This window comes from Providencia alcalifaciens, from assembly GCF_915403165.1.
Lineage (GTDB): Bacteria > Pseudomonadota > Gammaproteobacteria > Enterobacterales > Enterobacteriaceae > Providencia > Providencia alcalifaciens_C.
Genome location: NZ_OU659204.1, coordinates 3,283,642 through 3,398,984 on the forward strand (window position 1 = coordinate 3,283,642; position 115,343 = coordinate 3,398,984).

Sequence of the window (115,343 nt, forward strand, 5' to 3'; positions counted from 1 at the left end):
ATAGGCACGTTGAGTATCATGCTTCACCGCTGAAACAACCGCGACAGGATACCCTTCAGGGAATCGTCCACCTAATCCCGAAGTCACTAACACATCACCAACACGAATATCTGTATTTCCAGGGAGTGGCTCTAATTGCAGGTCATCGGCACAACCTGAGCCCGCAGCAATAACACGAATGTCATTACGCAAGACTTGCACAGGCAATGCATGGGCAGTATCACAAATTAATAAAACTCGGCTATTAAAATTACTGGTACCAACGACCTGACCTACCACGCCTTTATCACTGATAACTGGCTGGCCTTCATAAACACCGTCATTACTGCCTTTATCTATCACAACTTGGTCGCGATAAGGCGTGTTTGCACCTGAAATGACTTGCGTCACCATCATGTGTTCATCTTGGCGTAATGGGGAGCCTAACAGTTCGCGTAAGCGGGCATTTTCTTGTTTGAGTTGCTCAAGCAGCAAGTTATCCGCTTTTTTTAATAATAACTCTTGGCGCAGGGCTTTATTCTCAAACTGGAGTTGTTCCCGCGTTGAAAGGGTGTCAGAGATATTATCGAGGAATTGACGTGGTCCGTTAGCTAAAAAATAGAATGGGCTAACCGCCGTGTCTAAATAATTACGGATTTTATTGAAAGGCTCAAATCGATGGTCAATCACCACCAGCACCAATGCAATTATCACTGCAATAAAAATGCGTAACTGTAGGGAAGGACCTCGCCTAAAAATTGGCTTCATGTATGGCTAAGTTTCGCTAATGGTCGGAGAATAAAAAAATAGTCAAAGCAACTGGAGCTAAAAAACTCCAGTTGCTTATGGCGTGATTTAGTCTTCGCTAAACAGGTCACCACCGTGCATGTCAATCATCTCTAACGCTTTACCGCCGCCACGAGCAACGCAGGTTAAAGGATCTTCAGCAACGATGACCGGAATGCCAGTCTCTTCCATTAATAAACGATCTAAATTACGCAGAAGAGCACCACCACCCGTTAATACCATACCGCGTTCTGAGATATCAGAAGCTAATTCTGGTGGGCACTGTTCTAACGCTAACATTACCGCGCTCACGATACCGGTCAGTGGCTCTTGTAATGCTTCTAAAATTTCGTTGGAGTTCATTTTAAATCCGCGTGGCACACCTTCTGCCAAGTTACGACCGCGAACTTCAATTTCATAAACTTCATCAGTTGGGAAAGCAGAACCAATACCGTGTTTGATACGTTCAGCCGTTGCTTCACCAATTAAGGAACCATAATTACGACGCACATAGTTGATGATTGACTCGTCAAAACGGTCACCACCAATGCGAACAGAAGAAGAGTAAACCACCCCGTTCAGGGAGATAACAGCCACTTCAGTGGTACCACCACCGATATCGACAACCATAGAACCTGTTGCTTCAGAAACAGGTAAACCAGCACCGATTGCCGCTGCCATTGGCTCTTCAATTAAGAAAACTTCGCGGGCACCTGCACTTAATGCAGATTCACGGATAGCTTTACGCTCAACTTGAGTGGCACCAACTGGCACACAGACTAATACTCGAGGACTTGGACGCAGGAAGCTGTTGCTATGAACTTGCTTGATAAAGTGTTGTAACATTTTTTCAGTTAAGAAAAAGTCTGCAATCACACCATCTTTCATTGGTCGAATTGCGGAAATGTTACCCGGTGTACGCCCCAGCATCTGTTTCGCTTCACCACCAACCGCAGCAACGCTTTTTGGCGAGCCCGCGCGATCCTGACGAATTGCAACTACAGAGGGTTCATTTAATTTGACGCCTTGTCCTTTGACATAAATGAGGGTATTGGCCGTACCCAAGTCAATTGACAGGTCATTAGAAAACATGCCACGAAATTTTTTAAACATAACGAAAGGATTATCCTGCAAGCTGGGGACGAATAAAAACCCGTCTACTCTACCAACCACTTGAAGCTGCCTCAAGGCGTAAATCAATCACTTCATAAATATGGTTAATTCATCTATTTTCACATACTAAAATCGTACATGCTTCTATAACAAAACGAAGCAGATAAAAACCTCGAAAATTGCCCTTAATTCATATGCATCGAAAAAAACTCATCATTCGCGCACAATAATCAGACAACCTCTGGTTGTTATATACTCCATCTTTGCATTCTTCCCAGTGTGACAAGCGATTATGTCTACAAGTTCAAATATAATTTTTATATTTTAATTATTGCTATACATCTAGCTTTTTAACAACAAAATAAGTGAACTTAAATTTCGCTGATTCTATTATCAACTTAAAATTAAGCCATAACCATGTCGACACGCTGATGTATTAGTCAGAGTAGGACATTTTGCATGATAAAAGCCTAGTTATGCCAGAAAAAAATGCATTTTTACAAATTAATTACATAAGTAATAGCGTGAATACCATTCTGGCGTCAATGAAAACGATTTTACCTGTGTGTAAATTAAAAAAAACACTTATTTAATCATAAAATTAGGGGTGGATCATGAAAGCGCTCGTTTTACAGCAACAAGACGATAAAATCGTCCCTGAAATCCTCAATGTACCTACTGAGTCATTACCCGCCGGCGATGTCATCGTCGATATTCACTGGTCGACAATTAACTATAAAGATGCGCTAGCTATTAATGGAAAAGCTGGCGTTGTCCGTCAATATCCAATGGTACCTGGAATTGATTTCTCAGGTATCGTTCATCACAGTGAAGATCCCCGTTTTCATATTGGCCAACACGTACTATTAACCGGATGGGGAGTTGGAGAAACACATTGGGGTGGACTCGCCACCCAAGCAAAAGTCCCCGCCGATTATTTAACACCGCTTCCTGAAGCATTATCACTGAAGCATGCCATGACCATCGGCACCGCTGGGTTTACCGCCATGTTGTGCGTAAACGCCCTTGAAGATGCAGGGATCACCCCTGAAAGTGGCGAAATTGTAGTGAGTGGTGCCAGCGGTGGTGTCGGTAGTGTCGCCACCCAATTGCTTTCTTTATTAGGCTATCACGTTGTGGCGATTTCAGGCCGCGCAGAAAATCACGACTATTTACTGAAAATGGGTGCGAAGAGCGTGCTACCTCGCAGCGAGTTTACTCATCCAGCCAAACCGCTTGATAAACAGCGTTGGGCTGGTGCTATCGACACTGTTGGTGGTGACGTGCTGGCCAATATCTTGGCGCAAGTGAACTATAATGGCGCTGTGGCTGCATGTGGGCTGGCAGGCGGGTTCTCCCTTCCTACAACAGTTATGCCGTTTATTTTACGCAATATTCGTCTACAGGGGGTTGATTCAGTTTACTACCCTGCGGCAAAACGCCCAAAAGTGTGGGAACGCTTAGCGCAACTCTTACCTGATGCGTTTTATGAGCAAGTTAGCTGCGAAATTTCATTAGAAGAGTGTGTCGAGCACGCAAAAAAACTCTTAAAAAACGAAGTCACTGGGCGTACCCTAGTAAACCTTCAAAATTAAATCATCAACACGCGTGATTGTGTCGCCACAATGTGGATTACGGCACAATTTATAAAATAAATTCGGGTAATTTCTCTGATAAGACCAGTATTTTGCTGCTATATGCAACGAAATAATTATAATGCTGTTCCTTGTCAGCGAAAAATCTATTTATTTTTATGATAAAAGATGACAAACCGTCGACATCGCGTTATGTTGTCAGATTATTGATATATCGTCGGAGTTAGCAACACAATGACAGAAGATATTCATATTTTGCTCCTTAACGGGCCGAACCTAAACATGCTAGGTTCTAGAGAACCGGATAAATACGGGCCTCGCCCTCTAACTGAAATTGTATCGAACTTGATGCAAGAAGCAGAAAACTTAGGCGTGAAGTTGAGCCATTTTCAGTCAAATGCAGAGCATGAACTTATCGATAGAATTCATGCAGCACAAGGTAACGTTGATTATATAATAATCAACCCAGCCGCATTCACGCATACCAGTGTTGCTTTGCGAGATGCGCTATTGGCAGTTTGTATCCCGTTTATCGAGATCCACCTGTCTAATATTTATGCGAGAGAACCCTTTCGTCATCACTCTTATTTCTCCGATATGTCTAATGGAGTTATTTGTGGTCTTGGCGCAGATGGTTACAGTTTTGCATTACAAGCCGCGGTTAACCGTGTGCGACTAATTAATTCAATCCAAATATAAGAGTACGGAATCATATCCATGGATATTCGTAAAATTAAAAAGCTGATCGAACTTGTTGAAGAATCTGGCATTTCTGAACTGGAAATTTCTGAAGGTGAAGAGTCAGTACGTATCAGTCGTGTATCACCAGCATCTCAAATGATGGCTGCACCTCAACAGTTCTACCCAGCACCAGTTGCTCAACAACCTGCATTAGCTAACGCAGTTGCTCCAGCACAAGAAGCAGCAGCTCCAGCAGCACCTGCGGCAGTTTCTGGTCACCAAGTTCGTTCACCAATGGTTGGTACTTTCTACCGCTCACCAAGCCCAGAAGCGAAACCATTCGTAGAAGTTGGTCAAACTGTTAAAGTTGGCGATCCTCTTTGCATCGTAGAAGCGATGAAAATGATGAACCAAATCGAAGCAGATAAAGCTGGTGTTGTTAAAGCTATTTTGTTGCAAAACGGTGATGCAATAGAATTTGACGAGCCATTAGTTGTCATCGAATAACGAGGCGTTTCCATGCTGGAAAAAATTGTTATCGCTAACCGTGGGGAAATTGCACTGCGTATTTTGCGTGCATGTAAAGAACTCGGCATCGAAACTGTTGCGGTTCACTCCACGGCAGATAGAGATTTAAAACACGTGTTGCTGGCAGACGAAACTATTTGTATTGGTCCAGCAGCATCGGCAAAAAGCTACTTGAATGTCCCTGCAATCATTGCAGCGGCTGAAATTTCAGGCGCGCAAGCGATTCACCCAGGATACGGTTTCCTGTCTGAAAACGCTGACTTTGCAGAACAAGTAGAACAATCAGGCTTCATTTTTATCGGCCCAAAAGCTGAAACCATCCGCCTAATGGGTGATAAAGTTTCGGCGATTAGCGCGATGAAAAAAGCAGGTGTTCCATGTGTACCAGGCTCTGATGGTCCACTAGGTAACGACACTGAAAAGAACAAAACAATTGCTAAACGTATCGGCTTTCCAGTTATCATCAAAGCATCTGGTGGTGGTGGTGGTCGTGGTATGCGTGTGGTTCGTAATGAGAAAGATTTAGAATCTTCCATTAACCTGACCCGTGCAGAAGCAAAAGCCGCATTCAACAATGACATGGTTTACATGGAAAAATTCCTTGAAAACCCACGTCACGTTGAAATCCAAGTGATGGCAGATGGTCAAGGTCATGCTGTTTATTTAGCAGAACGTGACTGTTCAATGCAGCGCCGCCACCAAAAAGTGGTTGAAGAAGCACCAGCGCCGGGGATCACCCCAGAAATTCGCCGTAATATTGGTGAACGCTGTGCGAAAGCTTGTATCGAAATCGGCTATCGTGGTGCAGGTACTTTTGAGTTCTTATTTGAAAACGGCGAATTCTATTTCATTGAAATGAACACCCGTATTCAGGTTGAGCACCCAGTGACCGAAATGATCACCGGCGTTGACTTAATCAAAGAACAGCTGCGTGTAGCATCCGGTTTAGCATTATCTGTGACTCAGGATCAGATCAATGTTCACGGTCACGCGATTGAGTGTCGTATCAACGCAGAAGACCCGCACACATTCCTGCCAAGCCCAGGTAAAATCACCCGTTTCCACTCTCCGGGTGGCTTCGGTGTTCGTTGGGAATCTCATATTTACGCAGGCTACTCTGTTCCTCCGTACTATGACTCAATGATCGGTAAATTAATCACTTACGGTGAAACTCGTGAAATCGCGATTGCTCGTATGAAGAATGCGCTGAACGAATTAATCATCGATGGGATTAAAACCAACATCGAATTACAACAGATGATCATGAATGATGAAAACTTTGCCAAAGGTGGAACCAATATCCACTATTTGGAGAAAAAACTCGGTATTCAAGAATAATTCACTGAATAATCGACATTTTCGTCATTAAAAACAAATACCGGAAAGTCAATTTCCGGTATTTTTTTGCCTATAAATGGCAGGATTATCGGTTTTATTACGCTATTTTTCACACTCCCCCTTCAGATTGTCGTACAATCCCCGATTATTTTTGTCAACATGAGGAGGAAAAGCGGATGGACAAACGTTTTCTTCAATCAAACAGGGAAGCTCGTTGGGCGCTATATCTGACTATTGCCTACATGATAGGTTGGGTACTTTGTGCTTATCTACCCAGTAATACACTTGGAGTTACCGGGTTACCGTTATGGTTTGAATGGTCATGTCTGATTCTCCCTATCATCTTTATTTTGCTATGCATCATGATGGTTAAACTCATATTCAAAGATATCTCGTTGGAGGAGAAAGATGCAGACTGAAGTTCTCCTGCCCTTAATCGGCTATCTGCTCCTCGTTTTTCTCCTTTCGCTCTACGCTTATAAAAAACGCACGAAAGGCGAATTTCTTAACGAATATTTCCTAGGTAATCGCTCGATGGGCGGCTTTGTCTTAGCCATGACTATCACCGCGACTTACATTAGCGCTAGCTCTTTTATTGGAGGCCCCGGTGCCGCCTACAAATACGGGCTAGGCTGGGTACTCCTTGCCATGATCCAACTGCCTGCGATCTGGCTCTCTCTGGGCGTGCTTGGCAAAAAATTTGCTATCTTAGCTCGCCGCTATAATGCCGTAACCCTTAACGACATGCTATATGCCCGCTACCAAAGCCGTTTTCTCGTTTGGTTTGCCAGTGTCAGTTTGTTGGTGGCTTTCTTTGGCGCTATGACTGTACAGTTTATCGGTGGCGCTCGATTACTCGAAACCGCAGCCGGCATACCTTACACCTACGGACTCGTTATTTTTGGCGTCTCTATTGCGCTGTATACCGCTATCGGCGGCTTCCGAGCCAGTGTGCTTAATGATGCCTTACAAGGGCTTGTGATGCTGCTTGGAACGGTAATTTTATTGGTGGCGATTATCTATCACGCAGGTGGCTTACCGGCTGCCGTGGAAAAAATGCATGCTATCGACCCGAAATTGGTCTCCCCTGAAGGAGCGAATGACATCCTCAGCGGACCATTCATGGCCTCATTCTGGGTATTAGTCTGTTTTGGGGTTATCGGATTACCGCATACCGCAGTGCGTTGTATTTCCTACAAAGACAGCAAAGCCGTCCATAAAGGTATTATTCTTGGCACCATTGTGATGGCAATATTGATGTTTGGTATGCACTTCGCCGGTGCCTTGGGGCGTGCCATACTACCGGATTTAACCATTCCAGACCAAGTGATCCCAACCTTGATGGTTCAGGTTCTTCCTCCATTTGCTGCGGGGATTTTCCTGGCAGCACCAATGGCCGCAATTATGTCCACCATTAACGCCCAGTTACTGCAATCTTCGGCGACGATCGTGAAAGATATCTACCTTAATGCAGCACCTGAGCAAATTAAAAATGAGAAAAAACTGGCACGAATTTCCAGCTTCTCAACCTTAATTTTAGGTGCGTTATTACTAATTGCAGCATGGAACCCACCACAAATGATTATCTGGTTGAATTTACTGGCATTTGGTGGATTAGAAGCCGTATTCCTATGGCCACTGGTTCTCGGATTATATTGGGAAAAAGCTAACGGCACTGGTGCTCTGAGCGGTATGATTGTGGGTGGCGTTTGCTACGCCATTTTCGCCTCATTCAAAATTGAAATTATGGGCTTCCACGCCATTGTGCCATCACTGATTCTGAGCCTAATTGCCTTTTTGGTTGGTAATCTTTTTGGCAAAAATCCAGTACAATCAGCACCAAACGAACAGGTAACTAGCACTCACTGATTTTGGCTTTACCTAATGTGAATGAACAAATGCAATGCTCTAAATTATTCGCGTCATAGCTAGGCGGCAAACAAGCTAATCCCTAGGAGCATACACAAGTATGTGACTAGGGTTAGCGAGCGCAGCCAACAACGCTATGGCGTGAAGAATGACGAACATTTTAGTGCTCTAAATAATTCGCGTTATAGCTAGGCGGCAAACGAGCTAATCCCTAGGAGCATGCATAAGTATGTGACTAGGGTTAGCGAGCGCAGCCAACAACGCTATGGCGTGAAGAATGACGAACATTTTAGTGCTCTAAATAATTCGCGTTATAGCTAGGCGGCAAACGAGCTAATCCCTAGGAGCATGCATAAGTATGTGACTAGGGTTAGCGAGCGCAGCCAACAACGCTATAACGTGAAGTATAACGAGCATTTTAAAAGAGAAAAAAACGATGCCTTGGATACAAATCAGACTAAACTCAAACGCAAAAGACGCAGAAGCCCTTGGCGATGAACTCATGGAAACAGGCTCCGTGTCCGTCACTTTCCAAGACAGTCACGACACCCCTGTTTTCGAACCACTTCCAGGGGAAACTCGCCTGTGGGGCGATACCGATGTTATTGGTCTATATGACGCTGAAACCGATATGAAATGGGTGGTCGCTCAGTTAGAAAATAGCCCATTACTCGGCGCTGGCTTCGTTCATAAAATCGAACAAATCGAAGATAAAGACTGGGAGCGCGAATGGATGGATAACTTCCACCCAATGCGTTTTGGTCAGCGTTTATGGATTTGCCCTAGCTGGCGTGATGTACCAGATCCAACCGCAGTTAACGTGATGTTGGATCCCGGATTAGCATTCGGTACTGGTACTCATCCAACAACCTCACTATGCCTTGAGTGGCTGGATGGGTTGGATCTTGAAGGCAAAACCGTTATCGATTTCGGTTGCGGATCGGGGATCTTAGCTATCGCAGCATTAAAACTCGGTGCAGCGCGTGCGATCGGGATCGATATTGATCCACAAGCTATCCTCGCCAGCCGTGATAATGCGCAGCGTAACGGCGTCTCAGAGCGTCTGTCGCTCTATTTACCCAAAGACCAACCTCAAGACCTTCAGGCTGATGTCGTGGTCGCTAACATCCTTGCAGGCCCACTACGTGAGCTTGCACCAATGATCAGTGTACTGCCGCGTGCCGGTGGTCATTTAGGCCTATCTGGCGTGTTAGCCAGCCAAGCTGAAGGCGTTGCTGATGCTTATCGTGCAAGCTTTAATATTGACCCTGTTGCAGAGAAAGATGAGTGGTGCCGTATCACTGGTGTCAAGCATTTTTAATGGGTTTGCAGTAAAAATCAAAGAATAATTTCTTTGAAATTAATTGCAGAATGGATTATCTTATAGCTCAAATATTGCTCAATAGCTGATGATAATCTGTTCTGCTCGAGAAGTGAGTCTTGGATATTCAAAGTAATCGTTATTTTTAGCTCTCGTTGTTAAAAAACACCTAACAACTTGTTAAGTAACACTAATTTTATTATTTTATAAAAAGTAAGATAAAAAAGTTAGTGATAAATAACCGTTTGCTCAAAGTTTGTCCTTTCATATCTCGTAAAAAATGCGTAATATACGCGCCCTTGCAGTCACAGTATGGCCCCCATTTAGTTATGCGAATCGGACAATATCAGTTGAGAAACTGTCTTATTGCTGCCCCCATGGCAGGCATCACAGATAAACCGTTTAGGTCTCTGTGTTATGCGATGGGTGCCGGAATGACGGTATCGGAGATGCTTTCTTCTAACCCACAAGTTTGGAAGACGGATAAATCGAGACTCAGGATGGTTCACCGTGATGAACTTGGGGTACGTTCCGTTCAAATAGCTGGCAATGATCCCGATGAAATGGCTGCAGCAGCTCAAATTAACGTTGAGAGCGGCGCTCAAATCATTGATATCAATATGGGCTGCCCAGCTAAGAAAGTGAATCGTAAGCTTGCAGGCTCAGCCTTACTACGTTATCCAGAGATTGTAAAATCAATCCTAGAAACCGTTGTAAACGCTGTGGATGTGCCAGTCACACTGAAAATCCGTACAGGCTGGTCACCTGAAGAGCGTAACTGCATAGAGATTGCCCAGTTGGCCGAAGATTGTGGTATTCAAGCCCTGACCATTCATGGCAGAACCAAAGCCTGTTTGTTCAACGGTGAAGCTGAATATGACAACATTCGGGCAGTTAAGCAGACTGTTTCCATTCCGGTTATTGCCAATGGCGACATTACTGACCCGCTAAAAGCCAGGGCTGTTTTAGACTACACAGGGGCGGATGCCTTGATGGTAGGACGAGCAGCTCAGGGAAGACCTTGGATCTTTCGGGAAATCCAACATTATCTGGACACAGGTGAAATATTGCCACCGATGCCAATGGCAGACGTGAAAAGCATTATGTTAGGGCATGTACGGGAACTGCACGACTTTTATGGTCAAGGCAAGGGAGCCCGTATAGCGCGCAAACATGTTTCTTGGTACTTACAAGAACATGCACCTGATGACCAGTTTCGGCGCTCCTTCAACGCCATTGAGGATGCCAGCGAACAGCTGGAGGTGTTGGAAGCATTTTTTGAAAATTTTTGCGTAAATAAAAGATAAGAGCTGACAGAACTATGTTCGAACAACGCGTAAATTCTGACGTACTAACCGTTGCTACTGTAAATTCACAAGATCAAGTAACTCAAAAACCGTTACGTGACTCAGTTAAGCAAGCACTGAAGAACTATTTTGCTCAATTAAATAATCAAGATGTTAACGATTTATATGAGCTGGTATTGGCTGAGGTAGAACAGCCTTTGTTGGACATGGTTATGCAATATACCCGTGGAAACCAGACCCGTGCAGCCCTGATGATGGGTATCAACCGCGGAACTCTGCGTAAGAAACTGAAAAAATACGGCATGAACTAATCCTAGTCGGTTAATGCAGTGTTTTTAGAAGCCCTTTCTGATTTTAGAAAGGGCTTTTTTTGTCCCTCTCAATCTGAACATGCATCATCACCTTTCAATAATCACTCTACTTTCTAATACGCAAATCATATATTTTATAAATAAATTCATCTTGTTTTAATCCTAGCTTTTATTCATGAGCATTATCACAATTAATAAAATCCTCGTTTTTAACTCTTGCCATTTTCTATCTGGATTTATAAATTCAAAAACCTTTCAGCATGCAGAAATAAAAAATAACGAATAAGAGCCACCTATAAAAATTGCAATAATTCAAATGATCACTATTGGCTTATGAAGTAATTTACTAACAAGATCAATTCAGTATGATAAATAAAATCTTGGCTACTCGATTCTTATCGGGCACCTCTTTTTACAGCTTCCTACCTTTTTTCTCTCTCTACCTTATTCATTATAAAAATATCAGTGAGATTTATTATCAATAAAACAAATAAAAAACCCAGTACAAATCAGAGTTCATACTGGGTTCAACCTACTAAGTTTTCTTGGTAATTAACGTCTATTATGCAATCGCAACCTTGGAATCAGTGAATGTACGTCCATCACTGGTTAATTGGAACTTGCTCACCGATTCCTGTAACTCTTCAGTTTGATGTTCTAATGAGCTTGCCGCTGTTGCCACTTGCTCAACTAAAGACGCATTTTGCTGTGTCACACTGTCCATTTGAGTGATGGCAACGCCCACCTGTGCGATACCTTTACTTTGCTCCTCCGAAGCTGTCGTGATCTGTTTCATAATCGCCGTTACCTCATTGATCCCTTGCAGAATATTGCTCATTGTCGAGCCCATTTCATGAACCAAATGAGTGCCTTTTTCCACACACGAACTCGATTCCGCAATCAGCTTTTCAATTTCCATTGCCGCATCGGCACTGTGGCTAGCAAGCTTACGAACTTCGGCGGCAACCACCATAAATCCACGTCCATGTACGCCTGCTCGCGCCGCTTCAATGGAGGCATTCAATGCCAAAATATTGGTCTGGAAGCTGATGTCATTCATCATACTGATGATGTCAGAGATCTTCTTCGCACTTTGCGATATTTCATCCATAGTATTTACCACTGACTCAACAATCACATCCCCCTGATTTGCAACGACAAAGGCTTCAGCTGCTAACTGGTTGGCTTGATGGGTATTTTCCACATTCAGTTGTACTGCTGCTGTGATTTGCTCCATGCTCGCTGCGGTCTCTTCCAAGGCTGCTGCTTGCTCTTCCGTTCGTGAGGAAAGGTCACTATTGCCATTAGATATTTCTGTCGCGCCGCGATAAATACTTTCGCTGCCATTGCGGATAGTCAACACAGCGTCACGTAAGCTGTTTTGCATTTCTTCTAATAACGGAAAAAGTTTACCGACACAGTTACGACCAAATGGCTCGATTGGTTGACTTAAATCCCCTTTAGCAATCTTATCGAAGTATTGGCGGATCAACTCCAGTGGTCGTTGCATCATCTTAGCGAGGTAGCGGTCAGTGAAGATCAAAATTAGCAAACCAAAAATGGTCGCAATGATAATCACTACTCGCGTCATGTTCATATGCTCATCAACCGCTTCCCGCGTGTGTTCAATCATCACATCTGCAGTTTGGTTAAACTGAGTGATAGCCGCGCCGAATGTGCGGCTCAATGCTGGCGTAACATTATGGGCATGCGCCAAGTAAGCAGCTTTATCATCCCCCATGGAAATCGCTAATTGCGGTTTCACACCGTCATCGAGCAGCGCTTGCCAGCTGTTAATCACTTGGTCGGAAATGGCTTTATCCATCGGACCTGGGGAAATTGATTTCATCTCCTCGAGATAACGCTCCATATTCACAAGCGCATCTTTGACTAAGGTGTAATCCCCTTCTTTGCCCTCATTTTTGGTTTCCATCACGCGGGTTAAGCGAGTGACAAAACGAAAATACTGGTCATTTCCTTGACTCAGTACCGTCATCTGTTTGACCAATTGCCGGTCAACATGAATACCATCGGAAATGCGAGATAAAGACCAGCCGCTATACAGGCTTATGCCCCCAAGGTTTATGCATAAAATGCCAAGTAGCACGAGCATCACAGCACGTATTGAATAATTTCGAAGTTTCTGCATGGAATTTCTCTTTTGATAAAATAAAATGATCTTTGTTTAATTTATCGGCGGTAAAAGAGAAAAATTTAATTATTTTCAATTGCTTTCTGACTTTTAGACATCAAAAAAATCTCAAAATAATCTGATTAAAAATTGGCTTAATGATTGATTTTAGAGAAATAATGCCTGTTTTTTATCCACAAACATTCTATTTTTATACAATCACCCTATATTCCAGTTTGTGACTAACCTCCCAAAGTATTGTTCTATTTCTGTCAGCAAACCCCATCATCAGGTTCTGTAAATATACGCAAAAATCTGTTTTATCTCTTGAGCTTCCCCCTACAGGAAGCTTTATGGTTGCATCAGTATTCAAACAACTAAATATTAGAAAAACTGCAAAAATAACCTGCTGTTATATTTTAAAATTACCATTTCCAGCGACATGGAATGGCCTCTATTTAATTTCTCTTAAGCAATAGGTAACTTATGAAGAAGATATTATTAACCGCCTTATTAGCCACCTCTTTCTCGTCAATGGCTGCAGTAAATACGATAGAACTTTATAAAGATGAAAATTGTGGCTGCTGCCATCTTTGGGGCGAAGCCGTCAAAGCGGCAGGATACGATGTGCAAGTCCACAATATCTCCTATGAAGAAATTGATAAAATAAATCAAGAGGCTAACCTACCACTCTCTTTACGCAGCTGCCATACCGCCAAGATTAATGGCAAATTGATTGTTGGACATGTTCCTCTCGATAGCATAGCGAAAATAGGCTCCCTCCCTGCGGATGTTGTCGGAATCGCAGTTGGCGGTATGCCTGCAGGCAGCTTAGGTATGGAACAACCAAGTGGATTTAAACAAGCCTATTCAGTGATGAGTTTTAAAAAGGATGGCAGCCAATCCGTATTTAATCGTTATTGATTTCCCATAAAAAAGGTACAGCAAACCCTCGCTGTACCTTTGGCAGTGATTACTACATCTTAATTTGAAAAATTAACGGTATATCGGTAATACATTAAACTGCGCTAACAACTGACAAATAATACCAACAACACCAAAGGCTATAACTGCATAGATTAGCCCTTTGCCTCCCCACACTTTAAAGGTCGAGTTAGGGAAACGCTCTCTCACTTTTAATGCCATGACTGCCGGGCAAATAATTGCCCAGATACACGCCGCCATCCCCGCATAAGCAATCGCAATTAAGAAACCATTTGGGAATAACATGCATAAAACTAGAGGAGGTATAAAACATAAAAGTGCCGTTTTCATTCTGCCTGAAGAGTTATCATTAAAGTTTAGTGACGCCAGAATGTAGTCGAATAAACCAATCGCAACCCCTAAGAATGAACAAAATACAGCACTAATCGAGAACCATAATAAGAATGTCGCAATATGTGGGCTACTTAATACCGCATACAGTGACTCAATAAACGCATCGAGGTTTCCGCCTTTATTAATTATGGTGAGAAATTCTGTTCGAGGTAAATTTCCCATGGTGCCTAATATCCAAAGAAAATAGAGTATTAAAGCCAGCACACAACCAATCACACAACTTTTAACCACTTTACGTTCATTTTCATGATACAGCTTATACAAACTACAGACGTTACCGTGATAACCAAACGAAGTGATGGCATAAGGAATAATAATAAAGACAAATGGTAATAAAGATAGCTGACTGTCTCCCACTGGAGGTTTTAATAATAAGTCAGTTTTTACAATTAAAAACAACCCTGAAAAAGCGAGAATAAATAAAACAATTTTAATAAATAAAAATAATGATGTTAATCGACTTGCAGCAATACCACTCCACCAAATACTTGCACCCAACAGTAAAGTGAAGACAACGAATATCACTCTTAAGTTAACATCAAATCCATATATTGCCGACGCTTCTTTGATAACGGATCCGGCCGCAGAAATATATGCATATATCAATATATATAAAACAAATATTAATGCTGCATTGGCAATATAGCAGGCCCATTTTGGTAATAATTCTTTAGAAATATAAAAGTAGTTAGTGCCGGCTCCATATTTGGATATGCATTCTAAAATATAGATCCCTGAGTGAAACATAAAGAAACAAACAATCAGTAATATTACAATCGAGTTAATAAACCAAGCTCCAGCCATAATTGTCGGTAAGCTAAACATACCTGCCCCGATCATGGCTCCGCCTAGCACAAAACCCCCTACCATTATGGAGGGTTCTTTCTTGGCTGCCGAATTGTTCATGTTGGTCACCTTAAAAATAAGGGATAAGGTTCCCGCATTGCACGGGAACCCGCAGAACTACCTATTATTTGATGGGTTTCAATCTTGCAGTGAAGTGTCTTAATACTGGTGGCTCATATTCGAAATCTAAACCTTTCAGAGTTGCGAATTTATCTTTCAAGCCAATCAGAGCATCTGCAATGTAATCCATATGGTCGTTGGTATAAACGCGTCGTGCGATAGTTAAGCGCATGAATTCCATATCAGCATGTTTTTGCTTGCCCGTTTCAGGGTCACGACCTAATAGGAATGAACCAATTTCAACGGCACGAACACCTGACTCTAAATACAGCGCATTAATTACTGCTTGCGCAGGGAATTGGTCGCCAGGGATCTGTGGAACCAGTTTTTTACAGTCAACGAATACAGCGTGTCCACCGGTAGGATACTGAATTGGAATCCCGCCTTCGCGTAAACGGTCACCCAGATATTTCACCTGACCAATACGATAATGCAGGTAATCTTCCCCTGCCCCTTCTTCTAAACCTTGCACCATTGCCGCCATATCACGACCCGCTAAGCCGCCATAAGTCACGAATCCTTCCATTGGTACACAACGCTGTCTTGCTAAGGTAAAGATTTTTTCATCATTTCTAATCGCAACCAGACCACCAATATTTAATAGTGGGTCTTTTTTCGCTGACATCGTTAATGCATCAGCATATTTGTACATATCCAGAATAACTTGTTTGATCGTCGCGTTTTTATATTTTGGATCACGCTCTTTGATGAAATACGCATTTTCACAGAAACGTGCAGAGTCCATTACCACAAAGATATTATGCTGTTTTGCAATTTCATAAACTTCTTTCAAGTTATCCATCGCAACTGGCTGACCACCCGCACTGTTACAGGTGATGGTAGAAACAATCGCTACCACGTTTTCTGCACCATGTTTTGCAATATTATCTTTTAATTTTTGAATATCGAAATTGCCTTTCCAATCATCATAAGTTTCTGAGTCATAAGCTTTTTCGGTAACAATATTAATCGCTTTACAGCCATTTAATTCAACGTGAGCAGCGGTAGTATCAAAGTGGAAGTTAGAAATAAATACAGGGTTTTTCGCGCCGCCTTGTTCTTGTTTCACTTTCAGTAAAACAGGGAATAACATGTTTTCAGCACCACGACCTTGGTGAGCAGGGATCACATAGTCGTAGTCAAACATCTCTTTAACTTTATCTTTTAAATCATAATAGTTACGAGAACCCGCATACGCTTCATCACCCGTGATCATCGCGGCCCATTGGTGGTCGCTCATTGCGTTAGTACCGGAATCCGTTAACAGGTCAATATAAACAGCACTACTCGGTAACAAGAATGGGTTATAACCCGCCTCTTTTAATGCCGCTTCGCGTTCTTCTCTTGATGGAATACGGATGTTTTCTACCATTTTAATACGGAATGGTTCTACGATTCTTTTAGCCATGATAATACCTTTAATTTTTCATTAAATAATAAAAACAGAAATTCAAACTTATAAAAATAAGCGAATAGATCTTGAGAGAGAGAAAAAAGAAAGGTTATTTGTGCGGGAAGAAAAAGGCTAAAGAAATATCAATATTGAACCATTTCTTCAAATAGAAGAAGCGCCTCGACATTAACAACTCACTTAAAAGAAACATACTATGACTCCCATTAGCAAGGAATTAGTACAACCTTGAGTATGGTATATAACAATTCTTAGATAAATATAATAGCAATTGTCTATTATTTTTACCTACATCACAAAAAGCGTTAAATCCCACTCCGCACTATGATTAGGGTCACAATATTATTTATTTTAATAACTATTAAATAAACGTTAATAAATTGGGGTTATTTTATAATTAAATAATAGATAGTAATCTTAAACTTAATTTTTTAACGTTAAAAACGTCATTTAGAATTGAATTTATTTTAATTAAGTAAAGCCTTATACAACGGCTTTACTTTTAGGAATATTTTTAACAATTACTCTGCATCTTTGCCGTATTTAGGCGATCTCGGCCCATAGAGAATGCCATTTGGTTTACCTGCGGAGAGGAGCCTGACACTTGTTATACCCGCAATACCATAACTCTTATCTGTTATAGTATCTGCAATTTGATTAACAACTGCGGAGACCAAAATGCCAACAATACCATTGGATGATGAGTTATTTTCAGTACTAGAAGCGGTTGCTGAGCCACTCCAGAGTAACGCTCCTGTTCGCGCATCGACAAGCTTAGCAGTTGCTGTCACACGAGTGTCACTCGCAATAACCTGATAACTTGTTCCATATTCGGTAATGCTCAGATATAGGGTCGCATCATTGCCAAAAATTTCGCGTAATTTGGCAGCAGGAACGGCTTGGATATCTCCCGCATTCGTCAAACCATTTTGCTTGAATGTTTCCTCAACTACTGCAACAGGGAATACATAATAGCCAGCTTCAGCTAATGGCAACATCGTTTGAGATAACAGCCCGTGACTTGCTTGCACTTCTGTTGTGCTATTTTGAGGCAGTAATACAAGAATACTTTTTGGCTTACTTTGTTTAAAAGCACTGTAATCTGTTTTAGTGGGTTGAGCACAACCAGATAACAGCCATGCCATAATCAAGCTGCTAATAATCATTAAACGTTTCATTTAATTTTCCCTTTATTTTTCATTAGAAAATCCATGTAAACAGCAGACTCTGGATATAATGCTTTTTCAGTTTTGAATTCACTCATCGCTAAATCAACAGCACCAGTCGTTGCATATAACAATCCTAAATGAGCATGTAATCCAGGTGCAACCGTCAGACCTTTAGCTTTACTTGTTTCAATATTTTTTTTCAGGGTATCAATTTGTTCCTGAGGGCTAGTTTCTGTTTGTTGGTAATGTTGATATACCGTTTGCTGATAACCATCCCAGTTATATAACGGCTTAGGTTCATTCACACAACCATTGAGCAGAATGGCTCCTGCTACAATAAATAATAATTTAGCTTTCATTATATTCCCTTACGTTTTTCTTACTTTGCAGGCTGCCAAGCACCACTTTCAATACCGGAAACTAAGTTATTAACGGCTTCTCTAATCGCTAAATCCAAAACTTTGCCATTTAACGTTGAGTCATAACTTGCCGTTCCACCAAAACCTATTACTTCTCTATTTGATAATTCATATTCCCCAGCACCTTGTGAGGAAAATACCACTTCGGAAGTTTGAACATTTACAACATTTAAATTAACTTTGGCATAAGCAACTTGTGTTTTACCTCTACCTAAAATACCAAATAACTGGCGATCACCAATTTCTTTACGACCAAATTCAGTGACATCGCCGGTAATCACATAAGTCGCTCCTTTTAATTGCTGAGCCTGCCCTTTAATACCCGCTTCTTCTTTTAATTCCTGCATATTGGTGCGATCTAAAACATTAAATCGACCTGTTTGTTGTAAATGTGTTGTCAAAATAGTTTTTGATTGATTACCTAAACGATCAACACCATCAGAAAAAATACCATTCATATAACTCGAACGGTTATCAAATTTCCCTATTGATATTGGGCTTTTAGGGCCAGAGTAATTCGTATTATATGTTGCTACTTTCTCAACGGCTAATGAGCGAGATGATTCGCTAGCACAACCACTTATTAATGCACTTGCAACAAAAAGGACTGCAATACCAACTTTTGATTTATTCATTTAGTAATCTCAATTAAATTTCTATTTGTATTAATTATTGCCTCTGTATTTTGCATCAAGAATCAGTCTTATTCCAGCACAAATAGCTAAATCAACTTCACTCATTAAATATAATTTAAACAGCAAAGATAATTTGAATTATCCAATGATGAAAAATAACAACCCGTTATTACCCTGAAATAGGGTTAAAAAGTTCATTATTCCATTAGTCCAATAATAATTAAATGTAGTCATCTTTAACGAGTAATTAGAATATATTACTTTGCGATTAGCAAATGCAATATAAAAAACCAAAAAGCCCCTGTAATAATTGATTTTCAACTATTCAAGGGCTCTTCTCTGAGTAGGTAAATTATCGTTTAAGGTATTTCCCTCTAAAAGGCATCACTTTCCAAATAATTTTTGCGTGTACTCTTTGGATACTGCACTTCGTTTACCATCCGCCTCAAAGTAACGGTCCACATGGCATTTTTGCTCATTAATATCGCAGAAAACGCCATTGGCAAACGTCATGGCCGTTTTATCAAAATCGCCACCTTGCTCAATCGCTTTCGCGCGTTTATCACCTAAATATTTTTTCGTTAGTGCAACTGAAACACCCTCTTTGGCGCTAACGCACACATATTTATCGCATAACACATTCTTTTCTGGGGATTTTAACACTGAAGCCGATTTTGCTGACGCCAACATTGGCAACGCCGCGATCGCAAGCCCTACGAGACACACTGCTTTTAAGTTCATATAACGCCTTTTTGAGTAATAACACAGCTGCAATATCACATTAGAGTTTTATTTTGTGGATAAATTCCCAGCCGTCATCACTATTTCATGTTTACTGCTAACTCTATCCACTTAGCGCATGATTTTAACTTTTCATTAACAGTTTCAATTGTTATTTATTGCAGAAAAGATGAGTGTATAAGCGGCAATTTAAATAATAAAAACACCTGCAACTCTGCATTCAACCCAACTAAGCACCCCATAAGAGAGTGATGTATGACAACAGAGACAGTCGCGATTAAATCTTTTGGCACCACAAAAACCACCTCGAAAGTGTTATTTATCTGCTGGATGAGCATTCTATTTGAAGGCTATGATGTTGGCGTGATGGGCGCTGTTCTTCCCACTCTCGCAGAATATAAACAGTGGAACCTCACTCCATTAGAGCTTGGCGCTCTCAGTAGCTACGCTTTAGTCGGCATGTTTTTTGGGGCATTTATTATCGGTACGCTGAGTGAACTCTATGGCCGTCGCCGTATGCTTTTAGCTTGCGTCACGCTCTTTTCATTGACCATGCTTGCTGCCGCCCTTGCCCCAACACCATGGGTGTTTGGGTTAATGCGTTTTATTGGGGGCGTTGGACTCGGAGGTGTTATTCCCGTAGCTGCAGCGTTAACCATCGAATATTCCCCTGCTGAAAAACGTTCTTTTAACTACGGCATTATGTATTCCGGTTACTCATTAGGGATCCTCAGCGCCGCTCTGGTTGCCATGTGGTTGCTAGAACAATTTGGATGGCGCAGTGTGATTGGCTTTGGCGCATTACCACTTTTGTTAATTTGGCCGATGGCACGTATCTTACCTGAATCTCTTGAATTTCTGACTCACAAAGGACGCCACACCGAAGCGCAATCCCTAGCACAGAAATTAGACGTTGAATATCAAGCACCACCAGCACAGCAAAAACAGCAACCTCAACGTTTAAAAGAGATAGTCTCCGTGGTTTTTGCATGGACACATTTGCGCGCAACCGCGTGTTTCTGGATAGCCCTATTCTGCGGCATGTTGCTGGTGTATGGCTTAAATACGTGGCTACCGTCGATTATGCGCAAAGAAGGCTATAACTTAGGTTCCAGCCTAACGTTCCTTGTGGTATTTAGCTTAGCATCCGCATTAGGGGGCTTATTCTTAGGGAAAATCGCGGATAAACGCGGCGTTCGGGGCTCAGTTGCATTTTTCTTCTTGCTCGGCGCGATTGGCATTGGCTGCATGGTCTTCAAACAAAATATCTATATTAACTATTTACTTGTGGCATTTGCTGGGGTCGGCAGTATTTCAGCCGCGCTGATTTTGACGGGTTATATCGCCAATTATTACCCATCAAAAGCCCGTGCCTCAGCGACTGGCTGGGCATTAAGTTTCTCACGAATTGGTGCGATGACAGGGCCCATGTTTGGGGCGTATATCGCCAGTATGGGGATAGCAACCAGCTGGAACTTTATCGCTTTTTCGGTGGTCGCGGTGATAGCGGCAACAGCCGTGATTTTACTACCTCAAAAACGCTCATAGATAAAAGACTATTAGCAAATAGGGGCTTATCGCCCTTATTTGCTTTTGAAACTAATACGCGAGACGATAATGCAGTTTCTCGCCAGCTTCTAACTCTGGAGAGTCACTGTAATTGCTTGATAATTCGATGAAACCATGTAATTCAGGAATGTATAATTTTTGGTACCACTCTAACGCTGAACGGCGGTGCAATTGATTGCTAGCAAAATCGAGAATCAAACATTTCTGTCCGCTTCTCGCGGATTCCATCACCAACAAGCCATCGTCCCAGATAATCATATCTTGCAGATGGTTGTAACCCGCTTCTTTGATCAACTTAAAATTCCCACCTTGATACTGATAAAGGGAAAATAATCGGCGGGAAGGCTCCTGAGCCGCCAAATAAATATCCCCTTTCTGATTCTGAACCGCCTCATTAATACGAATAGGCAACCATCGGTGGCTCACCACGTTTTTCTGCGCGATATTCACTACCACTTCAAGAGACCCCATTTCGTTACCGTAGCTGTACCACACAATCACATTGCCATCATGAACCGCATAAGAAAATGTTGAATTATCGGCGATTTCTTCAGGATAAAAACGCTTCACGAGTTCGCGCGGATCCATCAAATATTGCCACGTAAGGCCTCTATCTGCGCTGGTGAAGATCTTTTGGTTATCGATCAGGACATAAGGCTCACCCTGACCACTTTGGTACATTTTTCCGGTAATTGCCGCATAAATGTATTCACCATACCCGTCCTTCCAAGGTGTCAGAGACGTAATCGAATTGTCCGCTAAATTCACAGTGCGATACCCATCACGCACCATTAAAAGGCACCGAGACTCTTCACACACTGCGTTATAAAAACTGTCGCTAAATTGCGTGATAAAACGCACGCCATCTTTATTGGCAAATAGCACCTGATATCTATCTTCCTGTGCAGGCGAAAACAAATCTGACCGATTGTAATAGTAGGATGAGCGGCCATTTTTCTGGGCAATAATCAACGTGCCGTCTTTCGCGGGGTACGTTTTGGCATAATCATAATCCGCAATATAAGCATTGCTCTCTTGGCTATTATCTTTCCATTGCCATGGCGCATCATTCCCACCAAATACCAGTATCAGTGTTGAACCTAAACACACCAAGAAAACGGCACCCGTCATCAGAAAACGCCAACTTAGAAATGGATTCATTAGCGTACCTCCATGACATAAGTATCTTTACCTTGTTGGCGTCGTAATGCGCTCAAGACAGCTTGGGTTTGGTAATAGCCATTACCCCGTTTCGAAAACCGATAATAAGCCGCCATACCAAGGGCAATTAAGAAACAGATACCCAGGGTTATCGAGCTGGCAAAGCCAATGAATATCAAGTCATTATCGAGCAAATACAGCCAATCCCAATAATCCCAGTGATTTCCCCTGTCGACAACATCGCTAATGGCTGTCACGCCAAAAATCGCCAAGAATAGCGCCAAAATAATGCCCGTGATCCCCCATAATGCCAGATACAGCCAGCGTTCTTGCGCCATGCCTCGAGCAGACAAGGTGTAAGCTAAATTATCTTGATGGTTATACAGGCCAAATACGACGCTCTCGGGAAAACCATGTTCAACTTTGGAGTGATAGACTTCGACCTCATCCCCTTGAGCGAGAAAAAAGCTGTGGTTATTAAAGAAAGGTTTTGAGCCATCCAACTTGAGGTTCAAATGGCTTTTATTCACTTGAAGCTCTATTTCATTGCGGGTGTATGTGCCCCCGCGATAATAATATTCAATTGTCTTGATACTCTTAATATTCACTTTGCCTTTTGTCACCTGCAATGAGGTTTCAGGAATAGGCTTTTGCGCTCGAGGATCTATTTTGAGCGGTTTGAATTTCGGGTTTTTAATTCCCTCAATCTGAATCAGATTTTCGCCAGAAATTACCTGAAACTTGCCCGCCATGACTAAATCTAATGCACGTAAGATGGTTTTTCGTTTTCGGCTAAAAATAGTGAAGGTTTGTGAAATACACATAGACAGTAGAACGGCCCCCACAAAAGCCGCCATGCCTAATAATGCCCCTAAAACAATTAACCATGTGCTCTCTTCATCATTAAATACGCAAAAAAATGCGGGGATAAAGAGTGCAGAAAGTCCAAATGATAACAGGTACTGTTTTACTAACCCTTTGTCGAATTTAAGGTTTCTATCGGGTTCCAAACGTCCATGTTCTGGGTGATACACCCAATTGAGCCAATAGCTCCCATCATTCAGTTGTTCAGCAGAAATAATCAACGTATCGTCTTTATTCAATCGTTCCAAAAATATTTGGCTGTTTTCAAAATCTTCAGCATTGAAAAAAAACACCTTATCCGAAGTTATTAGCCTCACCATGCCCTCTGGTGAAACCTGTTTATAATCGCACTGAATTAGCTTAACGTGAAAATATTGAACACCCATCAATGATGCCTATTTGTTATAGTTAATTTAACATTATGATAATAAATAAAGGTATATTGCCCTAGTTAAACTTACCCTATAATAGAACAATTCAGATAATTACAGGCTCAAGGGCATAATCAGTTAAAAGCTGATAAATGCCTGTTTTACTCTTAAAATGCAACCAGGCTCTAGTAAAGGAAATAATTACTGCTAGACTGGCGCAGATGAGTTATTTTGAATACATTACATCCCAAGAAACAGTTATTTTATCCCTACCGTTAACCACAAATTTGAATAAACGCGATGACATCAAAACCGGCCTACAAGCAAATTCAATCTTACATTCTGCGGAGTATTGATTTAGGGATTTTCAAACCCGAAACTCAGATCCCCACTGAACTTGAGTTATGTGCCCAATTTAATGTTAGCCGTATGACGGTAAATAAAGCGATTTCTGAGCTCAGCCAGAAAGGCATCTTAAATCGGATTGCGGGAAAAGGCACATTTGTCGCCACTCAAAAACATGAACTTCCCGTCACTAAAGCCTTTGATATTTTTGATGAAATTTCAGTTAGTGGGAATAAATATGCAGGCCACCAGCTACAGCTAAAAATCATCCCTGCCACCGCAGAAATTGCCCTACAACTTGGCGTCACGGAAGGCAGCAATATTGGCTACTGCAAAATGCTACATTTTGAAAATGACATTCCGCTGATGCTAGAAGAACGCTATGTAAATCACGGAATTGCCCCTGAATTTGTTCAGCAGCATTTTGGCAATAGTGAAACCCCAAGCGGCTATTTACAACGCCATTTCCCTGTCAGTGAAATGGAGCACACCATTGAAGCAATTTTAGCCAATAAGCCAATTGCACAAGCCTTATCCATCAAAGAACATTCCCCTTGTTTGCAACTAAGCCGCCGCACATGGACAGGCAGCACGTTGATCAGCTACGTCAATATGATCAGCGCAGGCTCACGCTATAAGTTAAAATTACATTCCCGCATTGAAAATTAATCTTCAGCGATAAACAGCTATAAAAAATGGGGCACTCTGGCCCCAAAACGACTGATAAACAACTAAAATACCGTTCGATAATCTCCACATCACAGACATTACGTCTGGTATCAACACATCAATATCACAACAAATCATTTTCTCACAGCAAAGATAACTACATACCTTGATAAATAGGTCCTTCTCCCCCTTGGGGTGCTGTCCACGTAATATTTTGCAGAGGGTCTTTAATATCACACGCTTTGCAATGCAGGCAGTTCTGCGCATTTATTTGCAGTTTTTCCTGCTCCTGATCACTCACTATTTCGTACACTCCCGCAGGGCAATATCGCGTTTCCGGTGATGCATAAGTGAATAAATTCACGCGAATAGGAATTTCATTATCTTTTAAACGTAAGTGGCAAGGCTGCTCTTCCGCATGGTTTGTATTGGATAAAAACACCGATGAAGATTTATCAAATGACAGCTTGCCATCCGGTTTTGGGTAATGGATCGGCTGAAATTCACTGGCAGGCCTAAGCCCTTGGTGATCATCCAGTTTGAGCTTAAGCGTCCAAGGGCTACGCCCCTTTAGTAACCATTGCTCTGCGCCGAACATCAACGACCCCATCACTAACCCTTTTTTCATATACGGCTTGAAATTACGGGTCTGATAAAGCTCGTCATACAACCAGCTTTGTTCAAATTTTTGCTGAAATTGGTGGGTAAATTCTGTGTAATTGACGACATCCTCAGCGAAAGAGTCAAATAAAGCCTCTGCCGCTAGCATGCCGCTTTTCACCGCGCAGTGGCTGCCTTTAATGCGTGCAGCATTCAAAAAGCCCGCATCATCTCCAATTAATGCACCGCCGGGGAAGCTTAACTCTGGTAATGCGGGTAAGCCCCCCGCCACCATGGTACGCGCCCCATAACTCACACGCTCACCCCCTTGCAAAAAAGCACTGAAGGCAGGATGGGTTTTCAAACGCTGGAATTCATCGAATGGGGATAAATAGGGGTTTTCATAATTTAGCCCCACCACCAGCCCCACCGCGACCAAGTTTTCCCCATAGTGGTAAGCGAATCCGCCCCCATAGGTTTGGTTATCCAGCGGCCAGCCGATTGAATGCACCACCAGCCCCGCTTGATGCTGCTGTTTAGGAATTTGCCAAATTTCTTTGAGGCCTAATCCATAAGTCTGTTTACCGCGGTTTGCCGCTAAATCGAAGTGGGCAATTAACTGTTTACCTAGTTGCCCTCGGCATCCTTCCGCGAAAAAAGTCATTTTGGCTAATAGGTTCATACCCGCTTGGTACATGGCAGTCGGGTTGCCCTGTTTGTCTAGCCCCATATCGCCAGTGGTGACGCCAATAACCTGTCCTGCATCATCAAAAAGGATTTCGGTAGCCGCAAACCCTGGGAAAATATCGACACCGAGTTGCTCTGCTTCTGCTGCAAGTGCTGCGCTGACTTGCCCAAGGCTGCCAATCACATTACCGTAGTTTTTCAGGCAAGCAGGTAACAAAGATAATGGCAATTTGCTGGCTTTATTCTCTTTGAGCCATAAAAAACGATCTTCACTGACAGCGGTGAGTGAGGCAGAAACCGTTTGCTGCCAGTCGGGTAATAACTCATTCAGTCCACGGGGATCGATGACCGCCCCCGATAAAATATGCGCCCCAACTTCGGCGGCTTTATCAATTAAGCAGACACTGAGTTCCCGTCCTGTTTGTAACGAGAGTTGTTTAATGCGAATTGCCGCCGATAATCCCGCGGGCCCACCACCGACAATCAGGACATCAAACTCCATGGATTCTCGCGCACAAGACGCCGAAACATTCGCACTATTGTCGATAGTCATTTTGCTCTCTCCTACGCCAGCGCTTTATCGAATTCAGGTAAGATCTCAAACAGATCCCCCACAATGCCGTAGTCTGCCACTTGGAAAATCGGCGCTTCTGGATCGCTATTAATCGCCACGATCACTTTGCTCTCTTTCATGCCCGCAATATGTTGAATAGCACCGGAGATCCCAACCGCAATATACAGATCTGGCGCGACGATCTTGCCCGTTTGCCCGACTTGATAATCATTTGGTACATACCCCGCATCAACTGCCGCACGGGATGCCCCCACCGCAGCCCCTAACTTATCGGCGATGGTTTCCAGTAAAGCAAAATTCTCACCGGAACTTAAACCGCGCCCCCCTGAAATCACCACTTTGGCAGAGCTTAACTCCGCGCGGCTCATCTGGGTTAATGACTGGCTAGTCAGTGCCGAAAGTTGGGTGAACTGCGTAACAGAAACAGCTTCTATCACCACCGGTGATTGGGTTGCAGCCGCTCCTGAAAATGCTGAGCTGCGTACGGTGATCACCACCTGATTGCCATTGTTTTGCACCGTTGCCAGCGCATTTCCGGCATAAATTGGGCGAACAAATGTTTGCGCATCGACCACTTGCGTAATATCCGAAATCTGAGAAACACCCAGCGTAGCGGCGACGCGAGGGGCTATGTTTTTACCAAATGTGGTTGCAGGAAAGATAATGTGGCTATAGCCCTGCGCCACGGCAACTACCGCGCTCGTCATGGATTCCGCCAGCGCATTTTTGAGCGGTTCGGCATCGACTGTTATCACCTTTTCGACGCCGAGAATGGATGCCGCGGATTGTGCCACCGCAGCCGCTTGGCTTCCCGCCACCAGCACATGCAGGCTTCCGCCTTGTGCAATGATTTCGCGTGCAGCCGCTATGCTGTTATAGGTTGAAGATTTAATGGTTTGGTTATCGTGCTCAACAACGACTAAAACGGATAATTGGCTCATGTTCAGGCTCCCTGCTAAATCACTTCTTTAGCTTGCAGTTCAGTCACTAACGTGGCGGCATCATTCAACATGGTGCACTGCCCAGAACGCTTTTTTGGTTCAGTCACGTTGACGATTTTCACTTGCCCTAATGGGCTAAAATTCAGTGTGGAAATATCGATGATGTCTAATGTTTTTTTCTTTGCCTTCATAATGTTAGGCAATGTGGCATAGCGAGGTTCATTTAAGCGCAAGTCCGTGGTTACAATCGCAGGCAATCCCATGGATAAAGTTTCTAAGCCGCCATCGATTTCGCGGGTGACTTTCAGTTTTTCACCCTCAACCATAATCTGCGAAGCAAAGGTGGCTTGCGCACAGCCCAATAGTGCGGAAAGCATTTGCCCAGTTTGGTTGCAATCATCATCAATGGCTTGCTTGCCGAGTAAAATTAAATCCGGTTGCTCCTGACTCACCACTTGTTGTAAAAGGCGGGCAATATCCAGCGGCTCTAGCGCCATCTCGGCGGGCTTTTGAATCAAAACAGCTCGGTCAGCTCCAATCGCCATCGCACTACGCAGCGTATCTTGCGCCGCGGCTTCGCCGATGGAGACCGCCACCACTTCGGTGGCTTTACCCGCTTCTTTTAAACGTACCGCCTCTTCTACCGCAATCTCATCGAATGGGTTCATCGCCATTTTGACATTGGCCAGCTCAACCCCTGAGCCATCGGCTTTAACCCGCACTTTGACGTTATGGTCAATCACCCGTTTTACTGCGACTAAAATTTTCATAACCACTCCTATCGCGCACTTTGTTACCGCTATTTTTGAGTTGAGGGAGCCCATAGCAGTGAATATTTTCACTGCTAGGACGCCATCACTGACTATTTTTATCGTTGGAAAATTAAGATGTTATCTAAGAAAAAAGCCTTATTTGGTTTCTGGCAATATCAGGCTTGGTGCCACTGACATTGGCCAAATTTTTACTGCGACATAGTAGATAATGCTGGTGGCAACTAAACCAACAATCCACGAAATATCCACGCCACCTAGGCTATCAACCAGAGGTCCAGTATAGAAACCCGTGGCAATAAATGGCATTTGGATCAATACGCCGACCACATAGGTGATGATCCCCACTTTGTTCCAACGGCCATAACGACCATTCGGATTGGATAATTGCGGGACATCGTAGCGACCTTTCGTCACCCAGTAGTAATCCACTAAGTTAATTGCGCTCCATGGCGTAAAGAACGCCAATAAGAACAGTAAGAACGCCGAGAATAGCTTTAAGAATGAATGCTGCCCAGCAAGACCTAAAGCCGTTGAAAAGCTCACCATGAGGATAATAAAGAACAGACGCTGACCACGGGAAATCTGATGTTTACCACGGAAACCACACCAAATCGCTGCCATCGACATAAAGCTGCCATAAGCATTCAGAGCCGTAATCGTCACTTTGCCAAAGAAAATACTGATATACAGTAGCGCTGCAATTAAGCCCGTGCTGCCTAAGCCAACAATGTAGGAAACTTCATGACCCGCGAATTGATTGCCTGCAAGTGCTGCTGCAAACACCCCCAGGATCATCGAGGCTTGAGTACCGATTACCGTACCTGAACCCACGGCTAAAAACGCTTTGATGGTTGGGGTTTTGGTGGGTAAATAACGGGAGTAATCCGCCACATAAGGGCCAAACGCAATCTGCCAAGAAGCCGACAGCGACATGGCTAATAGGAAATTTGTCCAATCGAAATGACGGTTTGCTAATAATACCGAGACGTCATTCATATAGAACAGACGGAAGAATAGATAGAAGAATGCGATAACGCCGACAACACTCGCCACTTTACCGAGAATGTGGATAATCCGGTAACCGCAAATAGTGATACCGATGATCACAATCCCGAAAATCACGATCCCCATCCAATCACTGACATTCAGTAGTTGCCCCACGGCCTGCCCCGCCAATACGGTCCCACTGGCAGAAAACCCGACGTACATCATACAGACTAATAAAATCGGGATGACGGCACCATAAACCCCAAATTGCACGCGGCTGGAGATCATTTGCGGTAGACCCAGCTTCGGGCCTTGTACAGCATGGAGCGCCATCACTGCGCCCCCCAGTAATTGACCGATAAACAAGCCAATCAACGACCAAAATACATCCCCCCCCAGTACAACAGCTAGGGCACCGGTGACAATTGCGGTGATTTGTAAGTTAGCCCCAAACCACAGTGTGAATTGGCTCGACAAAGTCCCGTGTCGTTCAGATTCAGGAATATAGTCAATGGAACGTGCTTCGATAAGCGGAACATTATCTTGGCGAGACTGCTTTTGCCCGATGATATCGTTGGAAACTGTCATGGTAATTCCTCTTTAAGCAAGGCTGGCTTAAAGAATGAACCAATTAGTCGTCAGCAATGAATTCTCTATGTTGTGAGCACAGACATTTGACGTGATGCAGGTATGTTATTGTTTTATCTACCCGTCATTAATAATTGAAATACATTCTTAAACCTGATTGTTGTTGTGTTTTTAAGTCCATGATCCTGTTGTTAGGCTAGTGCTCCATATTACTTTTAAACAAATAATGATTTTTAAATCAATAACTTGAAAAATCCCGATAAGTCCTGTCTTACCTATCGGGTCGAACACATCAAAATTACGCGTCGAGAACGGCGCGCGAAATAATGATTTTTTGAATTTCTGATGTCCCTTCAAAGATACGCAAAATACGGGCATCTCGTACATAGCGCTCTAGGGGTAGATCGCGAATATAACCATACCCCCCGTGCAGTTGCAGCGCGGCATCCGTCACAAAACCTGCGCACTCCGCCGCAAACAGTTTCGCGGTGGCTGATTGCAAACTAAAACGCTGTCCAGAGTCGCGCAGCTCAGCCGCGTTCCATGTCAGCATTCGTGCCGCTTCCAATTGCGTATGCATATCGGCGATTTTCCATTGCGTTCCTTGATAGGCCGCCAGTGGCTTCTTACCAATCTGACGCTCCTTCACCCAACCTAATGTGCTTTCCATGGCTGCACGGGCGATCCCCAATGAAGTTGCCGCCACTTCCACACGACCTTTATCCAACACTTCCATCGCCGTATGGAACCCTTTGCCCTCTTCCCCCAGCAATGCCGATTCAGGTAACCAGCAGTTGAGCGCTAATTCATAGATGGTGCTACCACGCAGCCCCATGGTTTTTTCTGGCTGAGAGAACGCAACGCCTTCCGTCCCTTTCGGGATCATAAACGCGCTAATGCCACGAGCGCCTGCTTCAACATCCGTTTTGGCATACAGCACAATAAAATCCGCTTCTTTGGCATTGGTAATATAGTGTTTGTTACCACGAATGCGCCAACCGCCATTTTCACGGGTTGCTGTGGTACGCATATCCGCGGGGTTTGAACCTGCGGCTGGCTCTGTTAATCCAAATGCGCCCAGTAATTCACCGCTTGCCGCTTTAGGTAACCAATCATTTTTTTGCTCTTCAGTACCACCGATTAAGATTGAATCCGTGGCTAAGAAATGGGCGGTCAATGCGGATGATGTCGAGGCGCAAGCCGCTGCTACCGCTTCAACAATCATGCTCATGGCAATGCTGCCAATGCCAAAACCACCATATTGCTCCGGTAAGTTAATTCCCCAACAGCCCATTTCACCCAGTGCGATTAAGCTTTCCGCACAGAAAATTTCTTCTTCGTCATAACGTTGAGCATTCGCTTGTAGAATATCGCGACACACTTTTTCAACGGCCTCTACAATGGCGTATTCGGTTTCATTAATCTCAAAACTCATTGCATCGTCTCCGCGCTTTTTATCGTTGTGGTTGTGGCTGCCGATTTATACCGTTCATTACCTTCCCCGAGAACAGGGGCTCTTTGGGTAACTTTTGGTTTCACGCCATTAAAGAAGACAGGCTGAGAAATCAGAGGGGTACCACCATCATTTAAGTGGGTTAGCACCTGACGAACTTCGGCATGCTCGCTTTGCGTTGCTTGCTGTAAATTGTGAATCGGTGAGGCTGGAACCCCAGCATTCAGCAGTAAGTCACACACTTCCTCGACACGCTTTGTTCCTGTCCAGCTTTCAATTTCTTGGCGTAGCGCCGCTTGGTTGATAGTTCGAACTGGGTCGCTCAAGTAACGCGCATCTTGGGATAGCCCGGGTTTCCCCATACATTCACAGAAACGTTGGAACAGTTTTTCACTGGCAATCGCAATCACCACCAAACCATCTTTTGCTTGGTATGTATCAAATGGCGTTGAAACAGGGTGACGATTCCCCACTAAACTTGGCGCTTTACCATTGGCAAATAAGTTAGATAGCCCTGTGAGCTGCATGCTCAGCAGCACATCCACCATGGCAACATCCAGATATTGCGCGCCTTCACCGTGACGTTCACGAGCAAATAGCGCGCTGCTAATCGCCCATGAGGCAAATACACCCGCACAGACATCCCCGATAGATTCACCACTGCGCGTAGGACCCGACTCAGGGGAACCTGTCACGCTCATCAATCCAGACATGGCCTGTGCCACAATGTCATAAGCTGGGTAGCTCGCAAGGGGGCTGTTTTGCCCAAACCCTGAAATGCTGGCGTAAATAATGTTGGGGTTAAGCTGTTTAACACTGTCGAAATCGATCCCAAGACGCTTGGTGACACCAGGGCGGAAGTTTTCCACCACCACATCACTCTCTTTGATCAATTGAAATAAAATCTGACGATCGCCATCATCTTTAAGATCTAACTCAATGCTGCGTTTCCCACGATTAATCAGCCCGTAATAAACACTTTCACCGTCAATAAAAGGACCAAGATGACGGCTATCATCACCATGATCAGGCACTTCGATTTTGATCACCTCTGCGCCCAAGTCTGCCATCATGCCCGTGCAGTAAGGCCCTGCGAGCACACGGCTTAAATCAATTACTTTGATCCCTACCAGAGGCCCGTGTGGTTTTTGAGTCATTGCCGCATTCATCGTGAATTCCTTATGTGAGGCTAAAAGGTGCCGACTCCATAGAGCCGGCATTCGACATTACTTGACCATTGGCAAGTTAAGACCTTGCTGCTTCGCACAATTAATGGCGATGTCATAACCGGCATCCGCATGGCGCATGACGCCAGTTGCAGGGTCGTTGTGCAGCACTCGAGCAAGACGTTTGTCTGCGGCATCGGTGCCATCACACACAATCACCACCCCTGCGTGTTGCGAGAAGCCCATTCCAACGCCGCCGCCATGATGCAGGCTCACCCACGTCGCCCCACCTGCGGTGTTCAGTAGCGCATTGAGTAATGGCCAGTCAGAGACAGCATCAGAGCCATCTTTCATGGATTCGGTTTCACGATGAGGGCTGGCAACGGAGCCAGAATCAAGATGGTCACGCCCAATCACGATAGGGGCTTTTAGCTCGCCACTTTTCACCATCTCGTTAAATGCGCGCCCCAATCTTTCCCTGTCTTTCAGCCCTACCCAACAAATACGCGCGGGTAAACCTTGGAATGCAATACGCTCGCGCGCCATATCCAGCCAGTTATGCAGATGCTTATCATCTGGGATCAGCTCTTTGACTTTTTGGTCGGTTTTGTAGATATCTTCAGGGTCACCCGACAGTGCCACCCAACGGAATGGGCCAATCCCTTCGCAGAACAGTGGACGAATATACGCAGGTACAAATCCTGGGAAATCAAAGGCATTATTCACACCTTCATCTTTGGCCATTTGGCGAATGTTGTTGCCGTAGTCAAAAGCTGCCGAGCCACATTTTTGCATTTGCAGCATGGCATCCACCTGCACTGCCATACTTTTCTTCGCGGCTTTCGTCACTTCAGCTGGCGCAGTTTGTTGCTTGTCACGCCACTGGGCTAATGTCCAACCTTGTGGCAGATAACCGTGTACTGGGTCATGAGCGCTAGTTTGGTCGGTGACTGAGTCTGGTGTGATATTGCGTTTGACTAACTCGCTATACACATCCGCCGCATTGCCTAATAAGCCCACAGAGACTGGCTTACCGCTCGCTTTGGCTTCTTCGATATAGCCCAACGCTTCATCCAGCGAAGTGGCTTTTTTGTCTACGTAACGGGTTCTTAAACGGAAATCGATGCGGCTTTCATCGCACTCAACCGCAATCATGCTAAAGCCAGCCATGGTAGCCGCTAAAGGCTGCGCACCACCCATACCGCCCAAGCCGCCAGTCAGGATCCAACGCCCCGCTGGGTTGCCATTAAAATGCTGTTTTGCCAGTGAAACGAAGGTTTCATAAGTACCTTGCACAATTCCTTGTGAACCGATGTAGATCCATGAGCCGGCAGTCATCTGCCCGTACATCATCAAACCTTTGCGATCTAGTTCGTTGAAATGCTCCCAATTCGCCCAATGAGGAACAATGTTGGAGTTAGCAATTAAAACGCGAGGCGCATCTACATGGGTTGGGAAAACCCCGACAGGTTTACCTGACTGCACCAGCAATGTTTGGTCATCTTCGAGGTTTTTTAAGACGTCTAAAATCTTGTCGTAACATTCCCAGTCACGGGCTGCACGTCCAATGCCACCATACACCACCAAGCTTTGAGGATGTTCAGCGACATCTGGGTCTAAGTTATTTTGGACCATGCGGTAGACGGCTTCAGTCAGCCAGCTTTTGCAGCTCTTTTGACTACCGTGCGGGGCACGGATCACGCGCGTTGAATCTGTACGGTTTAACATTCTTTTATCCCCTATCCATCCACTTGGTTTAACGCAAAATTAACAATTTCGGTTATTTATCATTGTTGAGTTAGTGGCTAACAGATCATTCTTACACCGTGAGAATCTTTAAATTTAACATTTAAATCAATTTGTTAAATAAAGCCAAAGAACGATTAAGAACGACTCTTTTTGCCCTGTTTGCTTAGTTGATAATTAAATATATATACATTTAATTCACAAAGTATATACATTGAAATTTGAATTTTTGTCGCTACAGTGGAGAAGAGAGATAGAGAAAAGTTAGACAACAATAACTAGAGTGCTGTTTCTACACAAAAACTTGTATATACATTTGATTTTCTATGCAGAAACAAGCAAATAACAAAAATGGGAGAAGCCTCACATTAAGCTGATAGCCGTTACAGGCGATACACGCGTTTCAGACTTAACCTTGTGCATTAATCGCCACCAAATAAAACACCCCATAAATATCCGATATATTTTATGGGGTGTTTTTGCTCGATGCGTGTTACTGACGATACGGTTAAGTTATTCGCCTAGCTAAGTTATCCACCTAAATAGGCGCTGCGTACCGCTTCATTCGCCAGTAAGGCTTTTCCGGTGTCTTCCAAAACAATATGCCCATTTTCTAACACATACCCGCGATCAGCCAGTTTCAATGCTTGGTTGGCATTTTGCTCCACCAAAAAGATGGTCATCCCCTCTTCCCGTAGCTGCAAAATGGTGTCAAAAATTTGCATAATGATAATTGGTGCCAGCCCTAATGAAGGTTCATCCAATAACAGTAATTCAGGCTGACTCATAAGTGCTCGGCCAATGGCAAGCATCTGCTGCTCACCGCCGGACATGGTTCCTGAACGCTGGCTACGACGTTCATGCAACCTTGGAAATAACGAATAAACCCGTTCAATACGTTCATGATATTGATGGCGATCCGCAAAAAAACCGCCCATCGCCAGGTTTTCCTCAACGGTCATACGAGAGAATACCCGTCGACCTTCCGGCACTAGCGCAATATCTTTACGCATAATTTGCGGTGTCGGTAACTGAGTAATATCCGCACCGCGATAAAGTACCTGACCAGAGGATGCGCGAGGGTCTCCACATAACGTACTAAGTAAGGTGGTTTTTCCTGCACCATTGGCACCAATCAGGGTGACAATCTCACCTTTTTGAATATTCAAGCTGACATCATGCAACGCCTGAATTTTCCCGTAATGGGTGGAAACTTGTTTAAATTCCAGCATCAGTAAGCTTCTCCCAAGTAGGCTTTGATCACATCAGGATGCTGGCGAATTTCGTTTGGTGTGCCATTCGCCAGAGGTGTTCCTTGGTTCACCACATAAATTCGGTCAGAAATCCCCATCACCAATTTCATATCATGTTCTATCAATAAGATAGAGACATTATGATGGGTTCTCAGCTCCGCAATTAGCTCATCCAGATCGTTCGTTTCCTTCGGGTTTAACCCTGCGGCTGGCTCATCCAGCATCAAAATTTCAGGCCGCGTCACCATGCAGCGTGCAATTTCTAGGCGACGCTGTTGACCATAGGCCAGATTTCCCGCTTGGCGGTTGGCAAATTCAGAAAGATTGACCCGCTCTAGCCATTTCACCGCGTTATCCACCGCTTCGGCTTCTGCTCGTCGAAATGCAGGGGTTTTCAGTAAGCCGGAGAAAATACCGTTTTTAAGATGTTGGTGCTGAGCCACTAATAAATTTTCAATCACCGTCATCTCTTTGAATAAACGGACATGCTGGAACGTGCGGATCACTCCAAGGCGGGCAATGGCTTGACCCGCAAGCCCTTCAAGATGCTTATCTCGATAGAGAATCGACCCGCTCGTTGGCTTATAAAATCCCGTTAAGCAGTTAAATATGGTGGTTTTCCCAGCACCATTGGGTCCAATCAATGAAACAATTTCCCCTTGGTTCAACGTCAGTTCCACGTTGTTGACCGCCAGCAACCCACCAAAGCGCATGGTTAAGCCACTGACTTGTAATAATGGCATTCTCGAAGGCTGAATCGTCATAGTCATTATGATCCGCCTCCCTGCACACTTTTCAGTTTCATATGGCGACGCTGCATCGGTAATAAGCCTTGTGGACGCCAGATCATCATCAGCACCATCAATGCACCCAGCAGCAACATGCTGTATTCATTCAGATCGCGCATCATCTCCCTCGATACCACCAAGATGATCGCGGCTAAAATCACCGATGTTTGCGATCCCATTCCTCCAAGCACCACGATCGCCAGTACAAAGGCAGATTCGGCGAAAGTGAAGGATTCAGGGCTGATAAATCCTTGTCGTGCGGCAAATAATGCCCCTGCAAACCCTGCAAATGTTGCACTGATCGTAAAGGCAGTTAATTTAATACGTGTTGGGCTTAAACCTAATGATCGACACGCAATTTCATCTTCACGTAGCGCTTCCCACGCTCGCCCTAATGGCATCCGTAACAATCGGCTTATCACGATCAAGGTGATCACCACCAGCAACAGCGCCACAAAATAGAGGAAAATGATCCGGTCACCGGGGTTGTAATCTAACCCGAAGAAGTTATGGAATGTATCCCAACCATCTTTAGCCGTACGGCTAAACTCTAAGCCAAAGAAGGTCGGTTTTGGCAGTTGGCTGATCCCATTCGGGCCACCGGTGATCTCCGTATTATTTAATAATAAAATACGTACGATCTCCCCAAACCCAAGAGTGACGATCGCCAAATAATCACCCCGTAGCCTCAGCACAGGGAAACCCAATAAAAACCCTGCCAATGCTGCCGTTAAGCCGGCAATCGGTAAGCTTTCCCAGAAACCAAAATCATAATAGTGATTGAGTAAGCCAAAGGTATAGGCACCGATAGCGTAAAAGCCCGCATAGCCGAGCACCAATAAACCTGATAACCCAACCACGACGTTTAAGCCCAGCCCCAGCATCACGTAGATTAGGGTTAATGTCGCAATATCGACGCTGCCACGAGACACCAAAAATGGCCAGATGATCGCCCCAATAATGATAGCAATTCCGATAATTTTTTGTCTGAGCGAGCCGCCGTCAAAGTCCGGTAACGCCCATGATTTTTTGGGCACGCCTTGCCATGCTTTGCTTAAAGCGGGACGTATTAATTGATACACAAAAATAATGGCAATCCCGACGAAAATCCAATTCCAGCGAACTTCTCCCCCAGATTCCACTATCAGCTTAGTACCATCGAGGCCTAATTTTAGCCCCATCATAAACACGGCTAAAATAAAGAAGGTGACGGAGGCAATGATGGCACTGATCCAATTTTCTTTTCTCATACTTTTTCGACCTCCGGGCGACCCAGAATGCCAGTTGGCATGATCAACAGAACAGCTATCAACAAACCAAATGAGACAACGTCTTTATATTCCGTACTTAAATATGCCGAGGTCATGGCTTCCGCTACACCGAGGATCAAGCCGCCCAGCATCGCGCCTGGAATACTACCGATTCCACCTAATACTGCGGCAGTGAAAGCTTTCATTCCCGCCATAAAGCCAATATATGGGTTAATAACGCCATAATATTGCCCTAATAACACCCCTGCGACGGCTGCCATCCCCGCACCGATTACGAATGTCAAAGAGATCACGCGGTCAGTGTTAATACCCAGCAGACTTGCCATTTTTAAATCTTCTGCACATGCACGACAAGCACGCCCCATGCGGGAATAGCGGATAAACAGCGTTAGTGCCAGCATCGCAAGGAAGGTCACAATCCAGATAGTCAGCTGCATTTTAGTGACAATGACAGAGAAATCATCACTTTCACCTAATACCCACTGCCCAGTAATCAGGCTTGGCAATGCCAGATCGCGGGATCCTTGAGATATACTGACGTAGTTTTGTAAGAAGATGGACATCCCGATCGCCGAGATCAGCGCAATCAAGCGCTTAGAGTGACGAACGGGGCGGTAAGCAACGCGCTCGATACTCCAACCATAGGAGCTTGATACCACAATTGCCGCCACAAATGCCGCCGCAATGAGGATCCACCCCACATCGATACCGAGCATCATTAAGCCCGCAATGACAATGAACGAAACGTAGCTACCAATCATGTACACTTCACCGTGGGCGAAGTTGATCATCCCGATGATGCCGTACACCATGGTATAGCCGATAGCGATCAGCGCGTAAGTGCTTCCTAACGTTAAGCCATTGAGGAATTGCTGAATAAAATACAGAATTTGGTCTGACATAAGATTATCCTTTCAAACTACTGTCCCTCTATGGAGAGCAGAAGCTGGAAGCCCGTTACCAAGCTTCCAGCTCATCACTGAATACGCATTTCTCAATGATCAATTATCAATACAAGTGAGAATTACTCTTGTGCAGTAGAGGTTCCGTCTTTGTGCCATTCAAACACACCGAATTCGAAACCTTTCAGATCACCATTTGGCTTCCAGCTTAATTGCCCCATAACGGTATCCACTGGATTGGCTTTCAGATCTTTCGCCAGCACATCAGGTTCCGTGCTGCCTGTACGCTGCATCGCCGTGGTTAAGCCTTGGATTGCTGCGTAGGTTGTCCATACAAATGGCCCTGTTGGATCTTCTTTTTTCTTTTTAATCGCATCAACGATGGATTGGTTAGCTGGAATTTGGTCATAACGCTTCGGTAACGTTACCAACATACCTTCAGAGGCGTCGCCTGCAATGTTCGACAGTGAGGAGTTACCCACACCTTCAGGTCCCATAAAACGAATGTTCAGGCCTGATTGTTTCGCTTGGCGTAAAATTTGCCCCATTTCTGGGTAGTATCCGCCGAAATAGACAAAATCAACGTTCTCTTTTTTCAGCTTAGCGACCAGTGCAGAGAAGTCTTTATCACCCGCGGTAACGCCTTCAAACATCACTTCTTTCACGCCTGCTTTGTTCAAGCTTTCACGTACTGAACGAGCCAAACCTTCGCCGTATTGCTGTTTATCATGTACCACCGCAATACGCTTAGGTTTAATTTTTTCCATGATGTATTTTGCTGCGGTTGGACCTTGGTCAGAATCCAACCCTGTTGTACGCATGATTAACTGGTAGCCACGAGTGGTTAAATCCGCATTGGTCGCCGCTGGGGTGATCATCAGAACGCCTTCGTCTTCATAAATATCTGAAGCTGGCTGAGTGGAGGAGGAGCAGAGGTGACCAATCACATGTTTGATGCCATCGTTAATCACTTTGTTGGCGACCGCAACTGCTTGTTTTGGGTCACAAGCATCATCATATTCAACGGCAACCAGTGTATCGCCGTTAATTCCACCCTTCGCATTAATATCCGCAATAGCTTGGCGAGCTCCCGTAAATTCCATATCGCCATACTGAGCAACGGGGCCTGACATAGCGCCGACAACTGCGATTTTAATCTCTTTCGCCCATCCAGCTGGGCTTAATGCCATTGCGATACAACCCGCTAATAATGCTTTATTAATATTTTTCATTCGTGCGTCCCCGCCATCAATATTGTGTATGATTGTGAGTGTTTGTGATTGATTTATAATCAATTATTATAGGTGACAGGTTCAATGCCTGATATTTCAAAATACGGCCAATAAGGCTATATATTTCAGACCATTAAACAAGAGAATTATGCTAAATAGCAAATGAACGAGGCAGATATTTACATCGATTGCAGAATAAAAAGCTAATGATAAAACGTGTATTTTTTGTAAATGCTAGTGTTATATTCCGGTTAAATTTGGCTTAATCCGAGGGAAACTCGGAAAATTCATTAATACCAAATTTTTCTCTTTAAAATTAAAAAATCGGTTACAGATCACTCTGCTGTTAGAATAACGTGCAACATGCACCATGAAATGGATCAAAACAACATGAGACTTACCATCATCCCTCTGGTCAATCCTACTGAGCAACAATACATCGACTTATCGAAGATCTGGCTAGACCAGAGCCGAACACAACACGAACAAAACCTTGAGTCTGGTGTACGTTTTTATGGGGCGTGTTTTAATGAACGATTATTAGCTGCGGCTAAAGTGGTTATTTATCAACAACAAGGTACGATCCGTGATTTTAATGTCCGTGAAATCACTCGCCGTCGCGGCGTTGGATTGTATCTTTTACAGGATATTTTTCGTCAACAACCTGAAATTCGCCATTGGATCTTTGACTTGCAGGGGGTGGAACCGCAAAACAAAATCGCTTTGGAGAAATTTCTTGTTGCTTGTGGTTTTCAACCCTCTAAAGAAACCCATCATTGGCAGCTAAATATTGAGCAAACAGTATGAAACTTAATAAAATTCATCACGTTGCTATTATTTGCTCCGATTTTTCTAAGAGTAAGCATTTTTACTGTCAAATCCTTGGATTACAGCTTATCTCAGAATATTACCGTCCAGAGAATGACTCATGGAAAGCAGATTTAGCTTTTGGAGAACATTATCAGATTGAACTGTTTAGTTTTGCAAATCCGCCCAAAAGACTCAGTTACCCTGAAGCCACTGGGTTACGTCATTTAGCGTTTGAAGTCGATAATATCGAAGAATGGATTGCCTATTTGGCACAAAATCAGGTGGTGTGTGAGGGGATAAGAATCGACCCGTATACTCAGAAGCGTTTTACCTTCTTTGCAGATCCAGATGGTCTACCTTTAGAGCTCTATTCTCGCTAACGAAAATTATCAAAAATAGTTAGTGAATCAGTTATCTGCATTTATATTCCGAGCTAATAAAGCGGAAATAAATGCAGATAACCTAGACGGGCAACAAACATTACATCTCGTCGTCTTCATCTTCCATAGCAAGACGCAGCTTTTTCATTGCGTTCTTTTCAAGTTGACGAACACGCTCAGCAGAAACGCCGTATTTGTCGGCCAGTTCTTGCAGCGTTGTTTTGTTGTCATCATCCAACCAACGAGCGCGAATGATATCTTGGCTACGCTCATCTAATGAGTCTAACGCATCGGCTAAACGGTCAGTTGCGTGACTTTCCCAGTTATCATCTTCAATCGTGTTGGCAAAATCAGAAGACTTATCTTGCAGATAAAGTACTGGCGCAACTGGACCACCGAAATCACCGCTATCGTCGTCGTCAGACATATCAAATGCCATGTCCTGCGCCGCCATACGTGATTCCATTTCCAACACATCTTTAGTACTCACGCCCAGCGCTTGCGCAACCATATCCACTTCTTCTTGGTTAAACCAACCAAGGCGTTTTTTATTCTTTCTTAAATTAAAGAATAATTTACGCTGGGATTTTGTTGTTGCGACTTTGACGATACGCCAGTTACGTAAAACGTATTCATGAATTTCCGCTTTGATCCAATGCACTGCGAAAGAGACCAGACGCACACCCACTTCAGGATTAAAGCGACGCACAGCCTTCATCAGGCCGATGTTGCCTTCCTGAATTAAGTCAGCTTGTGGTAAACCATAGCCTGCATAGCTACGCGCGATGTGAATAACAAAGCGCAAATGGGATAAAATCAGTTGCTTTGCAGCTTCGAGGTCACCATCGTAATGCAGCCTTTCTGCCAGTTCCTTTTCTTCCTCTGCGGTCAGCATCGGGTAAGCATTGGCAGCTCGCATATAAGCTTCAATACTTCCTTGTGGAACAAGCGCTAATGATTGCATATCTTTGGTCATTAAGATCCTCTATGAATTGTACTGAAATGGGAGAGATTCGATACAGATAAACCGTAGTCTATCAGCTTAGCCGCGTTAAATAAATTATATACAAGAATAGTTAACCACAGGTCAATATCTGACACATAATTAGAAAAGAAGTTCGCAGAAATTCATTTTTCCCATCGGAGCCAATACGTTAGCGCCGATGGGAGCAATTGAATTATTCTGGTCTAAAATGGCGTAAATGTTGTAATGTTGCCAGCCATGCCGCTACCCAGCCCACAATTGCAGACATCAGAATAATCAACAGAGCCTCTTCCCACAATAGCCCTTCAATGTGGAATTGCGTACCAAATACGTTTGCTACTTGCGCCACTAAATCGGACAACTTCCACACAAGTAAGAATGTCATAATGAGGGCGATCACCGCACCCAATGCACCTAACACAACCCCGCCATTTAAGAACGGCCGCATGATAAAGCCATCAGTGGCACCAATCAGCTTCATCACATTGATGGTATCGCGACGGGCAAAAATATTTAACCGCACACTATTACCAATCACTAAGAACAATGAAACGATCATCAAGATGCCAATCACCGATGCCACTTGGCCCACCAGCCGTGTTAATGCGGCTAGGCGAGAAAACCAGCTATCATCCATTCGTACTTCTTCAATGCCGTTAACTTGGCTGACACGGTCACGCAGTGTTGCTAAGGCATTCGAACCTTCAAAGTCCAGTTTCGGGGTAATAATTGCCACCGCTGGCAGTGGATTCTCTTCTAGCATATCCAATGCGGTACTAAAGCCAGACCAGCTACGGAATTCAGATATCGCTTGGTCGCGAGATAAGTAATTCACATGCGCTACGCCATCAAGGGCTTCAAGCTGAGTCACCACATTTTGTCCCCCTTGCTCATCGAGAGACTTATCCAGATAGACCGTCAACTGAGGCGTCGGGTACCACTGTTCAGCCGCTTGGGAAACGTTCTTCCAAACGATATAACACAAACTTGGCAGCGCTAATGAAATGGCAATGACCATCACAGTTAAAAAGGTTGCCAGCGGTTGACGTAGCATGTCAGCCAGTGCATTTAACCAAGAGTAGCGCCACTGTTCACGCCAGCCACCTTTGAGTGCTTTGCTTTTTGATTGCATGGCACGTTCTGGCTTCGCTTTGCGGACATTCTTAGCCATGTTGACCTCCAAGCATCCGACCTTCGCTTAAGGTCAATACACGCAAATTACGGCGTTCAATCAACGCAATATCGTGGGTTGCCATTAATACAGTCACGCCCACACGGTTAAACTCTTCAAATAAACGCATAATGCCTTCAGATAACTCGTTATCAAGGTTACCTGTCGGCTCATCCGCGAGAAGCATCGTTGGCTTATTCACGACTGCGCGTGCAATTCCCACGCGCTGCTGTTCACCACCAGACAGTTGGATTGGGAAGTTTTTCGCTTTATCCAACAAACCGACTTTATCCAATGCTGCGCTCACGCGTCGGCGAATATCTTCGCTACTTGCACCAGAAATAATCAGCGGCATCGCCACGTTGTCATAAACTGTACGGTCAAATAACAGATGGTGATCTTGGAAAATCATGCCAATCTGCCTGCGCAGAAAAGGGATCTCTCTGTCTTTTAGTCGGCTGATATCATGACCATTAAACAGAATATGACCCGCACTTGGGCGCTCAATACCACAAATCAGTTTAAGTAATGTACTTTTACCTGCGCCTGAGTGACCCGTTAAAAATGCCATTTCCCCAGGGCGTAGATGAAAATCTACCCCTTGGAGCGCTTGGCGGCCACCGCGATAAGCTTTACTCACATGTTCAAAGCGGATCATCGAAAATTATTCCTCTCGGGCAAATAGAGCCTCGATAAAGTCATCGGCTTTAAATGGGCGTAAATCTTCAATACCTTCACCAATCCCGATATAACGAATTGGAATACCGAATTGATCAGCGATTGAAAAGATTACGCCACCTTTTGCTGTACCATCGAGTTTTGTCAGTGTAATACCGGTTAAACCTACGGCGTCGTTGAAAATTTTAGCCTGACTAACCGCATTTTGTCCCGTGCTTGCATCGAGGGTCAGCATAATTTCATGAGGGGCTGACTCATCAAGCTTCTTCATCACGCGAACGATTTTCTTCAATTCTTCCATTAAGTGCGCTTTATTTTGTAAGCGCCCTGCGGTATCTGCGATCAAAACATCGGCACCTTTTGCTTGAGCAGATTGAATCGCATCAAAAATCACGGAAGCAGGATCAGCGCCAGTATGCTGAGCGACGACTGAAATATTGTTACGATCGCCCCACACTTGCAGTTGCTCAACCGCCGCGGCACGGAATGTATCACCCGCTGCCAACATGACGGACTTGCCTTCTGATTGATACTGACGCGCTAATTTACCAATTGTTGTTGTTTTACCCACACCGTTAACACCAACCATCAGAATAACATAAGGTTTTTTACCTTTGATCTCTAATGGTTTGTCTACAGTGGCTAAAATATCAGACATTTCTTCACGCAGCTTGCCGTACAACGCCTCGGCATCTTTTAGCTCTTTACGGGAAGCGTGCTGAGTTAAGTTATCAATAATTTTACGGGTAGTTTCAACACCGACATCCGCAATTAATAGCTGCTCTTCTAACTCTTCAAAAAGATCGTCATCGATTTTTTTGCCTTTGAATAGACCAAGGAAGCCCGAACCGAGATTTTGACGTGTTTTTAATAAACCTTTCTTTAGACGGCTAAAAAAGCCTTCTTTTTTCGGCTTTTCCTGCTCAACTGCCTGAGTTTTTGCAGCTTCTTCCGCAGCTAAACGCGCCGCCTCGGCCTCTTCGTCTGCAATACGAGCCGCTTCTTCTTCCGCTAAACGTGCGGCTTCCGCCTCTTGGCGCTCACGTTCGGCTTTTTCTTCGGCTTCTTTGATAGCAGCTAGTTCAGCTTGGCGTTGACGCTCCGCTTCTTCTTCCGCTAAACGTGCTGCTTCCGCCTCTTGGCGTTCGCGTTCGGCTTTTTCTTCAGCTTCTTTGATAGCAGCGAGTTCAGCTTGGCGTTGACGCTCCGCTTCTTCTTGCGCTAAACGTGCGGCTTCCGCCTCTTGGCGCTCGCGTTCGGCTTTTTCTTCGGCTTCTTTGATAGCAGCCAGTTCAGCTTGGCGTTGGCGCTCCGCTTCTTCTTGCGCTAAACGTGCGGCTTCCGCCTCTTGGCGCTCGCGTTCGGCTTTTTCTTCGGCTTCTTTGATAGCAACCAGTTCAGCTTGGCGTTGACGCTCCGCTTCTTCTTGCGCTAAACGTGCGGCTTCCACCTCTTGGCGTTCGCGTTCAGCTTTTTCTTCGGCTTCTTTGATAGCAGCGAGTTCAGCTTGGCGTTGACGCTCCGCTTCTTCTTGCGCTAAACGTGCGGCTTCCGCCTCTTGGCGCTCACGTTCGGCTTTTTCTTCGGCTTCTTTGATAGCAGCCAGTTCAGCTTGGCGTTGACGCTCCGCTTCTTCTTGCGCTAAACGTGCGGCTTCCGCCTCTTGGCGTTCGCGTTCGGCTTTTTCTTCGGCTTCTTTGATAGCCGCCAGTTCAGCTTGGCGTTGACGCTCTAACTCTTCTTCCGCCAGACGGGTAATTTCCGCCTCTTGGCGCTCTTGTTCAGCTAGCTCTTGCGCTAAACGAGCGGCTTCCGCTTCTTGGTATTCACGTTCCGCTTTTTCTTCTGCGGCTTTGATAACGGCTAACTCAGCTTGATGCTGGCGTTCAGTTTCTTCTTCGGCAGATTTAATTGCAGCTTGCTCGATTTGACGTTGGCGTTCCGCAGCTTCTTCAGCTTGGCGTAAAACCTGCGCTTCTAACGCTTCTCTCGCCGTTTTTTCTTCTGCTATACGGTTTTCTTCTGCCGCTTGGCGTTCTTGCTCAGCATTTTCTGCTGCAATGCGCATCACCTCTAATTGCGCTTTATGCTGGCGTTCTGCTTCCTCAGCAGCAGCCGTAATCGCGTCTTGTTCAGCCTGATATTGACGCTCAGCTTCATCTTCCGCCGCTTTAATTACATCAAGTTCTGCTTGATGTTGACGCTCAGCTTCTACTGTAGCGGCATCCTGTTGCTCAGTATCATGAACAGCATCATTTTTAAGTTCGACATCCGGTTGCTGGGTTTCTTCTTCATTCTTACGGCCAAATCCCAACCATGAGAAAAAGCCTTTTTTCTTATCTTTAGCCATCTGCCACTACACTCCTCGCGGTAAAAACATGGCGTTTTAAAATTAAATCGCAATAAAATTACATGCAGTCTATCATTTCATCGCGCAGCAACACATATCTGAAAGAAAAATCCTGACAAATTATTCTTATTTTTCTGTTAAAACCGTGAAACCGAAGCGCTACAATAGTCCCCAATAATTTATACATTCCTCAATGAACTAAGCAACTATACATATTATGGCAAAAAAACCACAAACAGCCTCTTTGGGGCAAATTCGTGTCATTGGTGGTAAGTGGCGTGGGCGAAAACTGCCTGTACGCGATAGTGAGGGCTTACGTCCCACTACTGATCGCATCAAAGAAACGCTCTTTAACTGGCTAATGCCAGTGATCCGCGATGCTCGCTGCCTTGATTGCTTCGCAGGTAGCGGCGCTTTAGGTTTTGAAGCCTTATCTCGCTTTGCCGAGCACGTCACGTTTATTGAACTTGATAAACAAAATGCCAAGCTTCTTAGTGAGAACAAAGTTCGCTTAGCCGCTGATAATGCGACCGTTATTAATAACAGCAGCCTCACCGTTCTCAGCCAAGTGGGAACACCTTGTGATGTGGTGTTTATCGACCCACCTTTTCGTAAAGGGCTACTTGGAGAAACCATCACGCTACTGGAAAAAAATCAGTGGTTAGCTGATGAAAGTTGGATTTATGTAGAGTCAGAAGCGGAGTTACCACTTACTGACATTCCCGCAAACTGGCAGCTACACCGTGAAAAGGTCGCAGGCCAAGTTGCGTATCGTCTGTTTATTCGTCAATCTGTTCATTCATCAAGTATGCAGGGAGAAAAAGATGCTGATTAATATCGGACGTCTGCTCATGATTTGTGTTTGGGGTTTTATGATCTTTAATATTGTGCATCCATTTCCTAAACCATTGAAATATTTCATGGATGTCGCAATGGTATTTATGATTTTCATGCATGCATTGCAGACTATCTTCCTGAAAGCTAGCTTACCGAAAGATCAAAAGCTAACAGGGCTCCAGCAGACAAAAATTTTCTTTTTTGGCGTGTTTGAAATGCTCGCCATGCATAAGAAAACAAAAGCGGCTATTGAAGCCGCTAAAAAGAAATAATCGTTTATTCAGAGGGGTCAAAGCGAATAAATCGCGTACCTTGTAGAGTTAGCTTACCTTTAGCACCCAACTTAACACCTTGGTACTGTTCTTCGCTAACGATCACTTTAATCGTTTCTCCTGAAGCTTGAGTCTGAAAATAAAGTTCATAGCGAAAAGTTTCAGGAGATACCACATCGCGCTCCCGGGAACGCATATTTGGATAAGGGTAATCCTTCTTCTCTTTAACGAGCACTAACTGGCTGATAGGCAATGAATTATCATTAATTTCATTCTGTTTCTTTTGGTCAAAAAAGCGCTTGGTGGCTAACACGGCGATAATCGCGAGAACAATAATTAAGAGAATTGGCTTATTCATAATTTATATATTTAGCTTAGAATTATCATAAGTATATACCCTCTATCGCTCAAATTGCAGATAAACGCCATACAATTTATGTGAGACGCGGTATAGTTCATTTATATTTAATCGCTCTTGGTGATTTCTCTTTTCCAGAAACTCTTAAGGATATGTGTATGATTAGTTGGCCATTCCTCGCTGTTTTATTTTCTGGCTGGCTGTATGTTGATGCAGCCTATCGTGGTCCTGAGTGGCAACGTTGGTTATTCCGCCCTATTACTTTGCTTCTTCTATTATTCTGGGGATGGAGTTCTGACGACTTAAATGCACAAACCTATCTAATTTTAGGCGGTTTAGTGCTTTCCTTAGTTGCCGACCTCTCGAGAATGTTTTCTAGTGAGCACTTGCTTACTTCTTTAGGGCTCATGTTTTTAAGCTATTTGGTCTACACCGTTAGCTTTGGAATGCAATTCAACTTTGGCCTGTATCTGCCTTGGCTTATCGTCCCAATCGCTATCGCAGCTGTCACCTTGGTGCTGATTTGGGGAAAACTGGAAAGCCAACAGCCTGTTGTTTTCGCCTCTATTATTATGAGCATGATTATGATGTGGGTAGCGGGAGACCAATACTTTGGCTTAGGTCGAGAGTTTAATTTTTCGATTATGGTGGGCGCTTCTTTGCTATTTTTATCTCACTGTGTCTGGTTAATTGCCCATTTCCGTTTCCCATTCAAAGCCTCTAAAGCAGTTGTGGCCGCATTCTACTTCCTCGGTCAGTTCTTTATTGTTCGTGCCATTTATTTATAATTCCCCGCCAATTGATAAAACGTGCTATTTGAGAATTTTATCAATTGGCCTCCCCTTTTTCGTTTGACTCTAGAGTCTACTCCAAAGTGTAGACTTAACCTTAATTAGGGAACATGGTTAAAAACGCATCTAAAAAAAGGGGGCGCTTATGCACTCACACTCTCATAAAGATACCCATGCACATAGCACGTCTTGCTGCTCAGGAAACACTTGCTCATCCGCAACTGTAGAGAATGGCAAAACAGAAAGTCATGGCGCATCATCCCATGAACATCATCATGACGATGACAAAAATCATGCTCATGATGATGATGAAAAATCCCATCAGCATGGTAGTTGTTGTAGCTCAACATCCGCTGCAAATGATGATGTAGAGCCCACCCAAACCGCTAAACAACGTTTTAGCTGGATTGTACGTGGGATGGACTGCCCAAGCTGCGCGGCTAAAATCGAAAACGCGATCTCCCAAATTCGCGAAGTCGCTCAAGCCAAAGTCCTCTTTGCCACTGAAAAACTCGTCGTCGACGCTGACAAAGACGTCACTGCCGTCGTTCGTTCAACTGTCGAAGCCGCAGGTTACGAATTGCATGATGTGGGTAGCGCAGGCGCAGCGTCAGCACCGCCACCAAGCTTATTGAGTGAAGCCAAGCCCGTCATCATTTTAGCAATCCTGATGGCAATCAGTTGGGGACTTGAGTTTGTTAATCCACAGCTGGGTAACGTTGCGTTTATCCTAACCACATTATTTGGGTTATACCCTATTGCGCGTAAATCGTTACGTTTGATCCGTACCGGTACACCATTTGCGATTGAAACCTTGATGACCGTTGCCGCTGTAGGGGCTATTTTCATCCAAGCAACTGAAGAAGCCGCCATGGTTATCTTGCTGTTTATGCTGGGTGAAATGCTTGAATCCTACTCTGCGGGGCGTGCTCGCCGAGGTGTTAGCGCACTCATGGCTTTAGTGCCTGAAGATGCCGTGCTTATCAAGGATGAACAAAAAACATCGGTTGCTGTCGCACAGTTACGCCCTGGTGACATCATTGAAATTGCACCTGGCGGCCGATTACCAACCGATGCGGTACTTGTTACTGGATTCGCGAGTTTTGATGAAAGCGCATTAACGGGTGAATCCGTCCCTGTAGAACGCAGTGCTGGGGAAAAAGTGGCTGCGGGCTGTTTGTCTGTCGATAAAGCCGTACAAATGGAAGTGGTGTCCGAGCAAGGTCAAAATGCTATCGACCGCATTTTGCAACTGATTGAAGAAGCGGAAGAACGCCGCGCACCAATTGAGCGATTTATCGACCGCTTCAGCCGCATCTATACCCCAATTATCATGTTGATTTCGGCCTTGGTGATAGTGATCCCACCAATGTTCTTCGGTGCAGCATGGGACACTTGGATTTACCGTGGTCTGACTCTGCTGTTAATTGGTTGCCCTTGCGCACTGGTTATCTCAACCCCTGCGGCAATCACCTCCGCACTGGCAACGGCCACTCGCCGAGGCGCTTTAATTAAAGGCGGTGCTGCATTAGAGCAATTGGGAACAGTCACTACGATTGCACTGGATAAAACAGGCACACTGACAGAAGGTAAACCACACGTCACCGATATCGTCCCTGTTGAAGGTCTGAGTGAAAGCGAGTTAATTCGTATCACGGCATCGGTTGAAGTCGGCTCTCATCACCCACTGGCTAAAGCTATCGTCAACAAAGCTGAAGCGTTATCTATCACTGTTGAAGAAGCGTTAGAGCGTAAAGCGCTAGCGGGTAAAGGGGTTGAAGGTTCCTTTAATGGTAAGCAAGTGTTAGTCAGCGCACCATCAAGGGTAGAGCCACCATTAAGCAGCCAATGGCAAGCGAAAGTGGAAGCCTTAGAAGCGCAAGGTAAAACGGTTGTCGTCACGTTAGAAGATAACCACGTTATCGGCTTAACGGCTATGCAAGATACCTTACGTAGCGACGCTGTTGATGCGATGACTATGTTGAAAGCGTTAAATGTCAACGCAGTGATGCTAACTGGCGATAACCCGCGTGCCGCCAGCGCCATCGCAAATCAGCTAGGCATGGAGTTCCGTGCAGGATTATTGCCAGAAGATAAAGTAACCGCAGTGATGGAGCTTAATCGCAACCACAGCACCATGATGGTGGGTGATGGTATCAATGATGCTCCAGCTATGAAAGCCTCAAGCATTGGTGTTGCAATGGGTGGTGGGACTGACGTTGCTTTAGAAACTGCGGATGCTGCTTTAACCCATAACCGTTTGACTGGATTACCTGAAATCGTCGCATTATCCAGAGCCACACGTAAAATAATCCGCGAAAATATTGCTATCGCTTTAGGCTTAAAAGGTGTTTTCTTAGTCACCAGTCTATTAGGTATTACAGGTTTATGGGTGGCGGTATTAGCAGATTCTGGTGCTACCGCATTAGTCACCGCTAACGCAATTCGCTTACTGCGCGTTAAGCTGCCCGAAATCAAAAAATAGCCTTTCTTTAGTTTGATATCTCAACGCCGTAATGATGATCATTACGGCGTTTTTTTATGCGTGGAAAATTTAAAATCATCAATTACAGCAAAGAGTTACATGAACCATTCACCGTCTGAATTTAGGACTAACTTTTCTCCCGCACACAGAAATATTGGGTAATATCTCGGTCATCAACAACATTTACTGAGCGTGGATATGGCTAATAATGCAAGTTCAATACCTCATGATGCCGCCTTTAAAGGCTTTATGACAAAGCAGGGTAATGCCCGAGATTTCTTTGAGCTTCATTTACCTGAGCAAATTAAACGCTTGTGCGATTTCGATACGCTCACCCTCATTAATTCAGCTTTTATTGATAGCAAATTGAGAACCCGGTTTTCCGATGTTCTCTATTCTGTACAAACAAAAATGGGAGATAGCTATATCTATCTGTTAGTCGAGCATCAATCGACACCTGATAAGTTGATGGGTTGGCGTTTAATGCACTACGCATTTATGGCGATGAATCAGCATTTACAGCAAGGGCATAAAACCTTACCGCTCGTAGTTCCCATTCTGTTTTATCACGGGGAAACATCCCCCTATCCTTATGAAGGTACATGGACACAATGCTTGCCCCACGCTGAAATAGCCCATGACCTGTATAGCAGCCCTTTCCCGTTGGTGGATATCACCGTAGTTGAGGATACCGAAATAGTTAGTCACCGCAAAATCGCTGTGATGGAACTCGCAATGAAACACAAAAAACTACGAAATGACCACCAGAGAGTCACTGAGCACTTCGTTCAAATATTAAACAACCACTATAATGACAAAGATGATGTGATCACTATCTTGAATTACTTATTTATCATTATGGATTCACCTTATTACACATACATTGTCGAGACATTAATCGACCAAGCCGAAAACCATCGAGGAACTATTATGAATATTGCACAGCGGTTAAAAAATGAAGGTAAAGAAAAAGGAAAAGAAGAAGGAAAAGAAGAAACCTTACAACAGGTTGTATTAAAGAGCTTACAACTTGGTTTAAGCATTGACGTTATCCGCAAACTCACTGGGTTATCAGACAGTGAAATTCAAGCGCTTAATTAAACAACAAATTATGTAAGTATCGGGATAAATAGTTATGAATATTGCCACACGTTTAAGATATGAAGGATATAAGAAAGGATTTGCACAAGGGTTTGTAGAAGGATTCGAGGAAGAATTCACTGTGGGATTACAAACAGCGCTCAAAGTAGGTAAAGCCATCTGCCAACAAGAGATAACCTTAAATGCACTACAACTTGGCTTAAACATAGAAACTATCAGTAAAATCACTGAATTATCAATCAGTGAAATTCAAGCACTTATTGACCGCCCATCAACAAAGCCTCCTGCGAAGCAAAAAGGCTATCTCTCATCAATGCCGCTGGCTAGGTATTACAAGCCGCTGGATTTTTTGCGCAATAAATAACGATACGGCGCATTTTCCGCTTCAACCGCCAGCAGCTCGTGCTCCATAAAACGGCAAAAACCGGGAATATCGCGGGTGGTTGCGGGGTCATCTGCAATGATTAACAACGTATCACCGTCCGCCATATTGCGTACGGTTTTACGTACCAGCATTACAGGTTCAGGGCAGCGCAGCCCTAGCGTATCAAGGGTTTTCGTTGGATTAGAAAATAAGTCAGACATAACACCACATTCTCTTGGTCATCAATGCGCTTATTGTAAAGCCACGCGCAGTGGATGAACAGTTTTGATTTTGTTGCGCAACGAGAGTATGATGCGCTCTTCCCAATTTAGGGATGTTATTCATGGGTTCCCTCACCCCATTGCCACTAAAAAGGTACAATATGTTTACGTTTACTCCGCAGCAAAAAGCCACTGCGTTAATTTGGCTATCGTTATTTCATATTTTAATTATTACATCCAGCAACTACTTGGTGCAGTTACCCATTAATATTTTTGGGTTTCATACTACCTGGGGTGCCTTTACCTTTCCCTTTATTTTCCTTGCTACGGACTTAACCGTTCGCATCTATGGTGCGCCATTAGCTCGCCGAATTATCACTGCGGTTATGCTACCAGCACTGTTAATTTCGTATGTGATTTCTGCTCTATTCTTCCAAGGAGAATGGCAAGGTTTCGCGGCTATCATGACATTTAACCTGTTTGTTGCACGTATCGCGGCGGCAAGTTTTATGGCATATGTCCTCGGCCAAATCTTGGATGTCAGCGTATTTAACCGCCTGCGCCAAAACAAACGTTGGTTTGTGGCTCCCGCCTGCGCCATGTTTTTTGGTAACTTGATTGATACCATCGCGTTCTTCTTTATCGCGTTTTATCAAAGCAGCGATCCGTTTATGGCAGCAAATTGGATGGAAATCGCTCTGGTTGATTACGTCTTCAAGTTATTAATTTGTATGCTGTTCTTCTTGCCAGCTTATGGTTTATTACTGAACTTTATTTTGAAGACTTTCTTCGCTACCGCCAGCAAGAAACAATTATCCCCGCAGCACTGAGATAAAAAAGGGAGATAAGCCATCACTTATCTCCCAAAGGGTTAACTTTATTAATACCTAACTACTTTTCACATTACTCAACAATTGATTATTCGAGCGCGCGAGCCAGCAGCGAAATTGGGTGTTCACATTTCTTACTGGTGGACATTTCAATTTGCCATTTACAGGTTTCACAGTCGGTGATCACCATATCCGCACCGCTCTCTTCAATTTGACGGAACAGCCCAGCCCCAATACCTTGGGAAACTTCGTAGTTCTCTTTTTTGAACCCGTAAGTTCCTGCGATACCACAACATTGTGAATCTAAAACAATCAGTTCTACACCCGGCACACGCTTAATCAGCTCAAGGGTGTAGGACGTCCAACCCATTTTTTCCATATGGCACGGTGTGTGATAAGCCACTTTTAATGGAGTGTGTTTCAGTTTCAGCTCGCGTCCTTCTTCCAGCAGACGATAAATATAGCGGGTCGCTAATTCAATGTTATCGCGCATCTCAGAGGTATCAACATCCAGCACATGGGTATACTCATCACGAATGGTAAATGTACAGGTCGATGAGGTCGCCACGACAGGAATATGTTTCTCCAGAATCGTCTCTTGGAGTGACTCCAAATTCACATTCGCTTGGCGTTTCGCTTGCTTCATAAATCCGTTCGCGATCAGCGCCACACCACAACATTTTTCACGTTTTAGTAACTGCACACCAATGTTCATGCCATTAAAGACTTTAATTAAGTCTTTACCCAATTGAGGGTGGTTATAATTGACAAAACACCCATGAAAATACGCTACTTGCTCTGCAAACTTTGCCTGCTCTGCAGCTTGTTTACCGTACCAACGACGGAAAGTCCCGAATGAGTATTTCGGCAGTTCACGGCGATGGTCTATTTTCAGGGCTTTATCCAGAATTTGGCGAACGGGTTTTAAGCCAGTAATCGTGTTGACTACAGGGGCAAACGGGGTCGATAAGGAACCCATAATGTCCGTATGGCTTAAAATCGCATCACGCAGTTTTGGTTTCTGCTGGCTATAGGTATTACGAGCGCGTGCGATAATGTCGCCAATCTTCACATCAGATGGGCAGGCCACTTCGCAACGCTTACAGTTGGTACAGAATTTCAATGCATCATCGTACATCATCGGATCTTTTAAGCGTAAACGCTCACCGTCAGGGCCCGCTTGTTTTGGCCCCGGATACAGTGGGTTCGCTTTTGCCACTGGGCAATAGGTGGTACAAACGGTGCATTTTATACAGCTTTCAAAGCTTGCATCTTGAATACTCATTGCGCCACCTCCGCCTGCATGGCTTTATCTTTAGCAAATTCATTCACGATTTCATTCGCGGCATATAAACCACTGACTAGCGAAACCCCTGCACCACAACCTTGAGTTAACGGGTCAAATCCGCTTAATACTGCCCCCGCAACATACAGGTTTTCGATGGTTTCTCCGTGTTTTTTACCTCGTAAATTCCCGTCGGTTTGTACACCAAATGCCATATATGGTTGGGAAGCAAAGAACTCTTTGTTCGTCCATTTGGCACGGTCGCCAATTTCGCATAAATCCAAATGCATCAATGGTTCATACACTTGGTCAAATTTCGCCACCAAACCGTTATTAAAGAAACTCCCCGTCGCCAACACAAAATGTTTGGCTTTCAATGAAATATTGCCGTGATTACGAGTTTGTACAGATTCAATACGTGATCCCACGAAATTGACGGAAGTAACTTTATCACCCGGCATCATGATCCCGCCCTGACGGCGGAATTGGCGTAATAGCATTTCATGAAGGCGAATACCTAATAAAGATGGCGGTAATGTTGGCAGTAAAAATAACGGCTTACCTAAGCGTTTCTGTAACTCTAACATTGGCTCTTCACTATCGAGACCAATACACGCAGGCATAAACACTGCATCCGCATTGGCGACTAACGGTGCAATTTCTTCCACGATTTGCGCCATATTTTCAGGTCTATCTAACCAACGAGCGACGTTAATCGCGCGAAACTCGCTTGGGTTTTCTCTTAAACGATCAAGCAGTGGCAAGTGAACATAGCACGCCTCCGCTTCTAACCCTTGACGGTCTAGTTCATCCGCCACCATTTGCGGTTGAAAATCGAGGAAACCTTCAATGCCCACAACCGCAATTTTGCCTAATTCCATCGGTTGATGGAGCGCGGTTGTTGGCACCGATTCAGGGCTGAGCCATGTCATTCGCTTATGACCTAACGGCGTAATACGGTAATGGTTTTCTTCGCAAGAACCTTTTAGATGTAGCCCTGCTTGCTGTAATGTTGCCTGTGCCAATTTAGCCAGCTCAGCGACTTTTTCTGCTCCAATCAAACTGTACGGATGACTCGGTGCTTGCTGTTTTAGCGCTTCCAACATGGATAGCGGCTGCTCGACTTGAGTGCCATCAGGAAGATTCGTTAATAAATCCAATGACCCCGACGAGAAATGTAGTGCGTTCTGCCCGGCACTCACGATGGCGCAAGAAAGTCCTGATTGAGTCAGACGAATTCCACAGATAAGACCGGCAAGGCCTCCGCCCATCACTACTGCATCATATTTCATTCTCTGCCTCCTTCTGAGCAGGCTGGCTCAATGTGCTTTCATTCATGCCGCATAATCCGTGATATACCCAACTGGTGAATTCGCTTTCACGCAAAGCATCCCCCCAAGCAATCGGTCTCACTCCCTTCCAACGCTCATTTAAGAAGTGCCCCAGTTGCTGCTCAGTTTCATGTGGTGTGGTGACGTTAAAACGATTGAGTAATCCAGCCGCGCGGCACGCACAAAGTTCACCTTGGCACGTCCCCATACCCACACGGGTACGACGGCGTAAATCAAGCAAGTTATTGACGGTTAAAGATTCCACCGCATAGCGAACTTCCCCCGCCGTCACCGCTTCACACTCACATACTAAGCTTTTATCTAAACGGTTAGCACTGAGGATCGCAGACGCCCTATCACCATGGCGATAAACCGCAGAACCGCGAATAGGTGCGGGGATAGAGACCACATTACGCAGCGCTTCTTCTGCGCTGTGTTGAGATCCCGGCAGTGGTGCTTCCGCAGTGGTACATGGAGTCGTAACACCCAATTTCTCACAGACTTTGTTGGTCGCCCATTCTGCCATTAAGCGATAAGTCATTAACTTACCGCCCGTAATGGTAATGAAACCATCTAAACCATCGCGTTTTGCGTGGTCGAGTAACACGATACCGCGGCTCACGTTACGACCAGAAGGATCGTCATCGCTCGCCACTAATGGGCGAACACCCGCATACGCGCGTAAAATGCGCGTTGTCGCTAATGCAGGGGATAACATAGAGCCTTCACGGATCAAAATATCCACTTCTTCTGGTGTCACATACATATTATCGATTTGGTCATATTCGATATGCGTTGATGTAGTACCAATCAGAGAAATGGTATCCCCCGGAACCAGAATGTCCGCATCTGCCGGTTTACGACAACGGTTGATCACCATGTTATTAAGACGGTGACCTAAAATAAGTAATGCCCCTTTCGCTGGGAACATTTTGATTTTCAGATCTGCGTATTCGGCAATTTTTTGTCCCCAAATTCCGCCAGCATTCACCACGATTTGTGCATGAATATCATATTGGCGCTTAGCTTGATGATCATAAACAGTCACGCCGCGAACTTTATCCCTTTGGCGGATCAAGCCAATCACTTCATGGTAAGTCAGCACATTAGCGCCATGTTCGCGCGCATCGAGCATATTGGCTGCGGTTAAACGGAATGGATCGACGGTGCCATCGGGCACGCGAACTGCACCAATCAAACGCGGGTTAACTGAAGGTTCTAAGCGAATGGCTTCTGCGGGATCAATCGCTTGAGCATCAATGCCTGCGGATTGGCAAGCTGTGATAAATTGCTGCTGATATTCGAGACTATCTTCAGGTAGGGTAATAAAGAGTCCATCGGTTTTTTCAATACAATGATGGGCAATACGCTTAAGAATTTTGTTTTCTTCTATACACTCTCTTGCCGATTCACTATCTGTCACAGCATAACGAGCGCCACTGTGTAGCAAGCCATGGTTACGCCCTGTTGCACCTGTCGCAATATCATGCCGTTCTAGCAAAACTGCTTTTAATCCACGGCGAGCGCAGTCACGAGCGACACCTGCACCTGTTGCGCCACCACCGATAATGATGACATCCGTTTCAGTCACAGATGAGCCATTCATGTCGCATTCCTCACGTTAATCAATCTTCACTATTCGATAAGTATAGTTTCTATTTTTATAGTCTATAGTTAATATAAGCTCAAAAATGCACTCAATGTTTGATAAGGAACAAAAACGAAAGTCAAAAGTACAAATTAGGTACATCAAAGCGCGGAAGCGTGATAACCCTCACAAAATAATTCACAATTTCAGTTCCATTCCATTCACAAATCGCATTAACTATGCAGCCAGATAAACAAAATCAATAATTGTGCGTTAGATTACAGATAAAATGTTTTTTAACGATTAAGATTTAGCGCAATTAGAAAATAAAAGCGCTTAAAGAAACTCGATTGTTTTCGTTTTTGTTACTTCTCCCATAATAAACGCTCAACAACTTTACAACATATGTGAAATGAAGAGCATATAACTACTGACATGCCATCGGAGGCTTTATGTTACGCATGTTTAAACCCGCCGCTCATATCGAGAGGCTGCCAGCGGATAAGGTAGACCCCGTCTACCGTAAATTACGTTGGCAGATTTTCCTGGGGATTTTCTTCGGTTACGCAGCATACTATTTAGTTAGAAAGAACTTCGCCCTCGCAATGCCTTATCTCGTTGAACAAGGTTTCTCTAAAGGTGACCTTGGTTTCGCATTATCTGGGATTTCAATCGCCTATGGTTTCTCCAAATTTATCATGGGCTCATTTTCCGACCGTGCTAACCCTCGGTACTTCTTACCGGCAGGTTTGATCCTCGCTTCACTTGTCATGCTATTCATGGGCTTCGTACCATGGGCAACCTCTAGCATCATGGTTATGTTCGTGCTGCTGTTCTTATGTGGTTGGTTCCAAGGTATGGGTTGGCCTCCTTGTGGACGTACCATGGTTCACTGGTGGTCACAAAAAGAACGTGGCGGTATCGTTTCTGTTTGGAACTGTGCGCATAACGTTGGTGGTGGTCTTCCTCCATTACTGTTCCTGTTAGGTATGGCATGGTTTAACGACTGGAAAGCTGCGCTGTATATGCCAGCATTCGCCGCTATTTTAGTGGCTATGATTGCCTTCGCATTAATGCGTGATACTCCGCAATCTTGTGGTCTGCCACCAATTGAAGAGTACAAAAACGACTACCCAACAGACTATAAAGCATCTGATGAAGAAGAATTAACAGCTAAAGCTATCTTCATGAAGTATGTATTCCCTAACAAACTTCTGTGGATGATTGCTATCGCTAACGTGTTCGTATACTTACTGCGTTACGGTGTTCTGGACTGGTCACCAACTTACCTGCGCGAAGTTAAACACTTCACAATGGATAAATCTTCATGGGCTTACTTCCTGTATGAATATGCGGGTATTCCAGGAACTCTGCTGTGCGGTTGGATGTCGGATAAAGTCTTCCGTGGTAACCGTGGTGCGACAGGCGTGTTCTTCATGACCTTAGTGACTATTGCAACTATCGTCTTCTGGATGAACCCTCCAGGTAACCCAGGCGTTGATATGGCATGTATGTTGATTATCGGTTTCTTAATCTATGGCCCTGTCATGCTGATTGGTCTGCACGCTCTTGAGCTTGCACCTAAGAAAGCAGCGGGTACCGCCGCAGGCTTTACCGGTTTATTCGGTTATCTTGGTGGTTCTGTTGCCGCGAGTGCTATCGTCGGTTATACCGTTGACTACTTCGGTTGGAACGGCGGTTTTGCTGTGATGATCGGTGGTTCTGCACTGGCCGTTGTTTTACTGTTCGTCGTTATGCTGAGCGAAAGTAAACATAAACGTGAACTCGCTAAAAACCAATAAGCCACCGCTTATGTTGAGTTGATTAGCTAGATTGATGGGTTATATCAAGAAAAGGATATAGCCCATTTTTTTACCCAAAATTAATTATTGGCACAATTTACCATCTGTAAAAGTATTTATTTATAAATTATTTACCTATAAAACTGTTTACCTACAAGCTCTTTACTTACAAATAATGAGTACCAAGGAGATTTACTGATGAATTTTCAATTAAAAACATTAGTCGCAAGTATGGTCTTAGTGATGTCAGTGTCTGCGGCTGCCGAAACGGCAGGTAAAGTGGTGATTGCGCATCGTGGTGCAAGTGGTTATTTACCTGAACATACCCTTCCAGCGAAAGCGATGGCGTATGCGCAAGGCGCAGATTTCCTCGAACAAGATTTAGTGATGACCAAAGATAATGAGCTGGTTGTTCTTCATGACCACTATTTGGATCGCGTCACTGATGTGGCGGACAAGTTTCCAAATCGCGCACGTAAAGACGGTCGCTACTATGCCATCGACTTTACTCTGCCAGAAATTAAGTCTCTGAAATTCACGGAAGGTTTCGATATTGTTGATGGCAAAAAAGTCCAAAGCTATCCAAACCGTTTCCCAATGGGTAAATCTGATTTCCGTGTCCACACCTTCCAAGAAGAGATTGAGTTTATTCAAGGTTTGAACAAATCTACGGGTAAAAATATCGGTATCTACCCTGAAATTAAAGCCCCTTGGTTCCATCAACAAGAAGGCAAAGACATCACCAAGAAAACCTTAGAAGTCCTGAAAGAGTATGGCTATACCAACAAAGATTCTAACGTTTATCTGCAATCTTTCGACCCAATTGACCTAAAACGCATCAAAACGAAACTGATGCCAGAAATGGGAATGGATTTAAAACTAATCCAACTGATTGCTTATACCGATTGGGAAGAAACTCAAGAGAAAAAACCTGATGGAACTTGGGTGAACTATAACTATGATTGGATGATGAAGCCGGGTGCGATGAAAGAGATTGCAACCTACGCAGATGGCATTGGCCCTGATTACCATATGCTCATTAGCGAAGATTCTACGCCAGCCGATATCAAAGTGAACGGTATGGTGAAGGAAGCCCACGCGAACCATATGGCGGTGCATCCATTTACTATCCGTGTGGACAAGCTGCCTAAGTATGCGAAAGATGGTCAGCAGTTATATGACATTATTTATAACCAAGCTGATGTTGATGGTGCCTTTACAGACTTCCCAGATTTAGGCGTGAAGTTCTTAGAACAGCAAAAGCAGAAGTAACTCTCCCTCACTCTCTCGAGTCAATTGCAAGTCAATGACTCGAGAGAGTCTATTCAATCAAAATAACGAAACTCTTATTTAGACTTTAAGCCTGAATTTGCTGCAATAAAAGTTGTGTTTCATTTTGCCGAGCAATAAGGCTGGGATGTGGATATTCACACACCAACGACAGCGCTACCACATGGCGAGCCACACCGCCTTTTCCTAAAAGGGTATCAATATCATAAAGATGCTCTGATAAATTAGGAACTTTCTGTCGTGCATAGCTCTCGATGCATTTTCCTTTATCATTTTCTTTCACGCCACAGTGCCAAACCCTATCCAACTGCTCCCCTGAATACTGAAATTCACACTGTGCTTTCAATGCATTTGCAAAAGATTCTTTATCTGTAGATATCGGACGCAGGAGCTTTGCTTTGATAGGCGCTCTTAAACGTTCGTAAAATCCTTGAGGTGCAAGTAATAGGCTCGCGGCTTCTTCACTCGCTGTCGAATCTAACTGAAACGCCAAAATAGCGTATAGCTTGGGTTCAAAGGCATTTTCATACAATGCTAATAACCATTGACTGAACGACTCGAAGGGTAATATCTCAACGGATTCCAGCGTCAATGACAAACGCGCAGCTTCCCGCTCAATCAGTTCCTGCCAATTAGGCTCATTATCTTCAGCTTGCCAATATAGGGTAATCGGCTGGGAGAGAGAATGTTGATGGTAATACTCAGCAATGGGTGCAAGTAATTTCTGCACCACTATTTCGTGTTTTTCCCATGACGAAAGCGATTTCAATGCGCTTAGCGTCAACACATTATCTTTATTGGGTGGCAATGAAGATAAAGAAATACCATTTTGCTGCTCTTCATCAATTTGCGTTAATCGAGTATGCGTTAGCACCCCAAGGTGCTTGCCTGCCCAATAACGCCATTCTCTGCGCGCATCATTTAACATATTGGTAAAAAGTTGATGGCGATAAGCAGCAATTGAGTAGATAAAAAAACGAATAAAACCCACCAACAGTGCGGGACAAATAACGAACACAATCATCAGCATGGTGTTGCTGGTAGTTGGTGATAGCATTTCATTTGTGGATAAATAGAGGCTCAGCCCAAATCCAAGAACACCCACCATCAGCATAATCAAAAACCAAAGCATCCAACGGGGTACTTTAGGCGCTGGAGGGTGCTCTAATGAAGGTGTTTTCCAACTCATCATGATTGTTCGCCCGACGATGACAGACTAGCGATAAGCGTACAACCACATTCAGTTTGAAAGCCATTCAATGCCGCCTGACGACCGGATATTAAAATGCGCGTTGAACCGGGTAAAATCGCATTAACGCCATGTCCTTTTTTTGGACAATCCACTTTGTCGCCCACTAAAGCGATGGGTTTACCATACATAACAGAGCCAGATGCAGTGATCACTTCACCACCATGAGTGGTTTTGTCACCTAAACGAACAAGTGCGCGCATATTAAGATCCTTTTATTAATGAGCTATTGTGCCATACGTTGAAGTGGAATAAGGAAAGAGGCACCGCCGATACCCGGTTCACTAATAGTACGCCCATAAAGATAATGTATATTTCTTAGATCATCTTCTGACGGCGTTAGCCCCCAAATCCGGCCTAGGTATTGTCGCAGCTCCTCAAAACTATTCGGTGACATTTGCGTGTAATCCATTTGATAAACATAAGAATTATCACCATCAGAGCCAATATTTGCATAGCAATAAGGCTTACCTTCCATTAAGGAGTCAATGATCCCTCTATCACTACTATTTCCTTTGGTTATGACTATCTTGCTGACAGAACCACTTTTCATTCCTTTACGATAAAAAACACCTGATTCGGAATAAAGCTTAAACGCGGCATCACCTGCCAAGGTTTTATTTGAAAAATAAAACTCATGGGCAATATCCATAATATGACTTTCTGGTAAATTAGCTGGAATACCAAAAACACCGATTAGGTCAGCTGGGCATTCGCCAGTTGGCGTGATCCCCCCTTTACCAGAGAAACGTTTATTTCCAGAAAGATAATTTTGTTCTTTTAAATTTTGGTGTTTTTCCGCAGACATTCTTTCGGCTTCGTATTTTGCTTCAATAATTTGTGTACGCTGTTCTCCTGATTTATAAGGAACAATACCAATACTTAAAAATGGCTTATTTTGATTATACTCAGAGTTTGTTGATGCCATATTAAATTGCCAACTTTTTTTCAATTGGCATTGTTGCTTCATTGCTTCAGTCAGCTTAATTCCCCCTGAATTATCATAAGTAATATCAAAGTAATTAGTCAGAGCGTAAAGACTTTCAGATTCATTTTTTCTCTCAACTGAAAATACAGTATTTGAACACGTTAATATTTTGAAGGCGTTTATTACCGTAGGGACTGTTAATATTTCTGAAACTCCGCCGTTATTTTCATGAGCCGTGACACCACTATCGATTAATTTATTATTCTGATAAATCCAATAAGGTTCTGACTCATAATGACTTGAATTTTTGCCAAAAAAAGTGAACGCTACATAATTATTTTTTGAAGGTGGGTTATCAACTTCTTCCATATCAAAATACGTATGAGGTGAATAAAATGCATAAAGTTCACCTTGTTTACTTTTATTCGGTAAATATGCACCATAAACCCCCGTAGATGTACGGATCAACCAAGATTCACTTTTATTGTCATCATGTGAATTTGTAAATATTTGTCCTTTATAATCAGTCTTCCCTGATTCGATAATATGACCATTTTTCATTAGCTGATATGGAATATTCTCACTTCTATCAATAGATACAAGTAAGAACGGAGTGTCTTTTTCTTTTGCTTGTGAAGAAAAAACACTTAACAGCGAAAGTGACAAAATACCGATAGGTTTAAGCAATAGTTTAAATAATTTCGTTTTGTATTTCATATAGTTCCTTTATATTTAATGTAATATTTCCATTGATAGATTAGAAATCTCTTTTATCTACCTGTTAATCAATAATAAACCGTATATCTCTTCAGTAATTTTAAAATTCAGTAATAATTTTACCGTGAAATAAAAAGGAGAGATTCATCTTGGTTATTGCCCCTCTGCCTGTTTTTTATACTCAAAGGTGCCATCCCATTCAGGGAGTTCTGCAGGTGGTAGCGGGACAATCTTATTGATATCAGGGAATTTAGCGTAGGGATTTTTGTCTAATTCATCATGGATTTTCTGGTAGCGCTTAACGCGTTCTAGATCGATTTTTTGACCCAAATAATCTAGTTTATTATTTGGGTCATTAGTATTAAATGCATCGGCTAATGTATAAGCACTTCGTTCATCTCCATATTGAGTTGCTTGTTGAAAATATATAAGTGCTTTTGAATAGTTATTATCTGCCACCCAATAATTCATACCTAAACGATAGGCTGCATTAGCATATCCTTGTTCTGCTGAGCACGCCAACATCGAACGACCTAAATCCAGTCGATAAGATTGTGGCTGAGTGGCATCCATAAAGCGTTGTCCTATCACGTATTGAGCATCTGGGTTTCCCATCACGGCAGCTTTAAGCATATATTGGAATGCAGCTTCGGAGTCTTGATCTACTCCATACCCTTGCTGTAAATAGGTTCCCATAATGAAGTAGCCAAATGGGATGTCCATTTTGATTAAACGTTCAACAAGCTCAATCACTTCCTGCTGTCTAAATTGCCCTTGTGATGGGGCTACATCACCTGCCGCTATCAGCGCTTGCAGGTTACCCATCGCTTTAATATGGTTTTTCATGGCAGCTTGACGATATAGCTCCCCAATATGGGTATAGTCTTTTTTGCCTTTCTGCTTTTCTAAACTCCGTGCTTCCTTAAACCACACATCAGCTTCGGGGTCGAAGGGAGGAAAACGATCTTTTTCTTGTACACAGGTAAATTGAAAATTTTTTAAATTATCATTCATTTTGGTATTGGCAGAGCAGCCTGATAGCCATGCGACCATCAATATTCCACCCAATATTTGCCAATACTTCATGATATGGCTTTGCATTATTGTGGCTCTTTTTGATATTCAAACGAGCCATCCCATTCAGGGAGTTCTGCAGGTGGTAGCGGGACAATCTTATTGATATCAGGGAATTTAGCGTAGGGATTCTTACTTAACTCTTGATCAATCAGCTTATAGCGCCTGACACGTTCAGGATCAATTTTTTGCCCCAAATAATCTAATTTATTATTTGGGTCATTAGTATTAAAAGCATCGGCTAATGTATAAGCTCCAAGTTCGTGTCCATATCGGGCAGATAATTGTAAATAATATAAAGATTTAGTGTAGTCATTATCCGAGTAATTCATACCTAAACGATAAGCTGCATTTGCATAACCTTGTTCTGCTGAGCACGCCAACATCGAGCGACCTAAATCCAGTCGATAAGACTGCGGTTTGGTGGCATCCATAAATCGAAGACCTATCACATATTGAGCATCTGGGTTTCCCAACACTGCCGCTTTAAGCATGTATTGGAATGCAGCTTCGGAGTCTTGATCTACTCCATACCCTTGCTGTAAATAGGTACCCATAATGAAGTAGCCAAATGGGATGTCCATTTTGATTAAACGTTCAACAAGGTCAATGACCTCTTGTTGCCTGAATTGACCTTGTAATGGGGCTACATCACCCGCCGCTATCAGCGCTTGTAGATTCCCCATGGCTTTAACATGGTTTTTCATGGCTGCTTGACGATACAGAGAACCAATACGGGCATAATCTTTTTTGCCTTTTTGCTTTTCTAAACTCCGAGCCTCCTTAAACCACGCATCGGCTTCGGGCTCGAAAGGGGGAAAACGATCTTTTTCTTGCGTACAGATAAATTGAAAGTTTTTTAAATTATCATTCATTTTAGGTTTCGCTCCACAGCCGAAAAGAAAAAAAACAGTAACGCAAATGGTTAAAATACGAGACGGATTCAATGATTGCCCTAATCTAATGCTGACCATGATGTGTTCTCATCTAGAAATTCAATTAAAGAGGCTGTAGGTTTTTCATTCTTGAGTTTTTTGTCTTTGTTTTTTTCAATGATTCTCCCCCAATCTTTATATGTTTGTTCTGGATCATCCGTTGCTTTTCCTGTGTGGAGTTGCCATAAATGTCGGCGCATTGGGGGGATCAGTCCTACTGGGTCACTGTCTTGCAGTACAATATTGAGTTCGCTATCAAAGCGCATACTGCGTAAGTTGATATTGCTGGAGCCGAGGGTTAAAAAAACATCATCCACCATCATCACCTTGCTGTGAACATACACCGGTTGCCATAATGACGGCTTTAATGGGTCTGGCTTCGGCGACACTAAGCTACACACATGTACTTTTAAGCCTTCAATGTTTTTGGCATTTACCGGCGCTGTTTTTTCTAATTCAGGGTGAGCTTTACGGTGGTAATTAGGCACCACATCAGGACGACCGAGGGCTTCTAACATGCGGTAGGTCATATAGCTTCCTGATTGCAAAGCTTTTTCTTCGGTCGAGTTGGTGATCACAAACAGATATAGAGGTTTGTCATACCCCCGCGCTTGGCGCTCCTCAATGGCTTTTTTGATTTTCGCCACAAACGGAGGATAACGAAAATATTGGTTTTCCATATAGATATATTTACGCGCTAAACACAGGGCATTGTTATACAAAGTTTCCACTTCAAAACAGTTGCTTTGAGGCTGGGTGCGGCAAATTTGTGCCATGGTCGGTTTTAAAGGAAAGTTCGGGTCTAAGTCTAATCGCTGGTTGAGTACCTTCATTTTCTCTTCACTGAAACAGTGCTGAGCTGCGGTCATGGTGCTGTATTGATTGAGTTCAGGTTCGGGCCCAATATTTTTTTCCCATGCTTCTACAAAGTTATGATAAAGATGGGAAACGACCCCACCACAGACACAGGATGAATTATCTTGCCACGGGGTTTCCCCATCCCGTCCTTCGGACGCTCTCACCTGAATACCTTGATGGTCATCTTTATCCCAATATGCCGAAAGCATATTGTGTCCCATCACAAACCCCACGGCATTTTCAGGCTCTTGATAATCAATCACCACCACCTTTTGGTGATGGGTGGGGTATAAGGTGAGCAATAGTTTTTGGCGTAACGAGGGGTCAGGATAACACTCTGTTAATTTATCATTAGCCTGCTGTATCGCGTCGTCATTCCCTTGCTTACCCAGTGCTGCGATTAAATCGTCAACTTCCTTTTTATTGCATTCTTCCTTCATGGCATTAAGCCGCTGACTTGCTTCTTTTCGGTCTTTACCCCATGACATTTCACGGTGTTCAACAATGAGGTTGCCTTTACCGATAAGCTTTTTCTTGACGTTATAATGCCACTCTTTATCATATTCATAATCTGCTTTGGTTAGCACACTGGTTTTAACACCGTCCGCACCATAGCCGGGGACATAATCCCCAAAAATATCTTTTTCCGTCCGCTGAGTTTTAAAGGCACCGTAGCCGGGAAAATTCGGGTCAGTGAGTTGCCCGAGTTGTGTAAACCACACCAGAACACGCACTTTGACGTTGCGAACCTCCGCTGCCTCTTTGAGTAAATCCCCTAAGCGCTTGGCGGTTCCTCCGCGGGTAATATACATGGAGGATTGAAATCCCCATGTAATGATATTGATGCTATGCTTGGCTTGCTCGATGGCAGAGGCTAAGGCTTTAAACGCACGTTCACCGTTGATGAGTGGCGCAAATCCAGTCTGTTGCGGTGAATATTCTCCACTTGCAAACCATTGTGGCGTTAAGACAACACAGGTGCCGACTCGTGGCACAATATTGATGGTTTGAGTGGTCTTCTTCATGTTCACAATACGTTCCTTATTTTGTGGTGTCATCGGGGGTTAACAGCGGATTTAAAAGCTGATGAAAGACACTTTTATGGGGCAATCCAGCTTCACCTTTATCCATCATGTTCAGTGGTGGTTCAATCACTCTAAACCCTTGCTGGGCCACATCCTCTTCATCAGGTTCATCCGTTTCTGGCTGTAGGTGAATATCAAAATTTTCACCATTCATCAGTTCAACACGGTATTTTTCTATCGAAACATCATGTTCAATCTGAATATTTCCATTTTCATCGGTGAATCCTTTCGCTAATAGCGCTCCATTACCATATAAAGTATACGGCTCAAACGCACGCGCCTTCATTGGGCTTTGTGGTGACGAGCTCAGTTGAAAACGCAAAGTTTGTTTTGGCATCGATTGCGGAAATTGTGGATGGGTCACATCCATAGACGCAGGGCCTTCAACCACCCAGTTAGTGGCTTTCACCGTTTGGTTGCTGGGGCTGCCGTACTCTATCTGCCCGCCTTTTAAGCGAATATAGGCTCCGCCACAAGTCAGCAATAATTCATCTTTAGCGGCGACCACCGTTTTACCGCCGGTACTGGTGACGGTCATGTCTTTGAGTGAGGTAAGGTGCATTTCATCACTCTGCGCTTGAATTTCGACTTTGCCTTTTGCGGCAAAAGCTTTAATTCCTAGAGTGTGAGCAAATAAGCTAATTGCTTTGCCTGCCGCTAAGGTGATTTTTTTACCGACTGAGATATCGGCCTGTTTATTAGCCGTCAGGGTAATGTTTTCACCACTATTCGCCTGTACGGTCTTGGGTGATGTTAAGGCAATACCCGCAGGCGCACTGAGTAATAGCGCCGCTTGTTGTAGTTCTTGAATCGATTGGGTGAGTAAGGTTTGTTGAGCATTTAAATCGGCCAGTTCGGCTTTTGCAACGTCAGCGGCTTCCCGTAGTGAGCTCACTAAGTTTAATGCATCCTCCAATTGCTGTTTGGCTTCGCGCATATCCAGTTGTTCAGAAGCGGCTTTGGTGCGTAAATCCGTGCTGATAAACAGCCCTTTACCTGCTCGAATAGCGCCCCAACTGTCAGTGCGCAGTTCAAAGCCGTCACCGCGTTTTTCACGTCCTTGATTCACCAAATGCCCTAAATTCAGTTGGGATTTACCGCCGTATTCAGTACTGAGCTTGATGTGCTCTTGCCCGCGCTTATCTTCCATGCGCAGTTTGTTATTTGCGGGGGTTCGGATGACGTTACGGGTATTGTTTTTATCCGTCACATGGTCGGTGCGATGGGAGTCATGCAGCGCATGGGCGATATACGGCCTATCCGGGTCACCCTCATGGAATGCGACTGCAATCTCAGTCCCTTGGATTAACGGAAAGTGCATCCCGTAGGTATCGCCCGCATACGGTTTCGCCAGCCGCAAAGGCATGCTTTCATACCCTGTCGGCTTTTCATCACGGTCTGCATCAAATTTCACCCAGTAAAAGCCGTGTTCATTTTGATGGGCGTAAATATCATGGGATTTGGCGCTGGTGATACGCGCCATTAATGTGCCTGCAATCACGGGACGAGGCTTTAGAACAGGTCGCCAGCACAGTGCTTCGGTGTACGGTGCCGCATCAAACTGAATAGTTAATGCGCTGCTGCGACTGCCTGAAAATCGTAATCGCGTGATTAAAATTTCGGATTGAAAATCCGTGGGTAAGGTTGACGGCAACTGGCTATCAATCACTTTAAAAATCATCAACGGCGTCAGGCGCGGGGAATTGCTTTTTCCTCGCAGCAGCGTTTGACGCGCAAGAAAGCGTTCATGGTCAAGTCGTGACCAGAAATGCGCCGTTTCGGTTTCCGGTTGGTATTTTTCACCGCGCTCAAGGTGGCGGGGTTTATAGTGATACACATCCCCGTAGTTGATGTCCTCCCCTTCACCTCGCGTCATGTCCGTTTCAATGGATTGCAAGGTTAGCAGCGCTTGGCGGTGATTATAGTCTTTGGTGGTGACACTGCGCTCCACCACTTGGTGACGCAACGATAATCCCCACACACTCTCAACGCCATTGTCATTCATGCCAGAAGGGCTATTGAGTGGCAGCTGTAAATCATACACATAGGCGCGTTGGCTATCGCCAAAGTGAATAATTTCCGTCTTCGTGTCGGTCTGAAGACTAAAGGAATAGAAAATCCCCACTTCACTGAGCAAACGCTCAATAAATTGCCAGTCGCTTTCATTGATTTGGTTGATTTGTTCCCGCTTGGGGTATTGGCGCTGTAAATGAAACTCAAATTCCCAGCCCTGCATTTTGTGTTCACGCAAAATAAGCTCAATAACCTCTGGCACGGATTTATTGAGGAAAAAACGGTGAGAGCGCATTTGATGGCGCAGCAACGAAACAAAGGGTTCAATCACAATTTGGTATTGTGCTTCATCTGCTGAACCCGATAATCGCTTAAAATGCGTGACCACGCCATGCACTCGCTTTTGCGGTTCATTCAGTGAACTCAAGGCTGCCAAAGGAATGGTGGGAGATGAAAAGGTAAAATGGGCGGTATGACGAAGAAATTGTTGAGCTTGTAGGTTTTGGACTGGAGAGGTGAACGTTATCTGATAACGATAGGTTTCACTAATGGCTTCTCGCCCAGAGAAAGCTTCAACATCCAATGGAACACTACAACCTTGAACACCCAATTGATAGCGATTATGGAGTGGAGCGATTTTTAAAGCGAGATCCTGTAAGCCCATTCTATTCGTGCTCCTTTTCTGCTTGTTCCGTGGCAACCAGTAATAAAAGCAAAGGTAGAAAGGTCACCAACCCAAATTCATTTTATTTAACTTAAGTTAAACAGAAGACCAGTAAATGAACTTGAAATCAACCATAATTTTCAAGAATGGGACTTATAGAAGAATTATCCGAAAGCATTTAATCCGTTTGTGGTAGAACGGATGGACAGGAAAGAAAAGCACCTTCGTCAATCAATGATCAACGTTTAAGGTGCTTTTTAATGTCATAGATAGAAACTGAGTACTAAGCAATCGTCACTGGGAATGCAATCACATCACTGATTCGTTCGGCATTCAGTGCCAGCATGATTAAGCGGTCAACCCCAACAGCAACACCGGAACATGCTGGTAAGCCGTGCTCAAGCGCTGCAAGCAAGTTTTCATCAATCGGTTGAACAGGTAAACCCATTGCAGCACGTTTGCGATTATCTTGCTCGAAACGTTGGCGCTGTTCGCCCACATCGGTCAGCTCATGGAAGCCATTTGCCAGCTCCATGCCTTTAAAATAGACTTCAAAACGCTCTGCTACACGGTGATCTTCTGTGCTAATCACCGCTAATGACGCTTGCGTTGCCGGGAAGTGATAAACCACCGCAGGCTTCTCTTTACCAATGTGTGGCTCCACGCCCATGGTGAACAGTAGCTGCAACAAGGTATCGCGGTCTTCTTCATTGTCTGCCACATTGCTTAAATCTAAGCGGGCAGCCACTTCACGTAACTCGCTTTTTTCCGCAGAGAGCGGGTCAATGTCTAAGTGGCGTAAAAAAGCTTGCTGATAAGAGAGTAGCTCAGCACTTTCGCATTCCAGCACTTGTTGCAGAAGGTCATCCACTTCATTGATTAGGCGATACATATCAAAGTGTGGGCGATACCATTCCAGCATCGTAAATTCAGGGTTATGGTGTCTTCCTGCTTCTTCATTACGGAAACTGCGGCACATTTGATAGATAGGGCCACTTCCCGCTGCCAATAAGCGCTTCATATGGTATTCAGGGCTGGTCATTAAATATAAATTGATGCCCTGAGCAGCACCGGGTCCCACAAAACGAGTTTCAAATGGAACAAGATGAATGTCAGTCACTGTCGCCTGACTCATTGCGGGTGTGTCTACCTCAAGTACACAGCGATCAGCGAAAAAACGTCTGATTTCCGCAACAATTTTTGCGCGCTGTAACAGGTTAGCGATGGGGGCTGTAGGCAGCCAATTCGCTACTTCACTCATTAAAATAACTCCAAAATAAACTTAGTCGTGCAGTGTACTCACCTCCCCCTTAACACACAATGGAATATTGTGGATATTATGCGCTATCTGAGTATCGATAGGGGATATGATTCAAGGCGAGAAAAGATGACGTGATTATCTCCTGCTTTATATGATTAGGCAAAAAAGCTTTCTTATTAACTTTTAACATTTGGTTAAAAAAAAACAAAAACATGATTTTTTCTTATCGCTTGTGATGCAAATGTTAAAATCAAACTTCGCCGCTCACCTTATTGATACAATTTAAATCTGTTTTTTAGCATTAAAAATTAAGCGACTTACTAAACAGTGAACTCTTTCGCAATTTTATCTTCGATATGATTCTAGAATTTCCTCGAGGAACACCAGATTATCCACTGTTAGAAAGAAAAACCTGACGATTTTAGTTGGTTTTAAATGCTAGGAATTCCGTTAAATTTAATGATAATTATTTGAAATTCCTTTTTATTATTTCCAGTTTCTCTACAATTTCTTCGCACCCAAAAACAATTTACAAAAAGAAGACGCAGATCACACTTTAAGGGTAATATCACCCAAAACACCTTTCTATATCAAATTTATCCCTGCCACTATTCGTTATAATTCCCAACATAATAAGTCGTTATTAGCTATTATATATTTACGATTAAAAAAAGATTCTTTGCAGATTTGCCTAAAGGCAAACCGAAACTGAAATAGCTAAGCACTAAAAGTATTTAAAAGAATTTATTAATTTTACACTTTACACTTGAACAATGGAGAAGCGCAGTGCAAACCTTCAATGCCGATTTAGCGATTATCGGGGCCGGGGGCGCAGGCTTACGTGCAGCAATTGCTGCTGCTGAAGCAAATCCCAATATCAAGATTGCTCTGGTCTCAAAAGTTTACCCTATGCGTAGCCACACCGTGGCCGCAGAGGGGGGATCAGCCGCAGTTACTCAAGCCCATGATTCCTATGACTATCATTTTAATGATACCGTTTCTGGTGGTGACTGGCTGTGTGAGCAAGATGTCGTCGATTATTTCGTCGAACACTGCCCAACAGAAATGACCCAACTGGAACAATGGGGATGCCCTTGGAGCCGTAAACCAGATGGTTCAGTTAACGTTCGCCGTTTCGGTGGGATGAAAATTGAACGTACTTGGTTCGCAGCCGATAAGACTGGCTTCCACATGCTGCATACCCTGTTCCAAACATCATTAAAATATCCTCAAATCCAACGTTTCGACGAGCACTTTGTTCTCGACATCATTGTGGACGAAGGTCAGGCGCGTGGTCTGGTTGCTCTGAACATGATGGAAGGTACGAAAGTTCAAATTCGTGCCAATGCTATCGTTATGGCCACGGGTGGTGCGGGTCGTGTTTACCGCTATAACACCAACGGCGGTATCGTAACCGGTGACGGTATGGGTATGGCGTTGCGTCATGGCGTGCCATTACGGGATATGGAGTTCGTTCAATATCACCCTACTGGTCTACCAGGTTCCGGTATCCTGATGACTGAAGGTTGTCGTGGTGAAGGCGGTATCTTAGTCAACAAAGATGGCTATCGCTATCTACAAGACTACGGTATGGGCCCTGAAACGCCACTGGGCAAACCAGAAAACAAATATATGGAACTGGGTCCTCGTGACAAAGTTTCACAAGCATTCTGGCACGAATGGCGTGCAGGTCGCACTATCAGCACTCACCGTGGTGATGTTGTGTATCTGGATTTACGTCACTTAGGTGCTGAAAAACTGCATGAACGTCTACCATTTATCTGTGAGCTGGCAAAAGCTTACGTCGGTGTTGACCCTGTAAACGAGCCAATTCCTGTTCGTCCAACAGCTCACTACACCATGGGTGGTATTGAAACTGATCAACGCACAGAAACCCGTATTAAAGGTCTGTTTGCTGTGGGTGAGTGTTCATCTGTTGGCTTACACGGTGCAAACCGTTTAGGTTCTAACTCACTGGCAGAATTAGTGGTATTTGGTCGCTTAGCGGGTGAAGAAGCGGCACGTCATGCGGCTGAAGCTACTCCTGCAAATGCAAGCGCTATCGAAGCACGTACTCGTGACATCGAAAATGACCTGCAAAAACTTCTGAACCAAAAAGGTAAAGAGAGCTGGTCGAAAATCCGTGATGAAATGGGTGTTTCGATGGAAGAAGGTTGCGGTATCTACCGTACGCCTGAATTAATGCAGAAAACCGTTGATAAACTGGCAGAGCTGAAAGAGCGCTTCAAGCATGTTGAAATCACTGACCATAGCAGCGTCTTCAACACTGACTTACTGTACACCATCGAGTTAGGCTTCGGCTTAGATGTGGCGGAATGTATGGCTCACTCTGCGATTAACCGTAAAGAATCTCGCGGTGCGCACCAACGTCTTGACGAAGGTTGCACTGAGCGTGATGACGTCAACTTCCTGAAACATACTCTGGCGTTCTATAACCCAGAAGGTGCACCACGCCTTGAGTACTCTGATGTGAAAATCACTAAATCACAACCAGCGAAACGTGTGTATGGTGCTGAAGGGGCAGCTCAAGATAAGGCGAATAAGGAGCAAGCTAATGGATGATATGAAACACTTAAAAATGGAGATCATGCGTTTCAACCCAGAAACGGACAATGAACCCCATTTAGTGACTTATGATGTCCCTTATGACGAGCAAACCTCTTTGTTAGATGCTTTGGGCTACATCAAAGATAACCTCGCGCCAGACCTGTCTTACCGTTGGTCTTGCCGTATGGCTATCTGCGGCTCTTGTGGCATGATGGTGGACAATGTTCCTAAACTGGCTTGTAAAACATTCCTGCGTGACTATCCGCAAGGAGTCAAAATTGAGCCACTGGGTAACTTCCCTATCGAGCGTGACCTTGTTGTTGATATGACAAGCTTTATCGAGCGTTTAGAAGCTATCAAACCTTACATTATTGGTAATGATCGCAAACCTTCTGACGGTCCGAACAAGCAAACTCCGGCTCAGATGGAGAAATATCATCAGTTCTCTGGCTGTATTAACTGCGGTCTGTGCTATGCAGCGTGTCCACAGTTTGGTCTGAATCCTGAATTCTTAGGCCCAGCTGCAATCACCTTAGCAGAGCGCTACAACCTCGATAACCGTGACCATGGCGCGAAAGAGCGTATGCCATTATTAAATGGTGACAACGGTGTATGGAGCTGTACGTTTGTAGGTTACTGCTCTGAAGTCTGTCCTAAGCATGTCGACCCAGCGGCGGCTATCCAACAAGGTAAAGTTGCGAGTGCGCAAGACTTTGTTATCGCCATGCTGAAGCCACGATAAGGAGAATTGAAGTCATGACAACTAAACGTAAACCCTATGTCAGGGAAATGAAAGGCGACTGGTGGCAAAAGCTGGGTTTCTACCGCTTTTACATCATGCGTGAAAGTACTTCCGTGCTTCAGGTTTGGTTCAGTATTTTAGTCCTGTACGGAGTATTTGCCCTGAAAAGTGGACCTGAATCATGGGCGGGCTTTGTTGGGTTCTTAAGTAACCCAATCATTCTGATCATTAACATTGTGACACTGGCCGCTACGCTGCTGCATACCACAACGTGGTTCAAACTGGCACCCAAAGCTGTCGCTATCATTGTTAAAGATAAGAAACTGCCAGATGAGCCAATCGTGAAAGGCTTCTGGGCACTCACGATAGTCGTGACCGCGGCTATTTTAGCAATCGCATTACTATTTTAATCGAAGGAGAATCTGATGAATCTAACGCCTAAACGTTCCGATGAGCCGATTTTCTGGGGATTATTTGGTGCAGGTGGTATGTGGAGCGCCGTTATTGGCCCTGCAATCATTCTCTTACTGGGTATTTTAATCCCATTAGGTGTCGCGCCAGAAATGCTGAGCTATGAGCGCATCATGGCATTTAGCCAAAGCTTTATTGGACGTATTTTCTTATTACTGATGATTATTCTGCCAGTATGGTGTGGTATGCACCGTATTCACCACACCCTGCACGATTTTAAAGTGCATGTTCCAGCAACAAAATGGGTGTTCTACGGCAGCTCAGCAATCATTAGTGTTATCGCAATCATCGGTGTATTCACACTGTAATTGTTGATTAACAACGTAAGTTGATAGCAAGTACCCCATCAATGCACTGCATGATGGGGTATTTTTTTGCCTATTAATAACTTACTGGCTGTGTCATTAGTCGCTGACACTCAGTTTTATATTCAATCAAACACTCCGTATTTGGGATGGCTAGGTCTGGATAATTGGTACGCTGCTTTATCTCGCTCTGATTAGCTATTTTTTACTGTTTTATCGCCCTCACCACATATTGAAAGGACATTCCGGTATTTCGGACGTAAAATGCGATTAAGTCTTCAATGAAAATAACGTGATAAGAGCCCTATTTATGTTAACGCCACCGAAAAAACCGAGAACCAAGCCAGCAGAAGAGCGTTTGAACGACCTGATGAATGCCGCTGAAAACCTCTTTCTTTCCAAAGGATTTCTCGCCACAACCGTGAGTGAAATTGTGGCAGCCGCGGATGTCGCAAAAGGGACGTTTTATCATTATTTTCAATCAAAAAACGAAATTATGGATGCCTTGCGCACCCGTTATATGGATTGGTATTTAGGGCATATTGCAGATGCGCTTTCACAGCATGAATCGGCGTCTTCACAGTTAAAATCATGGTGCGAAAACAGTGTTAAATACTATGTTGAAAAGCAGACACTACACGACATGCTCTTTCACGACGAATACCATGGTCACACTAACAGCCATGAACAACGTGCCGTTGAGCAAATTAAACAGATTTTAGCCCTTGGTGAACAGCAGCAAGCTTGGCATGCCGCACCACCAGAGCTTATCGCCACGATGATCTATCATTCAATGCATGCGGCAGTGGATAACCTCGCCACAACCCGTGAATACAACCAAAGCAATTTGGGCGAATTACTGTATGGGCGTTTTGTACGTCTTTTGGCGCAATAAATTGTAGTAGTTTGGCACCCCCACGACTCAGTGGGGATTCACGGCTTAATTTTGATCACCTCAGTCTCACTTGGCGATAACGTTTTTCCATCGTGTGAAAGCGGGTACATCGCCGGAATGGGGCTTTGAGTCTGTTTATCTATCAAAATAGAGTGTGGTTCTCCCTCTCGAAATAAATTCACTTCCCCCCATTGTCTTAATGCAACCACGATAGGAAAAAGGCTTTCCCCCGCCTCGGTCAATACATATTCTTGGTAAGCAGTGCCATCTGACGCATCCTTCAGTTCGAGAATATTTGCATCAAGTAATTTACGTAATCTGTCTGACAGAATATTACGCGCTACCCCTAAACTGCGTTGAAAATCACCGAAACGTCGTACGCCATCAAAAGCATCACGCACAATTAATAGCGACCAGCGATCCCCAATTAAATTGACGCTTCGAGCCACAGGGCACGGGGATCCTTCCATTACTGTATTCGACGACATGACTCCCCCTCTATTTACTATCAAAGAATTAACACCAAAAAATCTAGTTGCATTTTAAAACCAACTAACCTAGCATTCAACTAGTTTCAAATCAAAACCAATCTCAAATTAAAACCAGATGAGTGTGCAAAATGAAAAATTCCCTTTCATTACCCCATTCGGCTATTGAGCAAAATAGCCTTCAAAATTCATTACCGAAAGGGTTAGTTTATCTCTTCGCAGTTGCCAGTGGATTAAGTGTCGCCAATGTTTACTATGCGCAACCATTGCTAGATTCACTTTCTCGTGACTTTCATATTAGTGATGCCGCTATTGGTGGCGTTATCACCGCCACTCAAATTGGCAGTATTCTCGCTCTATTATTATTAGTCCCTCTGGGCGATAAAATGAAACGTCGCCATTTGATGGGATGGCAGCTCAGCGCGCTTGTTTTGTCTTTACTCATTGTTGCGATAGCAGAAACACCCGCCATGCTGCTTATAGGAATGCTCGCTGTTGGTATGCTCGGAACCGCCATGACACAAGGATTAATTTCCTATGCGGCAAGTTCCGCAGGACCCCATGAGCAAGGACACGTGATTGGTACTGCGCAAAGTGGCGTGTTTATTGGGCTTTTGCTTGCTAGAGTTTTTTCTGGCGCAATAAGTGATTTGACTAGTTGGCGAGGGGTTTATCTCTCTTCTGCGCTACTGATGCTCGCTATTGCCTACCCGCTTTGGCGATATCTACCCCAGATCGATCCACCAAAGAATTCCATGAATTACTCAACATTGTTACGTTCAATGGCAACGTTATTTAAACGCCAAAAAGTCTTACAGATTCGCGGGTTCTTAGCGTTACTGATGTTTGCTGCATTTAATATTTTTTGGAGTGCATTGGTTATTCCCTTAAGTGATACGCCCCATCATTTTTCTCACACTCAGATTGGTGCTCTTGGCCTTGTCGGTGTAGTCGGTGCGTTGATTGCTTCAAGAGCTGGGCGCTTAGCGGATTATGGATACGGGCAAATAGTCAGTTTTATTGCTCTGCTATTATTAACGTTATCTTGGTTACCCATTGCGTATATGGATAGCTCACTATGGGCGTTGATCATTGGGATTATTTTGCTCGATGTGGGCGGGCAATCGTTACATGTGACGAACCAAAGCATGATTTATTGCTCAGAGCCTGAAGCACATAGCCGTCTAGTGGGGCTGTATATGATGTTTTATGCGGTCGGGAGTGGCTTCGGTGCAGTCAGCTCAACGTGGATTTATGCCCATGCGGACTGGAATGGTGTTTGTCTATTAGGGGCTTGTGTGAGTGCTTTTGCACTTATTTTCTGGTGGCTGACTCGCCATATTAGATAGGTCATTTAAATAGAAAATAACCCCATAGATTTTATCTACGGGGTTAGTCATTAATATCGTTCCAATTCTTTCGATTTTGGTAGCCAACCTGTCAGGAAGAATAGTGCCGAACAAAATGCGATAAAGCAGCCTGCATAACCTAAGTGAAAATCACTCAAATAGGTAATGGCTAACGGTGTTATCCCCCCAATGCACACAGAAGCCCCATTATAGCCAGCGCCTAGCATTGCAGTATTGCCATGAACAGCACTTGCCAATACGGCTGGTAAATTTGCAAGGATCATTGCAGAGCATCCCGCAATCACCAGCTGCGCAACGCCAACTAACATGAGGCTATCGAGCTGAAGTGTAAAATAAACAGGGACGGATAAGAGCACTAACGCAGCGACTCCCATCCGATATATTTTCGATGGCGTACTGCATTTCGTTGTGAACCAACAGGTTAAAATAATTAGTACTAATAAAAGCCCTGAAGATATCAGAGGAAAAATATCCTTGAGTACCTCATGCTTCAAATGTTTAACAATAATTGTTCCAGAAAGGTTTTGTGAATAAAAAGCCACGGAGGCGGGCGCAGTTAACAAAAAAAGATAAACGATCCCCTGCCAATTAAACGCTCTCTTTTCTGCTTTATTTTCCTGCTTTTCTGGTAATCTCGCACGGAACCAAAAACTGATCCCTATATTAATCAAGCCTACAAGTAATGGAATCCGCCATCCAATATTATGCATCGTTTCTTTATCCAGGATTTGCTGTAAAAACATGACTAATCCTAGTGAAAGAATAACCCCTGCCACTACACTTCCAGAGATCAATGCCGCAATTCTGGCTTGCTCGTTATTTTTCGCATCAGAGAATAAGTAAGTCACTACCGATGGGTACTCACCGCCAAAACTAAAAGCAAGAGCAAGCTGAAGTATCAAAATAGCGATTGGGGTATAAATGCCTAGTAATTGGATAGGCAATAACGCCATGCATAATGTCGCAATACCGGTAATAAAACTCGTCAAGACTAACGCCGATTTTTTCCCTGCAACATCTGCATAGCGCCCTATGATAACCCCACCAATAGGTCGAATTAAAAAACGCAACGCAAAAATACCCCATACCATTATGGTGGATTGTGAATAACCTAATTTTTCCAACTCCGCACTCAAGTAAACTGAAATTGCAGCAAAGACCGCAATATCATAATATTCCAACGCATTTCCTGCAGCTGCACCAAAGCGATATTTCCATTTCATTGCATCATCCTTGTTGTAAAATTTTCATCCTTAATAAGCAATATTCGATAATTATGGATAACTCACCAATGTCTCCAAGCAAGCCAATGTGATTCCGTGTTCTTTTAGAACTGAAAATAGGCCACTGGAAGAAACATGGGGGCATCCTAATTTTTCTTTGATGCGTTGAATTCGCTTGTGCTCATTGGCTTCAGCACAACCTTGGATATAACTAATTTCTTTTACTTTGCAGTGGGAAAGTAATAAACGAATGGTGATCATTTCTTTGCGAGTAAAACGAATATTACCAAAGCGCATATATTGGTGTATATCAAGCAAATCATTATCTAATTCATTTTTTTCACTATGCTTTTCAGCGGGTAAAATAATATTTTCTCTTTGTGGTAAAAAAGCATCATTATCTTTCTGCCAAATACTTTGTGCATAATCTGAAATAATAGGCCTATATTTATAAATTGCGTTAATCTCTTTCATTGACAGTTTCTTTTTTGAATTAATTGATGCCAATTCAAAAACATTTCCATATTTCGTACAAAGATCGATCTTAACCTCACTATTATTTATTTTTAGCAATGTATCTGAATATGCTTTGGAGTAATTATCCCAATATTGAATTCCCGAAGACAATCTTTCACTGATTAAAAGGTCTAAATCATCATTCCAGTAGATCAAGACCCATTCATAGTTACTGGATATTGTCAGTATTTTTCGTTCCGTTAAGTCAACCCTACTGAAAGATAGATCCATATCATCCCAATTAAATTGACTCAAAAATATATTCCTTAACCCATCACATGATTTTTCCAAAAAATTACTTTCAATATTCATTTAATTTCCTTTTAAATTTCACTGTAAAATAACAACGTTAAAAACCGCCAATATCTTTAACATAGAAATTTTTCATGTCAAAGATTAATTTAATTGACATTTTAAAATACAATTTATTTCTCTAATTTAACATTCCAGAAAAACCATATGGTGAATTTAATTAAAATATATTTAATTAAATTTAATAATTAATTATTTTAAAATTATTGGAGAATAATATGAAACAAGATTGGCATCCTGCGGAAATTATTGCCGCTATTCGAAAGAAAGGAACCACATTATCCGCAATATCAAGATCTGTCGGATTAAACCCTTCAACATTGAATAATGCATTGTCACGCCGTTGGCCTAAGGGAGAGAGAATTATTGCTGAGTTTTTAGAAATGTCACCCGAGGAAATATGGCCATCTCGTTATTTGCACCATCAGCCTAAAAAGAGAGAAGTCAGTTCTATTGATTGAGGAAACAAGATCAATATATCCATTATGTTATTTAAATTATGCTGCAATTGCCAAAACGGGTGAACCCTCGCTCACCCGTTCTTATTTTCAGAGGCTTAACTAGAAAGTTTTAACCCAATTAGCCCCATCACAATCAAGCCAAGGCTCAATAAGCGGAACATATTGGCGGATTCGCCAAGGAAAATAATCCCGAAAATTGCGGTGCCGACTGCGCCAATTCCTGTCCAAATCGCGTAAGCGGTTCCGGCAGGCAAGTCACGCATCGCATAAGCGAGTAAGCCCATACTGGCGATAATGGCGGTGATAGTGATAACACTTGGGGTTAGGCGCGTAAAACCATGGGTATACTTTAAACCCACTGCCCAAACAATTTCTAATAAACCTGCGAATAATAAGATGATCCAAGCCATGGTGGATGTACTCCGTCAACTTCTCGGGGTCGTCCCCATTACTTAAACGTGATGGTTTCAGGTCGTCCTGAACACGCGAAATGAAACCGTATTATAAACGTTCAATTTCAGAGACTCAAGTCACTTAAAATAATAATTAACACTAAATTAACGCCCATATTTACCCTATTCATGCTGAATTTGAGTCCTTACATGCAATATCGTCGCACAAATCCCAAAGCACAGGTAAAGTAGAGGTCCATCGCCAATTCTGTGCCGAGAAAACACCATGCGTATCAAAGATATATTACTTGCCCTGTGTGTCGTGATTATTTGGGGCGTCAACTTTGTGATCATCAAACTTGGCGTAACTGCCTTACCCCCACTACTCCTCGGTGCCTTACGTTTTGTGTTTGTGGCCTTTCCTGCCATTTTCCTATTCAAGCGCCCCAAAATTCCGCTGAAGCTGCTACTGATTTATGGGCTAACCATTAGCTTTGGACAGTTTGCGTTTCTATTTTGTGCCTTGCGCGTGGGGATGCCAGCAGGAATTGCCTCGGTGATTTTACAGTCACAAGCTTTCTTCACTATCTTGCTCGGTGCAGTGATCCTTAAAGAATCCCTACAGCCAAGCCACTTTATCGGCATGTTTATCGCCATCGCGGGGCTTGGGATTTTAGCCAATGGTGCAACCTCTGGCGGAATCGATGATATCCCTCTGTTGGGCTTGATCTTTATTTTGGTCGCGGGGCTATCTTGGGCATTCGGTAATATCACCAACCGCATCATTATGCAGCATCAAGGCGAAGAAAAATGCAGCGCCCTTTCCTTGGTCAGTTGGAGCGCTCTAATTCCAATTATTCCTTTTTTATTAAGCTCTTGGATTTTCGAAGGTGAAGATGCCATTGTACAAGGCTTAGCGGGGTTTGATTGGTCTGTGCTCGGCGTAATTTTGTATCTTGCCTACCTTTCCACATTTGTGGGTTATGGGTTGTGGGGTGTGCTGCTCGGACGCTATGAGGCTTGGCGCGTCGCACCGTTCTCTTTGTTGGTGCCTGTTTTTGGGTTAAGTAGCAGCGCTTTATTCCTTGGCGAGCATATTAATGGCATACAAATTGCTGGGTTAGTTTTGATTATGTTCGGACTCATCACGACACTGTTTGGTAAAAAAATCATTCAGATGATCCGAAAGTAACCGCCAACACATTAAAATACCGGAAAATTTCTTCCGGTATTTTTTTGTCTATCTTAATATCCCCAGTAAAAAACGCGCGCATCTAATCGAAGCTATAATCTGGAATTGAAACATTAATTAGAATATAAAACTAATCAATGGATTAACGCTAGACCAAAGCAAGATAAAATCCAATATTAACTTCGATTTTAGTGATGCTAATTCCAATATTGGAATTTATCTACAATTTCAATTAAGTGTCTCGATTTAGCTACTTTTCCTTTCCCACAACTCTCGCTATATCTGTTTGAGTTTTTACTTACATAAATAACTAATAAAGCTCGTTAACGAAATGGATGGGGAAAGGCTATGGGTAAACAATTTATTTGGATTGTTCTCGCTCTGCTCGGCGCGTTTTCGCTCGGTTATATTGCATTAAACCGAGGTGAACAGATCAACGCCCTGTGGATCGTGGTCGCCGCGGTCTGTATTTATTTGATCGCATATCGTTACTATGGACTGTTTATTGCGAAAAAAGTCCTGCAAGTGGACTCCACACGTATGACGCCAGCCATTCGTCACAACGATGGCCTGGATTATGTACCAACCGACAAAAAAGTGTTATTTGGTCACCACTTCGCCGCCATTGCAGGCGCAGGTCCATTAGTCGGTCCAGTACTTGCTGCACAAATGGGGTATTTGCCGGGTATGCTGTGGCTGCTCGCTGGGGTAGTACTGGCAGGGGCTGTACAAGATTTTATGGTGCTGTTCGTTTCAACTCGCCGCGATGGCCGCTCTTTAGGTGAGCTCGTTAAAGAGGAAATGGGCAATACCGCGGGCGTCATTGCGTTGATTGCTTGCTTTATGATCATGGTGATTATCCTTGCTGTGCTCGCGATGATTGTCGTGAAAGCATTAACACACAGCCCATGGGGAACTTATACCGTTGCCTTCACCATTCCATTAGCTATTTTTATGGGGATTTATACCCGCTATATTCGCCCGGGTCGTATTGGTGAAGTTTCAGTTATCGGTCTGATTTTCTTAGTTTTTGCGATTATTTCAGGTGGCTGGGTCGCAGAGAGTGAAACATGGGCTCCTTACTTTGACTACACTGGCGTGCAGTTAACGTGGATGCTAGTTGGGTATGGTTTTGTGGCTGCGGTTCTACCTGTTTGGCTGTTATTAGCCCCTCGTGATTATCTTTCTACCTTCTTGAAAATCGGGACAATTATCGGTCTGGCGATTGGTATTTTGATTTTAAATCCCAATCTGCAAATGCCATCGTTAACTAAATATATCGATGGAACTGGCCCTGTCTGGGCAGGGGATTTATTCCCATTCTTATTTATTACTATCGCTTGTGGTGCCGTTTCTGGATTCCACGCCTTAATCGCTTCCGGTACCACGCCGAAAATGCTCGCCAATGAAAACCAAGCCTGTTTTATCGGCTACGGCGGAATGTTGATGGAGTCATTCGTGGCTATCATGGCGTTAGTCGCAGCTTGTGTGATTGACCCAGGCGTTTATTTCGCGATGAACAGCCCAATGGCCATGTTAGCCCCTGCCGGTACGACGGATGTTGTGGCTTCCGCAGCACAAGTTGTCAGCAGCTGGGGCTTCCAAATTACGCCTGAACAGTTAACGCAAATTGCCAACGAAGTCGGTGAAACCAGCATTATTTCCCGTGCAGGGGGCGCACCAACACTGGCAGTAGGTATGGCGTATATTCTTCATGGCGCGCTAGGCGGGTTGATGAATGTGGCATTCTGGTACCACTTCGCCATTCTGTTTGAAGCGCTGTTTATCCTGACTGCAGTGGATGCCGGAACCCGAGCGGCACGATTTATGCTGCAAGATTTACTGGGTGTGGTTTCACCATCGTTGAAAAGGACAGATTCCCTACCCGCTAACCTGATAGCCACTGCATTGTGTGTACTGGCTTGGGGATATTTCTTGCATCAGGGCGTCGTTGATCCACTCGGTGGTATTAACACCTTATGGCCGCTATTTGGTATCGCTAACCAGATGCTAGCAGGTATGGCACTGATGTTATGTGCGGTCGTTCTGTTCAAAATGAAGCGCCAAGCCTATGCATGGGTTGCACTGTTACCAACTTCGTGGTTATTAGTTTGTACAATGACCGCTGGGTGGGAAAAGACATTCAGTGAAGATGCCCGCGTTGGTTTCTTGGCGGTCGCGAATAAGTTCCAAGCGATGTTAGATAGCGGCAACTTGCCACCACAATATACGGAATCGCAGTTAACTCAGTTGGTTTTCAATAACCGTTTAGATGCTGGTTTAACGATTTTCTTTATGATTGTGGTTGTGGTTCTCGCCCTATTCTCTATCCGTACTGCGTTAAAAGCATTGAAATCCAAGGAACCAACTGCCAACGAAGTTCCTTACGAACCAATGCCAGCCAACTACGAAGAGATCGTGGCGAACACCCGCCATCATTAATATACCGGAGATTGAGAGCTGAGGATTGAGAACCTATTAACCTTTTTACTTCAGTTTTGTGTTTTAGGTTTCTGATTTAGATGTTTTTCAAAACTCACTCTCTTTCTCCAAAATCGCTAGCTACGATGCAATCCTCTAAATAGTTTGTATTGTAGCTAGGCAGCAAACGAGGATATCCCTAGGAGCATACATAAGTATGTGACGAGGGTAGCCAAGTGAAGCTAACAACGCTACAAAACAAAATATGACGAGGATTTATGTTTGGAAACTTAGGGAAAGCGGCCCGTTACTTAGGCCAAGCCGCCAAAATGATGGTCGGCGTCCCCGACTACGACAACTACGTCGCTCACATGCAACATACCCATCCTGACCAAACGCCGATGACTTATGAAGAGTTTTTCAAAGAACGGCAGGATGCTCGCTATGGTGGTAAGGGTAAAGGCGGGTTTAAATGTTGTTAATCATTGCTCGTAAAGAGCACCATCAATAAAAAAGCCGAATACAGTGCGATACTATATTCGGCTCTTCTTGATCTCACTTCGCCACTCACTATAATGGCTGGCTTGATCTGTCGGCGATTATTTTACGCGTGAAACGTATTCGCCTGAACGAGTGTCAACTTTGATCACTTCGCCAATCTGAACGAACAGAGGAACTTTAACCACTGCACCAGTGCTTAACGTTGCTGGTTTACCACCAGTACCTGCTGTATCGCCTTTCAGACCTGGATCTGTTTCAACGATTTCTAACTCAACGAAGTTCGGCGGAGTAACTGCGATTGGACGACCATCCCACAGAGTTAAAATACACTCCGCTTGGTCGATCAGCCATTTGTCGTTATCACCGATAGCTTTAGCATCTGCTGCCAGCTGTTCGAAAGTTTCGTTGTTCATGAAGTGCCAGAACTCACCGTCGTTGTACAGGTAAGTTAAGTTCATATCCATGACATCTGCACCTTCGCAAGAGTCAGTAGATTTAAAGGTTTTTTCCAACAACTTGTTAGAAAGCAGTTTACGCAGACGAACGCGTGCGAACGCTTGACCTTTACCCGGTTTAACGAATTCACTTTCAAGAATTGCACACGGCTCACCATCTAACATGATTTTAAGACCTGAGCGGAATTCATTGGTACTATAAGTAGCCATGGAGATCCTCTATTTATAAACTAAAAATGGCATAGCCAAAAAATGGTCGATATTATAACTCAAAATACCTCATCCAGAGAAGTCTGGATACAACAACTTGCTGAAGCAGTCACTAATCCGGATGAATTGCTGCAATTACTAAACTTAGAAGACCATCAGCCATCGCGAGAAGGTCATGAAGCACGTAAGTTATTCCCCTTACGCGTTCCGCGTCCTTTTATTTCGCGAATGAAAAAAGGTGATCCACTAGACCCTCTGTTATTACAGGTATTAACCGCAAAAGCAGAGTTCGATATACATCCAGGTTTTTCTACTGATCCACTAGAAGAGCAGGATAACGCGATCCCGAGTTTACTCCACAAGTACCGTAACCGTGCATTAATGCTGGTTAAAGGGGGTTGTGCAGTGAACTGTCGATACTGCTTTCGCCGGCATTTTCCTTATGAAGATAACAAAGGAAATAAAAATAACTGGTTGATGGCTGTGGATTATATAAAAAACCACAGTGAACTCAATGAAATCATCTTCTCTGGTGGAGATCCATTAATGGCGAAAGACCATGAACTTGACTGGTTAATTAGCCAACTTGAGGAAATTCCACATATTACGCGCTTGCGAATTCATTCTCGCTTACCGGTGGTGATCCCTGAAAGAATTACAGATACCTTTTGCCAGCGCTTATCCCAGTCACGTTTGCAGGTCATTATGGTGACCCACGTTAACCACGCTAACGAGATTGATGATGAATTTACCAAAGCGATGCAGAGATTAAAACACGCGGGCGTTACGCTACTGAACCAAAGCGTATTACTCCGCCAAGTTAATGACAATGTCACTGCATTAGCAAACCTGAGTAACGCCCTATTTGATGCGGGAATTTTACCGTATTACTTGCATGTGCTCGACAAAGTTCAAGGCGCGGCCCACTTCTTAGTGAGTGATCTTGAAGCACGGCAATTAATTCGTGAATTGTTAAGTCAGGTTTCAGGGTATTTAGTGCCGAAATTAGCGAGAGAAATTGGTGGGGAGCCAAGCAAAACCTTACTCGATTTAAACTTGCGCCAAAGCTAGCCTAAATTAATAGACATAACAGTTTATAGGCATAAAAAAACCCGCTTAACTGATTAAGCGGGTCTTATTGATACATTATTATTGGCACTTATAAACTTGGCCAATCATTTTGCTATCAACAGGAACAAAGCTAGATAGGACAGTTTCGCTTGGGCTTGAAGCACCAAAAATCACGTTACCACCCATCGCTGCAGCTTTGTTACGTAAATCATTTGCAGCGCCGCGCATGGAGCTAGATTCGTTATTCACGCCGCTCAACCAGTTGCTTTGAGTTCCAGCGACTTGACCAAGAAGTTGGCATTCGCTTCCAGGTTGATTTTCAACAAAACGAACTTGTGAGCCTGCCGCAGTCAGATCATTGGTTGATGTACAACCTGCTAAAGTTAGTAATGCAGCAGCACCAAGCAAGACTTTAATTCGCATGTTTTCCCTCATTTTTTATTGTGTTTTTGCAGCTGGTTGTAGAACCTTTATCGCTCCAATCACTCAAAATTCTGTTTTATGACAGTGAATTAGCGTACTAGATATCCCAGTAGGTTTGATAAAGACTGTCAATCGCTCAGAGTTTATCACAAAACCGTCAATACGCTTGTGATGTTCTTTACTTATTTAAACTATTTTTTACCTTGGATTAAATATAACCCGATGAGTCACCTCAACGCAAAAATAAGTAATAAACCTCACAAATGCAAAGCACGAATCCATTAATTTGAGTGCCTATAAAAAAACCGGCACCACTAGATAACTCATGGTGCCGGTCTTATTTTGGCTGATAGCCACTAGTTAGTGACTACTGGCGCACAATGTTTGCCTACTGGCTTACATCATGCCGCCCATTCCACCCATGCCGCCCATACCAGCAGCGCCTAAGTCAGGTGCATCTGATTTAGGAGAGTCAGTGATCATTGCTTCAGTCGTGATCATCAGACCTGCGATTGATGCAGCGAATTGCAGTGCAGAACGAGTTACTTTAGTTGGATCTAGGATACCCATTTCGATCATGTCGCCATAAGTATCTGTTGCCGCGTTGTAACCTTCGTTACCATTAACTGCTTTAACTTTGTTAACAACCACAGAAGCTTCTTCACCTGCGTTGGTGACGATTTGACGCATTGGTGATTCCATTGCACGCAGTGCAACACGAATACCAACGGTTTGATCTTCATTGTCGCCTTTCATACCTTCCAGTTTCGCAGCAACGCGAACCAGAGCAGTACCACCACCAGCAACCACACCTTCTTCAACCGCAGCGCGAGTTGCATGCAGAGCATCGTCAACACGAGCACGTTTTTCTTTCATTTCAACTTCAGTTGCTGCGCCCACTTTAATGACCGCAACACCGCCAGCTAATTTCGCTACGCGCTCTTGCAGTTTTTCACGGTCGTAGTCAGAAGAAGATTCTTCGATTTGTTGACGAATTTGAGTCACACGACCTGCGATTGCAGTTTCGTCACCGATACCATCGATGATGATAGTGGTGTCTTTGTTGATAACGATACGTTTAGCTTGACCTAAATCTTCTAACGTTGCTTTTTCCAGCTCCATACCGATCTCTTCAGAGATAACAGTACCATTAGTCAGGATAGCGATGTCTTGCAGCATTGCTTTACGACGGTCACCGAAACCAGGTGCTTTAACCGCAGCCACTTTCACGATACCGCGCATAGTGTTAACCACTAATGTTGCCAGTGCTTCGCCTTCAACATCTTCAGCAATAATCAGCAGTGGTTTGTTCGCTTTTGCTACACCTTCTAATACTGGAAGTAATTCACGAATGTTAGACACTTTTTTGTCAACTAACAGAATGAATGGATTTTCCAGTTCAATAACACCAGTTTCTGGTTTGTTAATGAAGTAAGGCGATAAATAACCGCGGTCAAACTGCATACCTTCAACCACGTCTAATTCGTCTTCCAGACCAGTACCTTCTTCAACGGTGATAACGCCTTCTTTACCGACTTTATCCATTGCTTCTGCGATTAAACGACCAACAGTTTCGTCAGAGTTTGCAGAAATAGTACCAACCTGTGCGATTGATTTAGTATCTGAACATGGAACTGACAGTGTTTTCAGTTCTTCAACAGCTGCGATAACCGCTTTGTCGATACCACGTTTCAGATCCATTGGGTTCATACCCGCAGCAACGGCTTTCAGACCTTCAGTGATGATGGATTGAGCCAGAACTGTTGCGGTAGTTGTACCGTCACCCGCAGCATCGTTAGCTTTAGAAGCAACTTCTTTCACCATTTGAGCACCCATGTTCTCGAATTTATCTTCTAATTCGATTTCACGAGCGACAGAAACACCGTCTTTAGTGATGACTGGTGAGCCAAAAGATTTGTCTAAAACAACGTTACGACCTTTAGGGCCTAAAGTCACTTTAACTGCATCAGCAAGAACATTGACACCACGAAGCATTTTTGCACGTGCATCATTACCAAATTTAACGTCTTTAGCTGCCATTATTTCTTTCCTTTAAATTCTTTTCGTTTGATGAAAGTTTTAAGTGAAAATGATTATTCAACAATTGCTAAGATGTCGCTTTCGGACATGATTAACACTTCTTCATTGTCGATTTTTTCAGCTTTTACGCCATAACCGTCGTTAAAAATCACGATGTCGCCAACTTTCACATCCAGCGCTTTAATTTCACCATTTTCCAGGATGCGACCTTGGCCTACAGCGATAACTTCACCACGAGTTGATTTTCCCGCAGCACTGCCAGTTAAAACGATACCACCAGCAGATTTTGATTCGATTTCTTTACGCTTAACGATAACGCGGTCATGCAATGGACGAATGTTCATTAATAGTTCTCCTACAAATAAAGTCCATACGAGTAAAAGGACGATACCAAGATGATCTTCACCAGTACCATGATTCAGGAGATTGGGATGAATAACTAAGACTTCAAGGGGTGGGAGATAAATTTTTTTATTATTTATCTCCCCACATTTCAAAAGGAATTAAGGTTTAGGCGGGTTATCTTGGTTGGAGTCTGAAGATTTATCATCAGGAACACGATGGCTTTCACCATCAATAGTTCTTTCACGATCAATAGTATAAGAAGGGTCATCTTGCTTGCGTTGGTACTCACCTTCAAAGGTATTGCCATTTTGATAGCCACCACCCTGAAAACCATTTCCAGGTTGGTAAAACTTGATGTGCGGGATTAAACGCATCACAAATAATTTTTGTACTGGTGGTAGTAATAAAAGTAGACCAATAAAGTCAGTGAAGAATCCGGGAACAATCAGTAAAAATCCTGCTAACACTAACGCCACACTTTTAATCATTTCAGCGGCAGGACTTTCACCACTCATTAATTTTTGTTGTATTTGCATGACATTTTTCATCCCTTGGTTCTTCACAAGTGAAACCCCTAAACAGGATGTGAGCACCACTAAAATCAATGTCATCAACACACCAATTTCAGCCGCAACTCGGACAAAAATGACCGACTCTATATACACCAAAATACATATCAGAATTAGTGGTAACCAGCGCACAAGTACTCCTTAATATCAATAAGCTACTGCATTTTTCGGGGCTAAATGAAAACCTTTGTGAACTATCTCTAAGAGACTACTATTCATATTCGCTTTTTTCATTAGTATAGCCATAATAATTGGGTCTCTGATCGTGATTTTCAACTCATGGACTAAGATCATTAATGATGCTTATCTGTGATTTAAATCACACAATATAAATTCTATTGCACTAATCAATCCATAAAATGATCTAGGTTCAAGGTATGGGGTGATAAAGGGCATATGATCCCCCCATAAGTCAGTAGAACATAATACTGATAAAGGAGTAATAGGTGGTAATCACCTAGAAGTTTAGTTTTAGGATATATTTTTAAAAGCGCATAAACGGACAGTAACTGTAATCTAATTAAGAAGGTTCTCATGTCAAACAATACTCGTATCGAAGAAGACCTGTTAGGTAAAAAAGAAGTTCCAGCTGATGCCTATTATGGTGTTCATACTCTGCGTGCGATTGAAAACTTTTATATCAGCGACCGCACCATTAACGATGTCCCAGAATTTATTCGCGGCATGGTAATGGTTAAAAAAGCAGCCGCTCTAGCTAACAAAGAACTGCACACTATTCCTCGTAATATCGCAGATACCATCATCAAAGCGTGTGACGTTGTTTTGAATGAAGGCAAATGCATGGATCAGTTCCCAGTTGACGTATTCCAAGGTGGTGCGGGCACATCACTGAACATGAATACCAACGAAGTTCTGGCAAACATCGGTCTTGAACTGATGGGTCATAAAAAAGGTGAGTATGAGTTCTTAAACCCAAATGACCATCTGAACAAAAGCCAATCTACCAACGATGCATACCCTACCGGTTTCCGTATCGCGGTTTATAACTCTGTTCTGAAATTAATCGATTCTGTTACTTACCTGAAAAAAGGTTTTGAAAGCAAAGCAGAAGAGTACAAAGATATCCTGAAAATGGGTCGTACTCAATTACAAGACGCAGTACCAATGACTGTTGGTCAGGAATTCCATGCTTTCGCAACTCTTCTTAAAGAAGAAGAGAAAAATCTGAAACGTAGCATCGATTTACTGCTCGAAGTTAACTTAGGTGCAACTGCTATCGGTACTGGCCTGAACACAGCCCCTGGTTACCAAGAACTGGCTGTTAAAAAATTAGCTGAAGTAACAGGTTTAGCATGTGTACCATCAGAAGACTTAATCGAAGCAACTTCTGACTGTGGTGCTTACATCACTGTTCACGCTAGTCTGAAACGTTTAGCCGTTAAACTGTCTAAAATCTGTAACGACTTACGTTTACTTTCCTCTGGTCCTCGTGCGGCACTGAAAGAAATTAATCTGCCAGAATTACAAGCAGGTTCTTCTATCATGCCAGCAAAAGTTAACCCAGTAATCCCTGAAGTTGTTAACCAAGCATGCTTCAAAGTTATGGGTAACGACATCTGCGTAACGATGGCTGCTGAAGCAGGTCAATTACAATTAAACGTAATGGAACCAGCAATTGGTCAAGCGATGTTCGAATCCATTTCTCTGATGAGCAATGCATGCCGCAACTTAGTAGAAAAATGCGTTAATGGCATTACTGTTAACAAAGAAATCTGCGAAGCGTTTGTATTCAACTCTATCGGCATCGTGACTTACCTGAACCCATTCATTGGTCACCACAACGGTGATATCGTGGGTAAAATCTGTGCTGAAACAGGTAAGAGCGTACGTGAAGTTGTCCTAGAACGTGGACTGCTGACCGAAGCAGAATTGGATGATATCTTCTCTGTAGAGAACCTAAAACATCCAGCATATAAAGCAAAAAGATTTGACGACTAATTGTTTATGTTTAGCATAAATAATTCTTAAGAATAAGGGCACGACTTTCCACCGGATAGCGTGCCTTTTTTCATGAATACACACACAAATAATTAACATAACAGTTTCATAATTTTCATTTTTGTCGAGGAGTAAACACTATGTTAGCCGTAGAATTTGTCATTGTTCTGCTGGCCATTTTTTTAGGGGCCCGTCTTGGAGGGATAGGTATCGGTTTTGCCGGTGGCCTTGGTGTTCTGGTACTCGCTGCAATTGGCGTGAAACCGGGAACCATTCCTTTTGACGTAATCTCTATCATCATGGCAGTTATTGCCGCCATCTCTGCAATGCAAATTGCAGGTGGTCTGGATTACTTGGTTGCTCAAACAGAAAAATTGCTGCGTCGCAATCCAAAATACATCACTATCCTTGCTCCTATGGTGACCTATTTCCTAACTCTGTTTGCAGGTACAGGTAATATCTCATTAGCAACTCTGCCAGTTATTGCAGAAGTGGCGAAAGAACAAGGCGTGAAACCATGTCGTCCACTGTCTACGGCGGTTGTTGCAGCTCAGATTGGTATTACAGCATCACCAATTTCTGCGGCAGTTGTTTACATGGCATCGGTAATGGAAAACCCTGCAATGGTTGGCGCAGGTAACACCGTTAGCTATATCACGCTGTTAGGTATTTTATTGCCAGCAACGTTCTTAGCTATCATCCTGATGTCTTTCATTATCTCTTGGACATTTAACTCTAAACTGTCTGATGACCCAATCTACCAAAAACGTTTAGCTGAAGGCTTAGTTGAACTGCGTGGTAGCCAAGCGAAAGATATCAAACCGGGTGCTAAAGCGTCTGTTCTATTATTCTTACTCGGTGTTGTTAGCGTAGTTTGCTACGCAATTATCAACAGCCCAAGTTTAGGGATCGTGGCAACTCCACTGATGAACACCACTAACGCTATCCTGATCATCATGCTGACTGTGGCGACATTAATCACTGTTCTGTGCCGTGTAAACACCGATGCAATCCTGAACTCAAGTACCTTTAAAGCAGGTATGAGCGCATGTATCTGTATCTTAGGTGTTGCGTGGTTAGGTGATACTTTCGTACAACACAACATTGATTGGATCAAAGCGACTGCAGGGGATGTCATCCATGAACATTCATGGATGTTAGCGGTAATTTTCTTCTTCTGTTCTGCGCTTCTGTACTCTCAAGCGGCAACAGCAAAAGCACTGATGCCAATGGCACTGGCTTTAGGTGTTAGCCCATTAACGGCTATTGCTTCATTCTCAGCAGTATCTGGTCTGTTCATTCTGCCTACTTACCCAACACTGGTTGCGGCAGTACAAATGGATGACACCGGTACAACTCGCATTGGTAAATTCGTCTTTAACCACCCATTCTTTATTCCGGGTACCATCGCTGTGGCATTGGCCGTTACCTTCGGCTTCCTGTTCGGCGGTATGATCCTGTAGTCATCAATGTAATTGTAATGACTTAGGAACAGAGAAACCGTGGCTTTCGAGTCACGGTTTTTTTATGTCTGCACTAATCATCTCTGTGCTGACATATCTATACTGACCAAATTATCTAACCCCTTCCCCTGTCCCCATTCGCTTTAAAAACCGCTGCTGATAACGCCACAAGGTTTTGGCATCAACACAGTGATAATCCATGCCAAATTGCGCGGCGGTTTGCTGAATAATACGAGCAAGCTCTGGGTAATGTCGGTGGTGCCAATTGGGGAATAAATGGTGCGTCAGATGCAAATTCAGCCCGCCGAGCCAGTAAGTCAGGCACTTCGGCGTGGTTTGCCAATCATAGGTGGTTGAGAACGTATGAGTATAAAACCCTTGCTCCATACGCCCTGAATCTGGCGCAGTATAAAAGGTAGCCTTCGCCCAATGAGTGCCCAAAATCAGCACCACAAAAATAAATGATGCGAACATTTGGCTAAGCAGATAAACACCCAATAACGTGCCAATGCCGATGCCATAAGGGGATAAAACCCAATACGGTAATAATATGGCTAAGAAAAGATGCAGGATTTTACTCAGCAAAAATACCCCAATACCTTTCGCACCCTGATGGCGCATTTTTGGAGCCACGCGGGTGAAATGAAAACGGTCAAACCAATCGTAGCCCCAAATCAGCGCGGGAAAGGTCATTGCCGCTATCAACGGCCAATATAAATGCTGCCAACGCATAAACGGATACCAACGTTGGTATGGCGTTTGGCGCAGTAAAAAATTCTCTTCAATATCCAGATCATAATGGCGAACATTGGTATGGGAATGGTGAAAAACAATATGCCGCACCCGCCAACAATCGGGGTCTAGCCCTAGAGGGATTGTTACCCAGAAATTGACTATCCTATTAAGCGCCCCTCGCCGAAAAACGGCGTTATGAGAAGCATCGTGCACCATGTTAATCGCCAGCAATAAGGCAAAGAAAATAAACAGCGGATAACCCACAAAAAACAGCATTCCGCCTTGGGAGCTGAGCATCAGCCCGTAGCTGCCTAAACACACCAAAATCAGCGTCAAACTCTTGAGATAGACCCAGCTATCGGCAAAGCGGTGATCGCCCTTTTCTTGCAGATACCCCTTCGCCGCTTGCTGCAATGCACGGTGAAAAGCCAAATCATCCCGCTGGCGAAAAGCGAGGGGTGGTAATGGCTTAGGCTTGTACATCACGACCATCCACGGGCGTTGTCCCTATGCCTATTAGCACACAAGTGCTGTGCAGCCATAACAGCGCACCCACCACCAGCCAGAATGGTGTTAGCCAGCCTGCAACGATGATCAATAACAGTGTCATGCTGGCAACCGAAAACCAGCTCCATTTCCCCCAACCATAGCCGCTTGATAAGCCAGACAACGCGACAGTCCCCGCCGCTAGCAGCAGAAATAACCCAACTTGCTCAAGGGTCGTTCCATTAAAACCGTACCCATAGCGATACACGTAGCCAATCACCAATGTGAACAGCAGCAATGTCCCGCCCACTAGCCCCATTTTTCCGATGTGATAACGAGGTGAATGCATCGGTTTATTCGCTTTTTTCACGCCAAAAATACGCAAAAATGGGCGATTACTGTCTATCAGCGGATTTTCGGTAGCAGCCTCACCGCCAATACCGTATTGATGGGGCGTTTCAGGAGATTGTGAAAACGTCCCAAATAGCTTGTCCCAAATAATAAAGCTACCGCCAAAGTTACGATTGGCGTACCCGCCCGTTTTAATATGGTGAACCCGATGATGATGCGGTGTCACCATCCACGCTTCCAACCATTTAAAACGGGGAATTAACCCACTGTGGTTAAAAAATTGAATGGTGTAATGAAGCACAGATACCGTCATAAAGACGGTGAGCGGCACCCCCATCAAGGCCAATAACAGAAAGAAAGGAATAGAGGTGAGTGAGGAATACCACGAATTACGTACTCCTAACGAGAGATTAAAATGCTCCCCTTGATGGTGCACCACATGCACTGCCCACAGAAGGCGGTAACGATGGTGCAAACGATGAAGCCAATAGAAACCTAAATCCCAAGCCAATAACGTAAACAACCATACCAGCCACGTTGGCCAGCTATCGGTAAGGCCAAAAGAAAAATGCGTGACCACAAAACCGTAGCAAAATAGTTCTAACCCACGGAACAGCCACAGCATGATATGCCCAGAATTAAGGTTAAACACCACATCTTGCCAGCTGAATGAAACGCGCTTTTGGCGGGCTATAATCAGCGCTTCCACCATCACAATCAACACCATAAAGATAATGGGAAATGTCAGTTCATTCATCGCACTCTCCGTGACGGATTAACCGCCAATAAGCGAAACGTCAGTAAACGAACAACCGTTGTCGCTATCCACGCACAAGCCGCGCCGCCAACCACATCAATAAACAGGTGCCGCTTCAGCATTAAGACAGAAAAAATAATCATCAACGCCCACAATAGCCACAAGAGGTTTCTCAAAAATTGACCTTTTCGACACAAAGCCCCCCATGCAATTAACGTCAACGATACATGGAGCGAAGGCAGCATATTTTGTGAGGTATCCACTTGCAATAACCCAGACAGTGCCTGCTGAGTCAACCCGCTCCCTATATTTTGAGGGAATTCTGCTGTAGTTGGATAAATCAAATACACTAAGCCAGATAGCACCGCACAGAGGATCATCTGCCACATTAACGGCTTCACTTTTTCTGCGTTACTCAGCAGATAACCACAAGGAATAAAAAGAAAAAAAGAGAGATAGAGCCATACTGCGTTTGGTGAATAACCGATTGCATCATCAATCATCGTGGGGGAAATAACGTGTGCAGAGGAATAAATATGCCCCGTCAATGAGTAGATAACCCCAACGCACCCCCAACCTAATAGTAAATACCCCACGCGCTGCCACGCTGACATCGACATTGTCATACCGCCTCCCGCGTGATCCGCCGGCGCTTAATTGCCATCACTGTCACAGGCAAGTCGGTGTTGAGTTGCCATTGAAGGTGCTCAGTCACTGCACCTTGCAGTTCAAAGTAGTCAGTTAGTGCTTGCTTACATCCTAATAGCACCGCTTCTTCACAATCCGCGGATAAAGTAAATAACTGCCCTTGTTGATGAAGTCGGTAATCTGTTTCCGTCGGTAGAGTATTGCACATCACTCGGTTACAGGCGTCCGCAAACAGGGTTATTGGTTCACCTTGTTGATTGGTTAACACCAATTGATCATCGCTGCGCCCTTCAATGCATTCAATGGCTATTTGCGCATCGCCGCAAGGGCATGGGGTCTCCCTAACGACCAAGATATCATCGAGTTGATAACGCACTATAGGCTGAGTTTGCCGCGTAAAATCGGTGATAATCGGTGAAAAACGGCGTTCATCAATCCACTGTTTTTCAATATGCAAAAAAGCTTCATTCAGATGCAATGTGCCATGAGGGCAGGTGCAGCCAAGAAAACCTTCCGTCGCTTGGTACACTTCGCCCACATCTGCAAAAATGGTTTTTAGCTGGGCTTTATCATCTGCATTTAGCACTTCCGCCACTGATATCACCCTTTTTGGGGTTAGTGAGCACTCATTTCGCTGCTGGCGCTTTGCAATTTCCACCAGCACCTGAGCAGGCGCAACAATAATGGTAGGCTGCCATTCATTAAGCGCAGCAAGATGCTCATCGAAATCTCCCAACAAGTCGTAAAACTGAAATGAGAGCCAGCGGTTATTCACACTTTCATATAAGTTATTGTTTGCACGTAGAAACAGTGCAACACGCTCTCCAGCAAATAGTCCATCCGGCAGCATCTTAGCGAGCATGGTTCCCGACCAGCGGGCTTGCTCATTTGGGCTGACGACAAACACACCCCGCTTTCCTGATGTCCCAGACGATAATCCCACACTGAATTTCCCCACTGTTGGGGAGAAATCACGAGAAGATTCGCTCTGCTTTGCGCAAGCAAGCAGCTCATCCACTTTCAGCCCTTGGGTATTCATGCGGTCAAAATGCTGCATCATCAAGGCTTTGTTCATCACAGGCCACTGAGTAAGCGCTTGCTCACAATATGCAGAAAAATAGGGACTGCGCCGTAAGAAACGGTGCGTAAATGCTGATAATTTTCGCTGTTGATATCGCTCTAGCGCTGCACTATCCGTAAAGCGCAGTCGGCGAGCCTGCCAGTAATACCACAGAATTTTCAGCAGTTTCACAGCTCGCCCTCATGACACAGTTGGATTGGTATCTGGCGTTTATCAATCTGATGCAATTTATTGAGCGTGTCGTAATAGGCTTGGCGGTCATCCATAATCAGATTCGCCACCGCCATCGGCCCGCGCAATTCTCGGTAATTCGTTGGCGACCACGCTGCATCCCCCGCCAGCAAGATCCAGCCGCCATCCGTCGCCACACATAATCCAGTATGCCCCGCGGCATGACCCGGTAAGGGCACGGCAATTAAGGTTTTTTCTGGGTTTATTGCGTAGCCAAATCCTAATTCGGCTAAGGCTTCTGGCAGCGCAATACGCTCAAAGCCTTCATAAAACCGTGCTCTTTCTTCGAAATCTTCAGGGATCAATCCGCGCACAAAGGCTTTACGTAATGCGGAAAATCCAGTTAGATTGCGCGTTTTTTGCCACCCTTCCCCCGAACAGATCAGCGGTACAGAAGGGAAATCCCGTAGCCCTGCAATATGGTCACCATGGAAATGGGAAATAATCACCCCTGTAATATCAGCGGGCGTGATGCCATCCGCCTTGAGCTGAGAAACGAGAGCATCCTTGGTATCAAAATAGACAGGTGTAACCGCACGATATAACCGAATAATCCCTTCACGGGTGTGGTCATAAAAGTGGTCTGCATACCCCGTATCAAATAGCCAGCGCTGACCATGCCCCTCAATCAGCCATGCCCGCGCAGGGAATTTACACGCTTTCATACTGGCACCTTTGAGGGCAACACAACCGGGATGAGTACAATATCCTACTTCAAATACCCGAATATTCATCATGGTTTGCCCTCTTGATTTTCGTTAAGCCATTTTGCGGTGCGTGCTATGCCCTCCGCCATGGAGTAGCGTGGGATGTAACCGAGTTCCTGCTGAGCGCGTTCATTGTTTAAAATCATCGTAAAATAAGCAGCGCCGAGGCTATAACGGGTTAATAACGGCTCTTTTCGCTGCATAATCGCCAATTTTTCTAAGCAGAATGCTACGCCATATAATAGCGAATAAGGGGCAGATTTAATCTGGCATTCAGTCCCCGTTTGGGCAAATAGCGCACGTAATGTTGTCGCTAGTGGCTGAGGATCTTGGTTGGTAATATTAAATATCGAGCCGCTTTTTAACGGCTTTTGGGTTGCCAACATCATGGCATCCACCACGTTTTCGACGTAGGTCAAATCAAAAGCATTCTGCCCACCACCGGGTAAAATAAGTTTTCCATGACGCGCGCGAACTTGAGCCATTAACCGTGGTAAAAGCACACGGTCATGGGGGCCAAATAATCCACGAGGGCGCAAAATCACAAAGGTGGTTGAAGGATAATTCGGCACTATCTTGGCAATTTCCTGCTCTGCCAGAAATTTGGTGCGGGCATAATCGTTAGCAAATTGCGTGTTGCTCGTTGATTCGAAAATATTGTGCTGATGAGTAAAATTAAAATAGATTGCAGGGGTGGAGATATGTACAAACCGCTCGATACCCTGCTCAGCTGCTGTCTGCGCCAAGGTTTTTGTTGCTTGCCAATTGATGGCTTCAAATGTTTCACGTTCCCCCCATGGAGCCGACAGTGCGGCACAGTGCCAAATTGCCTGACACCCAGCCATCAATTCACGCGCGGTTTCTGGGGTCAACTGTGCTAATTCAACAGGAATGAATACTGCCCCCGCATCCGTTAATTCCTGACCAATGGCTAAATCACGCCCGCAAGCTCTCACCTGATGCCCATCACGTAGCAAGATTTCTGTGGCATTGCGCCCAAGCCCGCTGGTCGCGCCTGTGACTAAGATTTTCATGGTATAAGAACCAGTGCGGATAACGCCAAACCAGCTGCGGTTCCTACCAGCATTACGTGGGATTTGCCATAAAAACGGTCGGTAATAATGGCTTCATGCAGCGCGGAAGGAATTGATGCCGCCACTTGGTTACCGTGTGTGGCATAGATATCGACTAACTGCTCGGCGGTGACACCAAGGCGTTTGCGCATATGTTCCAAGGATAAGTGACTCGCTTGATGGGGAACCACAGTATCTATCTGCGCTAAGGTCACTCCCGCTTGAGACAGTATTCTCTCCATAAAATCCTCAACCATAGCTGATGCCATTTTGAATAACGGTTTACCTTTCATGTGGAATAAAAAATCGCTCGGCTCCATACCTGAGCGCGGATTACGGCGAGTACCACCCGCTCTGATCTCACAAAGGTCTAACCCTTCAGGATAGGTTTCCAGACGAAATGCCAAAATACCGCTATTCCCATCGCCGCGCTCAACAAGAGTACAAGCCGCACCATCCCCAAAAATAAGCGATGATTCCTCATGTTCCCAATCAATTCCTCTGGAAGCAATATCCGCAGAGACAATGGCAATTCGCCGATATTGATTAGTAGCGAGTAGCCCACCGGCGATTTGCAATGCCGATAAGTAACTCACACAGCTAGCATTAACATCAAAGCAGGCAATGCCAGAATGAAGTGCTGAACTAGCGAGAATATGGGCTGCGCTACAAGGTAGGGCTTGAACGGGAATTGCCGATGCGCAAATCAAGGCATCCACAGAGGCAGGGTCAATATGGTGGCGAGTTAATGCATCATGGATTGCGGCCGCGGCTAATTCAGCTTGGCTATCGGTATTGGATGCATGATAGCGCCAGCGGATCCCCGAACGTTTTTCAACGTAACCGTTCGGCTTATTTAGACGTTTATCCAAATCCATCGACAAAATTTTATGTGCAGGTAGTGCGATGCCAGAAGCAATAATTTTCAGTGGCACAAACGTGTTGGGGTTAAGCATTTTTTACCTATTCTTGTTGTTTATTGCTTTATTAACCCTTCATTTATCAAATAACTCGCCATCATGGTATCGGAAAAAGTGCATATAAAATAAATATTGGATAAGTCAGTCTATTTTCCATCAAATAAATGCGTTTAGCTTTTATTTCAAAGGCGGCAAGCGGTTATTTCAAAGGTGACGACCCATATTCAATACTCGAGCCACATTGCATGCTGTATTTTCTAAGTTTTCAGCCCCCTGATTGAGCGCCTCGCTAAGCGGAGACAATTTTGGAAGAATGCTAAATACCGCCGTTACACCTTCTTGGTGCAGCCTTTCCACTCCATCCCCTAACACACCGCTTAATGCAATAACCGGAACCTGATGTTTTGCCGCGAGTCTCGCAATACCGATGGGTGCTTTTCCGCCGGCGGTTTGCCCATCCATGCTCCCTTCTCCGATGATCACCAAGTCGGCATCTTGTAAATGTTGCTCAAACGCTAAAGCGTCCATCACAATCTCAATACCAGATTTAAGCTCACCGCCGAGTAGCGCAGCGGCTGCAACGGCTATTCCCCCCGCCGCGCCGCCACCTGCAAGATAACGATAATCAGTTCCCGTTAACTGTTGAAGAAGCGCCGCAAACTGGGTTAATCCGTTGTCCAACTCAGACACCATTTCTGGCGTTGCCCCTTTTTGGGGACCAAAAATAGCGGCGGAACCTTGTTTTCCCACTAATGGGTTAGTCACATCACAAGCAATATCGATTTTGCACTGGGATAAACGCGGGTCAAGTTGCTGAATATCAATATGCGCTATCTGCAAAAGGATATTACCCGTATTCCCCAGCAATTGGTGGTTTTTATCATAAAACCGGACACCCAGCGCCTGTAACATACCGACACCGCCATCCACGGTGGCGCTGCCGCCAATCCCTAAAATAATCCGCTCAACACCTTGAGTAAGGGCATTAGCGATTAATTCTCCTGTTCCATAGCTGTTCGTCAGCATCGGATTTCGCTTGGCTATAGGCACTAACATCAACCCACTGGCTTGCGCCATTTCAATCACCGCCGTCTTGCTTTCGGCTAATAATCCATAATAAGCCATCACAGGGAAGCCTAAGGGATCGGACACAGTTGCTGATATTTTTTTGCCTTGCTGCGCAGCGACTAGCGCATCCACCGTTCCCTCCCCACCGTCAGCGACTGGCAGTGAAATATATTCTGCGTCAGGAAACACGCGTTTAAAGCCTTTTATGACTGATTGAGCCGCAAGCTCGGCGCTCATGCTCTCTTTAAAAGAGTCAGGTGCAATGATAATTTTCATTAATCCGCATTCCTTATTTGCACTGTGTAATATTTATCTTTATTTCTATAAAATATTTAAAATAATGCCGATAATCAATAAACAAATCTGTATATTTATGACGAAGTAAATATAAATCTTTCTCTCGAAACATATTTATGAATAATATATATATAAGTGTAACAACCCATTACCTAATTAATACTTTATTATTATTTTTTGCGTTATTTTCGTAAAAAATAACTCAGCAATTTTCGCCATAAAAATCACTCAAACCCCATAAAACTAGATTATTAAACCATTTAAATTGAAATAATCGAATACAAAACCCACAACCTCTTACAGCCTTACTCTCTAACTGAGTTATTAAAATAGCTATTAACTATCGAAAACAGCCTATCAATCCGTCATAAATATTGGTAATTAATTTAACTTAGCGGTTAAATACTCCTAAATTGATCCAGTCAATTTTCGATTACTCTCGCCAATTAAAGATAATAATATTTAATTATCTTTGAATACTATTATCTCAATAAAACTCGCATGGAGGGATCATGCTAGCTAATCAACAATTCGATAACTATGAAGTATCCAATTACATTGGTTCATTTCTTAAACGACGACGTAAAGTTGTTGGGCTAACCGGCGCTGAACTCGCTTCTCGTTTAAGCATCAGCCAGCAACAGATTTCTCGCTATGAGCGAGGTGTCAATGCGATTACTATTCAAAATCTTTTGGGAATTTTGCATGCTTTAGAATTAAAAAAGCACGACATTGATGAGTTCCTACAAAATATTTTCAATTTTTATCATATCGATATTGATATGGAGAAAAAGTTGTTTAACTAGAAATTAATTTTACTAAACAACTCGTTAGGTATAGAGAGGGTAACGCCTCTCTACCTCTTCTCTCTGACTTCCCCATAATTCCTCTCAATCCCCCTCATACCTGTGACAAAATCAACGCCTATAAATCAACTTTGAACATTGCTATGATGGAAAAATTAGCAAATCTTGTGATGGAGATAACGATGAGTATCCAGCGCGACACTATTTTGAGCCATGCGTTAAACCAGTTAGAGAAACAAGGGTTATCCGCCTCGACAGAAAGTTTACTCACTGAAATTGAATCCGATTTTACGACCTTACGCCAGTTTTGGCCTGATGATGAAGCACTCGTTTATGATTCTCTACGCTATCACGGACAGCAAATTGAAGTGTGGCAGCGCCAAACCTTATTAGATGAGCAACTCAGCCCACAATTAAAACTCATGGCTCGTTATCAACAACTGGCAGAAAAAGTCCGTGAAGGGCGTTTCCCTGGCTGCCTGTTTATTTCCGCCTGTAACTACTATCCAGACCCAGAGCACCCCATCCACCAATTAAGCCGCCTGCAAAAATCCAACTCATTCAGCTTTACTAAGCAGTTGCTTGATGAGCTAGATATTGAAGATGCAGAACTCGTCGCCAATCAGATGGAGTTGGTCTTGGAAGGTTGCTTAAATCGCTTGTTGGTCAATCGCGATATTCGTGATGTGGAAATTGCTCAACAGCTTTCTGAGGATATTTTGGCTATCGCCCTGTGCCGTAAAAAAGGTGCGTTAAGTTAAAATTCGTACACTCGCACGTTAAACAGGCACTTTTTGTCGAAAAAGAAAACACTCAGTCAGAAAATGGTTTTTTTTATAAAAAATGCATTGACGGGAACAGCCTAATACGGTTTAATGCGCCCCGTTGCCCGGATAGCTCAGTCGGTAGAGCAGGGGATTGAAAATCCCCGTGTCCTTGGTTCGATTCCGAGTCCGGGCACCACTATTTAAAGAACCCGCCCTAGTGGCGGGTTTTTGCTTTCTAGCGCCAGCTAAAATTCAGATCGCTAAACCCGATATAAAATCCTATAAATTAACCGATGGTGCAGGTTTGCATTTATTGGTTCACACTAATGGCTCTAAATACTGTCGGTTACGCTACCGCCATTAAGGCAAAGAGAAAACCTTAGCCCAAGGTTTATACCCTGATGTCTCTTTATTGGAAGCTAGACTAAAATGTGATGAAGCCAGAAGTTGATTGCTGACGGCATTGATCTATGTGAACAAAAGCGTGTGGCTAAAGCGACCTCAGAAGCTAATCTCTCTTTTGAAACAATCGCACGGCAATGGCATGCCAGTAATAAAAAATGCTCTGAATCCCACAGTGAGAAGGTTTTAAAGAGTTTAGAGTCCCATGTAATCGCTATTGATGAAATGAAGTAACTCAATAAATTTTTAAATTCCCATATCTAATTATCTGCCTCCCTTTTACATGTAAACTCAGAAAGGAGGCGGATAATTAGATTTATTTAATTGTATTCTGCGGTCACTACCATAGGCAAATCATACGTTCCACTGACTGTCTCACCTGAAAGTATAGCATTAACCCGTGTAGTGTCAGTTACGCCCCCTGGTACAGTGAAGGTATAACTCGGAGATCCACTGCTAGGAAATATCACTGATAGTGCTCCCCCAGCAAAGGTGTAGGGACCAGTTCTCCCTGAAGTATCGGTGATCTTCAAAGTAACCGATGCGGGTGCAGAACACACAGATGAAAAGTATTCTTGTCTTTCTTCTTGTGTGGTGCCGGCAGAGATTTGTCCAAAGTCAATATCGGGCATATCGAATTCACAGGTTGTTAATACCAACTCCACATCAGCGATAACAATATCTCCTGTGTTGTTTTTCGCTGCTAAGGCCACTGTAGGTATTCCTCCAGACTGCTTGCCACCCATCGTTGCCCAAAATACCGGTATTTCCGTTCCGACAGGAAAGAGGATAGATGATGGTACCGAGCTCCCGCCGGGATATGAGTAAGTACCAGCCGGTCCATCGACTACGAGCACCCAAGTTGGAGAGCCAACGTTTACGGAGATATCACAGAGTTCGTTATTATTAACAGAACCCGCCACCAGCGAGCAAGACCCTGTGCTTGCAATGTCTGTATAGAAGTACATCTGGTCGCATTGAATTCCCTGCATACTACAACCACGATTAGGATTTATGATAACTGAGGAGCCCGACGGATACCCTATGATTAGGCCCGGAGCACAAGTCACACTGTTACAGAGGCCGTCCCAGTCATTGTTATTTCTGCCGCGCTGGTGCAACCACCCACCACGCATAGAGCCAGATATCCCAACCCACTGAGCATTATATTGTTGACCAGACGTATGCGTAAGAACTATCGGATCCCCATAGGACTTTGAATAAACGCCATCAGCAGACCAGAAACAACCATGCAATTGCACTTCTGTAAGTGAAGAGCAGCTACTTTGAGCAAACCCACTATTACTGTACGAAAAAGATGTCCATTGGCTTGCTAGGGCACCAGCACTAAAAAAGAATGAAAGAAAAATGGAGACGAAAGAAATACGCCTAGCAGTATAAAGTAGATGATTCATTATGTTCATATTAAGATACCTTTTAGTAACGTTATTTCTTACGGCGTGAGCCATTGTTATGTTTCTCCCGCTTTCATCCTCGGTTTTATCGCTCAGCGCTAGGAGCTGTATATTGGATAGATAAACCACCACTTCACCTGATATTATTCATAGCTCATGCTGTACGTCAGTACCGCCGAAAAATCCCCTGCCGCCAAACTCTTATTCGCTAAAGCACTTTGTTGGCCCTGTACATACGCTTTCATCCGAATGACCATGTCTCCATCACGGAGCGGCACCTTGTACACTGTCCCACCATTAATCGGAATAGGACGTCCATCCAAGTACTCCAGCCCAATGCCTGCACCTTTTGCGGTACTACCAGATGAAAAGGTCAATAGCCCTTCATTGTCCACCGATCCCATAAACGTCGCCGTAATCGTATTTCCCAACGACGTATCACAATCTTCCAAATAAAACTCAATCGTTTTTCCTACGGTGCGAGTAAAACGGTACAAGGATTTGGTCGGGATCGTCCCCATGTCCACGTACAAATTGTTCATTCCCGGTACGATGGTGCAAGGTAGGGCGATTAACGTGCCACTGTATTCAATGCCTATACTGCTATCAGCTTGCACAGACAATGGCATGAAGAGTATTCCACCTAGTAGGCTCAATAAGGCACCATTACACACTGTTCTTTTCATGGTTTATCTCCTCATCTAGGGATACTGTATTTCCATTGAGGCCATAGCGCTAAACGCCCCTTCCAGCAACACGGTATCGGGATCAGGGTCTTTTACTGGTACAGCTATAAAAGAAAGACTCTTCTGACCATTACTGGACATCGTGATCGGCAAACCACTACCCGACTCTGGTGGAAAAATAGGTGGTATTACCGTTCCATCATGAGAAAGTAAAATACCTAGCCCACGACGGTTAGTTTGTAAGGCTTGAGTGTTAAATGATGTTGCATCCACTCCGATATACTTCAACACCAAAGCCACGTTATTACCTAAATTCGAACCACATGTAATCGTCAAACTAAGCGGTTCCGCATAATTCACCCCATCAATCCGTGTAATCCCTACCTCACCAAAATCGATCTGTATCGGGTCATTGTCCCCGTACACATCGCACGGCGGGTTACTGATTAAGGTGCCACTAAAACTGGCATCGGCACTGGCAAAAGATGACAGCCCCATCAAAGTAGCGGCGATAACGACGTGTTGTAATTGTCGAGCACACACAATTCCTTCTCGCCCCCCCATCATTGATACTCCACAGTCAGGCTGGCTGTCGCGTAAAAATCCCCGTCGTCATTATCGCTCAACGAGTTACTCCCTTCCGGTGCCACTGTAATCGTTGGTTCATCGCCATATGAAAATGAATAGTCATCATTCAATTCATATGTAAGTCCATCAACATAGAACTGCAGGCCTAAATTCGCTTTCGACGTCCTTAGCAAATATCCATCCCAAGAAGTCGGTATGCCACTAATCCTTAAATTCATTGCATCGGAGGTATTCGCATTCTCACAATCAATGGTATACGGCACATCCCGAGAATATTCAGATCCCTCTTGCCCTTGCACATCTCGAATGAGGACATCCCCAAAATCCACTTCAATCGGGTCATTGTTATTTATCATACACGGTGAATTACCAATCAAAGTGCCACTGAAAGTAGCTTGTACCGCCAGTGCACTCAGTGGTGCCACAAACAGTGTTATCATCATCCCAGCGCACAGATAGAGCTGACTACGTAATTGTTTTTCCATTATTGATACTCCACATTAAACGTTGCTGAGGCGGAAAAATCCCCACTATCGACACCAATAGGGCTACTTAAGACAGGTACCACGCTAAGTTCAGGAAGATCACCGTACGTAAACGGCACCCAATCATTCACTGCGAAAATCGTCCCGTCTGACTTAAAACGCAAGCCCAGAGCCGGCTCCGAAGTTTTCAGTAAACCGCTGTTAAAATTTGCACCTGTACCACTGAACTGCAGCTTTAAACCTTGGCTATCCGCGACCCCCGCACACTGCAACGTGTAATAAATGGGCATCTCATATTTCACGCCATCGATGGTATTAATCAGTAAATCGCCAAATTCCACCGTAATTGGCTCATTGTTGTTCACCTGACACGTGCTTTGGACAATAGATACTTTGATATTAAAATTGACACTGTCTGACCCCGCCTGACTTTGTAAGCTCCACATTAATGTTCCACTCATTAGCCATGGCATCAATCTGATCAGCCCCCTCCGAGAAAGGAATGGAATGATGTTCATCTTTGTATGGCTTCCTTACTCGTACAACATTTCAAAAGCAATCAAAGCAGAGTAAGCACCCGGCTCCAACAATCCAATTCTTACGGGGGTGACGTAATAAGTCAGTTGGCTTTGCCCTGACGGTAATAATTGCGGCTCACTTTCTTGGCCCATAGGTAATAAAGTACCCTCCGGTGTTGTCACGGCTAACCCTAACCCTTGAACCCCATTCACTTGCACAAAATCGGTATAAAATGGCACTGTCGGGGCGACAAAACGTATTTTGACCGCAGGCTGTGTTGAGCTCCATGCTGTCATGCCACTTTGCACATTTTTCAAACGCGTGGTCATTTCGATACAGTCTTCCAGTTCAATTTGGAATGGCACGGGAGTCCCTTTACCATTGCGCTGCAATTCAGCTGTTTCAATATTTCCAAGATCAACCGATTGGTATGCCGATGTCATCGCTAAACGACATGGACTTTCCGTGAGTGAACCTGATACATACAACATGCCATTTGCCCCATCCACATTCCAATTATCAACAGGACGATAAAGGCGACTATTACTGTCCGCTGCCATCGCATTCACACTACACGCCAAGGCGCTACTCAATAATATGCGCTGTCCATAACGCCACATCTTGCTTGTTTGCATCGCTTTTTCCTCCTGTCGTCACTCTGAGTATCCGCCTTACGGATTTTGGGGTTGACTATCAGCTACTACGTGGCATTCATTACCTTGGCATTGGAATGTCAGCACAGGACGTCCACCATAATCATTGATGTACGTTAAGACCGGCTTTGTTCCCAATACGCTGGCTTTCATTCCTAATGACATTTCACCAAACGGGGCAATCATGACAGGGGAAAACTCTTTCCCTTTTTCGCCTGCCGAAGATGCGTTGGCGGCAGCATTGATGATAGTCACGTAATACGGTGTCGGGTTTTTCACCGTCACTTGTTCACCCGCTTTTTGTAAGGTGAGTTTCTCCTGCCACGGTGTGCCATTTTTATCCGCTTTGATAGCTTTAGGTCGATAGAACAGCTTCACACGAGTTTGCAACGCAATTTGTAACGTATTGGGCTTATCGCTTTTTGGTGGAATTTCTCGTAAATTAAAATAAAACAGGCTTTCTCGGTCTTGTGGCAACCCATTGATAGCTGGTAATGCCTCAATTTTCACTTGGCTCGATTTTCCGGGCTCAATACGTTGAACCGGAGGCAACACCACCAACGGAGAGCTGATTTTTTTACCCTCGGCATCATCAATCCACCCTTGAGCAAGATAAGGGAGTTGCTTATTGTTATTCGAAATGTTCAATGAGATAGACTTTTGACCACCATCAAAAATGACTCGGGTACGATCTAATGACACGGCTGCCTGTGTTGCTTGGCTGAGTAACATCCCACCCAATAAACACACCATGGCATACTGTTGTTGATTCTTTTTCATACTGTTATAAACCTTATCTTTTCTTAAACTGTTTATGCTGTGAGCCAGTCAAAAACACGCCACACAGCTATCAAGTCCCGACAAACTTATTGAGTCTCCGGGGTACACTGCAGTAATAAAGCGTCATCCAAGCTACCCAGCGTATCGGGGAATTGAATTTGGCACGTGCTGTTCTCTCCCCATTGCACGGTCATGGTTTCATTCGCATTAATTCCGCTGATATAAGCGTTGCCAGCATCACCGACAAGACCGGTACTTTGCCCTTTTGCATTGAGAATTTGTGCACCGAAAGGTGGGTAACTCCCATCAGCTAATCGCAATACCGTCATGGCTTTTTGGCCTGCGACAACCGAAAACTTACGGTAACCCACTGCACCTTCCGTCAGCGTGGCCTGCACGACGGACTTCTGTGCATCTACGTTGTCTGGCAAGGTATTTAAATCAATCTGAGCTTTACTGCGGTAATAGCTACTCACATCACCCACAATCGCTTTGCCAAATGCATTTGACTCCACTGGTGCGCTAAATCCTTTAATTGGAACGCCTGATACGCCTTCCGTATCCACCAACATACGTGTTCCCCCCAGTGTGTTCATGCGATGGAAACCAGCGCCTTCAGCTGTTAGTGTCAATCCACCACTTGCTGAAAGCCCATATGCACTGTATTGGTTATGTTGATAACTGGCATTTGCGGTTAAACGAGCAACATCCCCTTGATGGGTAATAAACGCCGCACCAGAAGCTCCTTTGCTTCTGCTACCTGCACTCAGTTGGTAGGTTGTACGTTCATTAAAACGATCGTGATAGGTGACACGATTCGTGGTGTCGTAGCGACTATTGTTCATTGAATACCCAACATTTGCCCCATTGTTTAACGGGAACGATGTTGATAAAAAGACGCTGTCATCTTTAACGCCGTTATACATATTGCGATTTGCTGAGATATTCACACTGACATTTTTAATTGAACCAATATCAAAGTATTTAGAGACTGACACACTGTAATAATCATTATTAGGGCGATTCCAATACGTTTGATGGTTATAATTCAGGAATACAGACATCCCTGTATCACGGAAATTTTTACTCAGTGATATCGTGTATAACTCTTTATTACTGCCATAACGTTCCCCACTTTTCAGTGCATCCAAAAATTCAGACATGCTCATGAAGTCACGTTCAGAAAAGCGATAACCCGCAAATTGAATTTGGCTATCAATGGCATCAAAACGCTTAGCATAACTTAGCCGGTACGACCCACCACTTAGCGTGCCCTGACCCGGCAGCTTAGAAAAGGCTTGTGTGATATCAAAAGACAGAGCACCAAACGCCATCAAATCACGCCCAACACCGAGTGACGCGGCATTGTAATTTTTACTATTAAGGCTTCCGCCAAAGAGTGACCACCCGTTATTCACACCCCATGAAAACTCTCCAGTGACAAAGCTATCGCCTTCACTGTGGCGTTGATAGTTTGTCGGCTGCCCCAAAGCAAGCTTGTATTGAATTTGCCCAGGACGCGTCAAATAAGGTAAGTTAGCCGTATCAACTTGAAATTCTTGTACTGTTCCATCTTGTTCTTCGACTTTGACATCCAACTTCCCACTGACCGCGTCATTGAGATTCTGAATACGAAACGGCCCCGGCGCGATTTGTTCGGTATACAAGACTCGCCCTTGCTGGCTGATCGTCACGGTCGCATTAGACTGAGCAATTCCCGTAATTTCAGGAGCATACCCCCGCAAATTAGGTGGTAGCATATTCAAATCTGAACGCACACTTGCCCCAATAAATCGAAAGGAATCAAACATGTTTGATACCAAATAATCTTCCCCAACCACTAATTTTGCAGCCAAATAGGGCAATGCGCGGTAAGCGTAAAAACGGCTCCAATCGAAATCTTTATTAACGACATCGCCAGATCCTGTCGCATGATTCAAACGTCCCTGCCAATCCGCACGAAAACGCCATGCCCCCAAATTAATGCCTGTGACACCATTTCCATTTAGAGCATAACTGTTCTGCCCCCCGGTATAAGAACGGTTCGCGTTACCATTGATGTTGTAGTCCAAAATCAACGCGGCAATCCCCTCATCCCAACGAGAAGGGGGATCCCAATTAGGTGCTGTGTACTCTAAATAGGCTTGCGGAATACTGAGGTATAGCGTTGACGTTGCTAGATCACCGCGTACCTGCATACCAGGTAAACTCGCAATATCTAAACATTGTCCATCATGCCACCATGTCAACGCATTGCGATGCGATGAGGTTAATGCAATTTGTTCAACAATCTCTGGGGTTAAGCAAGCCTCGCTCCCTTGAGGATCCCCTTCAGGGGTATAAAAAGTGACTGGCATCTCGGGCAACGTATCGTCATTGATTTTTAATGACAGCAGATATGAGCCAGGCATGATGTAACCAGCTCGTGAAAAGTGTGAAAGGTTAATATTTTCTTTGTCTTCGACATCCAAAACATCCGTGTTGAATTCGATACTGTCTGACGATGAAGCTGCCCATGCACCCGAGATCACACTCATGCTGTACATGAGTGCAATAGACAAGGGCTGCAACGCCAATCGAAAACGAAGTGCAGTGTGTAAAGACATAAAAAATATCCCTGGAAATTAATGACAATAATGAAAAAAGGAATGAAATTGCACTTTAGTAATAATCCACTTTAAAACGGATTGCGCTTTGATAAGGACCCGCACGCAATGGCTGCTGGTCTGACACTAAACGTAATTGATAACTTAATCGCATCGTGGATGGTATAATGGCTTGTTGAGGTAAGGTTTCCCCTGGGATAACGTGGCGTAAATCGGCGTCACGCATCAGTAAGCCCACTCCTCTTGCGTCACCAAAGACTTGAAAAAGACCATTATCGGCAGGTCCATCAAATGTCATGCTCAACGCCTGCCATGCTTGTGAGGGATCACTCGCTTTGGCCAAATCACAGTTCACCAAATATATATCGACATCTCGAACAGGGCCTTCTCCCGTTTGACGGATCACCCCTACAGGTAATACCCCCATATCGATAATTTGTTCGCGCGAATCCATTGCAATACTGCATGCTGCGTCGGTAATTTCACCGTTAATGGTGACTGTTCCCTCCCCATTAGATGCCGCTTGTGCGATAGAAAAGGCAACACAGCCAGAAAGACAAAATGCACTACTTTTTAACCATCTCAATATCACTGTGCTACCCTTATTTACTCTTAAAATAACAAGAATTAGTTGTATGACATGGTGAAGTTAGTCAGCGCAGTAAACGCACCAGGAACGATAGCGGTGGTATCACCTTTCAGATAAGCTGAGAACAATAATGAGTTATCCCCATTTTGTAGTGCGACAGAACCTGCTGTTGCTGAGCCATCCAGTTTCACCGGTACAGCATTAATACCTGTGATAACTACCCCCGCACCCGATGCAGTACCTTGAATCGCTAAAGAGTTAGCCAAATTTGGATTTACCCCACCCGTGAACGTCACTTCTGCGGTATCCCAAGTGGTTGTATCACAATCGACCAGTTCAATAGTAAAAGGCACAGGTCTAGACATACCGCCATTTACTAAGGTTGCAGACGCTACTTGTCCCAGATTAACCGTTTGATCCGTTGACTCTGGAGCGATACCACAAGCCGCTTCAATGATAGAACCTTCAAATGTGACAGTACCTTGCCCAGCATCAGCTGCTAAAACTGATGTACTCATTACGCTAGAAACTAAAGTTGCAAAAATAACCTTTTTCATATTTGCCTCAATAAATAAAATAAAAATAAATAACATGAGAGTGCGATGCCATTTAATAAAAAAGCATTGCAATAAAAATAAAATACATGTAGAAACACTTCATTTTCATTAATTAAAAATAAAGAAAAAACCTAATTTATTAATTATTTTTCATTCAACCAACTAATAAATAAAAAACATTAACTAGCACAATTAAAAATTGCGATTAAAATACATCCCTCATTAAAAATTGACAATTTCGGAGAGGAAGAAAGGGAAAAACATATAATACCCTTCATAAAATCCAGATAGATGACATTTCAAAATTTCCAAAATATTATGAAAAAGCTATCTAATGGAGCACTTATTTAGCTTAATAAATCAATAGATAAATATATCTATATCAATTCAATATAAACTATATTTATAATGAGAAACCTTCCATTGAAACATATCTAATTTATCTGCTAATACTTATCTCATTAATCCACTTTAATTTATTTTCAAATCAGAGTACCATGCTGCTCAAATAATAAATTAAAATCATGATAAAGCTTAGATTCCTTGGCTTCTATACGTTCAGAAACAAAGAAGAAGAAAGACTCCAAAGATACATCCAAATAATGAAGCAAAAGACATAAGGTAGATAACGTTATTTCACAGATACCATTTTCATAGCGTGAAATTTGTTGTTGGGAAACTCCAATGAGTGAACCTAATTGTCTACCTGATAATAATCTTTTCCTTCTTAAGCTTGCAATTTCATCTGCGACAGCTTGAGAAAATAATTCGGTAACTCTCTCTATTCTTTTCAAACTCATCCATAAACCTTAAATAAGAATCAATTTCAAAACATATTAAATAAAACAAATATGTAATCACGAATCTGTTTTTATTTTCAAACAAAATAGGAGTAAAAAACAATAGGGTCGAATTTGGCAATATTTTCAACCAAGGCATGATTTACACATTACCAACACTATAAGTTTGTTAAAATAAATAAATTACAATAGGTTGCGATACCCACACTAATAATATGCCTTAAATTACCAGTGATAAATTTCTTTAAAACCAATTATTTAATTAAAATTCAGAGTTATATATCGATATAAATATTTTTTCATATTTACATTCAAAAAATATAGAGATGTGAAGCAACAATAAAAAAACACACAAAAATAGCATTAAGATTCAGTTAGATATAATCAATTCATCAAATACACATTTAGTAACAATTGTGAACTAAATATATTGAGATGCATAAAACATGTCAAAATGTTATTTTGATGACATTTAATGACAATGAATTTAACTTAAGTAAGGATATATCGTGACCCAAATCACATTAAATTGTATTAGAAATGACACATACATTTAAGACGCTAGTTTTATTTATGGAATTGAAACAAGTTCAGATTACTGTTGCCCACTCCAACATTTTGAGGGAAATTGATGACATCATATTTCCACCACTACACCGAGCATGAATCTCAAAAGTAACCGAAAAGAAATCAGATTTGTAGGTATAGCTCTGCCAACTTCATTCAATAAGCTTAGATGCCAACATGGCAGAACTCACCTTACTAATCAAATACCTGAAAGATAGCAGGAGTGGAGCTTTCTATTATCACAAAAATACTATCTAAATCAGCGTTCAGTCTGTCATTTGTGTTCGCATTCATTGCTACATTGCAAACAACTGGCTTAGATAAATAAACTCTATCTTAAGAAAATAAAAAACTCCTTACCATTCAACCCTGAATTAAATAATAAAAAATCTCTTCACCACCACCCTAAAAAATAGCGCGAAATCGTGACTACAGGCTTTTGAGTAAATCTTGACGATATGGCAATGCGGTCATTGCCCCCTTCGCCGTGGTGGCTAATGCGCCACAAATTTGTGCTTGTCCAATAATCATGCCCAACGTGTTTTCATCACACGGCAAACCATAAACCGCCAGCCCGGCTAATAAACCTGCGACAAAAGCATCTCCTGCGCCTGTCGTATCAACCACCACTACCGGTCTAGCAGAATAATGCAGGATATCTCCCTGCCAACACACCATCACTCCATTTTTACCTAAAGTGACCAGGAGTAAATCAAAAGAATACTGTGCACAAAGTTGTGCAATACCTTGCTGAATATCAGTTTTGCCGCTTAAGAAAAATAACTCTTCTTCGGATAACTTCACCACTGAGGCGAAAGTTAGCGCTTTATGTAAACATTCACGTAATAGATTTTCATCCTGCCAAAGATCCGTTCGGATATTAGGATCAAAACTAACGCGCCCACCTGCACGACGGATTTTTTCCATGGCATAAAATGTAGTACTGCGGCTCGGCTCCGCACTCAGCGCGATAGAGCAAGCATGTAGCCATTCATTTTTCTGAAATACGGGTAAGTCCTCGACTTCTAAAAAAAGATCCGCAGCGGGGCGAACCATAAACGTAAAAGTTCGTTCTCCCTCTTCATC

General features: G+C 43.8%; 108 protein-coding genes, 1 tRNA gene and 2 pseudogenes (2 of these 111 only partly in view). 41 read left to right on the forward strand and 70 right to left on the reverse strand.

Annotated elements, in window-relative coordinates:
* A protein-coding gene (mreC, locus tag LDO73_RS14970; protein ID WP_224059064.1) for a rod shape-determining protein MreC crosses the window boundary here: on the reverse strand, nt 1-747 show its 5' portion. It extends 231 nt beyond the left edge of the window; only the first 747 of its 978 coding nucleotides appear in the window; the start codon lies at nt 745-747; the stop codon falls past the left edge of the window.
* Between the two features lie 87 nt (nt 748-834).
* Nucleotides 835-1,878, reverse strand: a complete 1,044-nt coding sequence (locus LDO73_RS14975; protein ID WP_006662897.1) for a rod shape-determining protein — start codon at nt 1,876-1,878, stop codon at nt 835-837.
* Nucleotides 1,879-2,492: 614 nt separating this feature from the next.
* On the opposite strand from LDO73_RS14975, the gene LDO73_RS14980 reads away from it, so the two are divergent.
* From LDO73_RS14980 to fis, 9 genes are all read left to right on the forward strand, one after another.
* Entirely contained in the window at nt 2,493-3,473 is a 981-nt protein-coding gene (locus tag LDO73_RS14980; RefSeq protein WP_224059066.1) for an oxidoreductase, read from the forward strand.
* Nucleotides 3,474-3,707: 234 nt separating this feature from the next.
* Nucleotides 3,708-4,172 (forward strand): type II 3-dehydroquinate dehydratase, encoded by a 465-nt coding sequence (gene aroQ, locus LDO73_RS14985; RefSeq protein WP_154603470.1) that lies wholly within the window; start codon nt 3,708-3,710, stop codon nt 4,170-4,172.
* An 18-nt stretch (nt 4,173-4,190) separates the two neighbouring features.
* Nucleotides 4,191-4,661, forward strand: a complete 471-nt coding sequence (accB, locus tag LDO73_RS14990) for an acetyl-CoA carboxylase biotin carboxyl carrier protein (protein WP_224059067.1) — start codon at nt 4,191-4,193, stop codon at nt 4,659-4,661.
* A gap of 12 nt (nt 4,662-4,673) precedes the next feature.
* The gene (gene accC / locus LDO73_RS14995; RefSeq protein ID WP_224059069.1) at nt 4,674-6,020 is read left to right on the forward strand and encodes an acetyl-CoA carboxylase biotin carboxylase subunit; all 1,347 of its coding nucleotides are present in this window, start codon (nt 4,674-4,676) and stop codon (nt 6,018-6,020) included.
* A 176-nt stretch (nt 6,021-6,196) separates the two neighbouring features.
* Nucleotides 6,197-6,439 carry a DUF997 family protein gene (locus LDO73_RS15000; protein ID WP_224059071.1) on the forward strand — a complete coding sequence of 81 codons (243 nt, stop codon included), beginning with the start codon at nt 6,197-6,199 and terminating at the stop codon, nt 6,437-6,439.
* Nucleotides 6,429-7,889: a sodium/pantothenate symporter gene (gene panF, locus LDO73_RS15005; protein ID WP_224059073.1), complete on the forward strand. Its 1,461-nt coding sequence runs from the start codon at nt 6,429-6,431 to the stop codon at nt 7,887-7,889. The genes LDO73_RS15000 and panF overlap by 11 nt, the downstream gene beginning before the upstream one ends.
* 436 nt (nt 7,890-8,325) lie before the next feature.
* Complete coding sequence (prmA, locus tag LDO73_RS15010) at nt 8,326-9,210, forward strand: 50S ribosomal protein L11 methyltransferase (protein ID WP_224059075.1); 885 nt, start codon at nt 8,326-8,328, stop codon at nt 9,208-9,210.
* Between the two features lie 329 nt (nt 9,211-9,539).
* Nucleotides 9,540-10,517 carry a tRNA dihydrouridine synthase DusB gene (dusB, locus tag LDO73_RS15015; protein ID WP_224059077.1) on the forward strand — a complete coding sequence of 326 codons (978 nt, stop codon included), beginning with the start codon at nt 9,540-9,542 and terminating at the stop codon, nt 10,515-10,517.
* A 14-nt stretch (nt 10,518-10,531) separates the two neighbouring features.
* On the forward strand, nt 10,532-10,828 hold the full coding sequence (fis, locus tag LDO73_RS15020; RefSeq protein ID WP_004258438.1) for a DNA-binding transcriptional regulator Fis: 297 nt from the start codon (nt 10,532-10,534) through the stop codon (nt 10,826-10,828).
* A 562-nt stretch (nt 10,829-11,390) separates the two neighbouring features.
* Here fis and LDO73_RS15025 read toward each other — a convergent pair.
* Complete coding sequence (locus LDO73_RS15025) at nt 11,391-12,977, reverse strand: methyl-accepting chemotaxis protein (protein ID WP_224059080.1); 1,587 nt, start codon at nt 12,975-12,977, stop codon at nt 11,391-11,393.
* Between the two features lie 468 nt (nt 12,978-13,445).
* Here LDO73_RS15025 and LDO73_RS15030 point away from each other — a divergent pair, with 468 nt between their 5' ends.
* Complete coding sequence (locus LDO73_RS15030) at nt 13,446-13,883, forward strand: DUF411 domain-containing protein (RefSeq protein WP_224059081.1); 438 nt, start codon at nt 13,446-13,448, stop codon at nt 13,881-13,883.
* Nucleotides 13,884-13,955: 72 nt separating this feature from the next.
* On the opposite strand, the gene LDO73_RS15035 is transcribed toward LDO73_RS15030, so the two are convergent.
* The 6 genes from LDO73_RS15035 to LDO73_RS15060 form a co-directional block, all read right to left on the reverse strand.
* The gene (locus LDO73_RS15035; protein WP_224059083.1) at nt 13,956-15,203 is read right to left on the reverse strand and encodes an aromatic amino acid transporter; all 1,248 of its coding nucleotides are present in this window, start codon (nt 15,201-15,203) and stop codon (nt 13,956-13,958) included.
* A 64-nt stretch (nt 15,204-15,267) separates the two neighbouring features.
* Nucleotides 15,268-16,671, reverse strand: coding sequence for a tryptophanase (locus LDO73_RS15040; protein WP_224059085.1), 1,404 nt, complete (start codon nt 16,669-16,671; stop codon nt 15,268-15,270).
* 524 nt (nt 16,672-17,195) lie between these two features.
* A complete protein-coding gene (locus LDO73_RS15045) occupies nt 17,196-17,852 on the reverse strand; it encodes a DUF799 domain-containing protein (RefSeq protein ID WP_224059087.1) in 657 nt (218 codons plus the stop codon).
* On the reverse strand, nt 17,849-18,202 hold the full coding sequence (locus LDO73_RS15050) for a DUF4810 domain-containing protein (RefSeq protein WP_224059089.1): 354 nt from the start codon (nt 18,200-18,202) through the stop codon (nt 17,849-17,851). The genes LDO73_RS15045 and LDO73_RS15050 overlap by 4 nt, the downstream gene beginning before the upstream one ends.
* Nucleotides 18,203-18,222: 20 nt before the next feature.
* The gene (locus LDO73_RS15055; RefSeq protein WP_224059091.1) at nt 18,223-18,897 is read right to left on the reverse strand and encodes a CsgG/HfaB family protein; all 675 of its coding nucleotides are present in this window, start codon (nt 18,895-18,897) and stop codon (nt 18,223-18,225) included.
* Nucleotides 18,898-19,281: 384 nt separating this feature from the next.
* Nucleotides 19,282-19,638, reverse strand: a complete 357-nt coding sequence (locus LDO73_RS15060; RefSeq protein ID WP_224059093.1) for a YcgJ family protein — start codon at nt 19,636-19,638, stop codon at nt 19,282-19,284.
* 255 nt (nt 19,639-19,893) lie between these two features.
* Here LDO73_RS15060 and LDO73_RS15065 point away from each other — a divergent pair, with 255 nt between their 5' ends.
* Complete coding sequence (locus LDO73_RS15065) at nt 19,894-21,186, forward strand: MFS transporter (RefSeq protein ID WP_224059095.1); 1,293 nt, start codon at nt 19,894-19,896, stop codon at nt 21,184-21,186.
* A gap of 51 nt (nt 21,187-21,237) precedes the next feature.
* Here the strand turns inward: LDO73_RS15065 and LDO73_RS15070 are convergent, their stop codons facing one another.
* A complete protein-coding gene (locus tag LDO73_RS15070) occupies nt 21,238-22,368 on the reverse strand; it encodes a hypothetical protein (protein ID WP_224059097.1) in 1,131 nt (376 codons plus the stop codon).
* Nucleotides 22,368-23,471: a hypothetical protein gene (locus LDO73_RS15075; RefSeq protein WP_224059100.1), complete on the reverse strand. Its 1,104-nt coding sequence runs from the start codon at nt 23,469-23,471 to the stop codon at nt 22,368-22,370. Before LDO73_RS15075 ends, LDO73_RS15070 begins: the two co-directional genes overlap by 1 nt.
* Before the next feature lie 432 nt (nt 23,472-23,903).
* Here LDO73_RS15075 and LDO73_RS15080 point away from each other — a divergent pair, with 432 nt between their 5' ends.
* Entirely contained in the window at nt 23,904-24,617 is a 714-nt protein-coding gene (locus tag LDO73_RS15080; protein ID WP_224059101.1) for a UTRA domain-containing protein, read from the forward strand.
* Nucleotides 24,618-24,774: 157 nt separating this feature from the next.
* Here LDO73_RS15080 and LDO73_RS15085 read toward each other — a convergent pair whose 3' ends face one another.
* From LDO73_RS15085 to LDO73_RS15140, 12 genes are all read right to left on the reverse strand, one after another.
* Nucleotides 24,775-26,457, reverse strand: coding sequence for an electron transfer flavoprotein-ubiquinone oxidoreductase (locus tag LDO73_RS15085; protein WP_224059102.1), 1,683 nt, complete (start codon nt 26,455-26,457; stop codon nt 24,775-24,777).
* An 11-nt stretch (nt 26,458-26,468) separates the two neighbouring features.
* Nucleotides 26,469-27,419 (reverse strand): electron transfer flavoprotein subunit alpha/FixB family protein, encoded by a 951-nt coding sequence (locus LDO73_RS15090; RefSeq protein ID WP_224059103.1) that lies wholly within the window; start codon nt 27,417-27,419, stop codon nt 26,469-26,471.
* Nucleotides 27,420-27,433: 14 nt separating this feature from the next.
* Nucleotides 27,434-28,189, reverse strand: a complete 756-nt coding sequence (locus LDO73_RS15095) for an electron transfer flavoprotein subunit beta/FixA family protein (protein WP_224059104.1) — start codon at nt 28,187-28,189, stop codon at nt 27,434-27,436.
* Between the two features lie 138 nt (nt 28,190-28,327).
* Complete coding sequence (locus LDO73_RS15100; protein WP_224059105.1) at nt 28,328-29,767, reverse strand: purine-cytosine permease family protein; 1,440 nt, start codon at nt 29,765-29,767, stop codon at nt 28,328-28,330.
* Between the two features lie 298 nt (nt 29,768-30,065).
* Nucleotides 30,066-31,202 (reverse strand): acyl-CoA dehydrogenase family protein, encoded by a 1,137-nt coding sequence (locus LDO73_RS15105; RefSeq protein WP_224059106.1) that lies wholly within the window; start codon nt 31,200-31,202, stop codon nt 30,066-30,068.
* The gene (locus tag LDO73_RS15110; protein WP_224059107.1) at nt 31,199-32,389 is read right to left on the reverse strand and encodes a CaiB/BaiF CoA transferase family protein; all 1,191 of its coding nucleotides are present in this window, start codon (nt 32,387-32,389) and stop codon (nt 31,199-31,201) included. The genes LDO73_RS15105 and LDO73_RS15110 overlap by 4 nt, the downstream gene beginning before the upstream one ends.
* A 57-nt stretch (nt 32,390-32,446) precedes the next feature.
* Nucleotides 32,447-34,114 carry a urocanate hydratase gene (gene hutU / locus LDO73_RS15115; RefSeq protein WP_224059108.1) on the reverse strand — a complete coding sequence of 556 codons (1,668 nt, stop codon included), beginning with the start codon at nt 34,112-34,114 and terminating at the stop codon, nt 32,447-32,449.
* Nucleotides 34,115-34,662: 548 nt separating this feature from the next.
* Nucleotides 34,663-35,364, reverse strand: a complete 702-nt coding sequence (livF, locus tag LDO73_RS15120) for a high-affinity branched-chain amino acid ABC transporter ATP-binding protein LivF (RefSeq protein WP_154638812.1) — start codon at nt 35,362-35,364, stop codon at nt 34,663-34,665.
* Nucleotides 35,364-36,155: a high-affinity branched-chain amino acid ABC transporter ATP-binding protein LivG gene (gene livG / locus LDO73_RS15125; RefSeq protein ID WP_423810858.1), complete on the reverse strand. Its 792-nt coding sequence runs from the start codon at nt 36,153-36,155 to the stop codon at nt 35,364-35,366. Before livG ends, livF begins: the two co-directional genes overlap by 1 nt.
* Nucleotides 36,155-37,423: a high-affinity branched-chain amino acid ABC transporter permease LivM gene (locus tag LDO73_RS15130; protein WP_224059109.1), complete on the reverse strand. Its 1,269-nt coding sequence runs from the start codon at nt 37,421-37,423 to the stop codon at nt 36,155-36,157. The genes livG and LDO73_RS15130 overlap by 1 nt, the downstream gene beginning before the upstream one ends.
* Complete coding sequence (livH, locus tag LDO73_RS15135; RefSeq protein WP_224059110.1) at nt 37,420-38,346, reverse strand: high-affinity branched-chain amino acid ABC transporter permease LivH; 927 nt, start codon at nt 38,344-38,346, stop codon at nt 37,420-37,422. The genes LDO73_RS15130 and livH overlap by 4 nt, the downstream gene beginning before the upstream one ends.
* A 122-nt stretch (nt 38,347-38,468) precedes the next feature.
* Nucleotides 38,469-39,578 carry a branched-chain amino acid ABC transporter substrate-binding protein gene (locus tag LDO73_RS15140; protein WP_224059111.1) on the reverse strand — a complete coding sequence of 370 codons (1,110 nt, stop codon included), beginning with the start codon at nt 39,576-39,578 and terminating at the stop codon, nt 38,469-38,471.
* Between the two features lie 390 nt (nt 39,579-39,968).
* On the opposite strand from LDO73_RS15140, the gene panM reads away from it, so the two are divergent.
* Together panM and LDO73_RS15150 are read left to right on the forward strand one after the other, a co-directional pair.
* The gene (gene panM, locus LDO73_RS15145) at nt 39,969-40,385 is read left to right on the forward strand and encodes an aspartate 1-decarboxylase autocleavage activator PanM (RefSeq protein ID WP_224059112.1); all 417 of its coding nucleotides are present in this window, start codon (nt 39,969-39,971) and stop codon (nt 40,383-40,385) included.
* Nucleotides 40,382-40,768: a VOC family protein gene (locus LDO73_RS15150; protein WP_224059113.1), complete on the forward strand. Its 387-nt coding sequence runs from the start codon at nt 40,382-40,384 to the stop codon at nt 40,766-40,768. Before panM ends, LDO73_RS15150 begins: the two co-directional genes overlap by 4 nt.
* 100 nt (nt 40,769-40,868) lie before the next feature.
* Here the strand turns inward: LDO73_RS15150 and rpoH are convergent, their stop codons facing one another.
* From rpoH to ftsY, 4 genes are all read right to left on the reverse strand, one after another.
* Nucleotides 40,869-41,744, reverse strand: coding sequence for an RNA polymerase sigma factor RpoH (gene rpoH, locus LDO73_RS15155; protein ID WP_224059114.1), 876 nt, complete (start codon nt 41,742-41,744; stop codon nt 40,869-40,871).
* Nucleotides 41,745-41,946: 202 nt separating this feature from the next.
* Nucleotides 41,947-42,924 (reverse strand): permease-like cell division protein FtsX, encoded by a 978-nt coding sequence (ftsX, locus tag LDO73_RS15160; RefSeq protein WP_224059115.1) that lies wholly within the window; start codon nt 42,922-42,924, stop codon nt 41,947-41,949.
* Nucleotides 42,917-43,582 carry a cell division ATP-binding protein FtsE gene (gene ftsE / locus LDO73_RS15165; protein ID WP_154627782.1) on the reverse strand — a complete coding sequence of 222 codons (666 nt, stop codon included), beginning with the start codon at nt 43,580-43,582 and terminating at the stop codon, nt 42,917-42,919. The genes ftsX and ftsE overlap by 8 nt, the downstream gene beginning before the upstream one ends.
* 6 nt (nt 43,583-43,588) lie before the next feature.
* Nucleotides 43,589-45,460 (reverse strand): signal recognition particle-docking protein FtsY, encoded by a 1,872-nt coding sequence (ftsY, locus tag LDO73_RS15170; protein WP_423810894.1) that lies wholly within the window; start codon nt 45,458-45,460, stop codon nt 43,589-43,591.
* Between the two features lie 709 nt (nt 45,461-46,169).
* Here ftsY and rsmD point away from each other — a divergent pair.
* Both rsmD and LDO73_RS15180 read left to right on the forward strand, forming a co-directional pair.
* Nucleotides 46,170-46,787 (forward strand): 16S rRNA (guanine(966)-N(2))-methyltransferase, encoded by a 618-nt coding sequence (gene rsmD, locus LDO73_RS15175; RefSeq protein WP_224059117.1) that lies wholly within the window; start codon nt 46,170-46,172, stop codon nt 46,785-46,787.
* The gene (locus LDO73_RS15180) at nt 46,777-47,061 is read left to right on the forward strand and encodes a DUF1145 family protein (RefSeq protein ID WP_036956002.1); all 285 of its coding nucleotides are present in this window, start codon (nt 46,777-46,779) and stop codon (nt 47,059-47,061) included. Before rsmD ends, LDO73_RS15180 begins: the two co-directional genes overlap by 11 nt.
* A 4-nt stretch (nt 47,062-47,065) precedes the next feature.
* Here LDO73_RS15180 and LDO73_RS15185 read toward each other — a convergent pair whose 3' ends face one another.
* Entirely contained in the window at nt 47,066-47,419 is a 354-nt protein-coding gene (locus tag LDO73_RS15185; protein WP_224059118.1) for a DUF2500 family protein, read from the reverse strand.
* A gap of 158 nt (nt 47,420-47,577) precedes the next feature.
* Here LDO73_RS15185 and LDO73_RS15190 point away from each other — a divergent pair, with 158 nt between their 5' ends.
* The 4 genes from LDO73_RS15190 (at nt 47,578) to LDO73_RS15205 (ending at nt 52,160) form a co-directional block, all read left to right on the forward strand.
* Complete coding sequence (locus LDO73_RS15190; protein WP_224059119.1) at nt 47,578-48,207, forward strand: lysoplasmalogenase; 630 nt, start codon at nt 47,578-47,580, stop codon at nt 48,205-48,207.
* A 148-nt stretch (nt 48,208-48,355) separates the two neighbouring features.
* Nucleotides 48,356-50,695 (forward strand): zinc/cadmium/mercury/lead-transporting ATPase, encoded by a 2,340-nt coding sequence (locus tag LDO73_RS15195; RefSeq protein ID WP_224059120.1) that lies wholly within the window; start codon nt 48,356-48,358, stop codon nt 50,693-50,695.
* Nucleotides 50,696-50,893: 198 nt separating this feature from the next.
* A complete protein-coding gene (locus LDO73_RS15200; RefSeq protein ID WP_224059122.1) occupies nt 50,894-51,796 on the forward strand; it encodes an Rpn family recombination-promoting nuclease/putative transposase in 903 nt (300 codons plus the stop codon).
* 34 nt (nt 51,797-51,830) lie between these two features.
* Entirely contained in the window at nt 51,831-52,160 is a 330-nt protein-coding gene (locus LDO73_RS15205; protein WP_224059124.1) for a hypothetical protein, read from the forward strand.
* Here LDO73_RS15205 and tusA read toward each other — a convergent pair.
* On the reverse strand, nt 52,127-52,381 hold the full coding sequence (tusA, locus tag LDO73_RS15210; RefSeq protein WP_132496635.1) for a sulfurtransferase TusA: 255 nt from the start codon (nt 52,379-52,381) through the stop codon (nt 52,127-52,129). The two genes, LDO73_RS15205 and tusA, sit on opposite strands and share 34 nt — an antisense overlap.
* 161 nt (nt 52,382-52,542) lie before the next feature.
* On the opposite strand from tusA, the gene LDO73_RS15215 reads away from it, so the two are divergent.
* A complete protein-coding gene (locus tag LDO73_RS15215; RefSeq protein ID WP_036955987.1) occupies nt 52,543-53,211 on the forward strand; it encodes a 7-cyano-7-deazaguanine/7-aminomethyl-7-deazaguanine transporter in 669 nt (222 codons plus the stop codon).
* Nucleotides 53,212-53,299: 88 nt separating this feature from the next.
* Here LDO73_RS15215 and glpC read toward each other — a convergent pair whose 3' ends face one another.
* From glpC to glpA, 3 genes are read right to left on the reverse strand one after another with little or no spacing between them, the layout of a single operon-like run.
* Nucleotides 53,300-54,496, reverse strand: coding sequence for an anaerobic glycerol-3-phosphate dehydrogenase subunit GlpC (glpC, locus tag LDO73_RS15220; protein WP_224059126.1), 1,197 nt, complete (start codon nt 54,494-54,496; stop codon nt 53,300-53,302).
* Nucleotides 54,493-55,788: a glycerol-3-phosphate dehydrogenase subunit GlpB gene (gene glpB / locus LDO73_RS15225; RefSeq protein ID WP_224059128.1), complete on the reverse strand. Its 1,296-nt coding sequence runs from the start codon at nt 55,786-55,788 to the stop codon at nt 54,493-54,495. Before glpB ends, glpC begins: the two co-directional genes overlap by 4 nt.
* On the reverse strand, nt 55,778-57,433 hold the full coding sequence (gene glpA, locus LDO73_RS15230) for an anaerobic glycerol-3-phosphate dehydrogenase subunit A (protein ID WP_224059129.1): 1,656 nt from the start codon (nt 57,431-57,433) through the stop codon (nt 55,778-55,780). Before glpA ends, glpB begins: the two co-directional genes overlap by 11 nt.
* Before the next feature lie 434 nt (nt 57,434-57,867).
* On the opposite strand from glpA, the gene glpT reads away from it, so the two are divergent.
* Nucleotides 57,868-59,217: a glycerol-3-phosphate transporter gene (gene glpT, locus LDO73_RS15235; protein ID WP_224059131.1), complete on the forward strand. Its 1,350-nt coding sequence runs from the start codon at nt 57,868-57,870 to the stop codon at nt 59,215-59,217.
* A gap of 198 nt (nt 59,218-59,415) precedes the next feature.
* Entirely contained in the window at nt 59,416-60,489 is a 1,074-nt protein-coding gene (glpQ, locus tag LDO73_RS15240; protein WP_224059133.1) for a glycerophosphodiester phosphodiesterase, read from the forward strand.
* 85 nt (nt 60,490-60,574) lie between these two features.
* Here glpQ and LDO73_RS15245 read toward each other — a convergent pair whose 3' ends face one another.
* The 8 genes from LDO73_RS15245 to epmA all read right to left on the reverse strand — a co-directional run bounded on the left by LDO73_RS15245 (nt 60,575) and on the right by epmA (nt 71,291).
* Nucleotides 60,575-61,699 (reverse strand): hypothetical protein, encoded by a 1,125-nt coding sequence (locus LDO73_RS15245; RefSeq protein WP_224059135.1) that lies wholly within the window; start codon nt 61,697-61,699, stop codon nt 60,575-60,577.
* Nucleotides 61,696-61,959 (reverse strand): PAAR domain-containing protein, encoded by a 264-nt coding sequence (locus LDO73_RS15250; RefSeq protein WP_108478407.1) that lies wholly within the window; start codon nt 61,957-61,959, stop codon nt 61,696-61,698. The genes LDO73_RS15245 and LDO73_RS15250 overlap by 4 nt, the downstream gene beginning before the upstream one ends.
* 23 nt (nt 61,960-61,982) lie before the next feature.
* Nucleotides 61,983-63,401, reverse strand: a complete 1,419-nt coding sequence (locus LDO73_RS15255; RefSeq protein WP_224059137.1) for a hypothetical protein — start codon at nt 63,399-63,401, stop codon at nt 61,983-61,985.
* Between the two features lie 153 nt (nt 63,402-63,554).
* Nucleotides 63,555-64,502, reverse strand: coding sequence for an SEL1-like repeat protein (locus LDO73_RS15260; protein ID WP_224059139.1), 948 nt, complete (start codon nt 64,500-64,502; stop codon nt 63,555-63,557).
* Nucleotides 64,502-65,350, reverse strand: a complete 849-nt coding sequence (locus tag LDO73_RS15265) for an SEL1-like repeat protein (protein WP_224059141.1) — start codon at nt 65,348-65,350, stop codon at nt 64,502-64,504. The genes LDO73_RS15260 and LDO73_RS15265 overlap by 1 nt, the downstream gene beginning before the upstream one ends.
* An 80-nt stretch (nt 65,351-65,430) precedes the next feature.
* Entirely contained in the window at nt 65,431-67,293 is a 1,863-nt protein-coding gene (locus tag LDO73_RS15270; RefSeq protein WP_224059143.1) for a phospholipase D-like domain-containing protein, read from the reverse strand.
* Nucleotides 67,294-67,309: 16 nt separating this feature from the next.
* Complete coding sequence (locus tag LDO73_RS15275; RefSeq protein WP_224059145.1) at nt 67,310-70,030, reverse strand: DUF2345 domain-containing protein; 2,721 nt, start codon at nt 70,028-70,030, stop codon at nt 67,310-67,312.
* Nucleotides 70,031-70,313: 283 nt separating this feature from the next.
* Nucleotides 70,314-71,291 (reverse strand): elongation factor P--(R)-beta-lysine ligase, encoded by a 978-nt coding sequence (gene epmA / locus LDO73_RS15280; protein ID WP_036955971.1) that lies wholly within the window; start codon nt 71,289-71,291, stop codon nt 70,314-70,316.
* A gap of 786 nt (nt 71,292-72,077) precedes the next feature.
* Here epmA and frdA point away from each other — a divergent pair.
* The 6 genes from frdA (at nt 72,078) to LDO73_RS15305 (ending at nt 76,272) form a co-directional block, all read left to right on the forward strand.
* Complete coding sequence (gene frdA / locus LDO73_RS15285) at nt 72,078-73,874, forward strand: fumarate reductase (quinol) flavoprotein subunit (protein WP_224059147.1); 1,797 nt, start codon at nt 72,078-72,080, stop codon at nt 73,872-73,874.
* Nucleotides 73,867-74,601 carry a succinate dehydrogenase/fumarate reductase iron-sulfur subunit gene (locus LDO73_RS15290; RefSeq protein WP_224059149.1) on the forward strand — a complete coding sequence of 245 codons (735 nt, stop codon included), beginning with the start codon at nt 73,867-73,869 and terminating at the stop codon, nt 74,599-74,601. Before frdA ends, LDO73_RS15290 begins: the two co-directional genes overlap by 8 nt.
* Nucleotides 74,602-74,615: 14 nt before the next feature.
* Nucleotides 74,616-75,011, forward strand: coding sequence for a fumarate reductase subunit FrdC (gene frdC / locus LDO73_RS15295; protein ID WP_140341750.1), 396 nt, complete (start codon nt 74,616-74,618; stop codon nt 75,009-75,011).
* A 15-nt stretch (nt 75,012-75,026) separates the two neighbouring features.
* A complete protein-coding gene (gene frdD / locus LDO73_RS15300; RefSeq protein WP_006659009.1) occupies nt 75,027-75,380 on the forward strand; it encodes a fumarate reductase subunit FrdD in 354 nt (117 codons plus the stop codon).
* Between the two features lie 66 nt (nt 75,381-75,446).
* The gene (locus LDO73_RS18005) at nt 75,447-75,575 is read left to right on the forward strand and encodes a hypothetical protein (protein ID WP_263422574.1); all 129 of its coding nucleotides are present in this window, start codon (nt 75,447-75,449) and stop codon (nt 75,573-75,575) included.
* 112 nt (nt 75,576-75,687) lie between these two features.
* A complete protein-coding gene (locus LDO73_RS15305) occupies nt 75,688-76,272 on the forward strand; it encodes a TetR/AcrR family transcriptional regulator (RefSeq protein ID WP_224059151.1) in 585 nt (194 codons plus the stop codon).
* A gap of 38 nt (nt 76,273-76,310) precedes the next feature.
* On the opposite strand, the gene LDO73_RS15310 is transcribed toward LDO73_RS15305, so the two are convergent.
* On the reverse strand, nt 76,311-76,760 hold the full coding sequence (locus tag LDO73_RS15310; RefSeq protein WP_224059153.1) for a winged helix-turn-helix transcriptional regulator: 450 nt from the start codon (nt 76,758-76,760) through the stop codon (nt 76,311-76,313).
* Between the two features lie 131 nt (nt 76,761-76,891).
* Here LDO73_RS15310 and LDO73_RS15315 point away from each other — a divergent pair, with 131 nt between their 5' ends.
* Nucleotides 76,892-78,109, forward strand: coding sequence for an MFS transporter (locus tag LDO73_RS15315; protein ID WP_224059155.1), 1,218 nt, complete (start codon nt 76,892-76,894; stop codon nt 78,107-78,109).
* A 50-nt stretch (nt 78,110-78,159) separates the two neighbouring features.
* Here the strand turns inward: LDO73_RS15315 and LDO73_RS15320 are convergent, their stop codons facing one another.
* Nucleotides 78,160-79,353, reverse strand: a complete 1,194-nt coding sequence (locus LDO73_RS15320; protein ID WP_224059157.1) for an MFS transporter — start codon at nt 79,351-79,353, stop codon at nt 78,160-78,162.
* Between the two features lie 51 nt (nt 79,354-79,404).
* Nucleotides 79,405-80,181 carry a hypothetical protein gene (locus tag LDO73_RS15325; RefSeq protein ID WP_224059159.1) on the reverse strand — a complete coding sequence of 259 codons (777 nt, stop codon included), beginning with the start codon at nt 80,179-80,181 and terminating at the stop codon, nt 79,405-79,407.
* A 218-nt stretch (nt 80,182-80,399) separates the two neighbouring features.
* Here LDO73_RS15325 and LDO73_RS15330 point away from each other — a divergent pair, with 218 nt between their 5' ends.
* A complete protein-coding gene (locus LDO73_RS15330) occupies nt 80,400-80,642 on the forward strand; it encodes a helix-turn-helix domain-containing protein (RefSeq protein WP_224059161.1) in 243 nt (80 codons plus the stop codon).
* Between the two features lie 95 nt (nt 80,643-80,737).
* Here the strand turns inward: LDO73_RS15330 and sugE are convergent, their stop codons facing one another.
* Nucleotides 80,738-81,052, reverse strand: coding sequence for a quaternary ammonium compound efflux SMR transporter SugE (sugE, locus tag LDO73_RS15335; protein ID WP_154603508.1), 315 nt, complete (start codon nt 81,050-81,052; stop codon nt 80,738-80,740).
* A 268-nt stretch (nt 81,053-81,320) separates the two neighbouring features.
* Between sugE and LDO73_RS15340 the strand changes: the two genes are divergently transcribed.
* The 3 genes from LDO73_RS15340 to LDO73_RS15350 all read left to right on the forward strand — a co-directional run bounded on the left by LDO73_RS15340 (nt 81,321) and on the right by LDO73_RS15350 (nt 85,129).
* The gene (locus tag LDO73_RS15340) at nt 81,321-82,226 is read left to right on the forward strand and encodes an EamA family transporter (RefSeq protein WP_224059163.1); all 906 of its coding nucleotides are present in this window, start codon (nt 81,321-81,323) and stop codon (nt 82,224-82,226) included.
* A gap of 348 nt (nt 82,227-82,574) precedes the next feature.
* Nucleotides 82,575-84,668 (forward strand): pyruvate/proton symporter CstA, encoded by a 2,094-nt coding sequence (gene cstA / locus LDO73_RS15345; protein ID WP_224059165.1) that lies wholly within the window; start codon nt 82,575-82,577, stop codon nt 84,666-84,668.
* A gap of 257 nt (nt 84,669-84,925) precedes the next feature.
* Complete coding sequence (locus tag LDO73_RS15350; RefSeq protein WP_224059167.1) at nt 84,926-85,129, forward strand: YbdD/YjiX family protein; 204 nt, start codon at nt 84,926-84,928, stop codon at nt 85,127-85,129.
* A gap of 117 nt (nt 85,130-85,246) precedes the next feature.
* Here LDO73_RS15350 and efp read toward each other — a convergent pair whose 3' ends face one another.
* Complete coding sequence (efp, locus tag LDO73_RS15355) at nt 85,247-85,813, reverse strand: elongation factor P (protein ID WP_224059169.1); 567 nt, start codon at nt 85,811-85,813, stop codon at nt 85,247-85,249.
* A 42-nt stretch (nt 85,814-85,855) separates the two neighbouring features.
* Between efp and epmB the strand changes: the two genes are divergently transcribed.
* A complete protein-coding gene (gene epmB, locus LDO73_RS15360) occupies nt 85,856-86,884 on the forward strand; it encodes an EF-P beta-lysylation protein EpmB (protein WP_224059171.1) in 1,029 nt (342 codons plus the stop codon).
* 78 nt (nt 86,885-86,962) lie between these two features.
* On the opposite strand, the gene LDO73_RS15365 is transcribed toward epmB, so the two are convergent.
* The 4 genes from LDO73_RS15365 to LDO73_RS15380 all read right to left on the reverse strand — a co-directional run bounded on the left by LDO73_RS15365 (nt 86,963) and on the right by LDO73_RS15380 (nt 90,393).
* On the reverse strand, nt 86,963-87,307 hold the full coding sequence (locus tag LDO73_RS15365; protein ID WP_282560663.1) for a DUF4156 domain-containing protein: 345 nt from the start codon (nt 87,305-87,307) through the stop codon (nt 86,963-86,965).
* Nucleotides 87,308-87,703: 396 nt separating this feature from the next.
* The gene (gene groL, locus LDO73_RS15370; RefSeq protein WP_224059176.1) at nt 87,704-89,347 is read right to left on the reverse strand and encodes a chaperonin GroEL; all 1,644 of its coding nucleotides are present in this window, start codon (nt 89,345-89,347) and stop codon (nt 87,704-87,706) included.
* 53 nt (nt 89,348-89,400) lie between these two features.
* The gene (locus tag LDO73_RS15375) at nt 89,401-89,691 is read right to left on the reverse strand and encodes a co-chaperone GroES (protein WP_006814338.1); all 291 of its coding nucleotides are present in this window, start codon (nt 89,689-89,691) and stop codon (nt 89,401-89,403) included.
* 159 nt (nt 89,692-89,850) lie between these two features.
* Nucleotides 89,851-90,393 (reverse strand): FxsA family protein, encoded by a 543-nt coding sequence (locus LDO73_RS15380; RefSeq protein WP_036955943.1) that lies wholly within the window; start codon nt 90,391-90,393, stop codon nt 89,851-89,853.
* Between the two features lie 402 nt (nt 90,394-90,795).
* On the opposite strand from LDO73_RS15380, the gene aspA reads away from it, so the two are divergent.
* Nucleotides 90,796-92,220: an aspartate ammonia-lyase gene (aspA, locus tag LDO73_RS15385; RefSeq protein WP_224059178.1), complete on the forward strand. Its 1,425-nt coding sequence runs from the start codon at nt 90,796-90,798 to the stop codon at nt 92,218-92,220.
* Nucleotides 92,221-92,360: 140 nt separating this feature from the next.
* Entirely contained in the window at nt 92,361-93,683 is a 1,323-nt protein-coding gene (locus LDO73_RS15390) for an anaerobic C4-dicarboxylate transporter (RefSeq protein ID WP_224059180.1), read from the forward strand.
* Between the two features lie 111 nt (nt 93,684-93,794).
* Here the strand turns inward: LDO73_RS15390 and LDO73_RS15395 are convergent, their stop codons facing one another.
* From LDO73_RS15395 to LDO73_RS15430, 8 genes are all read right to left on the reverse strand, one after another.
* Nucleotides 93,795-94,901, reverse strand: a complete 1,107-nt coding sequence (locus tag LDO73_RS15395) for a fatty acid desaturase family protein (RefSeq protein ID WP_224059182.1) — start codon at nt 94,899-94,901, stop codon at nt 93,795-93,797.
* A complete protein-coding gene (locus LDO73_RS15400; RefSeq protein ID WP_224059184.1) occupies nt 94,888-96,012 on the reverse strand; it encodes a sterol desaturase family protein in 1,125 nt (374 codons plus the stop codon). The genes LDO73_RS15395 and LDO73_RS15400 overlap by 14 nt, the downstream gene beginning before the upstream one ends.
* The gene (locus LDO73_RS15405) at nt 96,009-96,632 is read right to left on the reverse strand and encodes a phosphatase PAP2 family protein (protein ID WP_224059186.1); all 624 of its coding nucleotides are present in this window, start codon (nt 96,630-96,632) and stop codon (nt 96,009-96,011) included. Before LDO73_RS15405 ends, LDO73_RS15400 begins: the two co-directional genes overlap by 4 nt.
* Nucleotides 96,633-96,634: 2 nt before the next feature.
* The gene (locus LDO73_RS15410) at nt 96,635-97,912 is read right to left on the reverse strand and encodes a F390 synthetase-related protein (protein ID WP_224059188.1); all 1,278 of its coding nucleotides are present in this window, start codon (nt 97,910-97,912) and stop codon (nt 96,635-96,637) included.
* A complete protein-coding gene (locus tag LDO73_RS15415) occupies nt 97,909-98,709 on the reverse strand; it encodes an MBL fold metallo-hydrolase (protein ID WP_224059190.1) in 801 nt (266 codons plus the stop codon). The genes LDO73_RS15410 and LDO73_RS15415 overlap by 4 nt, the downstream gene beginning before the upstream one ends.
* The gene (locus LDO73_RS15420; protein WP_224059191.1) at nt 98,706-99,713 is read right to left on the reverse strand and encodes an NAD-dependent epimerase/dehydratase family protein; all 1,008 of its coding nucleotides are present in this window, start codon (nt 99,711-99,713) and stop codon (nt 98,706-98,708) included. Before LDO73_RS15420 ends, LDO73_RS15415 begins: the two co-directional genes overlap by 4 nt.
* On the reverse strand, nt 99,710-100,708 hold the full coding sequence (locus LDO73_RS15425) for a 3-oxoacyl-[acyl-carrier-protein] synthase III C-terminal domain-containing protein (protein ID WP_224059192.1): 999 nt from the start codon (nt 100,706-100,708) through the stop codon (nt 99,710-99,712). The genes LDO73_RS15420 and LDO73_RS15425 overlap by 4 nt, the downstream gene beginning before the upstream one ends.
* A 168-nt stretch (nt 100,709-100,876) precedes the next feature.
* Nucleotides 100,877-102,016 carry a glycerate kinase gene (locus LDO73_RS15430; protein WP_224059193.1) on the reverse strand — a complete coding sequence of 380 codons (1,140 nt, stop codon included), beginning with the start codon at nt 102,014-102,016 and terminating at the stop codon, nt 100,877-100,879.
* A 533-nt stretch (nt 102,017-102,549) separates the two neighbouring features.
* On the opposite strand from LDO73_RS15430, the gene LDO73_RS15435 reads away from it, so the two are divergent.
* The 4 genes and pseudogenes from LDO73_RS15435 to LDO73_RS15450 all read left to right on the forward strand — a co-directional run.
* The gene (locus tag LDO73_RS15435; protein WP_224059194.1) at nt 102,550-102,843 is read left to right on the forward strand and encodes a helix-turn-helix domain-containing protein; all 294 of its coding nucleotides are present in this window, start codon (nt 102,550-102,552) and stop codon (nt 102,841-102,843) included.
* A 188-nt stretch (nt 102,844-103,031) separates the two neighbouring features.
* Nucleotides 103,032-103,604: a division control transcriptional repressor DicD gene (gene dicD, locus LDO73_RS15440; RefSeq protein WP_423810895.1), complete on the forward strand. Its 573-nt coding sequence runs from the start codon at nt 103,032-103,034 to the stop codon at nt 103,602-103,604.
* Nucleotides 103,605-103,730: 126 nt separating this feature from the next.
* Nucleotides 103,731-103,806 (forward strand) — tRNA-Phe (locus tag LDO73_RS15445).
* 21 nt (nt 103,807-103,827) lie between these two features.
* Nucleotides 103,828-104,222, forward strand: a pseudogene (locus LDO73_RS15450) (Arm DNA-binding domain-containing protein); the annotation flags it as partial.
* Nucleotides 104,223-104,332: 110 nt separating this feature from the next.
* Here the strand turns inward: LDO73_RS15450 and LDO73_RS15455 are convergent.
* The 13 genes and pseudogenes from LDO73_RS15455 to LDO73_RS15515 all read right to left on the reverse strand — a co-directional run.
* The gene (locus LDO73_RS15455) at nt 104,333-105,004 is read right to left on the reverse strand and encodes a hypothetical protein (RefSeq protein ID WP_224059196.1); all 672 of its coding nucleotides are present in this window, start codon (nt 105,002-105,004) and stop codon (nt 104,333-104,335) included.
* Nucleotides 105,005-105,570: 566 nt separating this feature from the next.
* On the reverse strand, nt 105,571-106,113 hold the full coding sequence (locus LDO73_RS15460) for a fimbrial protein (protein WP_224059197.1): 543 nt from the start codon (nt 106,111-106,113) through the stop codon (nt 105,571-105,573).
* Nucleotides 106,114-106,128: 15 nt separating this feature from the next.
* Entirely contained in the window at nt 106,129-106,680 is a 552-nt protein-coding gene (locus LDO73_RS15465; protein ID WP_224059199.1) for a fimbrial protein, read from the reverse strand.
* On the reverse strand, nt 106,677-107,144 hold the full coding sequence (locus LDO73_RS15470; protein WP_224059201.1) for a fimbrial protein: 468 nt from the start codon (nt 107,142-107,144) through the stop codon (nt 106,677-106,679). Before LDO73_RS15470 ends, LDO73_RS15465 begins: the two co-directional genes overlap by 4 nt.
* Nucleotides 107,145-107,185: 41 nt before the next feature.
* On the reverse strand, nt 107,186-107,704 hold the full coding sequence (locus LDO73_RS15475) for a fimbrial protein (RefSeq protein WP_224059203.1): 519 nt from the start codon (nt 107,702-107,704) through the stop codon (nt 107,186-107,188).
* A 15-nt stretch (nt 107,705-107,719) separates the two neighbouring features.
* Nucleotides 107,720-108,340, reverse strand: coding sequence for a fimbrial protein (locus tag LDO73_RS15480; RefSeq protein WP_224059205.1), 621 nt, complete (start codon nt 108,338-108,340; stop codon nt 107,720-107,722).
* Between the two features lie 36 nt (nt 108,341-108,376).
* Nucleotides 108,377-109,138 carry a fimbria/pilus periplasmic chaperone gene (locus LDO73_RS15485; protein WP_423810859.1) on the reverse strand — a complete coding sequence of 254 codons (762 nt, stop codon included), beginning with the start codon at nt 109,136-109,138 and terminating at the stop codon, nt 108,377-108,379.
* A gap of 86 nt (nt 109,139-109,224) precedes the next feature.
* Nucleotides 109,225-111,744 carry an outer membrane usher protein gene (locus tag LDO73_RS15490; protein ID WP_224059207.1) on the reverse strand — a complete coding sequence of 840 codons (2,520 nt, stop codon included), beginning with the start codon at nt 111,742-111,744 and terminating at the stop codon, nt 109,225-109,227.
* 55 nt (nt 111,745-111,799) lie between these two features.
* Nucleotides 111,800-112,336 (reverse strand): fimbrial protein, encoded by a 537-nt coding sequence (locus LDO73_RS15495; RefSeq protein WP_224059209.1) that lies wholly within the window; start codon nt 112,334-112,336, stop codon nt 111,800-111,802.
* 35 nt (nt 112,337-112,371) lie between these two features.
* Nucleotides 112,372-112,890 (reverse strand): fimbrial protein, encoded by a 519-nt coding sequence (locus tag LDO73_RS15500; RefSeq protein WP_224059211.1) that lies wholly within the window; start codon nt 112,888-112,890, stop codon nt 112,372-112,374.
* A gap of 482 nt (nt 112,891-113,372) precedes the next feature.
* Entirely contained in the window at nt 113,373-113,690 is a 318-nt protein-coding gene (locus tag LDO73_RS15505; RefSeq protein ID WP_224059213.1) for a helix-turn-helix domain-containing protein, read from the reverse strand.
* A 792-nt stretch (nt 113,691-114,482) separates the two neighbouring features.
* Nucleotides 114,483-114,586, reverse strand: a pseudogene (locus LDO73_RS15510) (type I restriction endonuclease); the annotation flags it as partial.
* Nucleotides 114,587-114,686: 100 nt separating this feature from the next.
* On the reverse strand, nt 114,687-115,343 hold the 3' portion of the coding sequence (locus LDO73_RS15515) for an aminoimidazole riboside kinase (RefSeq protein ID WP_224059214.1). The gene runs 267 nt beyond the window's last position; only the last 657 of its 924 coding nucleotides appear in the window; its start codon lies beyond the right edge, outside the window; it ends in the stop codon at nt 114,687-114,689.

Coding starts and splice junctions, on each gene's coding strand:
- LDO73_RS15085 (WP_224059102.1), bottom strand. CDS start 26,457: ATGACTATCGACAATAGTGCGAATGTTTCGGCGTCTTGTGCGCGAGAA.
- LDO73_RS15130 (WP_224059109.1), bottom strand. CDS start 37,423: ATGAGAAAAGAAAATTGGATCAGTGCCATCATTGCCTCCGTCACCTTC.
- groL (WP_224059176.1), bottom strand. CDS start 89,347: ATGGCAGCTAAAGACGTTAAATTTGGTAATGATGCACGTGCAAAAATG.
- LDO73_RS15060 (WP_224059093.1), bottom strand. CDS start 19,638: ATGAACTTAAAAGCAGTGTGTCTCGTAGGGCTTGCGATCGCGGCGTTG.
- hutU (WP_224059108.1), bottom strand. CDS start 34,114: ATGTTAAACCGTACAGATTCAACGCGCGTGATCCGTGCCCCGCACGGT.
- glpC (WP_224059126.1), bottom strand. CDS start 54,496: ATGAGTATTCAAGATGCAAGCTTTGAAAGCTGTATAAAATGCACCGTT.
- LDO73_RS15030 (WP_224059081.1), top strand. CDS start 13,446: ATGAAGAAGATATTATTAACCGCCTTATTAGCCACCTCTTTCTCGTCA.
- livH (WP_224059110.1), bottom strand. CDS start 38,346: ATGTCAGACCAAATTCTGTATTTTATTCAGCAATTCCTCAATGGCTTA.
- LDO73_RS15315 (WP_224059155.1), top strand. CDS start 76,892: ATGAAAAATTCCCTTTCATTACCCCATTCGGCTATTGAGCAAAATAGC.
- LDO73_RS15055 (WP_224059091.1), bottom strand. CDS start 18,897: ATGAATAAATCAAAAGTTGGTATTGCAGTCCTTTTTGTTGCAAGTGCA.
- fis (WP_004258438.1), top strand. CDS start 10,532: ATGTTCGAACAACGCGTAAATTCTGACGTACTAACCGTTGCTACTGTA.
- dusB (WP_224059077.1), top strand. CDS start 9,540: ATGCGAATCGGACAATATCAGTTGAGAAACTGTCTTATTGCTGCCCCC.
- LDO73_RS14980 (WP_224059066.1), top strand. CDS start 2,493: ATGAAAGCGCTCGTTTTACAGCAACAAGACGATAAAATCGTCCCTGAA.
- LDO73_RS15110 (WP_224059107.1), bottom strand. CDS start 32,389: ATGAATGCGGCAATGACTCAAAAACCACACGGGCCTCTGGTAGGGATC.
- aroQ (WP_154603470.1), top strand. CDS start 3,708: ATGACAGAAGATATTCATATTTTGCTCCTTAACGGGCCGAACCTAAAC.
- ftsE (WP_154627782.1), bottom strand. CDS start 43,582: ATGATCCGCTTTGAACATGTGAGTAAAGCTTATCGCGGTGGCCGCCAA.
- LDO73_RS15100 (WP_224059105.1), bottom strand. CDS start 29,767: ATGACAGTTTCCAACGATATCATCGGGCAAAAGCAGTCTCGCCAAGAT.
- aspA (WP_224059178.1), top strand. CDS start 90,796: ATGTCAAACAATACTCGTATCGAAGAAGACCTGTTAGGTAAAAAAGAA.
- tusA (WP_132496635.1), bottom strand. CDS start 52,381: ATGTCTGACTTATTTTCTAATCCAACGAAAACCCTTGATACGCTAGGG.
- glpQ (WP_224059133.1), top strand. CDS start 59,416: ATGAATTTTCAATTAAAAACATTAGTCGCAAGTATGGTCTTAGTGATG.
- panF (WP_224059073.1), top strand. CDS start 6,429: ATGCAGACTGAAGTTCTCCTGCCCTTAATCGGCTATCTGCTCCTCGTT.
- LDO73_RS15270 (WP_224059143.1), bottom strand. CDS start 67,293: ATGAAGAAGACCACTCAAACCATCAATATTGTGCCACGAGTCGGCACC.
- frdC (WP_140341750.1), top strand. CDS start 74,616: ATGACAACTAAACGTAAACCCTATGTCAGGGAAATGAAAGGCGACTGG.
- LDO73_RS15455 (WP_224059196.1), bottom strand. CDS start 105,004: ATGCAGGGAATTCAATGCGACCAGATGTACTTCTATACAGACATTGCA.
- LDO73_RS15190 (WP_224059119.1), top strand. CDS start 47,578: ATGATTAGTTGGCCATTCCTCGCTGTTTTATTTTCTGGCTGGCTGTAT.
- LDO73_RS15375 (WP_006814338.1), bottom strand. CDS start 89,691: ATGAACATTCGTCCATTGCATGACCGCGTTATCGTTAAGCGTAAAGAA.
- LDO73_RS15245 (WP_224059135.1), bottom strand. CDS start 61,699: ATGATGAGTTGGAAAACACCTTCATTAGAGCACCCTCCAGCGCCTAAA.
- frdD (WP_006659009.1), top strand. CDS start 75,027: ATGAATCTAACGCCTAAACGTTCCGATGAGCCGATTTTCTGGGGATTA.
- LDO73_RS15205 (WP_224059124.1), top strand. CDS start 51,831: ATGAATATTGCCACACGTTTAAGATATGAAGGATATAAGAAAGGATTT.
- glpT (WP_224059131.1), top strand. CDS start 57,868: ATGTTACGCATGTTTAAACCCGCCGCTCATATCGAGAGGCTGCCAGCG.
- LDO73_RS15255 (WP_224059137.1), bottom strand. CDS start 63,401: ATGAAATACAAAACGAAATTATTTAAACTATTGCTTAAACCTATCGGT.
- LDO73_RS15505 (WP_224059213.1), bottom strand. CDS start 113,690: ATGAGTTTGAAAAGAATAGAGAGAGTTACCGAATTATTTTCTCAAGCT.
- LDO73_RS15045 (WP_224059087.1), bottom strand. CDS start 17,852: ATGAAACGTTTAATGATTATTAGCAGCTTGATTATGGCATGGCTGTTA.
- LDO73_RS15480 (WP_224059205.1), bottom strand. CDS start 108,340: ATGCAAACAAGCAAGATGTGGCGTTATGGACAGCGCATATTATTGAGT.
- glpB (WP_224059128.1), bottom strand. CDS start 55,788: ATGAAATATGATGCAGTAGTGATGGGCGGAGGCCTTGCCGGTCTTATC.
- LDO73_RS15340 (WP_224059163.1), top strand. CDS start 81,321: ATGCGTATCAAAGATATATTACTTGCCCTGTGTGTCGTGATTATTTGG.
- LDO73_RS15180 (WP_036956002.1), top strand. CDS start 46,777: ATGCTGATTAATATCGGACGTCTGCTCATGATTTGTGTTTGGGGTTTT.
- glpA (WP_224059129.1), bottom strand. CDS start 57,433: ATGAATGGCTCATCTGTGACTGAAACGGATGTCATCATTATCGGTGGT.
- LDO73_RS15490 (WP_224059207.1), bottom strand. CDS start 111,744: ATGTCTTTACACACTGCACTTCGTTTTCGATTGGCGTTGCAGCCCTTG.
- sugE (WP_154603508.1), bottom strand. CDS start 81,052: ATGGCTTGGATCATCTTATTATTCGCAGGTTTATTAGAAATTGTTTGG.
- LDO73_RS15305 (WP_224059151.1), top strand. CDS start 75,688: ATGTTAACGCCACCGAAAAAACCGAGAACCAAGCCAGCAGAAGAGCGT.
- LDO73_RS15430 (WP_224059193.1), bottom strand. CDS start 102,016: ATGAAAATTATCATTGCACCTGACTCTTTTAAAGAGAGCATGAGCGCC.
- epmB (WP_224059171.1), top strand. CDS start 85,856: ATGGTCGATATTATAACTCAAAATACCTCATCCAGAGAAGTCTGGATA.
- LDO73_RS15500 (WP_224059211.1), bottom strand. CDS start 112,890: ATGAAAAAGGTTATTTTTGCAACTTTAGTTTCTAGCGTAATGAGTACA.
- LDO73_RS15200 (WP_224059122.1), top strand. CDS start 50,894: ATGGCTAATAATGCAAGTTCAATACCTCATGATGCCGCCTTTAAAGGC.
- LDO73_RS15195 (WP_224059120.1), top strand. CDS start 48,356: ATGCACTCACACTCTCATAAAGATACCCATGCACATAGCACGTCTTGC.
- LDO73_RS15025 (WP_224059080.1), bottom strand. CDS start 12,977: ATGCAGAAACTTCGAAATTATTCAATACGTGCTGTGATGCTCGTGCTA.
- LDO73_RS15325 (WP_224059159.1), bottom strand. CDS start 80,181: ATGAATATTGAAAGTAATTTTTTGGAAAAATCATGTGATGGGTTAAGG.
- LDO73_RS15040 (WP_224059085.1), bottom strand. CDS start 16,671: ATGGCTAAAAGAATCGTAGAACCATTCCGTATTAAAATGGTAGAAAAC.
- rsmD (WP_224059117.1), top strand. CDS start 46,170: ATGGCAAAAAAACCACAAACAGCCTCTTTGGGGCAAATTCGTGTCATT.
- LDO73_RS15265 (WP_224059141.1), bottom strand. CDS start 65,350: ATGAATGATAATTTAAAAAACTTTCAATTTATCTGTACGCAAGAAAAA.
- LDO73_RS15435 (WP_224059194.1), top strand. CDS start 102,550: ATGCTAGCTAATCAACAATTCGATAACTATGAAGTATCCAATTACATT.
- LDO73_RS15425 (WP_224059192.1), bottom strand. CDS start 100,708: ATGCTTAACCCCAACACGTTTGTGCCACTGAAAATTATTGCTTCTGGC.
- LDO73_RS15320 (WP_224059157.1), bottom strand. CDS start 79,353: ATGAAATGGAAATATCGCTTTGGTGCAGCTGCAGGAAATGCGTTGGAA.
- efp (WP_224059169.1), bottom strand. CDS start 85,813: ATGGCTACTTATAGTACCAATGAATTCCGCTCAGGTCTTAAAATCATG.
- LDO73_RS15095 (WP_224059104.1), bottom strand. CDS start 28,189: ATGAAAATTTTAGTCGCAGTAAAACGGGTGATTGACCATAACGTCAAA.
- LDO73_RS15275 (WP_224059145.1), bottom strand. CDS start 70,030: ATGGGCTTACAGGATCTCGCTTTAAAAATCGCTCCACTCCATAATCGC.
- LDO73_RS14975 (WP_006662897.1), bottom strand. CDS start 1,878: ATGTTTAAAAAATTTCGTGGCATGTTTTCTAATGACCTGTCAATTGAC.
- LDO73_RS15485 (WP_423810859.1), bottom strand. CDS start 109,138: ATGAAAAAGAATCAACAACAGTATGCCATGGTGTGTTTATTGGGTGGG.
- panM (WP_224059112.1), top strand. CDS start 39,969: ATGAGACTTACCATCATCCCTCTGGTCAATCCTACTGAGCAACAATAC.
- LDO73_RS15105 (WP_224059106.1), bottom strand. CDS start 31,202: ATGAGTTTTGAGATTAATGAAACCGAATACGCCATTGTAGAGGCCGTT.
- LDO73_RS15050 (WP_224059089.1), bottom strand. CDS start 18,202: ATGAAAGCTAAATTATTATTTATTGTAGCAGGAGCCATTCTGCTCAAT.
- LDO73_RS15215 (WP_036955987.1), top strand. CDS start 52,543: ATGTTTACGTTTACTCCGCAGCAAAAAGCCACTGCGTTAATTTGGCTA.
- LDO73_RS15065 (WP_224059095.1), top strand. CDS start 19,894: ATGACAACAGAGACAGTCGCGATTAAATCTTTTGGCACCACAAAAACC.
- LDO73_RS15330 (WP_224059161.1), top strand. CDS start 80,400: ATGAAACAAGATTGGCATCCTGCGGAAATTATTGCCGCTATTCGAAAG.
- accC (WP_224059069.1), top strand. CDS start 4,674: ATGCTGGAAAAAATTGTTATCGCTAACCGTGGGGAAATTGCACTGCGT.
- ftsX (WP_224059115.1), bottom strand. CDS start 42,924: ATGGCTAAGAATGTCCGCAAAGCGAAGCCAGAACGTGCCATGCAATCA.
- LDO73_RS15460 (WP_224059197.1), bottom strand. CDS start 106,113: ATGAAAAGAACAGTGTGTAATGGTGCCTTATTGAGCCTACTAGGTGGA.
- LDO73_RS15310 (WP_224059153.1), bottom strand. CDS start 76,760: ATGTCGTCGAATACAGTAATGGAAGGATCCCCGTGCCCTGTGGCTCGA.
- LDO73_RS15395 (WP_224059182.1), bottom strand. CDS start 94,901: ATGTACAAGCCTAAGCCATTACCACCCCTCGCTTTTCGCCAGCGGGAT.
- LDO73_RS15405 (WP_224059186.1), bottom strand. CDS start 96,632: ATGTCGATGTCAGCGTGGCAGCGCGTGGGGTATTTACTATTAGGTTGG.
- LDO73_RS15260 (WP_224059139.1), bottom strand. CDS start 64,502: ATGCAAAGCCATATCATGAAGTATTGGCAAATATTGGGTGGAATATTG.
- LDO73_RS15350 (WP_224059167.1), top strand. CDS start 84,926: ATGTTTGGAAACTTAGGGAAAGCGGCCCGTTACTTAGGCCAAGCCGCC.
- LDO73_RS15150 (WP_224059113.1), top strand. CDS start 40,382: ATGAAACTTAATAAAATTCATCACGTTGCTATTATTTGCTCCGATTTT.
- LDO73_RS15365 (WP_282560663.1), bottom strand. CDS start 87,307: ATGCGAATTAAAGTCTTGCTTGGTGCTGCTGCATTACTAACTTTAGCA.
- LDO73_RS15290 (WP_224059149.1), top strand. CDS start 73,867: ATGGATGATATGAAACACTTAAAAATGGAGATCATGCGTTTCAACCCA.
- LDO73_RS15185 (WP_224059118.1), bottom strand. CDS start 47,419: ATGAATAAGCCAATTCTCTTAATTATTGTTCTCGCGATTATCGCCGTG.
- LDO73_RS15000 (WP_224059071.1), top strand. CDS start 6,197: ATGGACAAACGTTTTCTTCAATCAAACAGGGAAGCTCGTTGGGCGCTA.
- LDO73_RS15070 (WP_224059097.1), bottom strand. CDS start 22,368: ATGAATCCATTTCTAAGTTGGCGTTTTCTGATGACGGGTGCCGTTTTC.
- epmA (WP_036955971.1), bottom strand. CDS start 71,291: ATGAGTGAAGTAGCGAATTGGCTGCCTACAGCCCCCATCGCTAACCTG.
- rpoH (WP_224059114.1), bottom strand. CDS start 41,744: ATGACCAAAGATATGCAATCATTAGCGCTTGTTCCACAAGGAAGTATT.
- cstA (WP_224059165.1), top strand. CDS start 82,575: ATGGGTAAACAATTTATTTGGATTGTTCTCGCTCTGCTCGGCGCGTTT.
- LDO73_RS15090 (WP_224059103.1), bottom strand. CDS start 27,419: ATGAGCCAATTATCCGTTTTAGTCGTTGTTGAGCACGATAACCAAACC.
- LDO73_RS15415 (WP_224059190.1), bottom strand. CDS start 98,709: ATGATGAATATTCGGGTATTTGAAGTAGGATATTGTACTCATCCCGGT.
- accB (WP_224059067.1), top strand. CDS start 4,191: ATGGATATTCGTAAAATTAAAAAGCTGATCGAACTTGTTGAAGAATCT.
- livG (WP_423810858.1), bottom strand. CDS start 36,155: ATGACTATGACGATTCAGCCTTCGAGAATGCCATTATTACAAGTCAGT.
- LDO73_RS15390 (WP_224059180.1), top strand. CDS start 92,361: ATGTTAGCCGTAGAATTTGTCATTGTTCTGCTGGCCATTTTTTTAGGG.
- LDO73_RS15250 (WP_108478407.1), bottom strand. CDS start 61,959: ATGCGCGCACTTGTTCGTTTAGGTGACAAAACCACTCATGGTGGTGAA.
- LDO73_RS15400 (WP_224059184.1), bottom strand. CDS start 96,012: ATGAATGAACTGACATTTCCCATTATCTTTATGGTGTTGATTGTGATG.
- LDO73_RS15035 (WP_224059083.1), bottom strand. CDS start 15,203: ATGAACAATTCGGCAGCCAAGAAAGAACCCTCCATAATGGTAGGGGGT.
- LDO73_RS15470 (WP_224059201.1), bottom strand. CDS start 107,144: ATGATGATAACACTGTTTGTGGCACCACTGAGTGCACTGGCGGTACAA.
- LDO73_RS15475 (WP_224059203.1), bottom strand. CDS start 107,704: ATGAACATCATTCCATTCCTTTCTCGGAGGGGGCTGATCAGATTGATG.
- LDO73_RS15080 (WP_224059101.1), top strand. CDS start 23,904: ATGACATCAAAACCGGCCTACAAGCAAATTCAATCTTACATTCTGCGG.
- livF (WP_154638812.1), bottom strand. CDS start 35,364: ATGCTGGAATTTAAACAAGTTTCCACCCATTACGGGAAAATTCAGGCG.
- prmA (WP_224059075.1), top strand. CDS start 8,326: ATGCCTTGGATACAAATCAGACTAAACTCAAACGCAAAAGACGCAGAA.
- LDO73_RS15465 (WP_224059199.1), bottom strand. CDS start 106,680: ATGATGGGGGGGCGAGAAGGAATTGTGTGTGCTCGACAATTACAACAC.
- LDO73_RS15140 (WP_224059111.1), bottom strand. CDS start 39,578: ATGAAAAATATTAATAAAGCATTATTAGCGGGTTGTATCGCAATGGCA.
- LDO73_RS15420 (WP_224059191.1), bottom strand. CDS start 99,713: ATGAAAATCTTAGTCACAGGCGCGACCAGCGGGCTTGGGCGCAATGCC.